The following is a 115,343-nucleotide window of genomic DNA, read 5'->3' on the forward strand; positions in this document are numbered from 1 at the left end:
CGCTCCAACGTATCGGCCACCGAATTATCCGGGAGAGCGCCGATCTCGTCATCGATGATGCCGTCTGCAACGACTGTCGCTCGTCGCTTCACGTCGATGGAGCTTCTCTGCTCCTGTCGGGCGCCGGTTACGACGATGTCGCCGGAGGAGTTAGCGCGATCGACCGGTATCGTCTGGTCGAGCGACTGCGCCATCGCAGCGTCGGTTGCCAGACTTGCGAAGAGCAAACAGCACAAGCTGCACGAATAAAGTGGCGCGGCTGCGACCACCGGAATCCTTCCCCCGTCACATTTTCCCCGGAATCACGTCTAGCGCGAATGGGGTATGCTGGCAGCACCCTTTCGGGGGGTAGGCGATAATAGTCTTTCGACGGCCTCTCCCGGCGTCCAATACTTTCGTTGGGGGCGCTTGCTACGAAGGGTTGCCCGAAGGCGACCACGTGTTGGAATGGTGAATTTGCGTGCTTTCCGGCATCTCATAGATCGACGGACCCGTGGGGGATGGCATGCAACTCTTTTCAACGACGCCGAGGGATCAAACCCAATCGAGGTTCTGCTTCCGACCGGGGGAACATCCTATGCCCACCACAAATGTGACGGCTCTGCACGACCAGATCGCGATCCTCGAGAGCGCCTTGCATCGTAAGGCAGTCGACATGGCGACGGCAGGGCATGACCTGCGGCAACCGCTGCAGATCATGCTCGGCGCGATCGAGAAGATGGCCCCTGAGTGCCGGGAGGAACAGACCCGCTTCTGGCTGACCGCGGCGCGCGACGCCGGCTTGCGCCTCACCAAAGGGCTGACAGACCTTGCGCTTGCGGCCAATGCGCGCACTGCGACGATCGAGATGCGCGACCTCGCGCTCGCGGCAATCTTCGATCGCCTCGAAGCCGATTGGGCCCCCGTTGCCTGGGAAAAGGGTCTGCGCCTCAGCTTCGTGCGACCCAACTGCCTCGTCCAGAGCAACGCGACGATGCTGCTGACCATCCTGTCCAACCTGATTGGGAATGCGATCAAACACACGGACGCCGGCGGCGTGGTGGTCGGCTGCCGCAAGGTCGGCGCGTCCTTCGCCATCGACGTGATCGATACCGGCCCTGGCATCGACAAGGAGACTCAGAGCAAAATGTTCGATGCCTTCGAGCAGGGCGACGCGTCACGCGACGGCCTAGGCCTTGGGCTATGGCTGGTGGCTCAGTCCTGCCGGACGCTCGGGCACCGTATCGAGGCTCGGTCTCGTTTGGGCTGGGGATCCCGTTTCCGACTGGTCCTGCCACGCCACGCCCTACATTGCGTCGAATGAATCTCGGCCTGGCCGCCTGACAACCGAGCCTCGGCGCTACCTGGCCCCTCTCCGTTGGCGGACCGATCCCCCGCCGCGCGATCTCCAGACATCACCTTTCGCGGATGATGTGCGGTGCGCCTCTCATCTCGGCGAGGTCAAGTTCAAGCTCGATACCATGGGCGGGTATCCAGACCCCAAGCGTGAACCCGCCCCAGACAGTGACGGTCATGCGAGCCACCTTCGATCTGAGCTTCTTCTTGACCATCTGAGGCCGGAAGCTGTCATGCCGGTGGAACTGCACCTCGTCCCCATCCCGGCCGGGTCCCTCGACAACAAAATGCACCTTCAACCAGTTTTTCGAGGTCGTCTCCTCAAACGTTGCCGTAACTGTGAAGCCTCGCTTGGCAGCCTTTCCGCCAAAGCGTCCCTTCTGGAGGTCCTTGGGGAACTGGATCCGACGCGAAAGCCCGGGCGCCTCGACAACAGGCGCTTTCGACACCTCACGGCCGCTGGCGTCTTCCTTCGTCGAAGCGAGAGCTATTCCTGCGGTATCGAGTGCTGCGCTTGTCCGCACTAGGCGCTTTTGAAGAAGGCGGGAGGGGAGTCCAAGCGCGACGGCCAGATCGGAAATCGCCTCTACCGAAACCTCCTTCGTCTCAGGCGCGACCAGCTGCATCGCACGCAACGCGGTCGCCTTGAGGTCTGGGCTCAGAGCATCAAGTCCGTTGGCGAGCGTACGCGACAGAGCATCCGGCTCGACGAGCGCCGCGACCTTGTCCGCAACCTGCAGGACGAGCGCCGCCAGATCATCCGCTCTGGCATTTGCCGGCACGAACCGGGCTTTCGCGGCAGCAATTTCCCAGCACAACCATGGCAGGTTCCCACCGGACGATCGTGCGGTCGCGGCCATCACCGCTGTACCGCGAACCGCGTCCGGCCGTGTGATGCTTTCCTCGATCGCCCAGCGCCAGCTGCATTCGAGCATCGGCGGCGCTTCGATCCGGGACGGAAGCTTGGACCAGGCTCTCACATCGAACGTGTCCGAGCCCACTCGCTGCGCGCGCCAGATAGCCGCAAGCGCGTCGGTAGGCAGGCCGGGCTGGGCTGGGTCAGCGATCCATTTTCGAAGCCGCGCCATCCAGGCTTCGTCGAGCCGGATCAGGGCTGTGTCGCGCCGATCATCGCTGACGGGCAGAGCCGATGCACGCTCGAAGGCAGACACCGCAACCAATGCGCCATAGAGACGAAGGAGCGGATCCGTCTTGGGGTCATCAAGCACCTCGACCACATCGTTCGTCAGCGAGTTCGTGGCGTTCGTAAGATCGAACAGCATGAGGCCGGCAAGCCGCACCCTCTCCCGGACACGATAGTCCTTCTCGTCCCCGCGCACCGTGACGATCGTCGTACGAGACGGGTCGATGCCGGCGCTTTCCTCTTCGTGGAACTCGTCTCCCTCTGCGGAGATCAGTTTCGTGCGCGATACCGTCAGGAAAACCAGGGTCTGGCGTCCCGCGAGAGCCGGAACGCTTTGTCCAAGCTGCTCGCCGCCTATCGACCTGTAGCCGATATGATAGCGGCCGGGTCGGACCCGGTAGCAAAGGGCCCGCTCACCCGTACCGAGCTCCAGATTGGGAGCATCGTCACGGTTTGCCCGCATGGCGACATCTTCGCGATCGTAGAGCCGTAGCTCCAAGTCCAGCACGTAGTCCTTGGCGTCAGCATCGGCAGAGACAATGAGGACGATCGAGGATTCGTAAGCGCGCTCGGAAGGCCTGATGGAGCCGTTCACGGCATCGAGCAGCGCCAACCTGTCGGCGGTGGCGGGAGTCGATGAAGCGGATGCGTTGTCGCCGCTCGGATCGAAATGGACTTGGACGCTCTGCTCTTTCCCATCGAGGCGGACCATCGACTGTGTCTGCTGACCCGCAGAACTCCATTCCACCAGGTACAGGCCGAGCGGGAGTGTGGCCGAAAGCTCCGCGGTTCCTCGGTCGATCTCGCTGAGCGCTCCGTCGAGCAACCTGATAGCAATCCCGGGTCTCGCGACCAAAGAGAGGTGAGCCTGCTGTGCGCTCGAGCTCTCAGGCGACACGGATGGCCTCCATGCTCGGATGCTTGAACATCACGTAGCGCGTGCTGTCGTCAGCGACCTCCAGCAGGTAGAGACCCGGAACGAGCGCAGGAAGCTTGAGGGTGGCCCCGGTGATAAGGAGCGGCGGTATCCCGGCAACCGGCTGGTTGTCCCCACCTTTGAGGATCAGTTGAGTCCCGGCGGCCAGCGCCGAAACGTCGACAGTGCGACCGGGTGGTGGCGGAACAGCCGGGCCCAATCCGCCGGCAACGATGAGAGGTCCATCGGGGTCAGGCTGGAACGACATGTTCGGCACCTGCCCGCTGGCGGTAAAGTCCTTGATATTGTCGATGACATATTGGCGCAGCGGGGCTGCGTGGAGTTCGCCCGTCGCAGCAACCCGGTGGGTTCGCAGGCCGCGCATCAACGCGCTCGAGAAGGCACCTCGCACTGGTTCCGTAGTCGTCTCATAGGCAAGCATATTGTCCTGAGCCGCAAACGCGAGGCTGAAGGGCTCGGTGGGAACGCCGCTATAGTCCGAGACCTGTTGGGCCTGCAGGGTCAGCCTGGCGGTCTGCGAGCGGCAGCAGTCGGTAAAGACGATCGCTTCGTCGTACCGGCCATTCAGTAGTGCCCTCCTGAAACTGTCGCACGGCACCAGCCCGCCGGCGAGGTTCGAGTTCACGGGGCGGAAGTCGCCTGCCAGGTAGCACGTCTCGTCCGTGCGATCGCCGGTCTTCGCCCTGATGCCGTGGCCAGCGAGGAAGACGTAGACGCGGCGGGTCTCGGTATCGCTGTCCTCTTTCGCTCGGCCGCGCTCGGAGCGTCCGACGGCCTCGATCGTCGTCGTAATCTCGAAGGCCTTTGGAGGTCGCGCATGGTTTGGCAGCGCCGAGCCCTCCTCTGCATGGTCCCAGAGCGGCGGCTGACCCTGAAGATACGCCTGCAGCCGTCCCGTCGGGTTGGCAGGCCAGGGATAGGTCCAGAAGTACAGGCGATCGGGCCGCACGTTCCCCCCATTTGGGTCAAGCGCCCAGTCGGCAAAGTCGCATGCGTCTGCGACCGCGCCATGCAGCGGGTTCTGCTTGGCCTGATCCGGGTAGACGTTGATCCCGACGACGATCGCCCATGTCTGCATGGCGCGCCGCCTAGAAAAGCGCCCGAGCCGTCGCCAAGGTCAGCGGCTCATTGTCGAAATCTCCATGGGCATCGGCGACCGAGACGCCCGCCGTCGGCGAAGAGATGATCCCGTGGTCCGGCGCCTGAAAGAAGGCTGCGATGGCCTTGGCCGTACTCTGTTCCTGAGGGTCGAAGCCGGAGACGGTCGCAAAGCGCTGCATACCGAGGATCGGCGCGTCGGGATAGGCTTTGGCATTCATCTCCTCGAACATGCCCGAGACGACGTACAGCAAGGAACTGGGGTAGATGTAGCCCTTGTCATGACCCAGCACCGCGTCGCGACGCTCAAGTTCGTCCGTCATCGTGATCATGCGGCATCGCTCGATCAGATCACCCGCCTTACTGATCATATCGGCGAAGAGGTCTTGGCGAACCGCAGGCGCGAGAAGGAAGAGCCGGACAGGCTTCGTGACACCGGCCGCTTTGGCCGCAAGAAGGAAACGTGAGGCCCAGATCGATCCTGCGCTATGGCCGGTGATCACGAAGTCCTGCGGGGGGTGAGCCTTCACGATATCGACGAGCGCACTTCCCAGCTTGCCGGATCCGAAATGGTCGGCCGCATCCTGCACCATCATGCCCCAGACCTTGGCACCCACAAGATCGCCGTACAGTTCGCGACAGACCTCTTCGACGATCGTGGCATGAAGGCCGTGATCGCGACCGCTCTTGAACCGCTTGAAGCAGCGGATCGCAATCTGGCCGGCATGCGAAAGCAGAAATACGCCCGCCGATACGATCCCACGTGGCGCGCCTGCAACGGCAACAGGCGGCGCAAGCTTTGCCTGGATGCCGGTATCGAGGCGGTCGAGCATCTTGGCGCCTTCGCCCATGTCAGCGCCCACCGAAGGTGCCCGGGCTCCGCTCGGCACATTGATGGCTTCGTCGATATCCGCTGCTGATTGTTGGAAATCTGGATCCTCGGCGAGCTCTCCTTCAAACTCCATCGCCAGATCGCCGTTGGTCTGTTCGCCCATTAAGGTCGCCCGCGCCCCTACTGGCTGAGTAGGCGCCATGAGCTCGTCGATCTCAACGAATGGCCGGGCGGTATCGCCGTGCCCCTTCACCCGGCGAAGGATTTCATCCTCGTCGATCGCGAGGGACCCTGGGCCGCGCGCCGCGATCGCCGGCACCCCGAGCTTGCGGGCTACAAACCCGATGAGCTTCTTGAGGACCGTCTGATACAGACGATCGTCGTGGACGAGATCCGTCCAATTCGTCTTGATCGTCTCGAAGGCACCCGTGCGCCAGATGACATAGAGCTCTGTCCACGCCGGGTTCTCGGCGGGGAGCTGCCAGCTATTGGGACCGCCTCCAGACAAGCGGGTCGCGCCCGACAGGCCTGAGGCCTCATCGACCAGCCCACCATGGAGGTGAAGGAGGAGCCTAGCACCGGGCTTCTGCAGTTCGCCGGCGATATCGAGCAGCATCTGCTCCTGTCCCGGATCAGCAACACCATCGCGCGTGAGTATCTTGTAGACCGCCATGCCCCGCCCCCAAGTCGGCGACCGCGCACAGCTTCCGATTCGCTGCGATTTCGCCGCACCGCAGGCTATCTCAAGTGAAAGCGAATGCGAAACGACTTCGTTACTTCAAACCACCAGATTGGATTGATCGGCGTGTCTTAGTCTGCCGGCCGTCAAACAGCGGTGTCGTTCCCATGATCGCACGAAAGGACGCCAATTTCGTGCGCGCTCTCTCCAGCAAATGTTAACAACCGTAGTATTTCCTTTCGTGACGACTTTGGTCTGGGTCCGCAGTGCATCCGTCGCGCTCAAAGGAACCAGCATTAGCGTCGAGCCAGACCCATGGGTTGCGTTGCGCTATGGGCGCCTACGCTGGCTCGTCGGCCTTCAACGCCTCGCCAAACGTCACCTCAGCGGCCTCAAACCGCTCGGCGCCGACATCAAACACCCATTCACGCACGGAGCTTTCGGCAGCCAGGCCCTCATCATGCAGCCAGCATTGCTTGGCGATCGCCTGCTTGAGGCCTTGCATCATCTTCTCAGCAGCACCCGAGGTCTGAGCTCCGGACAGGCCACCATCCAGCATGCTGGGCGCGAAGGCGACACTGGTCGCCCGCTTCACCACGGCTGTCGCAAAAGCCGTGGAGACGGCATCCGCCATGATGTCTGTCGACCAGTCGCCAGGATCACCCAACCCGATGACCAGCACTGCGGCAGCTTCCACGATGGGCGGAGGGCTGTCGATCAGCAAGACTTCGCCCCGCGTCGCCCGGAAAACGCGACTTTCCCTCGATCTTGTGAGCCCGCCGTCCAGAGCCGCATCGAGATGCGCAAGACCGCCGACGGGCTGCTCGCCCCGCGCCTCACGCGTGAACATACAGGCGCACGACAGATCGACAGTCGCCGCAACGCCGTCCCAGGCGGCGACCTGCACGCTCACACCAAGATATTGTCCAACAGATTTACGCATCGCTCTGAGGGAACTCCGACGGTTTGCCGCCCGCTCCTGATATCGGGAAAGCGGGCAGCGTCACGTCTTTTCAGGCGTTCACGACCGTCGCAGCAACCGCTTCGAGGATGACGTCGGCGACTTCTTCCGGCTTCGAGAGAAGGCTGAGGTGTCCGGCCTTCAGCTCGACCGTCTTTGCCTTCATGGCGGCAGCGAGCTCGCGCTCGAGCGCGACGCTGACGATGCGATCCTCGGTCGAGACGATGTAGAAGGTCGGGCGGGTTTCCCATGCCGCCTCGGTGATCTTGTCGCCGAAGGTGCTCGCGGCGAGCGGCGGCTGAACAACGGCGAGAGTTCGCGCCTCGATCTCCGGCAAATCCTGCGCGACGTCGGAAATCCAGCCTTCGACCTTCAGCTTGAGGAAACCGGCGCCATCATTGTCGATGTGGCTGAGTGCGGGCGGTGCCTCGTGGCGGCCGACCTGCTCGCCCACAGTTTCGCCGGCCTTGGGCGCGAAGGCGGCAACGAACACCATGGACTTCACCTTCGGATCGTTGCCGGCCTCGGTGATGACGGCACCGCCCCAGCTATGGCCGACCAGAACGATCGGGCCGTCGATCGCGTCGATTGCCCGTTTGGTTGCCGCCACATCGTCGGCGAGCGAGGTCGTCGGGTTCTGGACCGCGACAACGGGGATTTGTTCGGCAAGCAGAAACGGGATCACCCGGCTCCAGCTCGAGCCGTCTGCCCAGGCACCATGAACGAGAACGACGGTCGGTGCCGGCTGCGAAAGTCCATCCATAATTTGCTGCTCCACGTAACTGCTATCTGCCTTTCAGACTACCGACTCTCGCTGCCCCCCTCTTGTCGAAACGGATGAAGGCTTGCAGTTCCGTGCGGCAAGAGTTCGCGGTATAAAGGCGCAACGCCGCGTGCCGGACGTCAGACCCGCGACAGCGTCGCGCCAAGCCTGCGGCCATAGTCGACGATCGACTGCCCGACCCTCAGGCGGTCACGCTCGTAGCAGGAAAGCGCGCGATCGATTGGCGTGTGATCGAGCAATGCCTGCAAGGCCATCGCATCGCCTGCCGCCTTGGCGACACCCATCGCGGTATGGGGGCGCGCCACGAAAGCGGCATCTCCGAGCAACGCGATACGCCCCTCAACCATCTGCGGTGTCTCGAGGTCGAAGATCGCTTGAACGAAAGGTTCGCGCTCGGCAGCAACGACCGCCGCAAAGGCAGGCGGAAGAAGCGCTTTCGCATCAGCAACCAGGCGCTCGCGGCGCTCCTCCGAGACGGCACCGGGCGGAAGGGAATGCGGATGCGTCCTTCCCCGTTTGTCTGTCAGACATTCCTCGAGGTTCTCGACGCGGCGATACCAGACACAATTATAGCGCCGGCGCCCGGGAGCCGTTTCGCCAAATGGCCCCGGCACCAAGTACCCCAAGGTCTGGCTGCCCTCCATGTGGTAGAAGGCGAACTGATCCGCGAGCGTTGCCGACGCGATGTCGGGCAGTCGATCTTCAGGCAACAAGAAGCGCCAGGCCACGTAACCCGCATAGCGCGGCATGACCGCCGATGCGTAGATCAGCGACTGGCGCACGCGCGACCCGATACCGTCGGCGCCGATGATAAGGTCGGCTTCCACACACTCGCCATCCGCCAGTTCGATCCAGGCCATATCCCGCGTCGTGCCAGCGCCTGTGATTGCCTGATCAAGCAGGTAGCGGGTGTCGAGTACCTGCGAGCGGACCGCCTGATAGAGCGCGTCCCAAGAGATCTGTGTCTGAGGGTGCGGATCATGGTGTTGGATCGCACCAGTACGATCGAGGGTGATCCGCGCCTTCGCCGTGACGCCGGTGACGCCTATATCGGCGCGCCCCAGGAGGCCAAGGAGCTTGAAGACGTCGTCCTGGGCGACGAGGCCGGCACCACGACCTGCAAGCCCGGATGCCGACCTTTCGAAGACGGTCACGTCATGCCCGTCCTTGGTAAGGAGAGCGGCCGCGAACAGACCGCCGACTGATCCGCCCGCGATAGCGATCCGCACCCTCAGCGCCGATGGAGGAGGCTGCGCGCCTGAAGCGCTACGGCCACAAGGGAGAGACCGATACCCAGCAGAGACACGTACTGCCACCCGCCCAGGCCCCAGACGGCCGTCGCCGCAGCAGAGCCACCGGCGCCGCCAAGGAACATCGCGCCCATGAAGATTGTGTTCAACCGCGCACGGGCTTCGGGCCGGAGCGCAAAGACGACATGCTGATTGGACACGAGTGCGCTTTGGACCGCGAAATCGAGAACGATAACGCCTACGACAAGCCCAGCAAGGCTCAGCCACAGCCCGAAGATCACCCAAGAGACCAGGGTCAACAGCGCACCCAGCGCGATCACGCCCCGGGGCCCCCGCTTATCGGCGAAGCGACCGGCAATCGGCGCCGCGAGGATACCCACCGCGCCAACGACGCCGAACAAGCCGGCAACATCAGCGCCGAGCCCAAAGGGCGGCTCCTGAAGGTGAAACGCAAGGATGGTCCAGAAGGCGGTGAACGCACCGAACAACAACGCTTGCGTCACCGCAGCAATGCGAAGCTCGGAAAATTCGGTCCAGAGATGACGGAGCGAGGCAAGCAGGTTGAGGTAGCTCATCTCGCTATCAGGCTGGCTGCGTGGCAGCTTGACCAGCATCAGCGCCCCCGCACCGAGCGCCATAGGCACTCCAAGCCAGAACATTTCTCGCCAGCCCGCATGCGTCGCGACGAAGCCAGCAAGGGTCCGGCTCAACAGGATGCCGCACAAGACGCCAGACATCACCATGCCCACAGTGGCGCCCCGCTTCTCCGGTGAGGAGAGATGCGCCGCAAATGGCACAATCTGCTGCGCGACGGTCGCCGCGACACCCAGCAGGAGCGATGCCAGCAGAAGCAGCCACACATTGGGTGCCAGCGCCGCTGCGACGAGGGCGACGGCAAGAACGGCGAACTGCAGCACGATCAACCGCTTGCGCTCGACAAGATCACCGAGCGGAACGAGCAGGAACAACCCTGCCGCGTAGCCGAACTGCGTCGCGGTCGGGATCAGGCCGGTCGCGGTGCCCGCGAGCTCGCGTTCCATAACCGCGAGCATGGGCTGATTGTAGTAAATGTTGGCGACCGCAACACCTGCGGCCACCGCCATTGCGAATTTGAGGCCTCCGCCGATCCCGGTAGACTTTGCCGTGGTCACGCTGCGTTCTGCCTGCGTCACTGTTGTCATGCTGCACCTCCTGCGGCGAGCCGCTCGGGTTCATAGGTTGGATAGTCGATGTAACCGCGCTCACTTCCGCCGTAGAAGCTTGTGCGATCGTAGCGATTCATCGGCAGCCCTTCCGCCAAGCGACGGGGCAGGTCGGGGTTCGCAATGAAAAGGCGCCCGAAGGCGATTGCATCAGCGCGGCCCTCCCGCAGCGCGGTGCGTGCGGTTGTCGCTACATAGCCTCCAGCCGAGATGATCGTCCCGCCAAAGGCCCGCTTCAAAAGGACGCCGGCGTCGGGTGCGTTAGGGTCGATGGCGTTGGTGTCGCTGTTTTGATCGGCGCGCGGTTCAACGACATGGATGTAGGCGAGGCCGCGTTTGCCGAGCTCGGCGCCGACATGGGCGTAGAGAGCGGCCGGATCGCTATCGACCATTCCATTGAAATTGCCCCAGGGCGAAAGCCGCACGCCGATGTTTCCAGGTGCCCATGCCGCAACAGCGGCATCGACGACCTCAAGCAGAAACCGGGCACGATTTGCGATCGGCCCACCATAGTCATCCGTCCGCAGGTTGCTCGTATCCTGCAGGAACTGGTCGATCAGATATCCATTGGCCGAATGAATTTCCACACCGTCGAACCCGGCAGCGCGCGCGTTCATCACGGCTTGCCGAAAGGTCGCTACGATGCTTTCGATCTCATCGCGCTGCAGGGCCTTGGGAATGACGAGCTCTGCGGTCGCTCCGGCAGAATCGATATGGGTAAGGCCCTTAGGCAGGACAGCTGAGGGCGCGACGGGTAGCGCACCTTCCGGCTGCATCGAGGGATGGGAAATGCGACCCGTATGCCAGATCTGCAGGATGATCCTCCCGCCCTTCGCATGCACGGCCTCGGTCACGGCGCGCCAGCCCGCAATCTGCTCGTCGCTATAAATCCCAGGAACGCCTGGATAGCCGCGAGCCTGTTCGCAAATGTCGGTCGCCTCGGTGACGATGAGACCGCCCGCGCTAGCCCGCTGCTCATAATAGAGCGCGTTCATGGGCTGCGGCACGTCGCCGGGCTGCCGCGAGCGCATCCGCGTGAGCGGTGCCATCACGGCCCGGTGTCCAAGCTCGATATTGCCGATCGTCAGCGGCTCGAAGAGCGGATCGACTGAAAATCCCTGCGACATGAAAAAACTCCCTGTGATTGAAGCCGCCGAGGTAGATTATCTGCAAGACTGTTATTAGATGCTCGATTTGATCGTCTTGTATATTCGGAACAGATATAATGGATCTGATGGACGTCGCTGTGTTCGTCGAGGCAGTTCGGGCGCACAGCCTAGCCGGCGCCTCACGTCGTCTGGGAATTGCTCCCATGGCGGCGTCGCGGCGACTGGCGGCGCTCGAAGCCGAACTCGAAACCCGCCTGGTACATCGTACGACCCGCGCCCTGTCCTTGACGCCCGAAGGCGAATCCTTCCTACCGCACGCCCAGGCCATGCTCGAAGACGAGCTGGACGCACGCGCCTCGATCCGTCCATCGAAGGCCGGGGCATCTGGGCTCTTGCGCGTGACGACGTCGGTCCCCTTCGGTCTCAAGGTCGTAGCGCCGTTCGTATCGACTTTTCTGGAGGCGAACCCGGAGGCTCAGGTCGATCTGCTTCTGGCCGATGGCATCGTCGATATTGTCGACCAGGGCATCGACCTTGCCATCCGCATCGCGCATCTGCGTGACAGCAACCTGATCGCGCGAAAGCTCGCGCCCAATCCCCGTGGCCTTTACGTCTCGCCCAGATATCTGATGGGGCGGGCCGCTCCAAAAGCGATCGCGGAATTGGCCGACCATGAGTGCCTGACAACGACTGGCAGCCAGTTTTGGACATTCGTGACGTCTGAGGGCAAGCAACAGCGGCGACGGGTTAAGGGCCGCTTCTCGTCGAGTTCTCCCGAGGCTTTGCGGGAAGCATGCCTCGGGGGATCCGGCATCGCGATGCTGTCGGGCTGGAGCACCAAAGACGATATCGCCGCTGGCCGATTGGTCGAGGTGATGCTTGAAGACGGCGCCGCCGATCCCCTCGACATCTGGGCCGTCCATCCGACGTCGCGCCTCGTGCCGGCCAAGACACGCCTCTTCATCGCGGCTCTGGAAGCACATCTCGCCCATAGGTAACGGACCAGGCGAGACTTTCATCCGGTAACACCGATCGCAGCCTTCAGCTTTTCAGGAGTAAGTGGCATGTCGCGCAGGCGAACACCGGTCGCGTCGGCGATAGCGTTGGCAAGCGCGGCCGAGGTCGGGCCCTGTGAAGTTTCGCCGGCGCCCAGGAAAGGCGTTCCTGGCCGTGACATGATATGAACCTCCACCTCGTCGGGAACATCCGCGAACCGGCCGATCGGATAAGTCCCCCAATCGAAGCTCGTGCGTTTGCTTTCATCGTAGGTGAGCTCCTCGAACATCGCCCAGCTCAGTGATTGGATGATCCCACCCTCGACCTGGTTCTTCAAACCATCGGGATTGGCTGGCTGGCCGGCATCGACCGCTGCGACGACACGACGCACTTTGACGGCGCCGGTCTCGCGCTCAACTTCGATTTCCATCGCAAGCGCACAGTAGGCGCCGATATTCTTGTATCGGCCAAAGGCCATTCCGCAGCCCCGTCGGCCGTCGCTCCTAGTCCTCCTGCTCCATCCGAATTTTTCGGCTGCATGGATCATGACGTCGCGGGCGCGCTCATCTTCCATGTGCGCCAGCCGAAATGCCAATGGATCTTCCCGGATCGACCGCGCGAGATCGTCGAGTGTGCTCTCAATCGTGAAGATATTGAGGTGCGCTCCCAGAGACCGCAACGCCGAGACACGAACCGGCATTTCGGACACGAAATGGTAGCGAACGTCCATGTTCCTGAAGCTGTAGAGCGGATTGGCATTCCGGTCGCCGTCGCCTTCTGGCATCGGTATCGGCTTGGGGACTTGAGGCGCGAAGCCGGGGACAATTTGCTGTGCTACCGCGTAGCCGCCTGCCTTTACCGGGCGCATGTTGTGCGAATTGCTCCAGACCTCGTAATTCCAATAGGCAATCCTGCCATCCGCCCCCACGCCAGCATCGACCTTCGTGACCATGCCGCATCCACAGGGTTCCCAGCCGAACTCCTGCTCCCGCATCCATTGCAGCCGGATGGGACGCCCCGGCAACGAAACGGCGAGCAGGCCCGCCTCGCCGGTCACGTCATCCGCGCCATTCTGGCCATAACAGCCAGAGCCTGGTGAATGGATCACCCTGACCTTTTCAGGAGGAAGCCCGACCAGCTCCGCTGTCGCGCGGTGCATGTCGAACACACCCTGACTATGAGACCAGATTGTGAGCACGCCGTCCTTGAAGTGCGCTACCGCGCAAGACGGACCTATCGAGCCATGCACATACCAAGGGCGGCTGAAGACTCCCTGTGAGCGATGCACAACCGCAGGCGCCGGGTCGCGCGTGTTCAGAACTTGTATCTCGCGGTGAGGAAGGTTCTGAAGACGGCGGGGGCCGTCATCGACGGGCAGATGCGGAAGAGTTCGCACATAGTCGGCAGCTTGCGCCGCTCGCATCGCACGCACGGCCTGCCATTCACCTTCGGCTATAACGGCAGCAAAGTCCCCGTTCTGATAGACGCTCACGACGCCGGGCATCCGGCGCGCTTCGTCGAGCTTGGGCCTCACCAACCGCGTTCCGTAGCTCGGCCCGCGGATCACGCGTGCGTGGAGCATTCCCGGGAGACGCATATCTTGAACATAGGCCTCCCCACCCACGAGCTTGGCGGGAATATCCACTCGGGGAAGATTGCGCCCCATGGTTCGATATCTGGCAGGATCGCGGCGCGGGGCATTGGGGACAGCCTCGACATGCAATGAAATCCTGCTCGCAAGCGCCGCGTAACTCATCTTCCGTCCGCCAGCCGCTATCACATTCCCCAAGCCGTCGGTGCTGACTTGTTCGACCGGGATATCCCAAGCCTTTGCCGCCGTCCTTTCGAGCAGCATCCTGACGTTGGCGCCTGCGTTCGCCAGCGCGGTGCCACCATCCTGCATCGAGTGGCTCCCGGCGGTCAGCCCCTCATCAGGCGTACGGTCGGTGTCTGCGGTGATGAAGGTGACCCTGCCCGGGGGAAGGTCGAGCTCTTCGGAGGCGACCTGCAGCAGCGCCGTTCTGATCCCCTGGCCAAGTTCCACCTTGCCGGAAAAGACGGTTGCCTGACCGTTGGGACCGATGTGGATCCACGAGTCCAGTTCGGGCGTTGATTTGAGACTGCCCGGAAGATCAGGGCGCTTGACCGCTGAAGCCGCGCCCCCTTCCCCACCGCCCGCGAGTTGGCCGAGCGCTCTGGCACCGAATGAGAACGCCACGAGAAATCCGCTGCCGGCCAACATATCCCGGCGTGTGAGAGCTGGAAGGTTCATGCGAGGCTCCGCTGCGGCGTGTCGGAGGCGCGCTTGATCGCACGGATGATCCGCATATGCGTTCCGCACCGGCAGAGGTTTGGTTGCATGTGGCGCCGAATTTGTTCGTCATCCGGCCGCGGGACTTTGTCGAGCAAAGCCTGCGCGCGCATGATCATGCCTGCGATGCAATATCCACATTGGGCCGCCTGCTCGGCGACGAAAGCGCGTTGCAGCACATTCATCTCACCGTGGGGAGCAAGACCTTCGACGGTTCTAACCTCTCGCCCCTCGACCGCTGCCACCGGGGTGATGCAGGAAAAGGCCGCCTTCCCGTCAATGTGAACGGTGCAGGCCCCACACTGCCCGAGCCCACAACCATATTTGGCACCATTAAGGCCGAGGTCGCCTCGCAGGACATAAAGTAACGGCGTTTCGGGGGTGGCTTGGACGCGGTGCTGCGCACCATTGACCGAGATGATGATACTCATGGCTGGGCGCCTTCCTTTCGCAATTTTGCGACCTTTGGGGCAAGATCTGACCATGGCGCGCGGTCCGTAAACCGTGCGCGCGCGTAGCTGAGAACCTGCGCGATCTGGCCGTCGTTCAATCCGTTGCCAAAGGAGGGCATCATCGGTCCCCGCCGCGCCACAGGAGGCTGAATTCCGGCTAGGACAGCCTGCACAGCGCTTGTCGGATCATCGTCTCGCAGGCTCGAGGCTAAACCGAGCGCTGGCCTTCCCTGGGCCAACATGGGGGCGCCGCGCGCGTGACATCCGACACACGCGCCGGCAAAGAGCTGGTCCCCCTTGGGGAAAAGCCTCCCCGCGCGCTCCGGTTGATCAACTGCCTGAGTGGTGAGCGAACCTCCGCCGTTGCCCATCAACGACGCGATATAGACAGCAATCGCGTGAATATCGGCCGCAGGAGCTTGCGAGAGGCTCTCGACCACCGGGCCCATCGGCCCAGCAGCCGCACTATGCTCAGGCGATATGCCGGTCCGCAGATACTGTTCAAGAGCAGCAACGGTCCAACGCCGAGCCGCGGGGTTGCTTGCGTCGAGCGCTGGGGCACGCCACCCCTCTGCCAATCCACCGGCATAGGCGCGCGCGCGGTCCTCTCCTCCGGCAAGATTGCGCGGGCTGTGGCAGCCGCCACAATGTCCGAGACCCTCGGCAAGATAGGCACCGCGGTTCCACTCCGGCGACCTTGCCGGCTCGCTGGCTGTCGGCCCTTCGTGCAGGAAAAGCAGCTTCCAGCCAGCGAGTAGCGGACGAAACCCAAGGGGAAATATCAATTGGTTCGCCGGCGCCGTTTGGCGGACCGGACGGCGGGTCATGAAAAAAGCGTACAGAGCGGAGAGATCATCATCGCTGACATGCGTGAAATGCTCATACGGCAGTGCCGGATAAAGGTGAGATCCGCTTCGGCTCACCCCTTCCTTCATCGCCCGTCGAAAGGCCGCCTCCGACCAGTTCCCTATACCGGTATCCGGGTCGGGCGTGATGTTGTTCGAGAACAGTGTTCCAAATGGTGTCGCAAGAGGACGTGCACCGGCGAACACCCGGCCGCCATCGGCAGTGTGACAGACCGCGCAGTCACCCAGGCGAGCGAGCACTGCTCCTTTTGCGACAAGGCCTTGGGGGAAGCTCGCTGGCGCTGGTGGCGCCACTTTTGGAATTTCCGGTCGCCAGGCGAACGCGAGAGCGAGCAGGATCGCAGCAACTGAAGCGACGAGCCCAAGAACTACCATCCGCCTCCATTTTATCGACAGGCGCATCACCGTCCTCATATTTCACCAACACGGGTGGTCGGTCATCCTCGCATTCCGCTTCCCTGAAAGATCGCATCTGGTCCGCGTGCAGGCTTGGACAAAACGCGCATATTCGGCCGGCCAAGCGGCCCGATCCGCGTAGTTCCGACAATATGCCTCGCGAGCCATTTGAGATGGTCGGCCGATGCCCACCTGGCCCTCTTCGCGTCTTCTCAACTCCTGCTTGCTGGTGGCGACCGGCGGCGGCGCCGTGCTTGGCGCGCCAACGCCTGCGATCGCGCAGGATGTAGATGTGCGAGCCTTAGCTGAGCTGGTGCGCCAGCAATCCCAGGAAATTGCCGACCTCAGGAAGCGTTTGGCTGCAGTCGAGGAAACCAAGTCTCCCGCAGTTGCAGGAGCCACAGCACCCACCATCGTTGCGACCACGTCACCCGCCGAGGCGGCACCCGGCATGGGCGCAGCACCTGTCTTTAAGACGGAGGGTGGCAAGGTCACATTTCATACGCGCGGCCGCCTTCTCATCGATTTCTCAACAACCGGAGGATCGAATGTCGCGGCTCGAAACTATGCCGCCACTGGTGCGCGCGCGATCCGGATCGGCGCGGATGGTACAGTCGGCGACCACTTTGCCTATCTGATGGAAGCCGATCTTTCCCAGTCCACCGCGCAAGTCCTCAACGCCTATGTCGCTTTGCGGCTCGATCCGGTGGACCGTGTCCGTAAGGAAGTGCGGCTCGGAAACCTCTTTGCCGACCGTGGGGTCGAGGGCGCGACGGCGGTCGATGCCGTTCCATTCATGCAACGCAATCTGGTCGCTGACGCTATTCTCCCCCGTGCGGGCTTTTATGGTGTCGGCATTCAGAGCCGGATATCCGGCGAGGACTGGCACGCATCGCTGGCGGTGACGGGCGATCCGCTCGATGGCAATTCGTCGAGGCACGACAGTTGGACGATTTCGGGGCGAGCCCATTTTGACGGCATCGGCGATGCGAACCGGTTCTTCCATCTGGGAGCGTGGGGCTTTGCCGAACGGTTGGACCCGGGGATCGACAGCCTTTCGCGCAATCTCGACATCGGCGGGCGTCTGAACACAGCGCTTCGTGTTCCCTCGGGCGCGCTTCTGGAGGCACGATCTTCGACAGGTTTCGGCGGAGAATTGGGCGCTGTTGCTGGGCCGTTTTGGTTGATGGGGGAAGCCGGGAACCGGCAGTTCAAGATACGCGACGGCGCCAATTCCGGTGTCACGGCCTGGAGCGTCGCTGGTGGTTACACCGTCATCGGCGGGCGGGCGCCCTATGATCGACGATCGGGCAGCTTTATTCGTCCGCGGATCGACGGCTCCGTTCTGGAAGGCGGACCGGGCGCGATCGAGCTGGTCGGTCGCTACGAGCGGCTCGATTATGATCGCTTGATCGCCGCTGGCAGTGGCCGGGAAATCACGCTCGGTGCCAACTGGTATCTGACCCAGTATCTCAGACTGATGGGCAATTTCATTCTCTGGCGTATCGATGTGCCAGGCACCCCTCGGGATGCAGGCCATACCAGTACAATGCGGATGGAGCTCGTCTTCTGACCCATTTTTAAACCAAACTGACGGAGCTCAAACAATGAAACTTGCACGCATTGGACCCAAGGGACAGGAAGTGCCGGTGCTGATCGATCATGCCGGCGTTGCGCGCGACCTCACCAGCATCACGCCCGACCTTTCCGCAGAAGCGCTTGCTGGGGGCTTTCTTGACCGCCTGCGCGACGTCGATCCGACGACACTTCCTGCCATCGAGAGCGAGGGCGGCCGGTATGGAGCGTGTGTAGCCAATGTCGACAAGATTATCTGCGTCGGGCTTAATTACACCGACCATGCGGCGGAGGTCGGCCTGCCACTTCCGACCGAGCCGACGATCTTCATGAAGGGCTGTCGCCCGACCGGCCCCAACGACCCGGTGCGACTCCCTCGGGACGCGGCAAAGGGCGATTGGGAGGTCGAGCTTGGCATCGTGATCGGCAAGGCCGGAATGTATGTGAGAGAGGATGAGGCCGACGACCATATCGCGGGCTATTGCCTCTTCAACGACCTCACCGAGCGCTCCTTCCAGATGGAGCGCGGTGGCCAGTGGACGAAAGGGAAGAGCTTTCCCGGCTTCGCTCCCATGGGCCCATGGCTCGTGACCCGCGACGAGCTCGACGATCCGCAGGCACTTGGCATCTGGCTCGAAGTCAACGGCCACCGGTACCAGGACGGAAGCACCAGCAATCTCGTCTTCGGCGTCCGCCAGATCGTGAGCTATCTCTCGCAATTCTATGCGCTGGAGCCCGGTGACCTGATCGTGACAGGGACACCCGCCGGTGTTGGGCTCGGACATACACCTCCCGTCTTTCTTAAGCCCGGCGACACCATTCGATTGGGCATCGATGGCCTTGGCGAACAGCGGCAGCAGATCTTCGCATGGGACGAATAATGAAAAGGCCGGGGCGACAGCCCCGGCCTTTTGACTGAATGACGGCGGAAGGACGCGGCTGGCGCCCTGCTGCCGATATCAGGCGGTGCGCCAGTTGCGTCGCCACGCGAGCGGCGTTTCGTTCAGTATCCGGCGGAACAGCCTCGTGAGATGTGCCTGGTCGGTCAGGCCACAGGCACAGGCGATCTGGCTCAACGTATCGTTTGTATCGAGCATGAGCCGTTGCGCCCGACGAATGCGCTGCCGGACGATGAAGCCGTGCGGCGTCTCACCCGTGCTCGCCTTGAAGGCGCGGCAGAAGTGGCCGGGGCTGAGTTCGGCGACAACGGCGAGATCCTCGATCAGGATGGTCTCGTCGAGCTGCGCCTCGACATAGGAACGGATGCGCTTGAGCTGCCAAGGTGCAAGGCCGCCCTTTGTGACCTTAGCTGGCGCCGGGGCCGGTTCCGGCTCGACAGGTGCCCGTTCTATGACGATCGCGTCAGCACTGCCCAGCAGCGTCGAAACTTCGTCGAGGCAGCGGCGTGTGAAGCCTGGATCGACCTCAATCGATCGACGGGCCTGCCCTAGCAGTTCCAGGAGATAGGGCGGCAGCGAATGCCCGGAAGCAGCAGGCTTTTCGATCGTATTCAGCAACATAGCGTGGTCCCCCAGCCGTGGATGGTGAGGACACTATCGAGCGGATTAGCCATGAAATGAATCGAACAGGGGTTGCGGCCACCTCCCATCAAGGGCCTGTCCACCCCAACCAAAAGTTAGGGGTTGACCCTGAGACGCGACGTCAGAGTTCGATGATACCCCGCCGAGCCGCGATGGTAACGGCGTGCGTACGGTCTGCTGCACCAAGCTTGGAGTAGATGACCTTCATGTACCCCTTGACCGTGTCCTCCGAGAGACCAAGTCTAACGCCGATTTGCTTGTTCGAATTTCCAGCGGCCGCGAGCGTCAAAACTTCCGACTCACGTCCCGACAGGACATCTTCCGCCAAGTGTAGGGCGATCCCGGTTGCGATCTCGGCCGAGAGATGCTTGCCACCGCCATTCACGGAACGGATCGTCTCCAGCAACTCTTTGCGCATGCTGCTCTTGAGTAAGTATCCGACAGCGCCAGCCCGCAATGCGCGCATCGCCTGCGCATCCCCCGCATAAGTCGTCAGCACAATGATGCGTGACGTAGGGTGGACTTTACGCAAGGCTTCGATTGCAGCAACGCCTCCCATGCCGGGCATCTGGAGATCCATCAGGACGATATCTGGGCGATGCTTCTCGTAGAGGTCGATTGCCTGTTCGCCGGTCTCGGCTTCCGCCACGATCTCCAGATCCGCCTGAGTTTCGATAACCGCACAGACCCCCTCCCGAAGTAGTGGGTGATCGTCGACTACCATGACGCGGATCTGATCGGACTTCGCCATTCCAACAAGCTTTCCATAGCCCGAATCATATGGGCCGATATCTATTGTTCCCAAACCGAAGCGAACGCCATGCGAAATTGGTCAGCCAGCGCCTCCGCTTCCGCGGGCGGTGCGACGAACGACCACCGCTCGAGTTTTCCCGGCTGCGCGGCAAGTACGTCAATGACACCGCGAAGGATCGCTCGCGTGCTTGCAGCAGCGTTGAACCGCGCGCTTCCCGTCTCGAGCCGCGCGGGCGCAAATGCCGCGTGAGCCCCGCTCAAACGAGCTGCCTGATTGGCAGCCGAACGGATCGCTCTGCGCGTATGTGAGGCAACGCTTCTGCCCGTCGGGCCAAGCCCAAGAAGAAGCACGCCCTTGGCGGCAATCGGTGCCGGCGGTGACGACAGGAATAGGGTTTCGCCCCATTTACCGGTGAAGATGCCATCGGTGCGCAGACGAACGATCGCCCCATTCATTGCCCGATTAAGGCCTTCGACTGCGTCTGCAAGTTCCGCGCCGATCGGCTTGCGCGAACAAATGCCCACGATCGCGAGATCCGCCTCGATAGTGGAAAGGTCCCCGGCCACGATATCCAGTTCGACATCGCAGCATCGACCGATCGCGAGGACCGCCCCGACGGGCACATGCCCATCATCGGACATCTGCATCCCTCTTTGCGCCGCCGGTCCCGTCCAAGTCTCTTCTCCTTCAAACGCTGGCTCTCACACCGCACCGATTAGGTCATGGATGCCTGTTGCGCGTCTTGGACAGACATGACCTCTTTGAAGCGCTGTCCTAGATTAAGACTTACGTCATCGCCTGCATTCGCTAGACCCAAGCTTGTAACTCCCGAACCGCAGTTTGGGATAGTGCCCCCAGCACCAAAGGATCCGCCGATGTCAGGATGCCGACATGCGAATGCCGAGACCGTCCGTACTGTAACGCCAAGCGCCTTGGGGTGCGAGGAATGCCTTAAAACCGGAAGCTGGTGGGTGCATCTGCGGCTATGCCGGGAATGTGGCCATGTGGGCTGCTGCGATGACTCCCCGCATCGCCATGCACGCGCTCACTACGAAAGGAGCGGGCATCCCATAATCGAAGGATACGATCCTCCCGAAGGTTGGGGGTGGTGCTTTGTAGATGATGTGGAGGTCGATCTTCCCGACCAGACCCCGCAGTCAGGACCCATACCACGCTTCATGTGAGCGCTAGGGCGTAAATTTGGACTGCGCCTTTCCCGCTGTAAGAGCGCCAGGGCCGCGATCCTTGAGGATCACGACCCTGGGCTCTTGCGGAGCAGGGCAGCGTTGGGGGCGGGCTGCCCTACGGGCGGGGGGTAGCGTCTCAGCTCCGCAGGAAGGCGAGAAGATCGGCGTTATACTGGTCCTTGTGCGTGAAGGTCAGCGCATGCGGTGCGCCCTCGTAAACGAGGAATTGAGAGTGCGGGATCAACTTGTGGGCGGCGGCACCCGTGGGGGCGATCGGCACCACCTGGTCTGCATCGCCGTGGACGATCAGCGTCGGCATTGTGAAGGCGGCCATGTCCGGCCGGAAATCGCTTTCCGAGAATGCGCCGACGCAGTCGTATGTGCCTTTGATACCGCCCGTCAGGGCGATCTGAAGCGTCTGTTTGAAGACGCCTTCGGACACCGCGCCAGGGTTCTTGTTGGTGCCGTAGAACAGCGCATTGAAGTCGTCGAGGAACTGCGGACGGTCGGCCAGCAGCCCCTTGCGGATGCCATCGAAGATCTCGGCAGGGGCACCTTCCGGATTGTCATCGGCCTGGATGAAGTAGGGCGTCACGGCGGAGGTCAGGCACGCTTTTGTTACGCGCGCGCCGTTATACTTCGAGATGTAGCGCGCGACGTCGCCGCCGCCCATCGAGAAGCCGACGAGCGTGACCTCGTCAACCCCTGCGTCCTCGAGGACCAGAGCGATGTCGTCGGCGAAGGTGTCATAGTCATAGCCGTCCCACGGCTGGCTGGAACGACCGAAGCCGCGACGATCGTGGCCAAGCACGCGGAAACCGTTCATGCCGAAGAACATCATCTGCTGTTCCCACATGTCGGCGCTGAGCGGCCAGCCGTGGCTGAAAAAGATTGCGGGACCGGTGCCCCAGTCCTTGTAATAGATTTGCGCGCCGTCCTTGGCAGTTACGTAGGGCATTGTTAAGGTCTCCCGCGGTCGCGAACAGCGCGACCTTCCAATCGACCTATAAAGACCAGCCTCCCCTGGGAGATTGTATGGACGGCACTGAATTTGCGCGAACCGAACCCCAAGAGATGAGTAGTGCATCAGCCCCGGAGCCAAGCGCGATGGTCATCATTATCGACGACGACCCCTTGGTGCGAACGGCGTTGAACAGCCTCTTTCGTTCCGTAGGGTTCGAAACGCGGCTCTACGCCAGCGGTAGGGAAGCGCTCGCCGACGATTTTCCCGACATCGTCACCTGCGTCGTGACGGACGTCCGCATGCCGGAGATTGGCGGATTCGAGTTCCAGACCGCTCTTAGCGCCCGAAGCGCAGAGATCCCGGTAATCTTCATGACCGGACATGGCGATATTCCGATGAGCGTCCGCGCCATGAAAGCCGGTGCCGTAGACTTTCTGAGCAAACCCTTTCGCGACCAGGATATGCTTGATGCCGTCGGTGCCGCAATGGAGCGCGCCCGCCAGCACCGTGAAGCGATTCGCGGAAATATCGAGGCCAAGACTTTGTACGAGACGCTCACGCCTCGCGAACGCGAGGTGATGGACGGTGTCGTGCGAGGGCTTCTCAACAAGCAGATTGCTGGCGAACTCGGCATCGCGGAAATGACTGTGAAGCTGCATCGACTAAGCTTGATGCGAAAGATGGGCGTCAAGCGAGTTCCTGACCTTTTGCGCCTCTCGGATCTCATTAAGGCACCCTAACTTAGCAGCGATCCTAAACCATCGTTGGGGGTCGCCAAATCGGACATGATGACGTACCGAAGTCATATGTCTATCATCTTTCTGGAGGGACGGCTCTTTGGGCAATAGGCTCATCGCCGTTGTCGACGACGATCCGCTAGTCCGCTCTGCCACAACGAGCTTGCTCCGGTCCTTTGGTTACGATTGCTGCGATTTCAGCTCGGCCGAAGAGTTCCTGCGTGACAACGAGTGCGACTATGATTGCGTCGTAAGCGACATCCAGATGACCGGCATGTCTGGAGTGGAACTGGCACATCTGCTGCACAAGCAGGCCACTCCGCCACCCGTCATCCTCATCACGGCCTATCCTGAGGTACCTGCAACAAAGGCCAAGAGCACCGGCATTGTCTTGGATTTGCTTGAAAAGCCGTTAGACGGCGATGCTTTACTGAACGCCGTCCGAACCGCCATCGGCGATCCCAATCACGCGCTCGACGATTAGCGGAAGCGTCAGATCGACGACTGCTCCCCCGCTTTCGGCATTCCGGCGGGTGATCGATCCCTCATGCCGCTCGACCACCATCTTCGCGATCGACAGGCCGAGGCCCATCCCGTTCCGTTTAGTTGTAAAAAAGCTCCCAAAGACGTTGCCCGGCTCGGCGCTATCCCAGCCCGCCCCGGAATCTGCGACCTCTATAGTCGCCTGATTCCCCTTTCGATCTAGGGTCAGCGTCACAATCCTGCGATCGGGCGGAGTATTGATCATCGCCTGGATCGCGTTGGTTATCAGATTGATAAGCACCTGCTTCAGAAGTATCCGGTCTCCTCTGATCGTCAAGGTCTCTTCGGTCGCGGGGATAATGATCAATCTAGCCCCATGCTCGGATGCCTCGCGCCGCATCAGCGCAACCGTCGTCGCGATCAGTCCTTCGAGTTCGACGTCGCACAATTCGATGCGCGATTGTCCGACAAGGGCCCGCACGCGCTGCATGACAGTGCGCGCGTGCTCGACGCCTAAAGTCAGACCTGCCAAGGCTTCTTTTGCCTCATTGAGATTGGGAGGGCTTCTGCTCAACCAGCGGGTAGCTGCGTCGGCAAAACTTTGTATTGCTGACATAGGCTGGTTGAGCTCATGCGCGATGGATGCGGACATGGCAGCCACAACACTACTGCGTTGCGATTCCGCGAGCTCCTCGCGGGTTCGAAGTATCTGCGTTTCCAGCGCGCGTCTGTGAGATACGTCCAGAATCGAACCGGGAACGCGGTCGAGCGTAGCGTCGGGCCCGAGACCGAAGGCGACGATGACCTGACGTGGCTCGCCATTCAACGGCATGACGACTGCCTCCGTCTGGAACAGTGGGCGTCTTTCATCGATGGCCACGATGCATTCCGAGAAGCTGTCATCGGTCTCGGGCAGGAATCCGCTTAAATGACTGAAAAACGCTTGTTTGCTGGTGACACCCATCATAGTGAGCGCCGTCGCGTTGACATCGGTGATCCGAACGGATCGCCGCATATCGATCACGAAATCGGGATGCTCGGCGACATATCGACGAATGTCAGTTACACCGTTCTCTCGCAGTCGCTTGAGCTCTTCGACCACGACAGTGAAGTCATGCTCCCATATCGCGATCGCCAATGTGTCGAACACTATGCGATACCGTCGATCGCTGCGCTCGATCGTAGAGTTCATCGACTGGTTGCGAAGGAGCAGCACAGTAGCGACAAGAAGGACCGTGAGACTGATTCCCAGATGGGCTATCGCCAATGGCGGCGCCCCGTAGCTCCTGAATATCCAGTAGCCCAACACCGCAAGCCCCCCGCAGATCAAAGACCACAGGATGATAGCTGCACGGCGGATCGGCCCATCGACGCTCGAGCCGATCAGCAGGACGAGGATATACAGGCCCGCGACAGCCAGATCATCTCTTGTAAAAGCGTCCAGACAAAAAATGGCGGCCGCAAGCGTTGCGGCGAATGCGCAGACCCTCCACTGGCGACGCCAGCCATTTGGATACGAGTGCTCGCTGGGCTTTGCCCCGAAAAACTCTCGAATGGCGGGCGACGATGACATACAGCCATTCTAACGCGCTCGGGAGATGTATCAGCCCCCCATAGCGTTGCTGCCAACCACCCGATCGGGGGTATTGCAATTAGGGTATCGCTGTTTTGTCTGCGGTTTTTCGGTACGCCAGAACCGACGATATCGCAGAGCCTCAGCCGTTGCCCTCGGCTGGAACGGGAATCGCGAATCCATTCAACGTCATCGACACAAAGCAATAATGACCCACCAGATAGATCAGTTCATTTGCTCCGGCTTGGCCGAAGCGGGAGACCGCCAAGGCATATAGCGGATCTGGGAGAACACCGCCACGCAGCAGCGCCTTCGCGACATCGTGCGCCGCGGCTTCATCGTCGGCGAGATCGTCTGGACGCTCGCCCGCGGCAAGCGACGCGAGGCGCCGTTCTGACATGGCGTGCTTGCTTGCGGCGACCGCCCCGTGCGCGTAAGTTTCGTATGCAGCGCCGAAATGCGCGCCCGTGACCAGGATCGCGACCTGCCTCGGCCCGTCAGGGATCCGCCGCGCCTTCGTCATCGCTTGCGTCACCGTCCAGAATGCCTGGCCCAGTTCTGGATCATGGAGCCACGCGTTCCACGGACCAAGCATGGCGCCGTCCTGGCGCGAGGTGATGAAGGCATCGTATTTGGCGGCGACACCTGAGGTCATCGCGTCGAACAACGATTGCTGGTCCGCGCGCAGATCGGCCGGAGCGATGGGAGGAAGGCGCATCGAAATTTCCTTTCCTTCCAACGATAGGGGGCATTTCCTCTCACCGATACTCGCGCCAGGCGATTGGGTTCACCCGATCCAACTTCCGATCGGAAGTTACAAATTCGCCTCATCATGTCTGCGCCAAGGCCAAAAGAACATGGACCGATATGCGATGCGCGCAGGCACTCGAACCTGGACCAAAGTTCCGGACGCCCGGTTGCTTTGGATGACCAATTTACCGCCTAGCTTGTCCGCGCGCTCACGCATACCCTGGAGGCCGAAATGGCCAGAGCGACCGCCGTTGGCGAGGATAGCCCGGTCTATGCCATCGCCGTCGTCCTTCACCTGAATATCGAGCGCGAAATAGCCGTAACGGATCTCGACGCTCACATGCTTTGCCCTCGAATGGCGCTCCGCGTTAGACAGCGCTTCGCTGACGATGGCGCCAATCTCGTCGATCACTGGGCCGCAAACCGGACGCCGCACGCCCGCCACGCGTATCTCCACGGCTTCGTAGCCTAGATCTTCGATGCGCCTTTCGATATCCCCAGGCGCTGATGACCGGAGGCTACGAACCCGCTCGCGACTTTGAACAACCACGTCGTCGCCGCGCTCCAAGGTCTTCTCAATCATGCCGCGCGCGCGCGAATCAGCCGGTATTACTTCAGCCACGGCCTGGAAGCGCATCAGCAGACCTTGAACGCCTTGGAGCAATGTGTCGTGAAGTTCGCGTGCGATCCTTTCACGCTCCTCAACGCGTGCTTCGACACGATTTCGAATTCTCTGGGCCACGCTACGCGCACGCCATCTGAAGAGCCCAATTGCACAGGCGAACAGTAAAATCGCCATCACAGACCTGAACCACCAGGTTTGGTAGAATCGGGGCGCTATTGAAAATTCTATCGAGGACCCCTTATTGTTCCAGACACCATCACCGTTCGAAGCAATGACCTGAAAGCGATAAGTTCCTGGTGCCAGGTTGCTATAATATGCCTGCCGCCTAGTTCCCGCGTCGACCCAGTCCTTGTCGAACCCGACAAGGCGAAAGCGAAATTTGTTTGCTGCAGGATCCGTGAAGCTTAGCGCAGTGAAATCAAGGGCAACTCGCAAGGTACCTGCTGGCAGCCTCGGAGCTGATGCGCTGAGAGATATAGGGTGATCATCGGCAAGCAATGAGCGGATCACGACCGGCGGTGGGAGTGAGTTAGGCGAAAGCTTTTTAGGATCGATCCAAGCCAAGCCTTCGTTAGTCGCAAGCCACAGCCGCCCGTCCTTCGACACTGTGATGTCGGCCATGTCATAGCCATTGGATCGGGCGCTAATGCCTTTATCCCGGCCGAACACAAAGGCGCGCAACTGCCGCTCAGGGTTTCGAAACGTCAGCTCCAGATCGCTGGAACGAATTTTGGCAACGCCATATGCGGTGATGATCCATGTGTTGCCGTCCTGTAACGGCATTACGCCTGTCACATTGGCAAAAAACGGGTGCCGACGATCGTCGATCGTCCAAAAGGTTTTGCCGTCATAGCGCGCCAGACCATGCTCGCCGCCAATCAGGAACCCATCTTCGAATGGTACAACGGTTTTGATAAACCCGACCGGGATGTTTCTCCCCTGCCAGATCGTTTCCACCTTTCCGTCACGAGCGACACGGAGCCCGTCGAGCGCACGATAAGCAAGCACACCCCCGTCCTTCAGGGACCGAAGCAGCATAGCGCGGTTCATTGCTGAAATCGGGCCGCCTATCAGTGTGAGCTTAGACCCACGCAGGCTGTAGAGTTCTGTCGTGGCAACGATCCATCCCCCCGTTCCGTCTGCTGCACATGCGGTTACGGCACCTGCGGATGGGACATTCACATGCTGGCGGGTAAGTCGTCCACCCGACCATAGGAATGCGTCGCGCGTGGTAAGAAGGAGAACCTCGCCAGAGGCGGCTCCGCAGATATTGACCACATTCCCTGCGACGGAGGCTTCAACTGCAATACGAGCCGGAGCCCCCGTTAATCGGTACAGCTTTCCTGGACCGCCAAAAAATATTGAGTCAGAGCCTGGGGGACGGATCAAGCCGGTAACAACGGTGGGAACCGATCTGACCAAGTGAATGTCGATCGGCGAGAAGCGGTCGAGCCCCCCTTCGCTGCCGACCCAGACATTGCCTTCTCGGTCCTCGTACACCGAAAGGGTAATGGAGCCGACGGTGTCGGAAAAGGTTTCGACCGTCCCCTTGCCGTCCTGCCGCCCCTTCGCAAGCGCCTCGAGCGCTCGGGCTGAGACCCTGACAAGTCCATCGCCTTGCCCTGTGACCCAAAGCGAACCGTTTCGATCAATGATCGTCCTGCGTAGGATGTAGGCAAACCCGGGAGTGTTCAACTTGATGCCGGTGCCTTTGCCGTCAAGTCGCCGAACTTCGCCGTCGATGAGCCAAGTGTGTCCCGAATGATTGTGGGCAACCGCTGCCGGAAAGTTCGTGGTGATCGGTAGCCGGTCGAAATGATTGTCCGAGGAGTTCAAATAACCGACCGCATGGTGCGTCACGAGCAGAACTCGCCCATCCGGCGCAGGCAGCAAATCCTGGAGGTGCTCATCGGGAATTTCATCCCCGAGTTTGAGCCAATGCCAGCGTCCATCCTTGTAAAAGCGAAGCCGCTTCGGGGTGGTGCTCGTTGAGATCGCCCATATCGCTCCATCGGAGCCTTCAGCGAACCGACTGATAGAGCCACGGGGAATCCCATCATTGGCCGACAGGAGTTTTCCGTGCCGATACACCGCGACACCGCCATAGTCGTAACCGACCCACAGGTCACCGTTACGCGCCGCGAGTAGCGCCGTCACCTGGAGTGAACGCGCTGGATCCTGATCGCCCGCTTCAATGTGTTCGAAGGCAATTCCGTCGAACCGATACAGCCCCGTTGATGTCCCAAGCCAAAGAAACCCATCGTGGGTCTGCGTGATAGCCGCAATGTTGGCGGGCGCGCCGTCTGATATTGACCAGCGCGCGTGCCTGAGTTCTCCAAGCGGCTCATCCGGATCAATTGCATACGCAGCTGGTGCAACCAGCAGCAGAAAGGCGATGGCCGGTAGAGTTGCGAGTATTCGCAGCGCTATTTCGGGTAATCGCAATGCTCCAACACCTCGCTCAGTTGGTAGAGGGAAAGAGCACGAATTGACGCAGTAGGGCAACGACCAAGACGAGCTGGACATCAAATTAGGGCAGCCCTTCCAGAAATCCGTGGATGGCCTGGATGACCACCGACCCTTCACCAACGCCGGATGCAACGCGCTTCACGGACCCGGCCCGAACATCGCCTACAGCGTAGATGCCAGCTGTGGCCGTCTCATAAGGCGATGCCAGCGGCTGTCCCTCTGCACTGCGCCCGGTCAAGACGAAGCCATTGTCATCAAGGTCAAGGCAATCGCGCAGCCAGTCAGTATTGGGCTCGGCACCGATCATCACGAACAAGGCACCGCAGGGAATGCGCGTCGCTTCGCCGGTTTTTATATTCTTCCACTCGACCTCCTGCAGGCCGGTATCGCCTGATACTGCTGTCACCTCGCTATAGGGGTGCAGCGTAATACGTGGAGACAGGTCGATCCGCTGGACAAGATAGTCCGACATGGTGGCGGCAAGACCTTCTTTGCGGACGAGAATGTGGACGTGTCCGACGTGCCTGGACAGAAAGACCGCTGCCTGACCGGCGGAGTTGCCGCCGCCCACGACCACGACATTTTTCCCTTCGCAGAGCTTCGCCTCCATAGCCGTTGCCGCATATTGTACGCCCGCACCCTCATATGTCTCGTAGCCCGGCACGTTGAGACGTCGATATCGCGCCCCGGTTGCGACCACCACGGAAGAAGCTCGCACCGTCTGCCCATCTTCTAACTTCAGGGCGAATGGGTGCTGAGAGCAGTCGAGCGCGGACACCATCCGCGAGACAGCGATCCTCGCGCCGAACTTCTGGGCCTGGACCTGAGCGCGCCCGGCGAGCGCCTGACCCGAAATGCCCGTCGGAAACCCAAGATAGTTCTCAATGCGGCTGCTCGTACCAGCTTGGCCACCTGGCGCGAGCGCTTCGATGACGACGGTTTTCAGTCCCTCTGACGCCGCGTAAGTCGCGGCGGCAAGACCCGCCGGGCCGGCACCGACCACAGCCACGTCCCAGACCTCATCATTGGCGAAGCGATCGGTGATCCCGAGCCTGTCCGCAAACTCAGTGGTCGACGGATTCCGCAAGATGGATCGATCGGGCGTGATGACGGCCGGCAAGTCCTCGAGTTCAAGACCTAGCTCTTGCAGGAGGTCGATAGCCAAGGGGTCTGCGACCGTGTCTATTAGCTTGAGCGGATAGCCATTGCGCGTGGCGAAGCGCTCAAGGCGAAGCGTGTCGGCATGGGCTGCTGGCCCGATCAACGTGATCCCGGCCTCCCCGTGATGCAGAAATCCCATGCGCCGCAGGATGAAGGCCCGCATGATGATCTCGGCGATGTCGGGTTCGCCGGCCAGCAGTCGCCTGAAGCTTTTCGCCGGCACCCGGATTACCTTCGCAGACGTCAGCGCGCGGGCCGAGACCAGCAGGGCACGCGCGCTGACGTGATCGAGTTCACCGCTGAACTGGCCGTGGCGATGGACGGTGAGCAACCGTTCCTCGTTCTCGGCATCACCGGCAAAGAAGATGCCAACCTCGCCGGTGACGATAAGGAAAAAATCCGCCTCCCGGTCGCCGCGCGCGAACAGCGTCGTGCCGGCCGCGAGCTTCTCTTCCGTGCCATAGTGCGAAGTCCGCTCGATCATCTCGGTCGAGAAGACCGGATAGATCTGCGCGCCCCTGGCATAAGGATCATCAGCCTCGACCGCCACGATCAGCCTGCCTTTCCAGTCCATCCCTGAAGGAATTCGAGAAGCAGCGCATTGACCGCTTCGGGCCGCTCTTCGTGGGGAAGGTGTCCGCATCGGTCAATCGGAACAGCGCGCAGGTTCTCGGCCATTTCGCCCCAGACCTTGGGCATGTCGAACATCTCGCCGACCGCGCCGAAGTTTGCACCCCAAAGAGCAAGCGTAGGGCACGTGATCTTGACGTCGGCATCTGCCAAATCCTGGGCGACATCCTCGGCATTGGCCCGGTAGTCGGCCATTGCGCCGCGGACCGCGCCGGGCGCGCGATAGGCGCGGACATAGGTGTCGAACGCATCGCCGCTGATCGCCGCCGGATCATAGGCCCAGTCGGAGAAGAACCAGCGTAACCACTGCTCTTCCTTCCCCTCGATAAGCGTTTCCGGCAGGTCCGGGATAAGGTGAAAGAGAAAGAACCAGTAGGCTTTCGCGATGCGCGCATCGAGATCACGCGCCACGATCCGCGTCGGCACATTGTCCATGACCACAAGTCGATCGACCCGATCGGGAAAGTCCTTGGCGAAGCGCGTGGCGACTCGCGCACCGCGGTCGTGACCAACCAGCGCGATCTTGTCGATACCGAGGCTGTCCAGCAGCGCTGCGAGATCGCGCGCCATGGTCCGTTTGTCATAGCCGGCAGCCGGTTTCTCGGTTTCGCCATACCCCCGCAGGTCAGGGACGACCAGACGGTAGAGCTCGCCCAACACCGGGATCTGGTGGCGCCAGGCGAAGTTGGTCTCGGGAAAGCCGTGCAGAAGGACGACCGGAGGCCCCTCCCCGGCATCGATGTAATTCTGACGAATGCCGTTGGCGCGGATCGTATGGTTCTCAACACGGATCATGGCTGAATCCTGTTCAGGCTGTAGTTGACGGGAACCCATTCGAAACTGTCGGCGCCTGTTCGGCGGATGTGGCCGATGCCCGGGAATGAGATATGCGCGCCGGCGATCCACCATCCCTTGGCTGCGGCGTCAGCGAGCGCGGTTTCACGCGAGCCGACTGCCGAATTGGCATCGGTGTCGTACTTCATTGCGATATGCGGATCGGGGATCTGGGCCGGCATGACGTGGACCGTGTCACCCCAGACGAGGAGCGTCTGGCCTCGGCTTTGGACCAGAAACTGGCGGTGTCCTGGCGTGTGCCCTGGTGCCACAACCGGCGTGATCCCTGGTATCAGCGGTGCCTCGCTATCGAATGGCTTGAACCGTCCGGAGGCGATGTAGGGTTTGAGCACCTGTTCGGCGCCATCGAACATCGGGCCAAGGATCGTCGGGACCTTGGATCGGTTGGCGTCGTTCAACCAGAAGTCAGCCTCGACTTTCGAGACGCGAACGATGGCGCGAGGGAACACGACTAGCCCCCCGCGCATCAGGCCGCCGACATGGTCGCGGTGAAGGTGCGTGAGGTAGATCTCGTCGATCTGGTCGGGGGAGTAGCCCGCCGCCTTGAGGTTTGAGACAAGCAGTCCGCCATCCCGACCGTAAAGATCGCCCGCGCCAGTATCGATCAGCACCAGCTTTCCGGGCGTCTTGACGAGGAATGCCGTGAACATGCCTTCGACAGGGGATTTGAGGTAAGCCTTGTCGAGAAGCTCTTCCATCTCGCCGGGCTTTGCACCGACGGCGAGACCCGTCGCATCGAATGGATGCGTCCCGTCGAGCAAGGCGATCACTTCGAAATCGCCAAGCTCGAGCCGGTAGTAGCCCGGCGCCTGCTTTGGCGCGAAAGCCGGCTGCGAAGTCTGCTGTGCGGACGCCGCCGCACAGCTCATGAATGCGCCGGCCAGCACGAGCGCAGCGAGGCGACGAGCGCGCATCACTTGACAGCCGTGACGGCCTTTACCGCCTCTTCGATGACCGCAGCCACCTCCTTGGGGTGCGAAAGCAGCGAGACATGGCTCGACTGGAGCACGGTAGTCTTCGCCTTCATCTGGGCGGCCAGATCACGCTCCATCTGTGGAGAGATCACGCGGTCGTTGGCCGAGACGATGTACCACGAGGGCACCGTGCGCCAGGCGGGTACCGTCACCTTGTCGCCGAAGGTACTGGCGGCGAGCGGACCCTGCGTGACGAAGAGCGTACGTGCCTCCTCGCGCGTCAGGTCCGGCGCGAAATTCTCGATCATTCCCTGCTCAGTCTGGCGCAGAAAGCCTTTGCCGTCGTCCCAGACGGTTCCGAGCGCGGGAGGCTTGGGATAGGCGCCGACAAGATCACCGCCGGTCTGCCCTTCCTTGTTGGCAAAGGCCGCGACATAAACGAGCGCCTTCACCTTGGGGTCGGTACCTGCTTCGGTGATGACGGTACCGGCCCAGCTATGTCCAACCAGGACGACAGGACCGGTCGCATCGGCAAGAACCCGCTTGGTCGCTTCCACATCGTCGGCCAGCGATGTCAGCGGGTTTTGCACGCCGAGCACCCGGATGCCCTTGGCCTGAAGCAGCGGGATAACCTTCGCCCAGCTCGAGCCATCCGCCCAGGCACCATGTACCAGAACGACTGTGGGGGCTCCGGTTTCAGCCGGTGCGCTGCTCGGCGCGGTCTGGGCGAACGCCGGGACCGCGAACGAGAGCGGAGTGGTTGCCAGCGCAAGCGCCATGAAGGAGCGGATGAGATTCATGAGAGGTGTCCTGTGATGGGGTTCTGATCGTGGATGGCACTCGCCGAGCCGGCGCGATTGTCGAATTGACCGACGATTTGGACGGTGCGGTCGCGGAAAAATGGCCCAGCAGATCGCGGCCGCCGGGCCAGTCAGGCTCAACCCTTGATGAAGGAGAGGATGTCGGGGTTGAGAACGTCGGCGTTGATCGTGAGCATCCCGTGCGAGAAGCCTGGGTAGATCTTCAGCTTGTTGTTCGGGAGCAGCTTGGCCTGGAGCAAGGCCGCGTCCTTGAAGGGAACGATCTGATCGTCATCGCCCTGCAGGATGAGCGTCGGAACCTTGATGGCCTTCAGATCCTCGGTCTGATCGGTTTCCGAGAATGCCTTGATGCATTCGTAATGCGCCTGCGCGCCGCCCATCATGCCCTGCCGCCACCAATTCTGACGCACGCCCTCGATGATCGACTTACCCGGCCGATTGAAGCCATAGAACGGGATCGGAACCTGCCAGTAGAAGTCGGCGCGGTTGGCCGCGAGTTGCGACCGGAAGCCATCGAAGACCGAGCGCGGCAGGCCGCCCGGGTTGGACGCCGTCTGCACCATGATCGGGGGGACTGACGCCACGAGAACGGCCTTCGCCACGTTGCCGGCGCCATAGCGCGCGACATAACGCGCGACTTCGCCGCCGCCGGTCGAGTGGCCGATGTGGATCGCGTCTTGCAGACCAAGCTTCTTGACCACCACCTCGACGTCGGCCGCGTAGGTGTCCATGTCGTTGCCGGTCGCAGTCTGCGTCGAACGACCATGGCCGCGCCGATCCATCGCGATTACGCGGTAACCCTGCGACAGGAAATACAGCATCTGCGCATCCCAGTCGTCGGCGCTGAGCGGCCAGCCATGGTGGAAAAAGATGGGCTGCCCACGGCCCCAGTCCTTATAGAAGAGGCGCGTGCCGTCGGCTGCTGTCGCATAGCCATCCCCAATGGGGCCGGAAGCCTGCGCGGCGGCAGGTGCTGCCTGGGCCGCCTCCGGCATCGTCGCGCTGAGCGCGGCGGCGCCGACGGTCAGGCCGGCTCCGGCAAGGATTCCGCGACGGGTAAAGTCCCCGCCCTGACCGTCCAAACCGTCTTGTTCACGCATAGTCGTCTCCATTTTTTCGGGTTCGGAGACGGTCTGGCGTTTTCGGGCCTTGCGCGATTGTCGAAGCGGGTCGAGATTGGCACGAAACGAACGCGAAGCAGTCCGCATCTTTCGGCCGCACTCGCCATTCAATACGGTGGGGCTATCGCCTCATGCTGTCGACGCGCAGCATCGGCCCACCAAGTCAGTTCATCGGCGAAGCGGTCAAAGCTTCGCTCAAGCGCCGTGCCGCCTGCCCCGATAGGCTCAGCCTGCTCGTCCAGTGTCGAGCCGATGGGGCCGACGGCCAGCGTGCTGGGGATAACCACCATTCCCATCTCGGCAAGGGTCGGATGCCAGGCATATCCGGCCCGGGCGCCGGAGAAGCGACCGGCCGAATAGGTAGCCAGTGCTGCCGGTCGCCAGAACCATTCCTCCAAAAAGTGATCGGTGAGATTCTTGAGTCCGGGCTGGACACCCCAATTATACTCGCCGGCCACGAACAGAAATGCATCCGCCGCGACGATCTTCTCGGCGAGCACACGCATGACCTCGGGTGCCGTGTCGCCGGGATATTCCTTGTACATCCGGTCGAGCATCGGCAGCCCAATTTCTTTGGCGTCGATCAGTTCGGCCTCGACACCGCGGGCGGCGAACTTTCGCACGCAATAGTCGGCGAGCCGGATGCCTGCGCGATCCGACCGATAGGAGCCGTAAAGCACGAGAAGCTTTCGCATCCGATGGCGCTCCTCAGGAGAAGTGGTTGGATGCCGGCGGATCGCTCGCTGGAAAGCTCTCCTCTTCTGCCTCATCGACGCGCGCTGCTTCTTCGCGTGCAGTTTCTTCGTCTTTAGGCGGCAGCATCATTTTCGACTCCTTTTTGGGCAGGCCAGGATGACCGTATCGCAAAGGTCAGTCTTGCACAGGACGAACGCTACCGGCACGAAAAGACCGGACAGTTGCCTGCCCGGTCTGATCGATTGGATAGTGCGGACGTTCAGCGACGTGCGTCGAGGCTCCATGCGCCGCCGCCCAGCGCGATCACGTTAAGCAGACCGCCGGCAATCGCGACGTTCTTGAAGAAATGGATGAACTGGTTCTGGTCGCCCAGGGCCGAATGGAACGCCAGTGCGGTCGCAATCGAGAAGACGGCGAGGATGCTCGCCACCAGCCGGGTACGGTAGCCGAGCACCAGCGCGGCACCACCGACCAGCTCGACAAGCAAGGCGACCGCAAGACCGACCTGCGGGAGTGGCAGGCCCACGGACTGTATATAGCCGATCGTCGCGGCCGGCGCTACGAGCTTGGAAAGGCCGCTCAGGATGAAGATCGCTGCGATGCCGATGCGGCCGATTAGCGGAAGGGCAGCGGAGGAACCCGTCGCCTGGGCGGAAGCATTGAAAGGTACAGTTGCCATTGAGAGTCTCCAATCGAAGGCGAACCATTGCCCGCCAGTGACGACACAGATGGAGACATGGCGGCCGCTGCAACAGTGGAACAAAGTCCTCCTTTTCGTTCGATGATTCCGAAATGCTGCGATGAGGCTTGCGCGGCAATCAGGCCAAAACGCAGCAGAGCCGTCCAATCTTTGCCGGAATTTCTTCGATAGGAGGGTCGTCAGCCTCGACCGTTCGAAAAGTTCGAACAAATGCGGGGACATAATCCACCTGTTTCGAGACGCCTCGATCGCGATGGTGGAGCCGACCAGCAGGAGGATTTTATGACCAAGAACGCCACGCCTCATCTGAGTCAACTCGAATGGGCGGCGGTTGCTGTCGCCCTCAAGGATGCGAACGATTGCGGTTGTGCGACCGAACCGTCGCCTGAGGAGGCTGGCATCGTTCACCGTGCCGTCGAGTTTCTGTTCGGGAAGCGCGGTCGTACTCCGCTCGCCAACCCACGGCTCGAAGCGATCCGCACCTTCGTTTGCGCCAGCTACCGCAGGCGGCAGCCAGCACTCGAGCTCGCCAAGCCGCTCGAAGATCATGGTTTCAACCGTGCTCAGATCGAAGCGATGGGGCGTCTCTCAAGATAAGCGCTCAGCCGGTTTCACGCGAGGTTCGAACAAAAGCCGATACGCCCGGCCAATCGCCATGAGACCGAACTCGGCATCGTGCAGATGAGACAGTGAGGCAGACGCCTCCCCAGCATGATGGAACCGCTGATGAACGCACCCGTGATCGCTCCCTCGACAGGCGCCCCTGCCGCCTTGTTGCGCCGCCTTGGAGGTATCGTCGGGCAGCGCTTTCTTCTGACGGGCGAACGCGAAACCCGTCGATTCAGGACCGGCTTCCGCTTCGGACAGGGAGATGCTCTGGCAGTCGTGCAGCCTGGCAGCCTCGTTGAACTTTGGAGGATTGCAAACGCCTGTGCAGAGGCCGGCGTTATCGTGATCATGCAGGCCGCCAACACCGGGATCACGGGCGGTTCGACGCCAGACGGCAATGACTATGATCGTGACATCGTGATCGTCAGCACCACCCGGCTTCACGGGATACAGCTCATTCGCGGTGGCGAGCAGGTGATCTGCATGCCTGGATCGCGCCTTTTCGAGCTGGAGGAGATGGTAGCAGCCATCGGCCGAGAGCCTCATTCCCGAATCGGATCATCCTGCATCGGTGCATCAATCGTCGGCGGTATCTGCAACAACTCAGGTGGGGCGCTCATCCACCGCGGACCAGCGTACACGGAGATGGCGCTCTATGCGCGCATCAACCAGGATGGCAGCGTCGAGTTGATCAATCATCTCGGCATCGACCTTGGCACGGATCCGGAAGCGATGCTGGCCCTGCTCGATGCCGGCTCGCTCGACGATGCGCGCGTGGTCGATGACCCGACGCGCGTTTGCTCCGACCACGGCTATCAGGATCACGTTCGGCAGGTCGACGCGGATACCCCTGCCCGCTTCAACAACGATCCTCGGCACCTCCACGAGGCGGCCGGGAGCGGCGGCCATGTGATCGTTTTTGCAGTTCGGCTCGACACGTTCCCGCTCGAATCCAACATGACCGACTTCTACATCGGCTCGAACGACCCAGCGGAATTGACGGCAATACGGCGAACGATCCTTCGCGACTTCGCCTCGCTGCCCGTCCAGGGTGAATATATCCACCGATCGGCATTCCGTCTGACTGAGCGTTACGGCAAGGACACCTTCCTTGCGATCCGCTATTTGGGCGCCAAGACGCTCCCGAAGCTCTTCTCGGTGAAGGGCCGGGTCGACGCGTTCTTTGGGCGGATCTCCTGGGCCCCTCGGGACATCTCTGAAAAGGTCATGCAGGCGGCGGTCGCCTGGCTTCCCAACCACCTGCCTGAGCGAATGCGCGAGTTCGCCCGACGCTTCGAACACCATCTTATCCTTCGCATGGCAGGCGATGGGGTCGCCGAGGCGCGCAACCTGCTCAAGAGCGTGTTCCCGACCACCAACGGCGATTTCTTCGAATGCACCAAGGATGAAGGCGAGAAGGCCTTTTTGCATCGCTTTGCGGTGGCGGGCGCTTCGATCCGATACCGTGCCCTGCACCGCGAGGTTGTGGATGATTTCGTCGCACTCGACGTCGCCCTGCGACGTAACGACGACGATTGGGATGAGAAGCTACCGCCCGAATTGGATGCCCGGATCACGGGAGTCAGTTATTGCGGTCATTTCTTCTGCCACGTCTTCCACCGGGACTATTTCCTTCGGAAGGGAGAGGATCCGATAGCGTTCGAACGCGATATGCTTGCCTATCTTGATACTCGCGGCGCTGAGTATCCGGCCGAGCACAATGTGGGCCACCTCTATCCCGCGAAGCCACCGCTTCAAAAGCATTATCTCGATCTCGACCCCACCAACAGTCTGAACCCCGGGATCGGACGCACCTCAAAGCGCGCCAACTGGAAGTGATTAGGGCGGCTCGAGCGGTAGGTCCCGACCAGTTAAAGTCATTCCGTGTTCCACGCTTGAACGTCCGGTCATACGGCGGAACCGGTCATTAAAATGCAACCGAGCAGCCAGACGGCTGTACGATAGAGGTAGCCGAGCCGATTGGACGCGGAGCGGTTTTAGTCGCATAAGTCAAACAGAGCTGGGGAACCATCCCACGCCGAATACAAGTTCTGACCGTCCCAATAGCTCACATCGCCGTCGCGGACCGACCGCTTCGCGCGGAAGACGGTGTCAGCCGTCAGGCGGTCAAGGCATGCCGGACCGATCTCAGGCACTTCGCGACCCCTCTGCCCGTAGCCATCGTCTGATATGGTCCGGGAGGGGATCGCCATCAGCAGCGCCGCGTGCCTTGTCTCCTTCAGGACGATCGCAAACTGATTCATGATGACGGTGTAGCCTGTTCGTGCGTGAACAATGCGCGGATCCCTCAGCGCGAGGCTGTGGACGAGCCGGGAAACCGCCTGAGGCGTAACCAGCTTCGACTTGTCGCGGATGATCCCGTCCCTCGCGTCCCTGCACCAGTCGCGCACGTCGGCAGAGGTGGCGAGCGCCATGGGGATGCTAGTCCGGCCGGCGAACTTCCGCGCCGAGGGGAGGTAGTCGGAGGTCGTCACGAAGATGCCTCTCTGAGCCGCTTCGACGTCGGCGACGCCATGCAGCGCAGCGACTGCGGACATGTCGATCTTGTTTCTGGGGGCGTATCGCTTGGCCTGCACCAGCGTGAGAATGTCGCCCAGCGGATCCCTCTGGAGCACTCGGACGTCGATGCCGCCGTCGTTTGAGCCCGGGCCCAGCTCGCAGGTGAAGCCTTGGGCTTGGAAGATGCGGAACAGCAGCGTCTCGAACTCACGCCAGGTGAGGCGATGCAGATCTTCTGGCCGCTTCGCGAAATGCGAATACAGCTCGTCGTGAACGTCCGCGACGTCCTGTTGCACTAGGCCGCACACCCACCGCCAATTCTCGCGATCGAGGAAGGGTTGGAGCAGCGGGCTGTCGTCCTCGAGGTATACGTGCGCGCTGACGCTGTCGCTCCGCTCATACCAGAAGCCCTGACGCTGGAGCAGCTCGACGAACTCCATGTCGAGACCGTCGAAGTCGCCGTCGAGCGCACGTCCAAGGTCGCCGTCGAAGTGAAGGATCGTGACCACGGGGGTCTCCCCAGGCTCACCGTCGATCCGATCGGCATAAGTCTGGAAACCGCAATCAACCCATAGTTCATGACGGGTCGCCCACTCCTGTATGGAGCGCTGGAGGTCGGCGACCACGACGTCGAGTTCGGCATCGGTCGGCGCCGATGCGGAAGGGTTTGGATCATGGCCGACAGGCATGTCGTGCTTCCGAGCCTGCTCGATATCGCATGCTTGCGTCGCTCCTGCCTGTAAATCGGGCCTCATCCTACATTCCGGCGCGTCCTCATGAGGCGGCAGGCGAGCATCTGATCGTCCCATCGTGTGGCGAACGTCTCGGATATCTCGAACCAGCTTCCGTCGTTGCCGGCTCCGTGGTTGCGTCCCATGCAGGAGCACTGGCACTCGTGGCCGACCGCGTTCAGGCAGGCTGGCGAGCACTTTTCCTGCTCGCGGTAGGGTTGGATCACGTAGACCGCGCCGAAGACCGCGAGCGCGCGTTCCACGAAGTCATTAAACCAGGCCTTGGGTATCTCCCAGCAGCGCTTGCTGGCGATCCATGCTGGCGACGTGCGTCTGCCGTTCTGCAGCCAGGACTGATTCGTTTCCGCGTATGGAAGTCGCAGCCGCAAGAGCTCTTTCTTGCCGGTCCTGCGAAGGATCACCGGGATCTCGCGCTGGTTCCAGATGCTTGTGAGTTGCTCCGCGTCCATCCCGATTGCCCCCAGGTCGATCGTACAACCGTCGGCGGTCGGGTCGGGATCGAGGGCAACTTCGGTCTCGTCCCTTTCGGATCGGTTCCACATCACTCTCGCCGATGAACTGCCGCTCGTCTATGCAGCATCTGTAGAAAAGGGGGCTCGATGTTTCTCAAGCGCGTGAAGTTGGCTAACTTTCGTTCCTTTGACGATGCGCATCTCGAACTGCAGAAGGACCTGACGGTTTTTGTCGGCGAGAACAACGGCGGGAAGAGCAATGCGATCGACGCGATTCGCCTGGTGACGCTCCCGCTGGGTGGCCGTCGGGAGATTTACTGCGAGCCCACCGATGTCCGCTTCCAGTGCGGAGCCACACAATTCGAGCTGGAGGCGCATTTCGCGGAACTCTCGGTAGGCCAGCAGGGGCGCCTAATCTCTGCCGCTACCGATGCCGGTCTGACGAATGCCTGCTTCGGACTGCGCTACGATGGCAGTCGGCAGGGGGCGAGACCGCAGCTGTGGGCCGGCAAGGACGGAAACGCACCCGAACCGAACTGCCATGACATGGTCCGGCACGTCTATCTGCCGACGCTGCGCGATGCGAAGCGGGCGCTCGCATCCGGCAACCCGACTCGCATCATGGCTCTCCTGAACCACTTCCTCGAGGGAACGACCGCCTCCGATCTCGCGAAGGAGCTTGCACGGACGCGCAGGCACGACGTGCTGGTGAAGGTCGACGATGCCGTCGAAAAAGGCCTTTCGGCCTTGACGGGCGGCGTGCGCCGGCAGGCCGCGACGCTCGGCTTCGCGTCGGACGAGGGGTTGATCGACATCGCCCGCGATCTGCGCTTCAAGCTCGCCGATCACGGCGTCGATCCTGAGGATCTGCGGTACTCTGGGCACGGCTACGCGAACCTGCTCTTCATGGCGATCATCGCGGTTGAGTTGGAGAAGGTCCGGAGCACGGACCTGACTCTGTTCCTCGTGGAGGAGCCGGAGGCGCATCTCCATCCGCAACTGCAGGCCGCGGTCCTGTCGTTCCTGCGTGAGCAGGCGGAGCAGTCGCGGAAGAGCCTCCCGACCGACCACGGTCCCGCGGGGGAACTACAGGTGGTGGTGGCCACGCATTCGCCGAACCTCTCAGCTTGGGTCAGCAGCGATAGGCTGGTGGTGTTCAAGTCGGTGATAGCGTCGGCAGGGACGGCGGAAGCGGATGAGCTGCTCGAACCCGGATCGATCGACGCCAGCATCATCGAGGACGTCCTCGGCCATGATGCGGATGGCGATGGCGAGGCTGCCGCGGAGTCCGTCGCGGAGGCGATCTCGGCCGTCGTGCCACGTCGTGCGACACGGTGCCTGCCTCTCGCCAACATGCCGCTTGAGGATCTCGATCGCCGCAAGGTCGACCGCTACCTTGATGTCACGAAGGCGGCCCTCCTGTTCGGCGGACGGGCGCTGCTCGTTGAAGGTATAGCCGAGGCGCTGCTCCTCCCGGCCATCGCGAAGCACCATGTCCTGAAGGACCACCCGGAGAAGCTCCGGCTCTTCAGGTCCGCCGTGTTCATCCCGATCGATGGCGTCGATTTCGTGCCATACGTGACGCTTCTTCTGACCGAACTGGAGGGCGCAAGGATTGCCGACCGCGTTGTGGTGATGACCGATGGCGATAGGGGGCTGAAAAAGGAGAAGGAGGACGAGGAGGGAGCCGACGACGTTCCGGATGAAGGCACCGAGGCACCGGCGGAGGAAACCGAGAAGCTCCACGAAGCCACGGAAGCCCACGAAGCCGAGGAGGTCTTCGAGGTCGAGGACGAAGCCGCCAACGGGCTGATCCCAGGTGAACGGAGGAAGCTGGCCTTGGAGAAGCTAGTCGGCAGACTAGGCGCGATCGACTACTTCGCGGCGGTCACGAGCACCTATTCGCTGGAATCGGAGCTGATCGAGGCGGGTAACGCGGACCTTCTGGAGAAGGCCTACCTCGAGTTACATCGACGCTCGAAGAAGAAGTGGCGCAACGCCATGAAGCTCGATGGCGACGAGCGCGCTGCGGCGATCCACCGCATTTTCAAGAATGCTCGGAAGGGCGACTTCGCCCAGGTGTTGGCGCGACTAATTGAGGACGGCGAGAAGCTAGCAGTGCCACCCTACATCAAGCACGCCATCGAGCAGTTGGTGGCCACGTGAGCGAAGATTACGCGCCGACCAAGGAGCAGAAGGCTGTGATCGGGCATGACGGCCCGGCTTTCGTGAGCGCCTGTCCAGGTGCGGGAAAGACGCGGACGATGGTCGAACGGGCTCGACTTCTGCTGTCGGACAGGCGGGATCGCCGCGGGGTCGCCTTCCTGTCGTTCACGAACGCGGCGGTCGACGAACTGGAGGTGCGCCTCCGGAGCTTCGGGATCCTGCCAACGCCGCTGTTCCCCAGCTTCATCGGCACCTTCGACAGGTTTCTCTGGCAGTTCTTCGTGGCGCCGCTCGGAATGGAGGGCTGCGACGTCGCGCCCCGGCTGATCCCAGACAAGGGCGACTGGGTCGTGCAGCCCTATGAGAAGATGCAGGGGCTTCCTCTGAAGGCGTTCGACCGCAAGACAGGAAGATTGAACCGCGCAATCGCCACCGAGGAGGGCTTTGACGCGGATCGCGACGCCACAAAGCACGAGGCTCTCGCACTCCGGATGCTGGCCTCCGCCCGCTCAAAGGGGCATGTCGATTTCGAGGACGTGCGCACCTGCGTGAAGGGACGGCTTGCCGACAAGGCCTTCGCCGAGCGGCTGGGGAAGGCCCTCGCAGCCCGTTTCAAAGAGATCTTCGTGGACGAGGCGCAGGACTGCAATCCCGACGACCTCGAGGTCGTGCAGTGGCTTCGGACTTCGGGGCTTATCGTCAAGGTGATCTGCGATCCGAATCAGTCAATCTACCAGTTTCGCGGAGGGATCACCGACGAGCTCGACAGGTTCGCCGATCGCTTCGAGGATGGCGACAGGCTGCCGATGAGCGGAAACTTCCGATCGACGCCGGCGATATGCGCCGCGATCGTCGGATTGAGGCCGCCCTCGGCACGCGGCGTGCCGGACCGTGCGCTCGGGAGCCACAAGGCCGATTCCACCGCCCTGCACATCCTCTCATACGGTGGAACATCGGTGCCGGCGGCGATCGGCGTAAAATTCGGCGAACTCGTAAAATCGCATGGCATTGCGGTGGCGGATGCGCCCATATTGGCCTCGAGGCTGCAGAGCGCAGCCCGGGCGATCGGGCATCCTGTCTCGAAGGACACGGTGCACAAGACCCTGCTCCTGGCCAGGGCCGCCACTGATTTCCACTTCTCCTTCAACCTGGGTAACCGGCGCGAGGCGCTGTCCAATCTCCACCGCGCGATCCTGCTGGTTCAGGGGCGGATCGAGACCGCTGGCGACTATCACCGACATATGTTGTCGGAAGGCCTGGAGGACGGTCGTTGGCGTCCCGAGATCATCGATGCTGCGGCGACCCTCAAGTTTTCGCCGGGCATGTCCGCCGATGCGTGGCTCGACAAGGCCCGCCGCGCATTGGCACCCGGACTCGCGACACCCGGCGGCATCAGGCTGCGGCTGAAGTCTAGCAACGAGCTGCTGGCCGCCCTGGCCACTCCGCCCGCAGATGCGCATCCGGCGCGGACGATTCACTCAACGAAGGGCCTGGAGTTCCCCGCCGTGTGCGTCGTCCTGACGAGCAATAAGGCGGGAGGCATTCTCGAGCATCTGGAAGGGGCGGCTCGTCCCGAGTTCGCAGAGGATGCCCGCAAGATCTACGTTGCGGCGTCAAGGGCGGAAAGGCTCCTCGTGATGGCGATCCCGAAGAGCCGAGCGAAGCGATTGGAGACCCTTCTTCAAGGGAATGGCTGCTCGACGGCCCGTCACGACATCTGACGAGGCGGTCCATTCGCGCCCGCACGGCTATTCAGAGCTGGACCGGACAGCTGGTCGCACTTGAGTGGCTCGCTTAGTTCGAATCCCACTCTGGAAATATTGACGACTTGCTGTCCTTCTCCATTATGATGTTGGAAACGAAGAGAGCTGCGGCCGCGCTCTTCGAAACAATCGAGAAGGTCGGTTCTAAGAATTTTGAGCGGCTGAAAAGCCTGTGTCGCTAGAAACAAAACGAGGTGAAGCCGGACAGGGATATTGTTGTCGGCGCCTGGGGGTAAGTGATGACCGACTTTCGTTTTCTACACGCCGCTGACATCCATCTCGACAGCCCGCTCCGTGGACTGTCGCGGTATGAAGGGCTACCGGAGGACGACATCCGCGGCGCGACCCGGGCCGCTTTCGACAATCTCGTGCAGCGGGCTATCGACGAGGCTGTCGATTTCGTCGTGATCGCCGGCGACCTGTTCGACGGAGATTGGAAAGACATGGGCACGGGGCTCTACTTCGCCCGCGCCATGGGGCGGCTGAACCAGGCCGGCATCCCCGTCTTCCTCCTTTCGGGCAATCACGATGCGGAGTCGGTGCTGACCCGGAGCGTCCCCTGGCCGCCCAATGTGAGGTTGTTTGGGGCAAGGCGGCCGGAGACGCACACGCTTTCCCACCTCGCCGTCGCGGTGCACGGCCAGAGCTTCGCGACGCCAACCGTGATGGACAACCTCGTGCTCGCTTACCCCGACGCAACCGACCACCACTTCAACATTGGGATGCTCCACACTGCCTTGGCAGGTCGACAGGGGCACGCCGCATACGCCCCGTGCAGCCTCGATGACCTCAAGTCGAAGCACTACGACTACTGGGCGCTCGGCCATGTCCACGAGCACGAAATCGTCAGCGAGGCCCCCTACGTCGTGTTCCCCGGCAACACGCAGGGTCGTACGATCCGCGAGACAGGATCGAAGGGCGCCGTCATTGTGACGGTTGAGGATGCTCAGGTGACCACTGTCGAGCGCGTCGAGCTCGACGTCCTGCGCTGGATTCGTGTTGAGGTGGATTGCACCGACGCGACGGCGGATGCTGTCCCATCACTCATCCGCGCGTCACTCGTGTCTGCCTGGCAGGACAACCCGTCCGGCCTGCCGCTCGTCGCGCGGGTCTCCCTGACGGGACAGACCATGGACGCCGGCGCGCTCCACGACGGCGTGTCTTCTCTCCGCGACGATGCCCGCGCGGTGTCAGCGTCGATATCACCGGACCTGTTCATCGAGAGGGTGAAGGTGCTGGTCTCGCCACCTGCGCAGGCACAGCAGATGGTGATCGGCGACGACCTCGAGGCTCTCATTAGACAGGCGCCGACAGACCCCAACCTAGCCGCCCTGCTGGCCGAGGACCTCGCCCCGTTCCTTATTGCCGCCCAGACTTCGCTCGGCCATTCGCCGGAGGAGGCCGATGACGAGGGCGTGCGGCGGTCCGCGAGCGGTGGCAACTGGACGGCGGTATTGGAGACGGCGACGCTCGCACTCCGATCGCGTTTGACCGGGGAGGCGTAGAGATGCGCTTCGTCAACCTCGCGCTTGAGCGTTATGGCCACTTCGACAACTGCACGCTCTCCTTCCGCGGTGGCGAACCCGACTTTCACGTAATCTACGGCGCAAACGAGGCCGGCAAGACCACGTCTATGGCGGCCGTATCGGACCTGCTGTTTGGCTTCCCAAGCCGGTCGCCCTACAATTACATGTACGACTACTCGTTGCTAAGGATCGGCGCCGTCCTCGAAGACGAGGGTCAGACAATGGCCTGCCGACGCAAGAAGGCCACCAGCGGAACGCTCCTCGGTTCTGACGATAAACCCATCGACGAGGGCCCACTGCTGGCGATGCTCCGAGGTCAGACGCGAGAAACATTCGGCCTATCGTTCAGCCTCAACCAAGAGGGCCTGCGCGCCGGTGGGAAGGCGATGATGGAGGCGCGCAACGATCTCGGTAGAGCGCTGTTCGCCGCCGGATCGGGCCTGACCGGGGTATCTGACGAGCTAGCACGCCTTGAGGAAGAAGCGGACGCCATCTGGGGTCCACGCGCGTCCAATAAGAGGTCGTTCACCGTCGCGCAGCGAGAGCTCGAGACGAACGCAAGGGCCATACGCGAGCGGTCGTTGAGGCCAAAGACCTGGCTCGACAGCAAGGCGGCGGTGGCGACGGCGCAGGCCGCGCTGGAGGACGCCAGGGGACGGCGGGACGAGTTGCTTGCCGAGATCAGCCGAGCGGAGCGGATACGGCGAATTGCTCCCTCAGCACGCCTTCGAAAGGACCATCTGGCAGCACTGGCCGAATATAGCGCGACCGTTGACATCCCGGCACAGCGCGAAAACATGGCTGAGGCCGCGATGGCCGACGCGGCTCTCGCAACGAGGGCGAAAGCCGCTGCCGCTAAGCTGGCCGACGAGGCGACAAAACGCATGGAGGCGCTGGTTGCCGACGCGGAAATCCTCGCCCAGGCCGACCTGATCGACGAATTGCTGACGGCTTCGGGCGCGGTCGCAAAGGCTGGCAGCGACATGGCGCGGCTGACTACCGAGCAAGCCACGCGCGCTGGCCGGATCGAGCGCCTCCGGGAGGAGGCCGGAGCACTGGCGGCGGATCCACCGTCCCGGATCGCCAGCGCCAAGCTGCGCGAACTGGCGCTCGCGCATGTCGAGGACAAGTCAGCGCTCAGTCAGATATCCGAGAGCGAGCAGGAGCTTGAGGAACGGCGGCGGACTGCACCAGGCATTGCGCCAACGGTCCAAGACGGCTCGCCGGACGAGCTGAAGACAGTGGTCGCCGCCGTCGACGCAGGACGCGCGCTTGGCGTCGACATCGACGCCCGATGCCTGACACTGCGGAGGACCGCCGACTCGGCCGCCGCCACGTTCGCCCAGGCGCTCGTCCGGCTCGTACCATGGAATGGCGACGCTGCGTCACTTCTCCAACTCCCAAGGATCGGCCAGATCGAAGTCGACGAAGCGCGGAAGGCGCTCTCCGACCTGACCACCGAGGTCGACCGCGAACTGGCGACCGCGGCGCGCTCAAGAGAAGAGGCGGCAGCGCTCTCCCTTCAGATGGAACAACTGGCATTGGGCAAGGCCGTATCGGCCGATGAAATCGCGAGCGCGCGGACCGAGCGCGATGAGCGCTGGCGTCCGCTACGCGGTCACGTCCTCTCAGAAATCTGCATTGATGCTCCCAATGAGGCCGTCTCCGCATTCGAGGCTTCGCTCGCTCAAGCCGACGAGCGCAGCGATCGCAGGTTCGCGGCAGCTGACGAGTCCAGTCGACTGACCGACATGGGCAATCGCGTCGCAAAGCTGCTGCTAGATGCCGATCAGGCGGATATTCGTGCGGGGACTTTCGCCGAGCGACGGGAATCAGCGCGAACGGCGTGGGGTGAGAGGCTCACCGCCGCAGGCTATCCTGACATGGAGCCAATCCGGTTCCTTGCCTGGAACACTGAGAGGGCCGCTGCGGAATCGGCGCACGCCGCTTCCGTCGCTGCCGCCGAGGAGGCCGATGCGACCATTGCCCGAAGGGCGACGGTCCTTGAGGCGCTCTCCTCATGCCTACCTGAAGGCAATGCCGCACGTCTGGGGAGCGAAGTCGCACCCGCCTTGGCCTCCGCCGAACGCTTAAGGACCGACTTTGAGAAGGCGCAGCAGCAGCGACGGCTTGACGAGGCCGAGGCAGCGCGGATCGAGCAGGATGCCGAAGTGCTTGGGCGGCGCAGGAAGCGGCTCGAGGATGCCGCATCCACGCGTACCAACCGGTGGCGACAGGAGCTTGAGCAGACCGGGCTCAGCCTCGAAATCGAGAGCGCGATTGCCACGCTCGACGTGCTCGACGAACTACGTGTCCAGATCGCTGCCCAGGCAGACTTGAAGGGACGGTTAGACGGCATGGTCAGGGACGCCAGCGAGCATGACAGCAGGGTCGGTGCGGCGGCGGATGCGGTGGGCATCCCGGCTGCGAAAGAACCTGGCGAACGACTGTCCCTGATGCGCGCTAGGCTCACAGCCGCGCGGTCCACCGCCACCGTCCTCGACACCCTGCAGGCGACGGTCAGCAGCCGCTACGACGAGATGGCGGCCGAGGAGGCAAAGTTAACGGCCGCGCTGGATTCGCTGGCCGACTTGATGGAGGAGACGGGAGCAGCGGACATCGACGAGCTGACTGGCGCGATTGAGCGCTCGCGGGCGGCTCGGGGTCTCCGCGCGTCGGTTGCCGACACCGAGACGGCGATTAAGTCCGCCGGAGACGGAAAGGGTCTGGATGAACTTCTCGATTCACTCGAGGGTGTCGACCCGGATGGTCTGGCGGCCAGAACACAAACTCTCTCGTCGGAACTCGCCGACCTCAACGCGGAAGTAGACGCGGCGGCGGCGGCACATGGGGACGCGCAGAGGGCGTTCGGGAGCCTCGAGCAGGAGGGCGACAGCGCAGTGGACGCCGCGTCCGACGCTGACCGTGCCCGCGCAGAACTGACCGTCCTCTCCGAGCAGTACATCCTGAAACGAGCCGAGGCGGTCACGCTGCGCTGGGCGATCGAGCAGTACCGCGAGCGTCACCAAGATCCAATGCTGCTGCGCGCGTCCGAGCTCTTTTCCGCCCTTACAATCGGACGCTACACGGCGCTGAAAATCGACAACGATGCAGGCGCACCACGGCTGCTCGGGATGCGAGACGACGGCAAGACCGTGGTCGAAGTTGGCGCCATGAGCGAGGGTACGACAGATCAGCTCTTTCTGGCATTGCGTCTCGCCGCAGTCGAGCAGTCCGTTGCTTCTGGTATCCGCCTGCCATTTCTCGCCGACGACCTCTTTGTCAACTTTGACGATGAGCGATCGGAGGCCGGGGTCCGCGTTCTCGCTGAACTGGCCAAGTCCACGCAGGTCTTGTTCTTCACTCACCATCCCCACCTCGCGTCGATCGCGCGTTCGGTAGTTGGTGCTGACCTTTACTCAGAGTGCTCGCTGGCTTGAGATCGGCGAGAAAGCGATGAATGTTGGTTCTCCACAAGAGCTGCCCTTCAGCGAATGGATTAGGAACGGCAGAAATGTCCCACTTACAGGCATTCTTCTTGTGGCCGCCAGAGCGACAAATTCATTTCCTGACGGATCTTGCCAATTACAATTGAGCCATCAGCGAAAGCAAATCTCCGTGCGGTGATTGACCCAGCAACCATCACGCAAGAGCACTGTCCCTAACGAATCGACCGCCCTGTCATCATCTGGGTCAGCGTTCCAGCTCGCTTCAGCTTTCTTACCATCGTCCGAAATCACAACTGCAAAATGAGATTTTTCGGGCTTGCCCCGCTTCCACGTGTTCAGAGTATATCCACCACTTCCCATCGGGTAGACATCGCACTTTCCATCGACCAGAACTCTCCCATCTACCTCAAAGCGACATAGGCGCTTCTGTGATTGATCATCAATTTTGGCCTGAGCTTTAGAAGAAGCCGGACTATCAATTTGCCTTTCATGGATGTTGGTGCGGGGCTCATCGGCGCCTGGTGACTGTGCGTTGCTCTGCGCCGTACGCTTGGCGTCAGGAGATTGTTCGCTGCACGCCGACTGCGATCCGACAAGCAAGGCAAAGAATGCGACAATGCATAAATGAGGAAATCTGTTTTGCATCAAGCTCATTCCATTCTGGCGATCCCTAATACCTGAGAATGACGCTCGCGGATCCAAACTTCGCGACTCGCCTGATGGTGACGCAGTGCCTCAGCTTTCCAGTCGGCATAAACCTTCTCGCGGTCGGGGCGATCGGATTGTCCTAGGCGCTGGTTGAATTCACCTGATCGATCTCACCTACCCCGTTAATTAGGCGGGACGGATCATGTCGCGAGCATAGTCGAGACCGATCCCGTATCCGCCGCCGTGATCGACCACGATGCTCCGTGCGGCTTCGTAGGTGTCGTGCCGCGTCCAGTCGCGCTGCAGCTCGAGCAGGAATTGGAGCCACGACGTGAGCACGGCGCCGGCCTGCTCCATGCGCCGCAGGGCCGCAGCATGACTTTCTGGGGTGAGTCCGCCGCAGGCATCCGCGACGACGCGCACAGCGTAGCCTTCGGCAAGGGCGGATAGGACGGGGAAACTGACACAGGCTTCGGTCAGCAACCCAGCGACGACAATCGTCTTGCGGCCGGTCGCAGTCACTGCAGTACGGGCAGCCTCGTCCTCCCAGACGTTCATATTGCGTCGCTCGATCGGCGTCACATCCGGCAAAACATTGCGGAGAGGCGGCATGAGCGGCCCGCTATAGACCTTCGAAGCCGACGTGCTGACGATCACGGGAACATCGAATGCGCGAGCCGTGCGAGCGAGAGCGACAGCATTGCTTCGCAATTGCTGGCGATCGCCCGACCCAGCAGCAAAAGCCAGCCCAGCCTGCTCATCGACAAGCAGGACGACACAGTCTTCGGGGGTCAGCAAATCGGTTGCGGTCATGGGCGGCTCTCTGTCAGATTGAGCCGGCACGCTAGCGACGTTGCGCGCACCCATCTTGTCGAATTGCCCGGTTTCTTGGACGGGCAAGCTTTTCCGACAAAGAACGGCATCTAAACGCGACCGAGTGCGGCTTTTGACGCCGATCATGACGAGATGATCCGATTGGCGTCGGTCCTGTCCAAGCCGGGCAGGTGCAAGCGCGGCTATTCCTCAGCCTGCTTCGGGCACGAATGGTCGAGATCTGGTGGGGCCGACATCGCAGGCGTCGCATCCCCGGGGCAAAGCGCTTCAGTCCCGACCTTTTGCGGAGAAAACCGGCATGTCCAAGCAGACCATCGCAGATCTACTCGCCGCCACCCTTGCCGACGCTGGCGTGGAGAGGATCTGGGGCGTTACCGGGGACAGCCTGAACGGGCTAAACGAAAGCCTTCGGCGGATGGGAACCATTCAATGGATGATGACCCGCCATGAAGAGGTTGCCGCCTTCGCGGCCGGGGCCGAAGCCGGTCTTACCGGCAAGCTCGGCGTCTGCGCTGGCTCGTGCGGGCCGGGCAATCTTCATCTCATCAATGGACTGTTCGACTGCCATCGCAACCATGTGCCCGTGCTGGCCATTGCGGCACATATCCCGTCATCTGAGATAGGCCTCGGCTATTTCCAGGAGACGCATCCGCAGGAGCTGTTCCGCGAATGCAGCCACTTCGTCGAGCTCGTCAGCAACCCCAAGCAGATGCCGGAGGTGCTCCACCGTGCGATGCGTACCGCGATCGGCAAACAGGGCGTCGCGGTTGTCGTCATCCCAGGCGACATTGCCCTCGCGGAGGCCCCCGCCGGGGCAACCGCCACCTTCCCGGCGCTACAGCCTCCCCGGCTGCTACCGAACCTTTCGGACATCGACCAACTCGTCGCTCTGCTCGAAGGCTCGCGGGCAACCGCGCTCCTGTGCGGCAGCGGCTGTGCCGGCGCCCATGACGAAGTGGTCGCGCTCGCGGACAGGCTCGGTGCCCCGGTCGTTCACGCACTGCGCGGGAAGGAACATGTCGAATGGGATAATCCTTTCGACGTCGGCATGACCGGCCTGATCGGGTTCTCATCAGGCTATCAGGTCATGGAAAACTGTGACACGCTCCTGATGCTCGGTACCGATTTTCCCTACCGGAATTTCTACCCCAAGGACGCCAAGATCATCCAGATCGACCGCGATCCCTCGCAGTTGGGTAAGAGAGCACCGCTTGCCCTAGGGATAATCGGCGACGTCCGTGAGACGATCAGCGAGCTCTTGCCGAGATTGGAGCGGCGGGAGGATCGAACCTTTTTGACTCGATCGCTCGATCACTATGCCGACGCTCGCAAGGGACTTGATGACCTCGCGACCCCCGACAAGCCAGGGCGGCCGGTCCACCCGCAATATATCGCCAAGCTGGTCAGCGATCTCGCTGCCGAAGATGCTATCATAAGCGCAGATGTCGGGACGCCAACCGTTTGGGCCGCACGCTATCTCAAGATGACGGGAAAGCGGCGCCTGCTCTTCTCGGCCAATCACGGCTCGATGGCCAACGCACTGCCACAGGCTCTGGGTGCCCAGGCCGCTTTCCCAGACCGGCAGGTCATCTCGCTTTCAGGCGACGGCGGGTTCGCGATGTCGATGGGCGACTTCCTGAGCCTCGCCCAGCTTCGTCTCCCCGTGAAGATCGTCCTTTTCGACAATGGCCTGCTTGGCTTTGTGGCGATGGAGCAGAAGGCAGGCGGCTATCTTGACGTGAATGTCCAGCTCCAGAACCCGGATTTCGCAGCCATGGCGAACGCCTGCGGCGTGCTGGGCATCCGCGTCGACGAATCCGACCAAGTCGAGGCCGCCCTCATTCAGGCCTTTGCACATGATGGGCCTGCGCTGGTCGATATCCGCACCGCCTCGCAGGAACTGGCAATGCCGCCGGCGATCAAGCTGGAGCAGGCGAAGGGGTTCAGCCTCTATATGCTCAAGGCTATCATGAGTGGGCGCGGCGACGAGATCGTCGAACTCGCACGAACCAATCTGCGTATCTGACCCTCCAACGGCGAACAATCAGGACTGACAAAAAATCACCGTCGATCGCATCACGTTCGTCCAAGACCCTTTCGGTCCTGTCGATCAAAAAGACGTTCGAACCCAAGCAATGACCAACGCGGTGTCGGCAACAGCCGGTCCTGCGGAGGTCGCCCCCTTGCCTTCACCGAACGGGAGATCCGCATGTCCATCACCGCCACCCCCACCCCCGGCAAGACGCTGATCTCGCCGACGAATCACACGCTGATTCTCATCGATTTCCAGTCGCAGATGTCGTTCGCGACCAAGTCGATCGACGCAACCCTGCTGCGCAACAACGCAGCCTTGATCTCGCATGCCGCCAAGATCTTCGACGTGCCGACAATCCTGACGACCGTCGCCGAAAAGTCGTTCTCCGGCCCGATGTTCTCAGAGATCACTGACGTGTTCCCCGGCCAGAAGCTGTTCGACCGCACGTCGATGAACACCTGGGAAGATGCGCCAGTGATCGAGGAGGTCAACCGCATCGGCAAGACCCGTGTCGTACTCGCTGGGCTCTGGACCGGCGTTTGCATCGTCGGGCCCACCGCCTCGGCGATCGATCAGGGCTTCGAAGTCTACTTCATCGCTGACGCCTGCGGCGACGTGTCGGACGAAGCGCATGAGCGCGCCTGCCAGCGCATGATACAGCTCGGCGCGGTCCCAATGACCTCGCTCCAATACATGCTCGAGCTGCAGCGCGATTGGGCTCGTACCGAAACCTACGACGTCGTCACCGGCACCGCGAAGAAGCTGGGTGGCGCCTACGGTCTGGGTATCACCTACGCCAAGACGATGTTCGGCGCGTCGGAAGGCGGGCACTGAGGCCATGCGACCGTACCTTATCTCGCTCGCCGCGGGCGTGCTTGTCGGCGTGATCTACGCTCTGATCAAGGTACGGTCGCCGGCACCGCCGACGATTGCGCTGGTCGGGCTTGCCGGCATCCTGATCGGTGAACAGGCTGTCCCGCTCATCAAGAGTTTCTGGGCAAGCAAGGACAAGGCTGCCGAGATCCATGCGGCCTGCACCAATCACGTCTTCGGCAAGCTCCCCGCCAACACCGACACGGACGCGACGGCGTGACCCTTAGCAGGCGCGACACCCTCCTCGGCGGCGCGGCGATCACGCTCGCGCCGCTCTTCTCTGGAAATGTGAAAGCGGCCATGACCAGCACAGACCTGATCCTCGTCAACGCCAAGGTGACGACCCTCGACCGGGAAAATCCCGAAGCCGAAGCTGTCGCGATCCGTGACGGCAAGTTCCTGGCCGTTGGCAGCGAGAAGGATGTTCGCGCCGCCGCCGCCCCCAATGCCATCGTGATCGATGCAGCGCGTCGGCGCCTGATCCCTGGGCTGATCGACAGCCACATGCACATCATTCGTGGGGGCCTGAATTACAATATGGAGCTGCGCTGGGACGGCGTACCGAGCCTCGCCGAGGCGATGGCAATGCTCAAGCGCCAGGTCGACAATACCCCTGCCCCGCAATGGGTACGCGTGGTCGGTGGCTTCACCGAGCATCAGTTCGCCGAGAAACGGCTGCCCACGATCGCGGAGCTCAATGCGGTCGCTCCCGACACGCCGGTTTTCATCCTTCACCTCTATGATCGCGCGCTGCTCAATGCCGCCGCGCTCCGCGTCGTCGGCTACACCAAGGATACGCCCAATCCGCCCGGCGGCGAGATCGTGCGCGATGCCGCCGGCAATCCGACCGGACTGTTGCTGGCCCAGCCCAACGCGACGATCCTTTACTCGACGCTCGCAAAGGGGCCGAAGCTTCCTCCCGAGTATCAGGTCAATTCGACTCGGCACTTCATGCGCGAGATGAACGGCCTTGGCGTGACCGGCGTGATCGATGCCGGTGGCGGTTTCCAGAACTATCCTGACGATTATCAGATCATCGAGAAGCTCCACCAGGACGGCCAGCTCACGCTGCGGATCAGCTACAACCTGTTCACACAGAAGCCCAAGGAGGAGCTTGCAGACTTCTCGGGATGGGTGAAGCAGGTTTCGCCCGGCCAGGGTGATGACACCTACAGGCACAACGGCGCCGGCGAGATGCTCGTCTATTCAGCGGCAGACTTCGAGGATTTTCGCGTCGCCCGTCCCGACATGCCGCCGAGCATGGAGGGCGATCTTGAACCCGTCATTCGCTTGCTCGCCGAGCATCGCTGGCCCTGGCGTCTCCACGCCACCTATGACGAGACGATCGGCCGTGCGCTCGACGTCTACGAGAAGGTCAATCGCGATATTCCGATGACCGGCATCAACTGGTTCTTCGACCATGCCGAGACGATCAGCGATCGGAATATCGACCGGATCGCGGCCCTCGGCGGGGGCATCGCGGTCCAGCACCGCATGGCCTATCAGGGCGAGTATTTCGTGGAGCGCTATGGTGCCAAGGCCGCCGAGCGCACGCCGCCGATCGCAAAGATGCTGGCGGCAGGTCTGCCCGTGGGAGCCGGCACCGACGCTACCCGTGTGGCATCCTACAATCCTTGGGTTTCGCTGAACTGGCTGGTCACCGGCAAGACCGTTGGGGGCCTAGGCCTCTATCCGGGCGCGAACAGGGTGAGCCGCGAGAAGGCGCTACGCATGTGGACCCATGAGAACACCTGGTTCTCGAACGAGATCGGCAAGAAAGGGCAGATCAAGGTCGGCCAGCTCGCAGACCTCGCTCTGCTTTCCGGCGACTATTTTAGCGTGCCCGAGAGCGACATCCCCCATCTGCGATCGGTGCTGACCGTTTTGGGTGGCAAGGTCGTCTTTGGCGAGGGCGATTTCGCTCCGCTCGCACCCGCGCTCCCCAAGCCGATGCCGGACTGGTCCCCAGTCGCCACCTTCGGCGGCTATCACCGTACCCCCGAGGCCAATGCCAAGCTCGCAAGCGCGTGCGGCTGCGCGAGCGCCTGCCAGGTCCACGGTCATGATCATGCCGCGGCTCTCGGCCGCGCGGCGCCTACCAGCGATGTCCAAACCTTCTGGGGTGCCTTGGGCTGCGGATGCTGGGCGGTTTGAGACGATTGGAGTCTGTCATGATGAAGCGCTCAACTCTTCTGTTCGCAGCCCTCCTCCTGGGGGCAGCACCCACGATACCGGCGGTGGCCCGCGAGCCGGTCGCCTCGGTCGATTATGCGGTCGGTGCGCAATACGACACGACGCATGTCTATGTGGCTCCCGAGGACTTCGATCGCTTTGTCGTGAGCCTCGTTGCGACCTTTGGAGGCACCACTTCGAAGCAGGGCGTCTTCCAGGTCACGCCGACCGCGAGCCAGACAATGTCTCAGCTCGTGCTGACACCGGTAGGCTCGCTTTCCGTGTTCGGCTTCAAAACGCCGATTCCCTACCCCTTTGGGGCGGAGCGTACCGGCTACCTCGTCAGCGACATGGACGCTGCGGTGAATGCCGCGGTCAAAAGCGGCGCAACCCGCCTGCTGATGACCTTTCCCGATCCAATCGGCCGCGATGTCGTCGTCCAATGGCCCGGCGGCGTGAACATGCAGCTCTACTGGCATACGACAAAGCCGAACTATCCTGCGCTGGTTCACGTGCCCGAGAACCGGGTGTATCTCACGCCTGACATCGCGGACGCGTTCGTGAAGCACTGGACCGCCTTTGCCCACGCCAAGGTGACGCGAGATGTGCCGAGCGCTGCCGGGGCCGATATCGGCCAGCCGGGCAAGACCTATCGTCGGATCGAGCTTACATCTGGCTATGGCAAGATGCTGGTGATCGTTTCGGACGGTCAGCTCCCCTGGCCCTACGGCCGCGACATGACCGGCTATGAGGTCGATGATCTTGCAGCGACGCTGGCCAAGGCACAGGCGGCCGGCGTTGAGACATTGGTCCCGGCACATAACGAAGGCGGCCGCTCGTCCGCACTGGTGCGTTTCCCCGGCGGCTACGTCGCCGAGATCCATAGCAGCAGTAACTGAGATGCTGCGTCCCCTTGATCCAGGAGCGGAGCCAAGGTTCGTCGATGCCATTCTCGAATGGCGACCAATCTGGTTCCTTGCCCGCCTCGCGCTCGTGGGCGCCTATCTTCTCGGCGGTATCGTGAAGGCGAGCGACTGGCAGGCGGCAGTGGCGGAACAGGCACATTTTGGCATGAATCCGCCAGCACTCTGGGCAGGCCTTACGATCGCGATCGAGCTTATAGGTCCGATCCTGATCCTCTGGGGCAGGCTTGTTTGGCTTGGCGCGGGGATGCTGGGTGTGTTCACGTTGCTCGCAGCATTCACCGCCAACGCGTTCTGGGCGATGCCCCCCGGCCAGGATCGCTTCATGGCGACCAACGCCTTCTTCGAGCATATCGGTCTGATAGGCGGGTTCGTGCTTGCGGCATTGGTCGCCGAGCTCGAGCGGCGGCGTGCGTAGGCTCGCTCTTGCCTCCCTTGCCCTCTCCTCCCCCGCATTCGCGCAGGACCGGGAGCCGTGGGAGCCGCCGACCCTGACGACAACCCGGTACGATGAGGATTGGTCGAACATGGCTGATCCGGCCGATAGGCCTGGTCGCTGGAGCGACGATCTCAAATATATCCCGATCGCCGACGACGCCTATGCGACGGTCGCGGCCGAGGTTCGGGTTCGGAACGAAAGCTATCGGAATAACCTCTGGGGAGGCGCTGAAGCGCCCAACGACAGCTATCAGTGGGTCCGGTTCGTGCCGAGTATCGACCTCCATGTCGGCCGCGTTCGTGCCTTCGTCCAGCCGATCGCAGGCTATGCGATCAGCGTGGCACCATCCCCAAGCCCGATCGACCAGACGCGGGTCGATATGCTTCAGGCGTTCGCCGACGTTCGTCTTGGCGACGCAGCTACGGGATCGGCCGATGGATATGGCGTGACCCTGCGCGCTGGCCGCCAGATGATCAGTCTCGGGACCGAGCGCCTGGTCGGAACGCGGTATGGCCCCAACACGCCCCTTGCCTTCGACGGCTTCCGTGCTCTCACCTCGCTGAATGGGGCGAGGCTGAGCTTCTTCGTAGTTCGCCCCGTTCAGCCAGGCCCGTCGAGCTTCGATGATCGGCGATCTCACACCAAGACACTGTGGGGTGCCTACCTGAACCGACATGGCCTCGATCTCTATTATCTGGGCTATCGCAACGAGCAGGCACGCTTTGGCGGCATACTCGGCAACGAGTTGCGACACAGCGTAGGCGCACGCCTCTTCGGCAGCCGGAACAACTGGCATTGGAATGGCGAGGGCATCTATCAATTCGGCCATTTCAACGATCAGACCATCTCCGCTTGGAGCATCGGCACCGAGTTCGGGCACAAGTTTCCAAATGCTCCAGGAGCCCCGGACGCGACATTACGCTTTAACATCGTCAGCGGAGACAGGCATGCCGACGACAAGCGGCTGAACACATTCAACGCGATGTTCCCGAAGGGCAAATATTTCGGTGAGCTTTCGCCGGTCGGACCCTACAACATCGTCTCGCTGAACCCGAGGGTCGCGTTCTCGGTCGCCAAGGACGTGTCCGCGAGCCTGGCTGGAATGGCGTACTGGCGCTTCTCGAAATCCGACGGCATCTACGACATTCCAGGAAATCTCATTCGCGCGCCCGGCAGTGCCACCTCGCGCTTCATCGGCAACGAAGTCGAGGGAACGCTGGCCTGGCAGGCGACGCCGGACCTCGAATTGTCGACCTCTCTCTCGCTGTTCAGTCCAGGCAGCTTCATCCGCCAGACGGGTCCCTCACGCACCATCGGGATGCTGGGCCTGGAGGCAAACTTTCGATTCTGAAGGAGCGATCATGCCACCCCAGCCTTCCTCGCCTGCGACCTCGCCGTCACCGCTCCCGGCGCTGCTCCTCCTGCTCTCCGCAATCACCGGCCTCGTCGATGCAGCGAGCGTATTGGGCCTTGGCAAGGTGTTCACCGCGAACATGACGGGGAACGTCGTTTTCCTCGGCTTTGCAGCAGCAGGGACGCCAGGCTTCAAATGGTCGGCCTATGTTGTCGCCATTCTGGCGTTTATGTGCGGTGCGCTCATCGCCGGCCGCCTTGCGCGCGGGCACATCGGGCGGCCGTTGAAGTCTTGGCTCGTGCGCGCCTCGCTTCTCGAGACCGCTTTACTATGGATCGCCGCCCTTATCGCCCTTGGGGTCGAGACTGCCGAGCTTGGTAGCGAGAGGACTTACGCCATCATTGTCCTGACCGGCATCGCAATGGGCTTTCGAAACGCGACCATCAGGCAGCTCAAGGTGCCGGATCTCACGACGACCGTGCTGACGCTCACGATCACGGGCCTCGCAGCAGATTCCTCGGCCGCCGGCGGAAGCAATCCGAACTGGCCGCGCCGCATCGCGGCAGCCATCTCAATCTTCGTGGGTGCCCTGATCGGTGCTTGGCTCATGCATGTATCAGGGCTCGCCGCCGCCTTGGGCGCAGCCGGCCTGATCGGATTCGTTGGGACAGTCGCCTGGGCTCGCCATCCTACTGCCGCAACGCCCGTTGCTGGCTAGTCCCCCTTTCGGGTGGAAATGCACGACCCGATGGGGGCGCGCCCTTCCGACGCTAAGCAGCTAAAGTGAAGTGACTCGCGGGTGGAGATTTGCGTATGCCGATGTTGCAGGTGAGAGACGGTACCCGTCTTTACTACAAAGACTGGGGAAGCGGGATGCCGGTGGTGTTCGCGCATGGCTGGCCACTCAACAGCGACATGTGGGAAAATCAGATGATGTTCCTCGCCTCGGAGGGCTATCGCGTTATCGCGCATGACCGGCGCGGTTTCGGTCGCTCGGATCAGCCCTGGGACGGGTACGACCACAATACATTTGCCGACGATCTCTCCGAACTAATCGCGCACCTCGATCTGCGCGACGTGACGCTAGTCGGATATGCGATGGGCGGCGGCGAAGTGACCCGATATGTTGGTCGGCACGGTTCGGAGCGTATATCGCGCGTCGTTCTGATTGGCTCGACGACACCAAAGCTCGGCCAGAGCGAGGACTATCCTCACGGCGTTCCTGAAGTCGTGTTCGACAATGTCCGCAGCGGTCTGCTGGCAGATCGTTCCGAGTTCCTCCGCGGCTTTGCCCGGCTCTTCTTCGCCACCGGCCGAGAAGACAGCGAGGTGTCTGAAGGTAGCCTCGCTCACATCCACCAGATGGCGCTGCAGGGCTCCCTGAAGGCAGGGCATGATGCGGTGACGGCCTGCGCGACCACGGATTATCGTGACGATATCGAGCGGTTTGATGTGCCCGTTCTCGTCATCCACGGCGAGCATGACGCCTTCGTTCCGTTTAGCGCAACAGCGCGGCAAGCCGCCGAGCTGTTTCCCGACGCGACCCTCAAGGTCTATGAAGGTGCGCCGCACGGCATTTTGTTCACTCACAAGGATCGACTGAACCAGGACATCCTGGAGTTCATCGCTGCCTGAGCTTGCCGTGACTGACACAACACCTGTTTCCCCGCAGATGATCGACGCCATGGGCCTCGCTCACGGGCGCCTTGACGTACGCGACGGCGACAGCCTTCTGACTAAGCTTGAAGAGCCCGGCCTGACAGGCGCCCGACGCGAGAATCTAGAGCGCCAACTGCTCGGTGCGATCAAATTGTCTGCCGGCAACCCGCGCGCATTGGCTATGCTGGGCGTGCAGCCGGAGACCCTCCCGGTCCCGTTGAGCGGGATCTGGCCATTTGCCCAGGCCGATCAACTGCGTCAGGCACTCGTTCAAACCCTCGCCTTCGACGGAAGCTTTCGTGCGCCCGTTCGATTTCAGGCTGCCGATGGCCGGGCAATCCATGTGACCTTCGTGTCTTGGCGAGACCCTGGGGCGGCGGACGAGATGATGTTCGGGCTTCAGGACATCACTGACCAGATTGGTGCGCAAGAAGCTCTCCTGCGCCTCCAGTCCCAAATCGCGCATGCCGATCGATTGTCCACGCTCGGGGTGATGACGGCGACCATTGCGCACGAAGTGCGGCAGCCATTGGCCGCCATGATGACGTCAGCCGAGGCAGGCCTGCGATGGCTGCACTGTCAGCCCGCCGACCTTGAGCAGGTCGAAGATTGTCTCAAGACGATCGTACTCGGAGCGACCAAGGCGAACGACACGGTCGCACGCCTGAGGGCAATGGCGTCAAATCGTGGGCAGTCCCGCGAACTTTGCGATGTGGCGTCCCTGATCGAGGAAACCGCCGCTTTCCTTCGCCAGGAACTGTCCAGCAGGCACGCATCTCTCGCATTGGACATTGCGCCGGATCTGCCCATGGTCAGCGCCGACCGCGTCCAAGTCCGTCAGGTTCTCACCAATCTGATGGTCAATGCCGCCCAGGCAATGGCTGACGCCCAATGCTGGAGTCGTACCCTCAAGGTCCGGGCGAGGCATGACGACGAGTTCGTTATCATCGAGGTCGAAGACAGCGGGCCAGGGATCGCCTCGGCTGACCGCGAGAAGCTTTTCGACGGCTTCTTCACCACGAAGGCAACCGGCCTCGGGTTAGGCTTGCGTATCTGCCGGGCGATCGTCGCCGACCATGGCGGCTCGCTCGACCACATTTCGAAAGCAAGTGCCGGTTCGATCTTTCGCTTCACGCTGCCATGGGCGCAAGCGGAAGAATAGGCTGGAGCTGACTTCAGTTTTCAGCGCGGCCAGGCATTTCGAAGAGATGGCGGTACTGGCGAGGCTGCGATCGCAGATATTGGTCAGGTGCGTGAACGTGCGCGCCCAGATGAGCGGCCGCATGCCAAGGCCAGCGCGGATCGTACAGGATAGATCGGGCGATCGCGATCAGATCGGCATCCCCTGTTCCCACGATCGCCTCCGCCTGATCAAAGTCCGTGATCAGCCCGACTGCGACGACCGGAATCTTCACAGCTTGCTTGACCGCCCGTGCGAGCGGCACCTGATAGCTTGGTCCGACGGGGATATGCTGGCGATGATCGAGTCCGCCACTAGACACATGGACTGCCGAGCACCCCCTCGCCTCCAGCGACGTAGCGAAGGCAATCGTTTGTTCGATATCCCAGCCACCCTCAACCCAGTCTGTCCCGGATACGCGCATCGAGACGGGCCTCTCGGCTGGAAATGCTGCGCGCACCGTATCGAAAAGCTCGAGCGGGAAGCGCATTCGGTTTTCAGGCGATCCGCCATACTGATCGTCACGTTGATTGGAGAGCGGCGAGAGGAATTGATGGATCAGATAGCCGTGTCCGCCATGCAACTGGATGAGGTCGACCCCAAGAGCAGCAGCCCGCTTCGCCGCGGCGGCGAAGCCGTCGCGAATGCGCGCCAGGCCATCGGAATCCAGGGCAACGGGGGCGTTGCTGTGTGCTCCATATGGCAGGTTGGAAGGCGCAACAGTTTGCCAACCGTTCGGCGCATTCGGCAGGATCTGATGTCCGCCATCCCAAGGGCGAGCGACCGAGGCTTTGCGACCGGCATGGGCAAGCTGGATTCCAACGGGAATGTCGGACCAGCGACGGATGCTCTCCAGAACTTTTCCCATCGCCGCTTGGGTATCGTCATCCCACAGACCGACATCGGCATCGCTGATGCGTCCTTCAGGAACGATGGCCGTCGCTTCGATAGTCAGCAGGCCTGCACCCGACAGCGCAAGATGTCCCAGATGGATCAGATGCCAATCGTTCATCTGCCCATCGACTGCGGAATATTGGCACATCGGAGCAATCACGATGCGATTGGTCAATGTCAGGTCGCCGATCGTCAGCGGCTCGAACAGTTTCGGGTGGCTCATGATCGAGGTTCCTGCGGTGTAGCGCACAGGAATAGATCGAGCGCCGTCGGCGGACCACCCAACCGATGGTTGGGGGCTTGTCTCGCTTCCCCGCTAGCGGCGATTGAGAGCCTTGACGATCCGCCGGTCAGGCACGAGCCACAGCAAGATCACGACGATGTATAGGACCAGCGCAAGCCATCTGCTCACATAGGCGAGCGGAACAGCGATGATGTAGATGGCGATACTCCCGAAACCCTTCCAGTCACTGCCGATCGCCCGGGCGACCGGCGATTCCGGGCCATTACAGGCAATGATGGAGCGCTCCGTCATGGCGTATCCAAGAGATGCTAGCCCCAGGACGATGCCGTAGGCGGCGGTCGCTCCAGGCGCAAAGCCGCTGTCATCGAGCCAGCGGATCACGAACGGCACGAGACTCAACCAGAAAAGGAGAAACAGGTTAGCCCACAATACCCGCCCGTCGATCCGGTCGGTGGCGTGCAGCATGTGATGATGGTTGTTCCAGTAGAGCCCGACATTCACGAAGCTGACCAGATAGGCAAGCAGCAGCGGCGCGCTCGAAGCGAGGTCGCGAAGGTCTCCACCCTGCGGCACCTTGAGCTCGAGGACCATGATCGTGATGATGATCGCGACCACCCCATCCGTGAACGCCTCCAGCCGACCCGTGCTCATGCCACGGCTTCTCATAGGTCCGCTGCTCCAGCCAGATCGACATCTTCTTGCGCGCGCTCGACCAGTTGGTTGAGCAACCAGCTGGCCGCAGGTCCCGGCGGTCGATCCCGTCGCCAAATACCAGAGAAGCGATACATGCCGCCCGGATCGTCCGGCATCATGAGCCGCTTCAAGGTCCCAGCGATAAGGTCCGGCTCGATAAGGGGTAAGGGCATGTTTCCCCATCCGATGCCTTCGCGTAGCAGCTGATGCTTCGCGCCCAGATCAGCGAGACGCCAGGTTCGCGGGCTCAGGACAGCGAAGTCCCGCCCCTCGGTCAGCGGAGAGCGGTCGGTCAAAACGAGCTGAACGTGCTCGCGGCCGGTGCCTGTGGGTATCGATTTGTAGCACGCGAGGGGATGGTCAGGCGCCGCGACCGGCACCATCGGCACGCTACCGGCGGCAACGGAGCCGATGCCATCAATTCCAGCGGCAAGGGGGCCGGATAGTCCGATGACGGCGCGCCCATCGAGCACATGGGCCGCGACACCTCCAAGGGCTTCGACGTGCAGCCGCAGAGTGACCGTGGGATAGGTTGCAGCAAACGCCCGCAGAACCTCGCCCAGGCGTCGCGCCGGCAGCATGACATCGACAGCGAAGTTCACCTCGGCTTCCAAGCCATCGAGTAGACCTTTGACCTTAGCCTTGAGCCCGTCGATTCCGCTCGAAACGCTGCGCGCCTCTGCCAGCACCGCCCGCCCCGCCTCGGTCAGCTTTGGGCGTCGGGTCCCCTCCCGCTCGAACAGGATGACGCCCAGTTGCGCCTCGAGATTTGCGATGCCGTAGCTGATCACGGATACCGCACGGTTGAGGCGCCGCCCGGCTGAGGCAAAGCTCCCCTCGTCCACCACTGTCAGGAAAATGCGTAGTTGATCGAAAGTCGGCGTCCCTGGATCGCTCATTTCAATTCTCTCGAATGTTTTCTGCCATATTATCTGGCTGATGCGATAAGCGGCGCGGGCCTACATCGAGGTCATCGGTCGACACAGCAGTCGGCCCGGGAGATGACCCATGATCGAACTTCGGCCTTTCAACAGTCTCGGCGGCGCGAACCATGGCTGGCTCGATGCCAAGCACCACTTCTCGTTCGCCAATTACTACGATCCCCGGCGCACCAACTGGGGCAGCCTTCGTGTCTGGAACGACGATACGATCGCGCCGCAGAGCGGTTTCCCGCCTCACCCTCACCGGGACATGGAAATCATCACGTACGTTCGTGAAGGTGCGATCACGCACCAGGACAACCTCGGCAATTCCGGTCGTACGGAAGCAGGCGACGTGCAGGTCATGTCCGCCGGTACCGGCATCGCTCATGCCGAATGGAACAAGGAGGATAAGACCACCAAGATCTTCCAGATCTGGATTCAGCCGACCCAGACGGGTGAGAAGCCTAGTTGGGGTGCTCGTCCCTTCCCCAAAGGCGATCGCTCGGGCCAGTTCGTGGTACTCGCCTCGGGCCTCGCGAACGACAACGAAGCCCTGCCGATCCGCACCGATGCTCGCGTCGTCGGCGCAACGCTGAAGGCTGGTGAGACCGCCGAATACCATTTCGGCAAGGAGCGCTTCGGTTACCTCGTGCCGGCTACCGGTGCTGTCGAAATCGATGGCTTGCGGGTGAACGCGCGCGACGGCGCAGCTATCCGCGATCAGGATGTAATCCGCGTCACGGCGGTCGAGGACAGCGAACTCGTGCTGGTCGACGCAGCCGCCTGAACGATAGGACGGTGAACTTAGGGGGATCGGGCTACTCGGCCCGGTCCCCTTTTGCGTCGCCTGCTCTGTTTGCCCCTCGTGCAACCCGTGTTCCTAACTGTCCGGGCGTTCGCACCTGTGGTGTGGCCAGGGCCTCCTTGCCGGTTGCCCGCAATAGTGACGCAGCGCCTTGCGCCCCGAAATCCCAACGAAGGTTTGGGCTGTTCGAGTAAGGATTTGCGCCGGTTCTAAAGGATTGTCCCAAACGTCGGTTCTGCGCCCCCCGAACTTTCGTTGGGCTGCAACGCTCTATTCCTCGCCGCTACCATCTCCTCCATCCCGGCCACCGTGCCGTCGCAACCCGGCCGTGCCGGAAGAAGGGAATGAGAGATGGACCATGTGATCGACCGCCCAAGCGGACTGACGGATCTCCCCGAGGCAGCGACGCGCGACATCGGCGCAGCGCTGCGAGCGCTTCTGGCGGATGTGTTCGCACTCTACGTGAAAACCAAGAACTTCCATTGGCACATGAGCGGCGCCCACTTCCGCGACTATCATCTCTTGCTCGACGAACAGAGCAGCCAGATTTTCGCCATGACTGACCCGATTGCCGAGCGATCGCGCAAGATAGGCGGGTCCGCGATTACCTCGATTGGCGACATCGCCCGGTTGCAGCGGCTCACCGACAACGACGCCAAATATGTAGATCCGCAAGACATGCTTGCCGAGCTGCGGGACGACAATGTTCAGGTGATCTCGGCAATGCGCAGCGTTCACGCGGTCTGTGATGAGTATCATGACGTTGCAACAGCGAGCCTACTCGAAAACTGGATCGACGAGAGCGAACAGCGCGCGTGGTTCCTGCATCAGTCGTTTCATCGTCCTGGCCGCTGACGCGCAGCGAAGGCACGACCAACAGGGCAACCGGGGGGAGCCTGACAGAAACCTGAGGGGCAAAGCATGGAGACATATTCGTCATGAATAGACAGCACAGACCCCTTCCGGATGTACAAGCTCCCCCCTGCCTCGATCAGCCAGCAACGCTGGCCTTGATCGAGCGCTACTGCTCGGATCGTGGCTACGACGTTCCGTATCTCGCCGTCACGGAATTCGGCGGAAACATCTCATTCAGCGCGATCGCCCCCAACGGCTGCCATTTCTCATTTTCGCTCGATTGATTCCTGTTCGACCGCGGCCGTAGGATGCCTCGATTGAAGCAAGCGACCAGCCGTTCCAAACTTCCTTGCCAGGTCTGCATCGGCGGTGAGCGGCCTTCTCAGCGCTGCCAGGTCGGTCGCGCTATCGGTCATCACTGCTTCTGGGCCCAGACGGTCAAGGGGACCAACCTCCTCATAGCGTCCTGCCCGGCGCAACTGGCGGACGATCCCGTTGAACGCCGCAGTCACACCTTGGGCACGGCCGATGTCATTGTCCTGCTGCGCGGCATCCCAATAGAGTTCGAGGGGCCAGCGCTCGGGGCAATGGGGTAGCAGGCACCGCAGCGCCAGCCGTACCTCAACACCATCGACCCGGGTGTCCGAACAACGAGTCACGCCGCTGCGTAGGATATGAACAGAGAGCGCGATCACGACCCGTTGGTGCCGGGGGAGTGGCGGTACCATCAATGAAAGTCATGCGACTTGAACCGCACGACCTCCTCAGGATCCATGCCCTCGGCATGGGGCGGCCAGTAGCAATCCCGCGGACCTGGGCTCCACCCTTTGTCCCCCCGATCGGGCGCGCCGGCATGGCGTGCCCCGTCGCCGCGTCCTGTCTTGTGGGGAAATGACATATCGCCGACGCGGCGCAGCAGATCGCCATGATCGATGATCCGGTCGCAGATGACATGGATGACATCTCCTTCCTTCTGCACCCGCCCTTTCATACCGATCATCGACGCGGACATGACGGTGCGACGCTGCGCCTCGAAACGGTCAGGCCACAAGATCCCGTTGGCGATGCCGCTTTCGTCCTCGATGGTGATGAAGAGCAGGCCCTTGGCGCTGCCGGGCTTCTGACGAACAAGGATGATCCCGGCGACCTCGACATGGCGGCCGTCACGGATCGTTGCGAGGTCCGCGCAGCGCGTGACGCCGCGTCGGGTCAAATCGTCGCGCACGAACGTCAGGGGATGGGCGCGCAGCGAGAGCTGGAGCGTACGGTAATCCTCAATGACCTCTCGGCCATCCGCCAGCGGTCGCAGCGACACGTCGGGCTCGATCCCCTCAGCGCTAATGGTCTGGGCCGCGCGATCGGCCGCAGCGAACAGCGGCAGCGGCGCCTCACCCAATCCCCGCACCTTCCAGAGGCCCTGCCGCCGGTCAGTGCCGAAGCCATGAAAGGCATCGGCATCCGCAAGTTTCTCGATTGAGGCGCGCTGCACGCCCGATCGCCGCCAGACATCCTCGACACTGCCGAAGGCGCCGGTTCCTCGCGCGCCGACGATAGCGGCACCATCGGCATTGGACAGGCCGCGGACCTGTCGCAGGCCGAGCCGAACGGCGAGATACCGACCGCTTGCCGGCTCGAGCGTGCAATCCCAGCGACTCGCGTTGATACAGGGCGGCCGCACCTCGACACCATGCTCGCGTGCGTTCCCGACGATCTGCGCCGGCGCATAGAAACCCATCGGATAGGCGTTGAGCAGGCTTGCGCAAAACACGTCGGGATGATGATGCTTCATCCACGCCGACGCGTAGGCGATCTTGGCGAAGCTGGCGGCATGGCTCTCGGGAAAACCGTAGCTGCCGAACCCTTCGAGCTGACGGAAAGTACGCTCAGCGAAGTCGCGGGGATAACCGCGCGCGACCATGCCCTCGATCAGCTTTTCCGAGAAATGCGAAACGCCTCCAGTGATCTTGAACGTCGCCATCGCGCGCCGCAGCTGGTCGGCCTCGGCGGCCGTGAAACCGGCGCCAACGATCGCGACCTTCATCGCCTGTTCCTGAAACAGCGGAACCCCAAGCGTCTTTTCGAGCACGGCGCGCAGCTCCGGTCGGGGATATTCGGGCTTCTCCAGCCCTTCGCGGCGGCGCAGATAGGGATGGACCATGTCGCCTTGGATGGGGCCCGGCCGCACGATCGCTACCTGGATGACCAAATCATAGAAACGGCGTGGCTTCATGCGCGGGAGCATCGACATCTGCGCCCGGCTTTCGATCTGGAACGTGCCGAGTGTATCCGCCTTCTGGATCATCCCGTAGACCGCCGGATCATCGTCCTGAAGATCCGCAAGCCCAATACGGATGCCCTTTCGCTCCTCCAGCATGTTGAAGGCCCGGTTCATGCAGCCGAGCATCCCCAATCCCAAGACGTCCACCTTCATGAATTTCAGCGCATCAATATCGTCTTTGTCCCATTCGATGATTTGGCGATCCTCCATCGCAGCCGGCTCGATCGGGACGAGATCGTCGAGCCGGTCCTGCGTCAGCACGAAACCGCCGGGGTGCTGGCTCATATGGCGCGGCACGCCGATCAGCTTGCGCGCGAGATCGAGGGTCAACCGCAGCCGGCGATCCGAAATGTCGAGGTTCAGCTCCTCGACCTGCTTTTCGCCCACGCCTTCGGCGGACCAGCCCCAGATCAGGCCAGCAAGCGAGGCGGTAAGATCCTCAGGCAGGCCCAGCGCCTTGCCGACATCGCGGACGGCACCCCGCGCGCGATACCGCGTGACGACGGCGGTCAGCGCCGAGCGGTCGCGCCCATAAGTTTCATAGATCCACTGGATGATCTCCTCACGCCGCTCATGTTCAAAGTCGACATCAATATCGGGTGGCTCGCGCCGCTCGCCGCTCACGAACCGCTCGAACAACAGCTCGTGCTTGATCGGATCGATTGAGGTGATCGCGAGGACAAAACAGACGCAAGAATTGGCGGCAGATCCTCGCCCTTGGCAGAGGATGCCGCGACGGCGCGCCTCGCGGACGATGGCGTAGACGGTGAGGAAATAGGGCGCATAACCAAGCTCTGCGATCAGCCGCAGCTCGTGTGCGATCTGGTCGGTATAGGCTTGCGGAACCTCGCCGTCGAACATCCGATCGACGGCCTCGGCCGCCAGCTTTTCGAGAGCTTCCTGCGCGGACAGTCCCTCGATCATCCGCTCGTGGGGATATTGGTAGGCCAGTTCGCCGAGATCGAAGCCGCAGGCCTGCGCGATGTCGACGCTGGCGCGTAAGGCGTCAGGATAGTCCTTGAAGCGGCGCACCATTTCAGCCGGCGACTTGAGTGCGCGATCGGCATTGACCTCACGCTTGTAACCGAGCTCATCGACGGCACATTTCTCGCGAACGGCGGTCACCACGTCCTGAAGGAGCCTCGCCTCGGGCGCGTGATAGAGTACGTCTCCAGTCACGACCGCCCGAACGCCGGCCCCACCGGCCTGCCGCGCCAGCGAGTCGATACGGACCGCATCGCCGGGGCGCCGACGCTGGAAGAGCGCCATATAGCCCCGGCGCCCATAGACCGCCTTCAAATCCGCCAGCGCAGCCAGATTTTCTTCGTCGGGCTCACCCGGTAGCAAGATCGCGATAATGCCCTCGGACCAGGGTTCGAGATCATGCCAATGCAGTAGGCACCCGCCCTTCCCGGCCCTGCGCTTGCCGACCGTCAGCAGGCGGGTGATCCGCGACCAGGCCAGGCGATCTGTCGGGTATAGGAGTAGGCGCCGACCGCAGGACAAATCGACCCGCGTGCCAGCGATCGAGCGAACGCCCGTCGCCTTTTGCGCTTCCCAGGCTCGCACGACGCCAGCAACGGTCCCGATGTCCGACACGCCGACTGCCGGATAGCCAAGCACTGCCGCAGCCGAGAACAGCTCCTCCGGGCTGGACGCGCCACGCAACAGAGAGAAGTGGGTAAGCACCTGGAGTTCGACATAAGCCGTCATGCGAACACGCCGTGCATCCACCAGCTGAGGTCGCCGGTCTCGCCCTCGAAAGCATCACCGCGCCGGAACACCCAGTAACGGCCGCCCTCCTCGTCCTCGACGCGGTAATAGTCACGCACTGCCCAGATTTCCGCGTCACGGCGCCACCACTCACCGTGGATGCGCTCGGGCCCGTCGCCGGACACCACCTTGTGCGTGCGCCCCCTCCACTCGAACCGGCGGGGCGGTTGATCGGGAAGCAGTGCCACGACACGGGCAAGCGGTTCGGGCCGGATGAACAGCCGAGCCGGCCGCTGCCAAGCCGGCCACCCTCCAGGCATAGAGACCGGATCGCAGCGGCGGGTCGCGCGCTCGGGCACATGGCTTTCGACAGGAGCGACCCGGAAGACAGCGCCGGGGCCGATGCGACCGGCGACGACATCGACCAGACGGGCGGCATCTCGGACCATCGCCTCGCCGGCGAGCACGGCCCCCAGATCGACGGCATCGAGCGGCTCGGTATGCGGTACGACCATAAGGAACTGCTCGAGGCCCATGCCCGGATCGATCCGCTCGATCCGAAGCTTCAGCAGGCGCAGAAGGTGCGGCACCTCCCTGGTAGGCCGGGACGTCCCGATCGCGACCACCTGCTCCGTGCCATCGACGCGCATCCCGCGCAGGCGAAGCGAGCGGACCCCAAGCCCGCGTTCCTGCAGAACCCGCAAGAGATCGCCGAGCAGATCCTCCATGACCCGCGCGATCGCCTCGGCCGTGCCGATCGGCTCGAGCAGCCGCCGCTCGACCATGGGTACAGCTGCATCATCGCGGGGTGTGATCGGCTCGGCGACGCTGCCCAGTGCCTGATCGAGCCGGGTGATCGCCGGCAGTCCCAACCGCCGCGCGAGCGGTCCGCGCGCGACCGGGAGCAGATCAGCCACCCGCTCGAACCCGAAGCGACGTGAAGCGCCGAGTGCCGCTCCACTGAGCCGCAACGCGGCCAGCGGCAGAGGCGAGATCGCCCGGATCGTATCGCCGGGCGCGACAATGGTGACGGCGCTCGGACCGAAATGCGCCACGGCGTGGGCCGCACCGGCGGTGTCTGCAACCGCGACGCGTGCGGTGAACCCTGCCCGCGCGCAGAAGGCATGCAGCCAGCCACAGAAACGGTCTTCACCACCATGGAGATGCGCGCAACCGGTAAGGTCGAGCCATAGCCCGTCGGGCGGCGCCGCCGCCGCGATCGGCGACCAGCGCCGCACTGCCAGAAGGGCGAGCCTGTCGAGCAGCCGCGCGTCGGATTCGGGGTCATGAGGTCGGAAATCGAGGTTCGAGACAAGCGCACGCGCATGCGTTGCCGCCATGCCGACATGGATCCCGAGGGCTGCCGCGGCCGCGCAGGTGGCAACCACTTCCTCCCGCCGCCCGACTTTCCCGATCAACGCCAATGGCGCGTGGACGTGGACGAGCGGGTCAGAGGCGCGGCCGACGGGCTGCGCCGCATCGCGTGTGAAGGGATGATCTGCGGCTTCCGAGCGTCGGCCCAGCTCGCGCATTGGCGGTCGCGCATGCTTGGGGAGCGCGGCGATCTGCTCTTCGACCGTCTCGTGGGCCAGCACCTCCGCCGGTGCCCAGCGCGCACCTGGCCGCCACCCGCCACCGCGCGGCACGGAGCAGGCTCCCGGATTGTCGTCAACCGGAAGGTGCAGCGCAGCCGGTTTAGGCGGCGGCGCTGCGAGCCGTTCCAACCGCCTCAGCCGTTCGATGGCCAAGTGCGGCAGGAACAGCGAGACGACCCGTCTCATCGCTGCCCTCCACAATGAGGGAAAAGGATTCGCCGCCGCGCTGCCGGGCCATCTCAACGGCCCATCGCGCGCGACCGACACCCGACACGTCGAGGCGTGCCGATGGCGCGCTAGCAATGCGCCATCGGGTCCAGGCGGCCGAGGGTTCCGCGAGAGGATCCTGTTCGCGGCGCCGGTGGCGGCGCAGCAGCAAAACCGGCAGGTCAGCGTCGGCGGCGACCAGCTGGAGGCGACGCGATGCAACCATCGAAACCTTGCCCGCCTCGGCGACGACCGCAGAAGGCGTGCCGTCGCGCACCGCGTCTTCGACGACAGCAAGAAGAGCATCTTCGTCGCGCGGCTGTGCGTGGATCACATCCGCTGCCAACAGCCCAGCCTGTGCCAGCCCGGGGGCATAAAGATCGTTACGGCAGCTTACCCAGAGCACCGGGGCGCCGAGATGCCGGGCTTCCCGCGCGGCAATGCCGGCTAAGAAGAGTGTCGCCGCTGCATCATCAACCAGCGAACAGCTGCGCGCTGCGACTTCGTGCAGCGCACCTGCCCGCAAGCCGCCGCCCGCGAGGCGGCCATCTACCGCAGAAAGCCCGAACGGGATGGCCCGATAACCGAGCAACGGGGCTGCGATCGCGCGAAGATGCGCAATGCTCTCGGGCAGAGACTGGGATACGGACATAATGGGATAGACTCTATTTGTTCCCTTTATGTTCCGCTACCAGTGACGATCGGTCAAGCGATTCGATCAGCGAACGGCCGCTTGTGCCCAATCGATGATCGCGCGTTCAGGCATCGCGCCCGACTGCCGAGCGATCTCCCTGCCCTTTCGGAACACGATCATAGTAGGGATCGAGCGGATACCGTATCGGCCAGCAATTACCTGCTCGGCTTCGGTATCTAGTTTACCGAGCCGCATCCAAGGCTCAAGTTTGCTGGAGGACGCCTCAAAGGCGGGCGCCATCTGCTTGCAAGGCCCGCACCAGGAAGCCCAGAAGTCCACCAATAGTGGAAGGTCGGCCTTCGTGGCATGGGCATCAAAATTCGAAGCGGTCAGGATGACCGGTCTGCTCGTGAACAACGGATGCTTGCAGCGTCCGCACGTGCCGCTGGCCGTCATCTTCTCGCGAGGAAGCCGGTTGAGCGCCGCACAATTCGGACATGCAACGATCAATGTATCGACGGAAGCTTCGGTCATTCCATTACTCGCCGTTTCCAGATTGCCTGCGGCGAGTCTTTAATCCGAGATTTCGCAGCCGCATTGTTGAGGTAAGATTCCCCTGCTCTCATGCAAGGAGGGGCTTAGCGAACTCAGCAGCTACCGAAAGCGTTTCCGTTCAAACGGCAGTTACCGCTCCCAACTATGGCAGTTTGCTTGACGGCGGTTTAGTCAGCATCACGAATCTACGGCGCGGTACCTACCGTACCCAACCTTCACGATGAGCCCCTCGTCGCACATCTTGGCGAGGTAGCAACGGGGGATGCCTATCGCAAAGAGCTCTTTGGTCGTCACCTCTCCCTGACGAGTTGCGAGCGCTACCGCTCGTCGGCGCAAGCTCGGCTTAGCGCCTCCCTCAGACGCAACGCGCTTCGCCCGATCGCGATCACGTTTCCGGACGCCGTGAGTGGGCTCACTCTCTGGCCGGAGAGGCCAGTCACGCACAAATCCGCTTGATTCTTGCGACCGTCCCGGCAAAGAGGCCGTACTAGTTAGCGCCTGGTACCGGGATATCGTTTTTCGTGCTTCGTCGGTGACAAACCGGAAAAGTGTTTTAGACGTATCCTGAAATGGGAGCCACTTTCCACACATTGCCGGCCTGCTGGGCCGGACCTGCTGGCCGGCGTTACCGCAAAAAGGGTTAGCCGCGTTGACAGGCTCGCCTCTCCGCTCCCATGAGCGGTCGGCCATGAAACTTGCTTATCTTCTCAACATGTATCCGCTGATCAGCACGACGTTCATCCGCCGCGAGATCGGCGCGATCGAGGCGCTCGGCCAGCCGGTCGAGCGCTATGCCCTACGGCACTGGGATGGTGAGCTGGTCGACCCGGAAGATATCGCCGAGCAGGCGCGCACCCACTATATCATCACCGGCAGCAAGGCGGCGCTGCTGTGGGACGTGCTGCTCACCTGCCTGCTACATCCGGTCAGAACGCTGCGGGTACTGCCGCTCTGGTGGCGGGTGTGGCGCAACGCGGGGCGAAACCTTGTCGCCCATGTCGCCTATCTGCTGGAGGCCATGGCTTTCGCTCGCCGCGCCAATGCGCAAGGGATCGATCACGTCCACACCCACTTCTCGACCAACGCGACCACCGTGGCGATGCTGGCGCGGCGGCTAGGCGGGCCATCCTACAGCTTCACGGTCCATGGTCCCGATGAGTTGGTGCCCGGCGAGCCGGCCCGCCTCTCCATCCGCGAGAAGGCACGCGATGCGGCTTTCATCGTCGCCATCACCCGTTACTGCCACGATCGCATCGTAGCGGAGGCCCCAGAGGCGGCCCAGAAGGTCCGCATCGTCCATTGCGGCATCAACCTCGCCGACTTCCCCTATCAGCCTGCCCCGCCCGAGAGCAGCCGAGTGATCTGCATCGGCCGCCTGTGCACCAACAAGGGCCAGATCCATATTCCGCCTGCCGTCGCTGCTGTGATTGGGGAATTTCCCGATCTTGTGGTCGAGCTGATCGGCGGCGGGGACGACGAGGACGCGCTACGGGAGGCGATCCGGGCACATGGCGTCGAGGATCATGTCATCCTGCACGGCTGGGGCACCGGTGCCTATGTACGGGAGCAATTGCTGGCCGGTCGCGCCATGCTGCTGCCGAGCTATGCCGAGGGCCTGCCCATCGGAATCATGGAAGCCTTCGCCATCGGTCGACCGGTGCTGAGCACGACCATTGCGGGCATCCCCGAGTTGCTTGACGAGCGCTGTGGCTGGATTTTCGCGCCTGGCGATGAGGACGCCATCGCCGAGGCCCTACGCGGCATCATGCGCGCCACGCCCGAGCAGCGGGCTGCGCTGGGCGCCGAGGCGCGACGCCGGGTGGAAGAGCAGCACGATCTGTTCAAATCCGCCCAGACCTTGCTCGATTATTTCAAGGTGGAAGCAGCCTCCGGCCGGCAGCACTAAACCAAATAAAAAAGGCGCCGGACCCGATGGTCTGGCGCCCTTTTTTAGAAGGCCGACGGTTAGACGGCCATCCGATTAGCCGACGATTTCTTCCGGCTTGAAGAAGTAGGCGATCTCGATCGCGGCATTCTCTTCGCTGTCCGACCCGTGAACGCTGTTGGCTTCGATCGACTCGGCCAGTTCCTTGCGGATGGTGCCGGGCTCGGCATTGGCGGGGTTGGTGGCGCCCATGATGTCGCGATTGCGCTTCACGGCGTCCTCGCCTTCCAGAACCTGCACGACGACCGGGCCGGAAATCATGAACTCGACCAGCTCACCGAAGAAGGGACGCTCCTTGTGCACCGCGTAGAAGCCCTCGGCCTGCTCGCGGCTCATGTGGATGCGCTTGGATGCCACGACGCGCAGGCCGGCTTCCTCCAGCATCTTGGTGACAGCACCGGTCAGGTTGCGACGGGTCGCGTCGGGCTTGATGATCGAGAAGGTGCGGGTCGCCGCCATGAGAAATGCTCCGGTAAAGAAAACGAAAAAGTTGAGGTCGCGCGCGCTCTACCCGCGAAGCGACGGCCGATCAAGAGCAGCAGGCGTCCACGGGTTACGATCAATTAAGCGCTTTGAGTTCACATTGTTACAGTTTGCCATGGTTGGGTGCGCAAAGGGGGAATGGGAACATGCAGGGCGCGGAGCCGAAGGAATCCATTTATCGGATCGACAGGCATGATGACGGGTCGCTGCGCTTTCACAGCATTGCACCGGAACAGCAGCGCCGCTTTCCGGAGGTGGCGACGGTGACGACGCCCTGCCTGACCTTACCAGCAGAGGCGACGGAGCCGGCACTGGCTCGAGGCGCCGCGCGCAAAAGCTCAACCTGCAACCGGGCCTCTCAATATCCTGCCATTTGCTGGCCGGACCTCGGACCGGGCGAGAGCCTGAATGCCTTTGGCATGTTCTGGAAACGCGAACTGGTGCCCTGGTCCGGACCACCCCTCCTCCTCGGCCGGCGCACGAAGGGGGCGCCATTGTTCAACTTTGCCCGTCAGGTGGGCCTCTACCTCCTGCAGGATGGCGCGCGGACCGTCTATGTCGGGCGTGCCAGCAATGATCTCTATGCGCGACTCAAGACGCATACGACCGACCGACTTGCCGGCCGGTGGAATCGCTTCTCCTGGTTCGGCTTGCGGGACGCCAGTCAGCATCTGCCTTTCGCGCAAAGCGCGTGCTGGAGCGAAGCCAATATGCTCAGAACTATGGAAGCGCTGTTGATCGAAACGCTCGAACCGCCGCTCAACCGACGCGGCGGAGACGGGCTGAGCGGCCGTGAATTTCTTCAGGCCAGCGCACCGACGTCCCTCAAGAGCCGTCACGCAGAAGCGCGCGCCGATACCAACAAGAAGCCGCGTCACATGCGGTGAGCGAATCCGGCGTGCCGGCGGTGCCTCAAGGCCCCTGGCGCCACCGCCCGCCATCCTGCTTCCAGAAGCGCGGCGTGACGTCCTCCGATCGACTCAGAGCCTTCCAGGCCAGCCGCGCCCCGCCCACCGTGGCATCGTCGAAAAAGTAGAAGACCCGATCGAAGCCCAGCGCTTCATCCCGCCACAAGCCATCGGCCAGCGCGACATGGCGCGCGCCATTGGCTGCATCGCAACTCGGCGCAAGGAGGATCGGCTGGACCTGCGGCATGGGTGCATCCGCATGATCGTTGGCCAGATAGCTCTCCGGCCCTGCACTCCACAGACCCTCGGAGATACGGTCGAGCTGGTCTCGCTCGGCGGAAACGACCAGCAGCCGCCCGCCGCCATCAAGCACCCTGCGCGCGATGGCGGGTACCGTCGCCTCGACGGGATCCCGGCTGAGCTGATAGAAATCCACCTGCATGTTGCGGCTCTAGCGCGATCGGGCCCGGCTGCGAAGGCCGGGCCGAAATATGCGCAAGACCTCAACCGGCCTGATAATGATCGCGGATCAACTGGTCGAGCAGGCGCACGCCATAGCCGGTGGCGCCCTTCTCCCATGTCGCGCCGGGCTTGTCGGCCCAGACCATGCCGGCAATGTCCAGGTGCGCCCATTTGACGCCATCCTGCACATAGCGCTTGATGAACTGCGCCGCCGTGATCGAGCCGGCATAACGCGGGCCGATGTTCTTCATGTCGGCAATGGGGCTGTCGATCAACTTGTCATAAGCGGGCGACAGCGGGAAGCGCCACAATTTGTCACCGCTCTCGCGACCGGCCGCGAGGAGCTGTTCGGCAAGGTCATCGTCATTGCTGAACAGGCCGCCATGCTCGCTGCCGAGCGAGATCAGCATCGCCCCGGTGAGGGTCGCGAGGTCGATCACAGTCTCGGGCTTGTAGGTCTGCTGGGTCCACCAGATCGCATCGCACAGCACCAGACGCCCCTCGGCGTCCGTGTTCAGCACTTCCACGGTCTGACCGGACATGGTTTTGACGATATCGCCGGGACGCTGCGCGCCGCCGTCCGGCATATTCTCGACCAGCCCGCAAATGCCGACGACATGCGTCGGCGCTTTGCGGAGGGCCAGCGCCTTCATCGCGCCGGCAACGGCACCGGCGCCGCCCATATCCCACTTCATGTCTTCCATGCCCGCACCGGGCTTGAGCGAAATGCCGCCGGTATCGAAGGTGACGCCCTTGCCGACCAGCGCCAGCGGCTTGGCCTGCGCGCCATTGGTGCCGTCCCAGCGCATCGAAAGAATGCGCGGCTTGCGCACCGAGCCCTGTGCCACACCCAGCAAGGCACCCATGCCGAGATTGGCCATATCCGTCTCATCAAGCACGCTGATTTCAATGCCGAGATCGACCAGATGCCGACAGCGCTCTACGAAGCTCTCGGGATAGATGATATTGCCTGGCTCGGCGACTAGTTCGCGCGTGAATGCAACACCTTGTGCGACGGCTTTGGCATCATCTACGAGCGCCGCCAGATCGCCGGACTCATGAACCAGCGTTACGGTTTCGAGCGTCGGCTTGGCCTTCTCCGCCAGCTTCGTGCGATAGGTGTCGATGCGCCATGCCCGCAATTCCACGCCCAGCGCGATCCGGGCGAGCGCGTCGGCGGTAAGCCCCGCGCCGTCGATCGCGACATGCTTGACGCCGGAGGTCTGCAGCCGTGCCGTCACCGCGCCGCCTGCCTTCTCCAGATCGGCCGGCTTGCCCTCGCCCGTCCCGACGAGCAGGACGCGGAGGGTCTTGCCCGCCTCGGCTACGAACAACTCGACCACGGCCCCTGCCTCGCCGCCAAAGCGCGATGCCTCCGCCGCCTGCGCCGCCAGAGCCTGCGCCTCGATGCCCGGCGACACGGCGGCACCCTTTGCGACCGGGAAAACAAGGCAGTCCATGTCGGCAGGGCGACTGGCGGAAATGGCGATGTGCATGGATACAAGCTCCTGGAAAGGAATTATGTGGCCAGATGACCTAGTGTGAATATGGAAGCGGAATAGCGCCTTGCCAGGGGGTATGCCACGGCAAAGGGACCGTTAAGCGCGATTTCACGCTTGGGAAGGCAATTGCGGAGCGGGCGCTGCAGTGCAATAGGGCAGCGTTGCACACGGCGCGCGCAGACCGCGAGCCGCGCTGGGAGAATGACGATTGGTTGCCACGATGAGCCGTGACACGCGCGAGCGGACCATGATGCGCGTGCACCTGTGCATCAGCGCGCCAGCTCTGATTCTGGCGATGGTCATGGCCGCGCCGGCCTACGCCCAGACGCAGGCCGAGCCGCCGACGCGGGGCGATCCGCCGCTCACCATCGACAATGTGGCGCCGCAGGATATCCCCGCCGGCGCCGAACCGGATTTTCAGGACCGCCCGGCCAAGGAAGAGGCCGAGGCCGTCCCCATGCCGGCAGCGCCGGTCTCCAAGAACGAGATCAATTTCCAGGCCGACCGGATCGACTACGACAGCAATGCCGATATCGTGCGCGCCTCCGGCAATGTCCGTGTTGCGCGGCAGGATGCCAATCTGTCCGCCGATCAGGTGGAGTGGGATCGCAAGGCCGGCACCGTCATCGCGCGCGGCGACGTGCTGCTCGTCAATGAGCGGGGCGACCGCGCTTATGCCGACGAGATGGACGTCACCGAAAGCCTGCGGGACGGCGTCATCGAAAATCTGCTGATCGTCACCAACAGCGAGAATCGTCTGGCAGCGGTGAAGGCCCAGCGCACTGACAATATCTACGTGTTAGACAAGGCGGCATTCACGCCCTGCAAGGTCGAGACGGTGAAGGGCTGCCCGAAGGAGCCGACCTGGCAGATTCAGGCCGATCGCGTCATTCTGGACGAGGCTCGCCAGCGGGTGCGTTATGAGAATGCGCGCGTCAGCATGTTCGGCCTGCCCCTGCTTCCCCTGCCGGGCCTGCGCCACAGCATTGGCGATGAAGGCAGCAGCGGCTTGCTGGTGCCGGATATCGGCTATGATCGGCGCAACGGGGTGCAATATGTGCAGCCTTATTACTGGCGGCTTGCGCCCAATCGCGATCTGACGCTCACGCCCTATGTCTACAGCGCGGTGCTGCCGATGCTCGGCGCCAGCTATCGCGCCCTGCTGTCTAAGGGCGCCTACCAGATCACCGGTTACGGCACGGTCAGCGCCGTCACGCCGGTTACGGGCGAAACCGATGTCACCAGCGATGAGCGTCTGCGCGGCTACATCGCTGCCAGCGGCAAATTCCAGTTCGACCCGCTCTGGTCATTGACCGGATCGCTGCGTTACGCGTCCGACCGTACCTTCCTCAATCGCTATGACCTGAGCCACGAGGACCGTCTGCGCTCCACGCTCAATCTGGAGCGGATCGGCACGCGCAGTTATCTCTCCATTGCCGGCTGGGCCTTTCAGTCATTGCGCTCGGGGGACCGGGCCGGCCAGGTTCCTATCGCCATTCCCGCCATCGACTACCGCCTGCGCACCACCGATCCGCTATTCGGCGGACGGGTGGAACTGCAGGCCAACAGCCTGTCCATCCTCCGCACGGATGGGCAGGATACCCAGCGCGCGTTCGTCGGCTTCACCTGGAAGCAGAGCCGGCTGACCGGCATGGGACAGGAAGTCTCGTTGACCGCCTATGCCCGTGGCGACGTCTACAACAGCGCGCAGAACGATCTTTCGCCAACGGTGGTCTATCGCGGTGAGGAAGGCTGGCAGACGCGAGGAATCGCCGCGTTGGCGCTGGATGTGCGCTGGCCGTTCATCGGGCAGGCTTTTGGCGGCACCCAGCGCCTAACGCCGCGCATCCAGCTGGTTGCCGCGCCTCGCCTCGCCAACCTGAATGTACCCAACGAGGATGCCCGCGCGATTGACCTGGAGGATTCCAACCTCTTCGCGCTCAATCGCTTCCCCGGCTATGACCGCTTCGAGGATTCGACCCGCATCACCTATGGGTTCGACTACCGCTTCGACGTGCCGAATTTCTCGTTCGATACCACCGTCGGCCAGAGCTACCGCATCGATGACCGCCCGTCCCTGCTGCCCAATGGCACCGGCCTGTCCGATCGGCTGTCGGACATCGTTGGTCGGTCGGAAATCCGCTACAAGGATTTCCTGTCCTTCACCCACCGCTTCCGGCTCGACAAGGATGGCTTCGCCGTCCGACGCAACGAGATCGAGGCGACGGTCGGAACGCGCCGCACTTATGCCGAGGTCGGCTATCTGCGGCTGGACCGGAACATTACGTCCGGCGTCGAGGATCTGCGCGATGTCGAGGAAATCCGCCTCGCAGCGCGCGTCGCCTTTGCGCGCTTCTGGTCGGTCTTCGGCTCGACGAACATCGATCTGACCGGCCAGCGGGACGATCCGACGAGTACCCTGTCCGGCTTCGAGCCGGTGCGCCACCGCCTCGGCATCGCCTATGAGGATGACTGCCTGGAACTCGGCTTCACCTGGCGGCGCGATTACCAGACGGTCGGCGATGCCCGTCGCGGCAATTCGTTTCAACTGCGGCTGGTATTTAAGAATCTCGGCCTGTAAAGACTCCAGCTTCGCAAAGGGTGTGAAGGCCGGGCGTCATCCGTCGCTCAGGCCCGGTTCAGCCGCCGCGCATTAATCCGCCGGGCAGGTCCGCGGCCTCTTGAGGCCGCCTGCTTCTGAATGGAGAGCAAGTTTGACTGACGTGAACAGCGTGAAAAGGATTTCCTCCCGTTTCACCGCCCGGATTCTTGCAGGCGCCGCGACGGGCCTTTTGGCGTGCTCAGCAATTGCTCAAGCGCCGGAAGGCCAGGCTGAAGATGCCGCCGGGGCGACCGCGTCCGCGCTCGATATTCCCGCCTCGGTGGTGCTCTTCGGCAAGCGCGACCCCAATGTCCGCACTGCGACGGCGCTGGTGAACGGCGAGGTCATTACCCAGACCGATGTGGAGCAGCGGCTCGCACTGGTGGTTCTCGCCAATGGCGGCAATGTCAGCGCCGAGGAAAAGGACCGCCTGCGTCTGCAGGTGCTGCGAAACCTCATCGACGAGACGCTGCAGATTCAGGAGGCAGCGGCCAAGGACATTCGCGTCCCCGCCGCCGAGCTTGACGAGAACTTCGCCCGCGTCGCCGCGAACTTCCGCTACACGCCGGACAATTTCGCAAAATATCTTGCCGCGCAGGGCTCATCCGCGCGCAGCATCCGGCGCCAGATCGAAGGCGAAGTTGCTTGGAGCCGCCTGCTGCGGCGTCAGGTCCAGCCTTTCGTGAACGTCTCCGAGGACGAGGTCCGCTCGACCTATGAGCGTCTCCAGGCCGCCAAGGGCAAGGAAGAGTTCCACATCGGCGAGATCTATCTCTCCGCCAACCCGTCGAACAGCCAGCAGGTGGCCGAGAACGCCCAGAAGATCATGGCGCAGATTCGCCAGGGCGGCTCGTTCCAGGCCTATGCGCGGCAATATTCGGAAGCATCGACCGCTGCAGTCGGCGGTGATCTGGGCTGGGTGCGCGCCGCGCAGCTGCCCGAGCCGCTGGCGGAAGCCGCCCAGCAGCTCCAGGTCGGCCAGATCGCCGGCCCGATTGCCATTCCGGGCGGATTTTCGCTCGTCTATCTAATCGACAAGCGCCAGGTGCTGATGGCTGACGCGCGCGACGCCGTTCTGAGCCTCAAGCAGGTCGCCATCGACTTCCCCGCCGGCACATCGGCGGCCGAGGCCCAGCGCCGCGCCAACGCATTTGGTGATGCGCTCAAGAAGGTTCAGGGCTGTGGATCGGTCGAGGCGATTGCCAAGAGCGTCGGCGCGACCGTCATCGAAAACGACATTCAGGCGCGCAACCTGCCCCCGCAGCTCCAGTCCATCCTGCTCTCGATGCAGGTCGGCGAATCCACGCCGCCCTTCGGCTCGGCGACAGAAGGCGTGCGCGCGCTGGTCCTGTGCGGCCGCGACGATCCGCCAGATGCGAGCGCACCATCGGTCGAATCGATCATGGCGCAGATGGAGGAAGACCGCGTGAACAAGCGTGCACGCACATATCTGCGCGATCTTCGTCGCGATGCGGTGATCGACTATAACTGACGTCTTTCGCACGATGTATTCCGCGTCCGCGCTGCCGCGGCCGATCGCGATATCGCTGGGCGATCCGGCGGGGATCGGCCCGGAGGTCACTGCGAAAGCCTGGGAAGCGCGGGACGCGCACAGTCTTCCGCCTTTCTTTGCGGTCGGTGACAGCGCCGCCATCGCGGCGGTCTGGCAAGGCCCGGTAGCGATGATCGGCGACCCGATCGAAGCCGATGCGGTGTTCGGCAAGGCGCTGCCGTGCCTGCAGGTCGCCGATGCCGGTGAGATCATCCCCGGCCAGCCCTCGATCGATGGCGCGCGCTGCGCCTTCCAAGCGTTGGAAGCGGCGACCGGCTTGGTCAGGGCGGAAAGCGCCAGCGCCCTTGTGACCGCACCCGTCTCCAAATCCCAGCTGTCGCAAGTCGGCTTCACGCACCCCGGCCAGACCGAGTTCGTGGCCGAGCGCTGCGGTGTTTCGCGCGGCAATGTGGTGATGATGCTGGCGGGCCCATCGCTGCGGGTTGTGCCGCTCACCATCCATATTCCCTATACAGAGGTGCCGGAGGCACTCACTGCCGCGCTCATCCGCTCCCGCGCGTTGGCCACCGCGCGCGGTCTCAAGCGCCTGTTCGGCATCGAGAACCCGCGCCTCGCCATGGCCGGCCTCAATCCCCATGCGGGTGAGAACGGGATGCTCGGCGCGGAAGAAACAACGCTGATTGCGCCGATTCTCGAACAATTGCGCGAAGACGGCCTCGACATTTCCGGGCCGCATTCGCCGGATGCCTTGTTCACGCCCCGCGCCCGTGCGCTCTACGATGCGGCCTTGTGCTGCTATCACGATCAGGCGCTGATCCCCATCAAGGCGCTGGACTTTGACGAGGGCGTCAACATCACGCTGGGCCTGCCGATCGTGCGGACCTCGCCCGACCATGGCACGGCGTTCGATCTGGCGGGCAAGGATCAGGCGCATCCCGGCGCGATGATCGCCGCCATTCGCATGGCGCAGCAGGCCGAGCTCAATCGCCGCGCCTGGGTCGATCCCTGCCAGCCCTCATGACCCCACTTCCACCGCTGCGCGAGGTCATTGCCACGCATGGCCTGCGGGCCAGCAAGGCGCTGGGCCAGAACTTCCTGCTGGACGAGCAGTTGCTGGATCGCATCGCCGCGATTCCGGGGGATCTGACCGGCGCGCGCGTGTTCGAGGTCGGCCCCGGTCCGGGCGGGCTGACCCGTGCGCTGCTCCGCGCCGGCGCGCAGGTCACGGCCGTCGAACGTGATGCCCGCTGCATTCCGGCGTTGGCCGAAGTCGCGGCGGCCTTTCCGGGTCAGTTGCGCGTCATCGAGGATGATGCGTTGCGGGTCGACCCCATGGAGGCCTGCGGCGGACCGGCGCATATCGTCGCGAACCTGCCTTATAATATCGGCACAGCCCTGCTCGTCGGCTGGCTGGAGAGCGGCGTTTGGCCGCCCTGGTGGCTCTCCGCCTCGCTCATGTTCCAGGCAGAGGTTGCCGAGCGGATCGTGGCGCAGCCCGGGAGCGATGCCTATGGGCGGCTGGCGGTGCTGGCCCAGTGGCGCAGCCGTGCGCGCATCGCGATGAAAGTCCATCGCTCCGCCTTCACGCCCCCGCCCAAGGTCATGTCCGCCGTGGTCCATATCGTCCCGGCCGACGCGCCCGCCGGCGTCGAGGTCGCAACGCTCAGCCGGTTGACGGCCGCCGCCTTCGGTCAGCGCCGCAAGATGCTGCGGCAGAGCCTCAAAGGGCTGCCCGGCGCGCTCGATTCTTTGGCGGAAGCCGGGATCGACCCCAGCCGCCGCGCCGAGACACTCAGCGTGGACGATTTCGTGATGCTCGCGCGCCTGATGGGGCGCTGAGCAAGTTCACAGCGCGAAATTTACTGCTGCTCGACCTTCGGTGCGTTGGTCACCGCCTCAGCCGTGGTCACCGGCGGCTTGGTCGTGGCGATCGCGGAGGCCAGCTGATCCGCACTGGCACATTGCGTCTTGCAGAGCAGGCGCAGCTTGGCGAGCGTCTCGCGAGCGCTTTCCACCGCGCCCTTGTCCAGCATCGCGAGCCCTTCGCCTTGCAGGGCCGCCTGATTGCCGGGCTCCAGATCTAGCGCGCGACCATAATAGCGGATGGCCTTGCCGGGGAGCTTCTGGGCGCGGGCGATCTTGGCCAGCGACATGAAGATGCCGGGCTGATCGGGCGCCAGAAGAAGCGCGGTTTCGTAGGCATCGCGGGCCTTGGTGAGATCGCCAGCATCTGCGGCGGCCTTGCCTTTTGCCATCCATTCGGCTGCGCGCGGGCTGGGCGCGGGCGTCGCGGTCTGCTGGGAAAATCCACTGCTCGCCGACAGGGCAAGCGCACTCGCAAGTAATATGGAGGCGGGGGTAAACCGCATGATTGTCTCCCAGATCGAGCCCTGCGCAACAGACGCCATGGTCGACGACGCTAGCATGGTTTTTCAAGCACCGCGAAGAAAAAGCCGTCGGTTCCGTCATGTGCAGGCGTGAGTAAGGTGCCCTCGCCCCATGAACGACCCGGCGCCTGTTCCGACCCGGTAAAGTGTACGGGCTGCCATAGGGGATCGGTCCTGACGATTTGCTGAATTTGATCGCGCCCTTCCCGGTCGATCAGCGAGCAGACCGCATAGACCAGGCGCCCGCCCGGCTTCACCAGCGGCAGCGCCAGCCGCAGCAGCCGCGCCTGCAGCGCAACGACCCGATCCAGCCGTGCGGGCGTCAGGCGCCAGCGCGCCTCGGGATTGCGTCGCCACGTGCCCGATCCGCTGCAGGGCGCATCGATCAAGACGACGTCGCACTGCCCGGCGAGCGGCTTGAGCGCCGCTTCCTCCCGACCGGAATCGAGCAGCAGCGTTTCGATCTGTCCGCCATAGCCGGCGCGCTCGGCACGCGGCGTCAACCGCGCGAGACGGTCTCGCACAGCATCGGCCGCGATCAGGCGGCCAACAAGAGCGCCGTTCTTGATCATGTCCGCAGCCAGAGCGAGCGTCTTGCCCCCTGCCCCGGCGCATAGATCGAGCGCAGTCAGGCCGGGCGTGGCGTGACAAGCCTGCGCGATCAGCTGGCTCCCGGCATCCTGCACCTCGGCCAAGCCATCATCGGGCACGTCCGTGCCGGCCGGCAGCGCATAGCCATATGTCGTCGCGTCGATCGGCCGGGCCTCAGGCCAACGCGCCAAAATATCCGCATCGCTCGCCCTCAGCGGGTTGCGCCGAACGTGGAGAGGCGCACGGTCGAGCAGCGCCGTCTGCTCGGCCTCATCGACCAGCCCGGCAAAGGCTTCGGCGACCCAGCCCGGCAGGCGGGAGCCATCCGGCCCGCGTTCCGCCCCGCCCAAGGGCGTCGGCGCATGGGCCGACCCATCAAACAGCGCCGCCAGCGCCGCATCCGCGCGCGCCAGACCGACCATGGCCGCACGGCCGGACAGCGGCGGATCGCCATAGGCCCGCACAGCGCGATAGACGAGATCGCGCACCGCGCGGCGATCCTTCGACCCGGCATAGCGACGCTCACGAAAATAGCGGGCGATCAGCGTATCGGCGGCGGCACCATCATCGCGCGCACTGGCGATGATGAGATCGAGCAGATCGATGGCGGCCTGCACCCGCGCGGCGGGCGTCATACCGCTGCCCCCAATGCAGGGCTGATATCGTTATCGTGTAGGATAATTCGGCGCTTCACGCGTGATCGTCACGTCATGCACATGGCTCTCGGAGAGACCGGCATTGGTGATCTGCACGAAGCGGGCGCGCTCCTGCAGTTCGCGGATCGTCTTGCTGCCGGTATAGCCCATGGCAGCCTTCACACCGCCGACAAGCTGATGGATGACATCGCGCGCGGGCCCCTTATAGGGCACCTGGCCTTCGATCCCCTCCGGCACCAGCTTCATTTGATCCTTGATGTCCTGCTGGAAATAGCGGTCCGCGCTGCCGCGCGCCATCGCGCCGACGGAGCCCATGCCGCGATAGCTCTTATAGGCCCGGCCCTGATAAAGGAACGTCTCGCCCGGTGCTTCCTGCGTGCCGGCCAGCATCGATCCGATCATCACCGCAGCGCCGCCAGCCGCCAGCGCCTTGGCAACGTCCCCCGAGGTGCGCAGGCCGCCATCGGCGATCACCGGAATACCGCTCTTGAGCGCTTCCTGCGCCGCATCCATGATCGCGGTGAGCTGCGGAACGCCGACACCAGCGACCACGCGCGTGGTGCAGATCGAACCGGGACCAATGCCGACCTTCACGCCGTCCGCCCCGGCGTCGATCAGCGCGCGCGTGGCCTCGGCGGTCGCGACATTACCCGCCACCAGCTGGATTTCATTGGAAAGCTTGCGAATACGCGCGACGCTCTCGGCCACCATCTTGGAGTGGCCATGGGCGGTATCGACCACGATCAGGTCGCACTCGGCGTCGATCAGCGCTTCGGTGCGTTCGATACCCTTGTCGCCGACCGTCGTTGCCGCGGCGACGCGCAGGCGCCCGGAAGCGTCCTTGGTGGCCTGCGGATAGGTGACGGCCTTCTCGATGTCCTTGACGGTGATGAGGCCCACGCAGCGGAAGGCATCATCGACCACCAGCAGCTTCTCGATCCGGCGCTGATGCAGCAGGCGGCGGGCCTCGTCCTGCGAAACGCCGGTGCGCACGGTCGCGAGATTCTCATGCGTCATCAGTTCGCGCACCGGCTGGGCCGGGTTTTCGGCAAAGCGCACGTCGCGGTTCGTCAGGATGCCGACCAGCTTGCCGGTCGACTCCACAACCGGAATGCCGCTGATCTTGTGACGCGCCATCAGCGCCTGCGCCTCGGACAAAGGCTGATCCGGGCCGATGGTGATCGGGTTGACGACCATACCGCTCTCAAACCGCTTGACCGCGCGCACCGCCGCGCACTGCTCCTCGATGGAGAGATTGCGGTGCAACACGCCGATACCGCCGAGCTGCGCCATCACAATGGCCATGTCTTCCTCAGTCACGGTATCCATGGCCGAGGAAAGAATGGGGATATTCAGTGAAATATTGCGGCTGACCCGCGTGGACACATCGGCCTGACTCGGCAGCACATCGGACTCGCCCGGCTGAAGAAGCACGTCGTCGAAAGTGAGGCCGAGCCGAATGTCCATATATGTCGCCACCTGATCTGGAGAGACCCCTTGGGGGAATCAGTGGCGGCCCATGTAACCATTTCCCCCGTGCAGGGCTAGGGGGTCGTCAAAGAGAAGGGCGCGAAGGCTGGTTTGCGCCTATCCGAGGGCGGGACGGACCACCCCGCGCTCCGCACGATCGCTGGCGATCATCTGCGTCAACGCGAGCAGAAGGGCTGGCACGGCCAGCGTCCAGACCAGATCGGACAGTGTATCGTCGAGGCGCAGCGACCGGTAATAGGCCGCTTGAAGGCTCTCGTTGATGAGCTCGGCCAGCGCCACCACAGCAAATGGCAACGCCGGATGGCGGCGCCTGAGCGGCCAGGCAGCGACCATAGCATAGAGCAGCAAGCCGCCGGTCAGGTGCCCGCGCTCGTGCGAAATGGCGAGAAAGCGCAGGCTTCCCTCCACCAGGGCGACATAAGCGGCGGGAATATCCATGTAGCGATTCGTAAAGAAAGCAGGTTAGCGATCCGTTACGAAGCGATCCAAAGCCTAGCTGCGCAGATGCTCGGCCCGGTCGATGATCGCCTTGGCTTCCTCGACGTGCATCGCCTCGATCATGCGCCCATCATAGCGCTGGGCGCCGCCGGTAAAGGCGTCGACCAATGCGCGGGCCTGTTCCACCGCTGGGCCGCTGGGCGAGAAGGCATCATTGGCGATGTCGATATGGCTGGGGTGGATGATGGTCTTGCCATCGAACCCCATCTGCCGCCCTTCGTCGCACTCGGCGGCCAGACCGGCCGGGTCTTCCAGATTATTGTAGACCCCGTCGAACGCGGCCACTCCTGCGGCGCGCGCTGCCAGCACGATCGACTGGAGCGAGTAGGAAATCGCGCTGCGCGGTGCATCAGGCGGCACGGCCAAGCCCCGGCGCAGATCGTTGGTGCCGGCGACCAGCGCCGAGACGCCTGGCTCGCGCGCGATGGACAAGGCATTGATGATCCCCGCCGGACTCTCGATCATCGCGATGACCGGCCGTTGCGTGACGCGATTGACGTCGTGGACCTGCCGCGCCTCGATCACCTTGGGCACGATGACATAGGGCACGCCGGCACTGCGCGCCGCAACCATGTCCAGCCCGTGCTCGGGCCGCCCCTCGGCATTGATGCGGATGGCGCAGGGGCGCCCGTCGAACCCGGCCTGCACAGCCTCCACGGCGCGCTGCCGGGCCGCGTCGCGGTCTTCGGCGATCACCGAATCCTCGAGGTCGAGAATGATGAAGTCGCAGTCGAGCTGGCGCGCTTTCTCGATCGCGCGCGGGCGCGAAGCCGGTACGAACAGCAGCGTCCGAACGAGGCGCAACGGCAAATCAATTCTTTCGACCGGACGACGCTTCTGCATGCCTTTTCAATCCTCTTATCCTGCCGATTCCGCTTTCCGGCACTGTTCTGAAGGGCCATAGTAGCGACCGCAAGCGCAGGAGGCTATCGACCATGGATCTGGTCACGTTCGCAATGTTCATCGCCATTCTGGTGATCTTCTATCTGTTTGCCAGCGTGAAGATCGTTCGGCAGGGCCATCGCTACACCATTGAGCGGTTCGGACGGTTCACGGAAGTCGCGTCTCCCGGTTTCAACATCTATCCCGCCTTCTTCTACCGGGTCGGCCGCAAGATCAACATGATGGAGCAGGTGATTGATGTTCCGTCTCAGGAAATCATTACCCGCGATAATGCCATGGTGGCCGTGGATGCGGTGGTGTTCTTCCAGGTGCTGGATGCCGCCAAGGCCGCTTATGAGGTGAGCCACCTCAATACGGCCCTGCTCCAGCTCTCGACCACCAATCTGCGCACGGTGATGGGATCGATGGACCTGGACGAGACCCTCTCCAAGCGGGATGAGATCAACGCCCGGCTGCTGAGCGTGGTCGATCACGCCACCAATGCCTGGGGCGTCAAGATCACCCGCGTCGAGATCAAGGACATCCGCCCGCCGCAGGACATCGTCAACGCGATGGCCCGCCAGATGAAGGCCGAGCGTGAGAAGCGTGCCAATATCCTTGATGCCGAAGGGTTCAAGAGCGCCGAGATCCTCCGCGCCGAAGGCGCCAAGCAGGCGCAGATCCTCGAAGCCGAGGGCCGGCGTGAGGCTGCGTTCCGCGACGCCGAGGCCCGCGAGCGCGAGGCAGAGGCCGAGGCGCGCGCGACACAGGTGGTGAGCGAGGCCATCGCGGGCGGCAATGCCCAGGCGATCAACTATTTCGTCGCGCAGAAATATGTCGAGGCGGTGGAGAAGTTCGCGACCTCCAGCAACGCCAAGACCATCCTCTTCCCGGTGGAAGCTACCCAGCTCATCGGCACGCTCGGCGGCATCGGCCAGCTCGCCAAGGAAGCGCTGGGAGATCATGGAGCAACGCCGCCTGCACGGCCCGTGTCCGGCACCGGCGTGCCTCACACGCGGACGCCGTGACGCCGATGCTCGACGGCATGCATCCTTCCATCCTCTGGGGTGTGTTTGCGGTGATCCTCGCCGGGGCGGAGATCATCGTGCCCGGCGTGTTTCTCATCTGGCTTGGGGTGGCGGCAGCCCTCACGGCCGGGCTCAGTCTGGTCCTGCCGATCAATCCGGCCTTCCAGCTGCTCGCCTTTGCCATCTTCACGGCCATTTCGGTGAGCGGCGGACGGCTCTGGTATCTCGCCCGCCCGGTCGCCTCGCAAGACCCGATGCTCAATGACCGGGCCGCGCGCCTTGTTGGCCGCGAGTTGCTGGTGGTCGAACCGATCAATCATGGGGTCGGCCGGGTGAAGGTCGATGACGGAAGCTGGACGGCGACCGGGCCGGATGCAGATGCCGGCAGCTATGTGCGGGTGACGGGGACCAAGGGCGCGGCGCTGATCGTCGAACCCCTGCCCACTCCCCTCGCCCCGCCCGACTTGGCCCGTGACGGCAAGGACATGCCGGAGCCGGAATGACCGCTTTCGCCTTTATCGGCGCGGCGCTGGCTGAGATCGCCGGTTGCTTTGCATTCTGGGCATGGCTGCGGCTCGACAAATCACCGCTCTGGCTGCTCCCCGGCCTCGCCTCGCTGGCGGTTTTTGCCTGGCTTCTCACGCTGGTGGAAGCCGATTATGCGGGCCGGACTTACGCCGCTTATGGGGGTGTTTACATCGCCAGCGCCCTCCTCTGGCTCTGGCTTGCGGAGGGCGCCAGGCCAGATGGCTGGGATCTGCTGGGCGGCGTTGTCTGTTTATGCGGCGCCGCGATCATTCTCTTTGGGCCACGCACGGCCTAGCGATCACCCGGCATTCGCGCGTTCAGTGACATCCCGCGCCAGCAGGCCGCGGTGACGGGGCAGCGCTTGAGGCATCTCATCGCGGATGAAGGCCAGCACCTTCTCACGAATCTCACAGCGCAGGTCGAACGCCTCGCCCGCATTGCGGGCACTGGCGAGACCGCGCACCTCGATAGCGTCCGGGCGCACCTCCGTCACCTGAAGCACCTTCACCCGCCCATCCCAGAGCGGCGAGGCAGCCACGATCGCTTCATAGCGGGCACGCAACTGATCGATATCGGCCGTTGGGTCGAGATGGAAGAAAACTGAGCCAAGTAATTGACTTGTCGAGCGAGTCCAGTTCTGGAAACTGTCCTCCAGAAAACGCGAGATGGGCACGACCAGCCGGCGCTCGTCCCACACCGCCACGACCACATAGGTCATGTAGATCGCCTCGATCTTGCCCCATTCGCCTTCGATGATGACAACGTCATCGATGCGGATCGGCTCGGTGAAGGCTAGCTGAATGCCGGCGATCACATTTTTGAGCAAGGGCTGCGCCGCCGCGCCGACCGCCAGTGCCGCAAGGCCGGCCGAGGCCATCAGTGTCACACCCACCGCCCGCACCGAGGGGATGCTGAACAGCATGAGGCACAGGGTGATGAAGATCACCAGCACCACGGCGATCCTGCCGAGAATGCCCGTCCGCGTTCGCTTTCGCCGGGCGCGGAGATTGTCGGCCACGCTGATATCCGTCCGCTGCTCGACCACATCCTGCGTGCCCCGAATGAGGGCAACGGCCAGCCAGCCGATCAATCCCGGCACGATCATGGCCGCCGCCTGGCTCCAGATCAGGTGACCGCGCTCTCCCAACGTTAGCGACGGACGGAGGAACGCCAGCGCGAAGGCGACCAGCAGCCAGCGCGACGGCCATTGCGCCCGGCGCAGCAAGGCGAGGCCACCTTCAGAATGCGCATGGGTCAGTAGACGGCGCAGCACCCGCACGCTGATCCAGTGCAGAGCCAGGGCCGCCAGGACGGCGAGAACGCCCAGCATCAGCGATTCCAGTAATGGCGGCAGGGTCCAATGCTCGGGAAACATGTCCCTTTTACTGCTCAGGCGCGATCCGGTTCCCGCGGCAGGTAGGGAAGCAAGTCTGCCAATGCTGGCGTATTCAGGTCTGGCGGCGTGTAGGACAGCCGCGCTTCGACCGAGAAGAGACGCTCGCGCGACCAGAAATTGAGCGGCCAGTCCCGTGCGCTCTGTGCTGAGGTCAGCAGGCCATTGACCTGATCCAGCAGGGCACCGCCTATATGCTCGGCCCGATAAAGCCGCACTCCCCCGAGAAACGCGCGCGTGATCGTTTCATGATAACCGTGGCGATCATCGTTCGGCACGCCCACGCTGGCATTGTAACGGCGGATGATCGGCGCGATCTCCCGATCCAGATCAATGTCCGGTCGCTCGACCATCAGCCAGAAGCAGGCAGCAAGGTGGGCCTCATGCGACCAGCGCTCGCGCGGCAAGGTGCAATCCAGCAGCCCCGCTCCAATTGCGTGGATGGCGGCGGCATCGCTGAACAAGCGATGATTGTTATTTGTCGTCACGACGGCACCCTAAGCTTGCGCGGCATCATCTGCGACGGGACAGGCCATTCCATATGCTCACGCGTACCCCCCGCAGATATGAGAACGGCGGCCACCCTAGCATGGGCAGCCGCCGCTCTTAAGCCTTCAAAGGCGTCAGCCGGCGCGCGTCAGGCCGCGACGGGAGCCTTCAGCACGTCGCGGACGGACGCGTCCACGTCGGCCTCGAACTGCGCGAAGTTGGCGACGAACTTGCCGACCAGCTCGGCGGCCGTCTCGTCATAGCGCGCCTTGTCGCTCCACGCGGCGCGCGGGTCGAGCATATTGGGGTCGATATCACCGACAGCCACCGGCACCTCGAACCCGAAATTGGGATCGATGCGGAATTCGGCGTTGTTCAGGCTGCCATCGAGCGCTGCGTTGAGCAGCGCGCGCGTCACCTTGATCGGCATGCGGCTGATGCCCGGATCGGTTGCCTTGCCGCCGGTCCAGCCGGTGTTGACCAGCCAGCACTTCACGCCGCCCTTGGCGATCCGCTCCTTGAGCAGATTGCCGTAGACGCTCGGGCGACGCGGCATGAACGGCGCGCCGAAGCAGGTCGAGAAGGTCGCCTGCGGCTCGGTCACGCCGATTTCCGTACCCGCGACGCGCGCGGTATAGCCCGAGAGGAAGTGATACATCGCCTGATCGGGCGTGAGACGCGCGATCGGCGGCAGCACACCATAGGCATCGGCGGTGAGGAAGATGATGTTCTTCGGCACCGGGCCGAGATTGTCGGCCGAGGCATTGGGGATGAAGTCGATCGGGTAGGAGCCGCGGCTGTTCTCCGCCAGCGTCGCATCGTCCAGATCGATCTCGCGCGTGACGGGATCGATCACGACATTTTCCAGCACCGTGCCAAAGCGCTTCGTAACCGCGTAGATTTCCGGCTCGGCCTCGGCCGAGAGGCGGATCATCTTGGCGTAGCAGCCACCCTCGAAGTTGAAGACGGCAGTATCCGACCAGCCATGCTCGTCGTCACCGATCAACGTGCGGCTGGCGTCGGCGCTGAGCGTCGTCTTGCCGGTGCCGGACAGGCCGAAGAAGACCGCCGTGTCGCCATTCGGGCCGATATTGGCCGAGCAGTGCATCGGCATGATGCCCTTGGCCGGCAGCAGATAATTGAGGATGGAGAAGACCGACTTCTTCATCTCGCCGGCATAGGCCGTGCCGCCGATCAAGATCAGCTTTTCAGTGAAGTTGACCGCGATGATCGTCTCGCTGCGGCAGCCATATTTGGCGGGGTCCGCGCGGAAGGTCGGCAGATCGATGATCGTATATTCGGGCTTGAAGCCGGCCAGCTCATCGCGCTCGGGGCGCACGAGCAGCGTGCGGATGAACAGATTATGCCAGGCAAACTCGTTGATCACGCGCACGTTGACGCGATGCTCCGGTTGGGAACCACCGAACAGGTCGGCGACGTAAAGCTGCTTCTTCTCGCCCAGTGCCGCGAAGAAATCCGCCTTGAGCGTGGCGAACTGCGCCGGCGTCATCGGCACGTTCACGTCGCCCCAGGCGACCGTGTCCTCGGTCGTACCATCGCGCACAATGAACTTGTCTTTCGCGCTGCGGCCGGTGTGCTTGCCGGTCTCGACAACCAGCGGCCCATCCTTGGCCAGCACGCCCTCGCCGTTGCGAACCGCTTCTTCCACCAACGGCGCGGTCAGAAGATTCCATTTGACGTCAGCCGACGTCGATATGCCTTGGTCGCCAAGACCAAAGGAAGAGATAACCTGCACACCTGTCTCCTAAGCAAAAACGCAGGGCGGGCTCCTACGGCCGTCCTCCGCGAGAAAACTTCAAATTCAGCCCCGTCCCCGGCGCATAAGGGTTTGATGGCCCAGCGTCAAACGCCACCCGTTGTGCAGTGCCGCGCATCTGTCGCTTTCGTCCGGTGGCGGGACAAATCAGCGGATTCCCTATCGTCCGCCCGGCCCAGGTTGCACCCGGTCCCGCGTTCGTCTAGGCCGAATGACCAGCAATAGTCAGAGGATCGGCGCAAAGCTCGATGAGCGCTACCATCGCCCTGGTCGACGACGATCGGAACATCCTGTCTTCGCTCAGCATCGCCCTGATCGCGGAAGGGTTCATGACGCGACTCTATCCCGATGGGCAGGCTGCGCTCAAGGCGCTGATCGAGAACCCGCCGGATATCGTGGTGTGCGACATCAAGATGCCCAATCTGGATGGCATCGAGTTGCTCCGCCGGCTGCGGGAGAAGAGCGATCTGCCCTTCATCTTCCTGACTTCCAAGACCGACGAGCTGGACGAAGCGCTCGGCTTTGCGATGGGCGCGGACGATTATATTGCCAAGCCCTTCTCGCAGCGGCTGCTGATTGCGCGGGTACGGGCGCTGCTGCGCCGCACGGCACTCAGCCAGCCCCGCGATGGCAATGGCGGCGAAGGCGAGACCGAAACCATCGCACGCGGCCGGCTGAGCATGGACCCCGCCCGCCACCGGGTGCAATGGGATGGCCGGGACGTCGCGCTGACCGTCACCGAGTTCCTGATTCTCGAGGCGCTGGCCCAGCGGCCCGGCATCGTGAAGACCCGCAATCAACTGATGGATGCCGCCTATCAGGACGACATCTATGTCGACGACCGCACCATCGACAGCCACATCAAGCGCCTGCGCCGGAAATTCCGCGAAGTTGCTCCCGAGTTCAACGCAATCGATACGCTCTATGGCGCCGGATATCGCTTCAACGAGGAATGAGGAACGCCTGGCGAGCGGCGAATGGACCACGCGCATCTCGCTCACCCGGCGGATCCTCGCGGTCAACATCTTCGCGCTTGCCATTCTGGCTGGCGGCTTCTTCTATCTCGATAGCTATCGGGCGCGGCTGATCGATGGCCGGCTGGTGTCGATCAGCCGGGAAACCGCCCTGATCGCCGCTGCGATGGAGACAGCCCCGGCCAGCGATCGCGCCCGGTTGCTGCTGCGCACGGCGCAGACCACGGGTTTGCGGCTGCGCATCTATGATGCGGACGGGACCAAATTGGCCGATAGCTTTCGCCTCGTCCCACCCAGCTACACGCTGCGTGATCCAATGCGCGATCCGCTCCACATCAAGCTGGCGCGCGTGCTGGACCGCATTGTCGAGACCATCGCCCTGGCGGACCGCCCTGCCTATGTGAAGGAGCCGGCACAGGATCGCCGGGACGCCTGGCCGGAAGCCCGCGAGGCCGCCCACACCCGCGCGCCCGCTTCGGCCTATCGGTTCGCGCCGGACCGCACCCCTTTCCTCAGCGTGGCCCGCCCGCTCGACGAAGCCGGGCGCGGCGACGTACTGCTCGCCACCGCAAACACGCGGGACATCACGGATATCGTCCGCGCCGAGCGCCTGCGCATCGCCCTCGTTTTTGCGGCGGCGATTCTGGTGTCCGTGCTGCTCTCACTCTTTCTTGCGCGGACCATCGTGCTGCCGCTCCGTCGCCTCGCCCGCGCTGCGGTGCGCGTGCGCCTGGGGCGCGCGCGGGAAGTCATCGTGCCGCGTCTACCGGATCGGCGCGACGAAATCGGGATGCTGGCCCGCGCCGTCTCCGACATGAGCCAGGCTTTGCGCCAGCGCATCGATGCGACCGATGCCTTCGCGGCAGATGTCAGTCATGAGCTTAAGAACCCCATCGCGTCGCTGCGCTCGGCGCTCGAGGGGCTGGCCCAGATCAAGGACCCGGCCTTGCAGGCCAAGTTGCTCGCCATCGCGCAGGACGACGTGCGCCGGCTCGACCGGCTGGTCAGCGACATTGCCGAGGCAACCCGCATCGACGCACAGCTCTCGCGCACGCCGTTCGAGACTATCGATCTCGGGCGCATGATCGGTCGCATGGTGCGCAATCATGCGCCGCGCGAGGATGGCCCCGCCGTTCGGCTGAGCTATGCAGGGCCGGGCCGTGGCGCCGTGTTCGTCTCCGGTGACCCGCAGAAGCTGGTCCGCGTGGTGGATAATCTCATCGACAATGCCCGCTCTTTCTCGCCCGATGGCGGGCGGATTCGCCTGACGCTGTCAGCCGAAGACGGCAAGGCCATCGCGGCGGTGGAAGACGAGGGACCCGGCGTGCCGGAGCGCGAGCGGGAAGCGATCTTCCGGCGGTTCCACAGCGTGCGTCCGGAGCGGGACGGCTTTGGCAATCACAGCGGCCTGGGCCTTGCCATCGCCCGCACCATTCTGGAGGGCCATCACGGCTCCATCCATGTCGAGGCGCGCCTCGATGGCAAGGCCGGTGCGCGATTTGTCGTGACCCTGCCCCTAGCCGAGCAGGATGTGCCGCCACCGAACAGCGCGAAGGCGCGCAGCGGCGCATGAGCAACGGTCCCGCCCATTGCCAAACCATCCACGCTACCAGCGTCGCCATCGGAGGCAAGGGCGTGCTGCTGATCGGCGGAAGCGGGTCCGGCAAGTCAGACCTTGCCCTGCGCCTCATCGATCGCGGCGCGATGCTGATCAGCGACGATTACACCCGCGCCTCAAAGCGGGACGGCAAGCTGATCCTTGACGCGCCGGAAACCATTGCGGGCAAGCTGGAAATTCGCCACCTTGGCATTGTCGAAACGCCCCATGTCGGTGGCGTGATTGCGTGTCTTGCGATCAGACTGGATGAAGCGCCCGTGCGCATGCCTGACATCGGCTCCACATTCTCCCTTCTGGGTGTCGAACTGCCGCTGGTCGTGCTGGCCGGTCTGGAGCCTTCCGCCCCGATCAAGGCCGAATGGGCATTGCTTCGTCTCGATGGGCAGGCGAAGGGGTAGGCATGGACCAGCCCCCTGCCCTGTCACCTGTCCCCCATGCTCCCGGCGCCAAGCGCATCCTGGTGGTCACCGGCCTTTCGGGCGCCGGCAAATCGACCAGCCTGCGCACGCTGGAGGATGCCGGCTGGGAAACGGTCGACAATCTGCCGCTGGTGCTGCTCGACCGGCTGCTCGCCGCGCCGCTGCCGGCCGGTCATGAGCAACAGGCGGGCCGCCCGGTCGCCATCGGCATCGACAGCCGCACGCGCGGTTTCGCGGCGGATACGATCCTCTCGGCCATCGCCGCCCTGCGCCAAGGGGATGGGCGCGAGCGCACCGGCTATGAGGTCGAGATGCTGTTCCTCGATTGCTCGGGCACGGTGCTTGAGCATCGTTATGCCGAGACGCGGCGGCGCCACCCTCTCGCCCTTGATCGACCGGCGGCGGACGGGATTGCCCGCGAGCGCGAGCTGCTGGAACCGCTCCGCCGCGCGGCGGAGCATGTCGTCGATAGCTCGGACCTCACCAGCAACGGCCTGCAGCAGGCGATCCGCCAGCGCTTTGCGGGGAGCTTCGAATCGACCCTGACGCTGCTCTCCTTCGGCTTTGCGCGCGGCGTTCCCCGCAATGCCGACCTGATGTTCGACATGCGGTTCCTGCGCAATCCCTATTGGGACGAGACGCTGCGCCCGCTCACCGGCCTCGATCCCGATGTCCGCGATTATGTGATGGCCGACACGCTGTTCGAGGCGGCCGTGGGCCAGATCGAGAAGCTGCTGGTCACCATCCTTCCTCGCTACAGCGAGGAGGGGAAAGCCTATGTCACCATCGCCTTCGGCTGCACCGGCGGTCGCCACCGCTCGGTGTGCGTGACGGAAGAGATCGCAGAACGCTTGCGCCGGGCGGGCTTTTCGCCCACCATTGCGCACCGCAATCTGGATTCAGTCCAGTTGGACGCCTATGAGAACCGGCGCCAGGGCAAAAAAGAAATCGTACCAACGGAAATCGAAGGGCGGGGCGCACACTCACCATGATTGGACTCGTGCTCGTAACCCATGGCGGGCTAGCGACGGAATTTCGCGTCGCCATGGAACATGTCGTAGGGCCGCAACAGGCCATAGAAACCGTCTGCATCGGCCCCGATGACGATATGGAGGTACGGCGCGCCGACATCGCCGCCGCCGTGCAGCGCGTCGATGATGGCTCAGGCGTGATCCTGCTGACCGATCTGTTTGGTGGTACGCCCTCCAACCTTGCCATTTCCCTGCTCGACGCAGGGCGGGTGGAAGTCATCGCCGGCGTCAATCTCCCCATGCTGATCCGTCTCGAAAGCGCCCGCCGCAATATGAGCGTCACGCAGGCGGTCGCCGCCGCACGGGAAGCGGGCCGCAAATATATCAGCGTGGCCTCGGAACTGCTCGGAGACGCCACTTGAGCGGCGAGACAGCCAGCGCGACTGTGCGCATCGCCAACCGGCGTGGCCTGCACGCGCGGGCCAGCGCCAAGTTCGTCACGCTGGCGAGCAGCCTGCCGGCGACCATCATGGTACGCAAGGATGGGCAGGAAGTGGTCGGCACCTCGATCATGGGCCTGATGATGCTGGGCGCCGCTATGGGCGATGATATCACCGTCTCGGTGAGCGGTGACGATGCCCCAGCGGCGCTGGCTGCCGTCATCGAGCTGGTCGAAAATCGCTTCGGCGAAGACTGATCCTGTGCGACCCTGCTGACCATGCCCCGCGAAATCACCGGCTTTTCCAACCCGCTCGTCAAGCGCGTCCGCGGCTTGCGGGAAAAGAAGCTGCGCAAGCGTGAAGGCCTGTTTCTGGCCGAGGGCCTGCGCATCCTCACCGAAGCGCGCGAGCGCGGCATCCTGCCCGAGATGCTGTTCATGGCGAGCGATGCCCGCCCGCATCCGCTGGCCGACGAGCTGATCGCGGCGGTCGAGGCGCAAGGCGGCGATGTCATCCTCACCAGCGCGGATATTCTCGGCAAGATCTCCGGCAAGGACAATGCGCAGACGCTCGTCGGCGTCTATCCCGACCGGCTGACCCCCCTCCCCGCGCTCGATCGCAGCGCGGCGCCGATCTGGTTCGTCGCACAGGCCATGCGCGATCCCGGCAATCTGGGGACGCTGCTGCGCATCGGCGACGCGGTCGGTGCCGGCGGCGTGATTCTTGTGGATGACTGTGTCGATCCGTTCTCCGTCGAGACGGTGCGGGCCTCGATGGGCGCCCTCTTCACCCAATCCATCGCGCAGGCGAGTTGGGCTGACTTCCTCACTTGGCTCCGCACGGGGCCGGGCCAGCTTGTCGGCACCAGTCTCAACACCGAGCACGATTATCAGGCGCCGCGCTACGAGGCCCCGACCTTTCTCGTAATCGGCAATGAGGCGCGCGGCCTCCCCGCCGATTATGAGGCCGCCTGCGACCTGCTGGTCAAAATCCCGATGATGGGCCGTGCGGACAGCCTCAATGCTTCCGTCGCCGGGGCCGTGATGGCCTATGAAGTGCTGAACCAGCAGCGCCGGCGCTGATCCCTCTCCTGTCACCCCCCATTCGCGCCATCTAGCGCTGCGGCCCGGAATTGAGCTAGGGCATCGCCGTCATATGTGAGGGGGGCCGACTTTGAACGACGCAGCAACCGCCGGAACGCCGGCGCCCAGCGGCCTGTCCGCCATGGTGAAGCACCGCCGCGTGCTCGTCGCGAGTCTGGCTGGCACCACGGTCGAGTTCTACGATTTCTATATCTATGCGACGGCGGCGAGCCTCGTCTTCGGCCCGCTCTTCTTCCCCGCCACGTCACCGACAGCACAGCTGATGGCAGCTTATGCCAGCTTCGCCCTCGCCTTTCTGGCGCGCCCGCTCGGCGCCGCCGTGTTCGGCCATTATGGCGACCGGATCGGCCGCAAATCGACGCTCGTCGCCTCGCTCATGCTCATGGGCGGCTCGACCTTCCTCATCGCCTTCCTGCCTACTTATGCGATGATCGGCTGGGTCGCGCCGCTGCTGCTCTGCATTCTGCGCTTTGGCCAAGGCTTCGGCCTGGGCGGCGAATGGGGCGGTGCTGCGCTGCTGGCGGTGGAGAATGCCCCGCCGGGCTGGCGCGCGCGCTTCGGCATGATGCCGCAGCTTGGCGCACCGCTGGGATTTGTCGCCGCGAACGGCCTGTTCCTGCTGCTCGGCCTGTGGCTGAGCGATGCGCAATTCATGGCGTGGGGCTGGCGCCTTCCCTTCCTCGCTAGCGCGCTGCTGGTCATCATCGGCCTATGGGTGCGCTTGAAGATGGGCGAGACGCCGGAATTCAAGGCGGCGCTTGAGGCCGAGCCACCGGCAGCCATTCCCTTAGCGGAACTGCTCACCCGCCATGTGCGCGCAACTATGGCCGGCACGCTCGCCGTCGTCTGCTGCTTCGCGCTGTTCTACATCTCTACGGCCTTCGCGCTGGGCTATGCCACGGTGAACATCGGCATGGCGCGCAGTGAGGTGCTGACCATTCAGCTTGCCGCGATCCTGATGCTCGCGCTCGGCATCGTCGTGGCCGGCTGGTGGTCCGACATGCGCTCGGCGAGCCGTGTGCTGATCGCCGGATGCGCCGCGACGGTACCGCTCGGCATCGTCTTCGGCGCCGGGTTCGACGCCGCCAATCCGCTAGCGCTGTTCCTCATCCTCGCCATGTCGCTGCTGCTGATGGGATTCACCTATGGCCCGCTCGGCGAATGGCTGACCGCCCTCTTCCCGCCGCGCGTGCGCTATTCCGGCTCGTCCTTCGCCTTCAACGTGGGCGGGATCATCGGCGGGGCCATGGCACCCATTGCCGCGCAATATCTGGTGAGCACGCATGGCGTGGGCGCCGTTGGCCTCTACCTCTCTGGCGCGGCGGTGATCAGCCTCATCGGACTGGTGTGGCTGGCACCGAGGGACTCGCAGCCCGGCTGAAGGCCGCCGGGCGGACGTGACCGAGCTTACGCCCGGCCATCAGATCCTTGTCAGGGTCGTTGTCAGGCCAAGGCGCCGTGACAATGCTTGTACTTCTCGCCGGAACCACAGGGGCACGGCGCGTTGCGGCTGATTTCCTCACCCGCATAGGGATTGCCCTCACCCACCGCCGCAGCCGTCGCGGCGCGCGGAATGGTCGTGGTGATGAACCCGCGCGTGCCGGCATCGATGTCCGCGCTGTTATCCTCGCCCGTGAACGGGTCGATATGGCTGGTGAGGAAGTCCGGCAGCTCAGGCAGCGGCGGCGGTGCCGGGTCCTGCATCTGGAACTGCACATGGCTCACCGTGCGGCTGACATCCTCGCGGATGTTCTCGAGCATCCGCTCGAAGAGCGCGAACGCCTCCTGCTTATACTCATTGATCGGCGTCTTCTGCGCATAAGCGCGCAGGTGGACGACCTGACGGAGGGCATCGAGCGTCGCCAGATGCTCTTTCCAGTGGTGGTCGAGATTCTGCAGCAGGATGCTCTTCTCGATCTGCGCCCAGGTCTCGGGCTTGAGATCATTGACCTTCTCCGCCAGCGCGGCATCGGACAGCGCGGTGAGGCGCTCGACGAACAGCTCCGGATCGACCACGTCCTCGGTCAGCCAGCCATCGATGTCCGGTGTCAGACTCATCACCGCCTCAAGGCGCTCCTTGAGCTGCGGAATATTCCACTGCTCGGGGTAGGTGCCCGGAGGACAGGCGGCGCCGACGATGTCGTTGATCGTCTCATGGCGCATCTCGGTGACGACATCGCCGACCGTTTCGGCATCCATGATCTCGCTGCGCTGTTCATAGATGACCTTGCGCTGGTCGTTCATCACGTCGTCATACTCGACGACCTGCTTGCGGATTTCGTAGTTGCGCTGCTCGACCTTTTTCTGCGCGGTCTCGATGGCCTTGCTCATCCACTTGGAGGGCGGAAGCGCCTCGCCATCCTCCAGGCTGGAGCGCATCATGCGCGCGAACAGCGTGTCCGGGCCGAAGATGCGCAGCAGATCGTCATCGAGGCTGAGGTAGAAGCGGGACAGGCCCGGATCGCCCTGACGGCCCGAGCGGCCACGCAGCTGGTTGTCGATACGGCGGCTCTCATGCCGCTCCGTGCCGAGCACGAACAGACCGCCGGCGGCGAGCACTTGCTGACGCTCTGCCTCGATTTCCGCTTCGATCCGCGCAATTGCGGCATCGCGCTCCGGCCCTTCCGGCATGTCCTTGAGCTCATCCTCAACCCGGAATTCCAGGTTGCCGCCGAGCTTGATGTCGGTGCCGCGGCCGGCCATGTTCGTCGCGATGGTCACCGCGCCGAGCCGCCCGGCCTGTGCCACGATCCCAGCTTCCTGCTCGTGGAAGCGCGCGTTCAACACCGAGTGCTTGACGCCCTCCTCCTTGAGGAAGCTGGAGAGCAGTTCGGACTTCTCGATGGAAACGGTGCCGACCAGCACCGGCTGCCCCTTGGCGGCATGTTCGCCAATCGTCCGGGCGATGCCTTTGAACTTGTCCTCAAGGCTCTTGTAGAACAGGTCCTGATCGTCCTGACGCTGCACCGGCAGGTTGGTCGGGATGGTCACCACGTTCATCTTGTAGATGTCGTAGAATTCCGCCGCCTCGGTCGCCGCCGTGCCGGTCATGCCCGAGAGCTTGGGATACATGCGGAAATAATTCTGGAAGGTGATCGAGGCGAGCGTCTGGTTCTCCGGCTCGATGTTCACGCCTTCCTTGGCTTCCACCGCCTGGTGAAGACCGTCGGACCAGCGGCGCCCATCCATCATGCGGCCGGTAAACTCGTCGATGATGACGACTTTGCCGTCCTTCACGATATAATCAATGTCGCGCCGGAACATGAAGTTGGCGCGCAGGGCCTGGTTCACATGGTGGACGACCTGCGTATTCTCGAAATCGTAGAGATTGGCGCCCTGGAGCAGGCCGGCATCCTCCAGCATCCGCTCCACCTTCTCGGTGCCGTCCTCGGTCAGCACGATCGAGCGTTGCTTCTCGTCCTTCTCGTAATCCTCGTCCGCGAGGTGCTTCACCAGCGCGTTGACGGACATGTACATCTCGGACTTGTCGTCCGTCGGACCGGAAATGATCAGCGGCGTGCGCGCTTCGTCAATCAGGATCGAGTCCACCTCGTCGACGATCGCGTAATTGAACGGGCGTTGGACCATCTGGTCACGCTCATACTTCATGTTGTCGCGCAGATAATCGAAGCCGAGCTCGTTGTTCGTGGCGTAGGTGATGTCCGCGTCATAAGCCGCGCGACGCTCCGGCTCGGAGAGGTTGGGCACGATCACGCCCGTGGTCAGCCCAAGGAAGTTATAGAGCTGGCTCATCCACTCGCAGTCGCGCCGGGCGAGATAGTCGTTGACGGTGACGACGTGGACGCCCTTGCCGGGCAGCGCGTTGAGATAGGTCGCGAGCGTAGCGACCAGCGTCTTGCCTTCACCGGTGCGCATCTCGGCGATCTCGCCGCGGTGGAGCACGATGCCGCCGACCATCTGAACGTCATAATGGCGCTGGCCCAGCGCGCGCTTCGCGCCCTCACGCACCGTCGCGAACGCCTGGGGTAGGATCTGGTCGAGCGTCGCGCCGTCAGCGAGCTGGCTGCGGAACTTGGCCGTCTGCGCCTTCAGCTCATCATCGCTCATGGCGACCATCGTCGGCTCGAATGCGGCAATCTGATTGACCGTCTTGCTGAGAGACTTGACGTAACGCTCATTTGAAGAGCCGAAGAAGAATTTGGCAACGCCGCCGAGCATATCGGAAATTCCTGTCTGAAAACGGAAAGGTCGGGCGCCGGTTCACACACCGGCAAGCGAACGCGCCGGGAGCCAGCGCGCGAACAGCAGAATGGCAGACCGGCAACATGGCGGCCTGCGGCGGGCTTAGATCAGCCAGCTCTGCTTCAGAGAAAGATGGGTGCGGCCATTACGGGCCGGCAGCGCGAGTGCCGTAGCCTGATCTGCCCGTACAAGGACGGCCTCGGCCCGCGTGTCAGCACGAGACAAGACTCGCGCGACCGCAATCGCCTGCTCACTGGAGGGGGCCAGCTGCGATTCTGCACTCAGTTCCACCTGCGCAGGCGCCACGCGGCTCTCGCCGACCATCAGGCCGGAGAGCGACGCAAGAAGCGCAGACAGGAGGATCATCAATTGCAAGTCGCAGGCATCCCGGCCGGTAAGACGCACCCCACATAGGATGCGGCAAGCGGTTCGTCTACGCCCTTCACCATGAACGATCCGGAAACGGGCCGTCCATGGCTCGTGCAGGATCAGACGAGCCGGCTCTGCTTGAGCGCCGCCGCAATGAAGCTGGCAAACAGCGGGTGCGGATCGAACGGCTTGGACTTGAGCTCCGGATGGAACTGCACGCCGATGAACCATGGGTGATCCGGCCGCTCGACGATCTCCGGCAGCGTGCCGTCCGGCGACATGCCCGAGAAGATGAGGCCGCCCTGCTCAAGCGGTTTGCGATAGGCTGCGTTCACCTCGTAGCGATGCCGATGGCGCTCGCTGATATCGTCGGCACCGTAGATGCTGGAAACGACGCTGTTGCCGCTGAGCTTGGCCGGATAGGCACCCAGGCGCATGGTGCCGCCAAGGTCGGTATCGACATTGCGGGTCTGCAGCCCCTCGGCGCTCATCCACTCGGTGATGAGGCCCACAACCGGCTCGCTGGTCTCGCCGAACTCGGTGGTCGAGGCGCGCTCGATCCCGGCGGTGTTCCGCGCACCCTCGATGCAGGCCATCTGCATGCCGAGGCAGATGCCGAAGAAGGGCACGCCCCGCTCGCGCGCGAACCGCACGGAGGCAATCTTTCCTTCCGAACCGCGCACGCCAAAGCCGCCCGGCACAAGAATGCCGTGCATCGGCTCAAGCTGGGCCGCGATGTCGCTGTCTTCGGCCTCGAACAGCTCGGCATCGAGCCACTGGACCTTCACCTTCACGCGATTGGCCAGCCCGCCATGCACGAGCGCCTCGTGCAGCGACTTGTAGGCATCCGGCAAGCCGACATATTTGCCGACGACACCGATGGTCACTTCCCCTTCGGGGTGAACCTGCCGGTCCATGATGTCGAACCAGCGGGTCAGGTCCGGCTCGCGCGAGCCTTCGATGCCGAAGGCGCTCAGCACGGCGCGGTCCAGCCCTTCGCGGTGATACTGCACCGGCACGGCATAGATGCTGCTGGCGTCGAGCGCGGGAATCACGGCTTCCGTGCGCACATTGCAGAACAAGGCGATTTTCGCCCGCTCGCTGTCCGGCAGCGGATGCTCAGTGCGGCAGAGCAGAATGTCGGGCTGAATGCCGAGCGAAGTCAACTCGCGCACGCTATGCTGGGTCGGCTTGGTCTTCAACTCGCCGGCCGCCGCAATATAGGGCACCAGCGTCACATGCACGAGCACGGTCTGGCCGTGGCCCAGCTCATTGCGGAGCTGGCGGATGGCCTCCATGAACGGCAGGCTCTCGATGTCGCCCACCGTGCCTCCGATCTCGCACAGCACGAAATCGACATCGTCCGTCTCGGCCAGAGCGAAGCGCTTGATCTCGTCCGTCACGTGCGGGATCACCTGCACGGTGGCGCCCAGATAATCGCCGCGCCGCTCGCGCTGGATGATCGTCTGGTAGATGCGCCCTTGCGTCACATTGTCGGCCTGCCGGCTCGCAACGCCCGTGAAGCGCTCATAATGGCCAAGATCGAGATCGGTCTCCGCCCCGTCGTCCGTCACATAGACTTCGCCATGTTGATAAGGCGACATCGTGCCGGGATCGACATTGAGGTAAGGATCGAACTTACGGGTGCGGACCTTGTAGCCACGCGCTTGGAGGAGCGCCGCAAGCGACGCAGCCATAAGGCCTTTTCCAAGCGAGGAGACCACGCCGCCGGTGATGAATATGAACCGCGCCATGGGAGAGGAGGCTTACGCTGAACTCGAACGGAAGGGCAAGCGAACGAATCCGCTACCGGTGAAAAAAAACTGGTGGATCGTTACTGCGCGAGCGGGGCGCCAGCAGCGCCATTGGCAGGCGCCGAGGCCGGACCGGCCGGTGCTGCCGCGCTGTTGGCCGCGCCGGAAATGCCATCACCATCGGCAATCGGCGCCGACATGTCGCTGGTGCCGGACTGGCCGACCAGCGAGGTATCGATCGTCGCTGCCCGGTGCTGCGTGGCGGCAATCACAGCCAGCACAATGCTCATGCCCACGAACAAAGTCGCGAGAATCTTGGTCGCCCGGCTGAGGAAATCCGCCGCGCCGCGCGCCGACATCAGACCGGACGGGCTGCCACCGCCACCCATGCCGAGCCCGCCACCCTCGGACCGCTGCATCAGAATGACAGTGACGAGCGCGAAGGCGATGATCGCCTGGACGACAAGGAGAAAGGTGAACAGCATGAGCGGTTAGGACATCCCGACGGGTGTTGAAGCAGCGCCCTTAGCGCGCATTGCGCCGGGCATCAACCTTTGCGGCAGGTCGCAATGAATCCGCTCAGCCATGGAAATAATCATAGACCGTCTGTGCGACCGCCGATGAAACGCCGGGTGCACGCTGGAGGTCGTCGAGGCTGGCGTTGCGCACGGCGCGGGCGGTACCGAAATGCATGAGCAGCGCTTTTTTACGCGCGGGCCCGATGCCGGGCACTTCGTCCAGCGAGCTGACAGTGATCGCCTTGGCCCGTTTCTGCCGGTGCGCGCCGATCGCAAAACGGTGCGCCTCGTCGCGCAACCGCTGCAGGTAGAATAGCACCGGGTGATTGACTGGCAGTTGGAAGTCCCGCCCGTCCAGCAGGTGAAACACTTCCCTGCCCTCGCGACCATGATGCGGCCCCTTGGCGACGCCGACCATCGGCACATCCTCGATGCCCATTTCTTCCAGCGCCTTGCGCGCTGCGTTGAGCTGGCCCCGGCCGCCATCGATCAGCACCAGGTCCGGCCATTCCCCGGATTCGCGATCGGGATCTTCCTCGGCCGCGCGGCCGAAGCGGCGGCCGAGCACTTCGCGCATCATGCCATAATCATCGCCCGCGACCGTCTCCGGGCGCTTGATGTTGAACTTGCGATAGCCGCTCTTGCGGAAACCCTCCGGCCCCGCCACCACCATGGCCCCCAGCGCGCTCGTGCCCTGGATATGGCTGTTATCGTAAATCTCGATGCGATTGGGCGGCCCTTCCAGACCCAGCAGTTCGGCCATGTCGGCTAGAATTTTGCCTTGCGCGCTGCTCTCGGCCTGCCGACGCTCCAGCGCTTCCTCGGCGTTGCGCTGGGCCTGCTTGATGAGTTTCACGCGGCTGCCCCGTTGCGGCACCTCGATGCGCACCTTGCGCTCCAGCTTCTGGCTCAGCGCCTCGGCGAGCAGCAGGGTTTCGGAAGGCTCGCGGTCGCACAGCACCAGCGGCGCCGGCGGCACATCCTCATAGAATTGCGCCATGAACTGCATCAGCACCTCATCCTCCCCCACCTCGGCGGTGTGAACCGGGAAGAAGCTGCGATGCCCCCAATTTTGCCCGCCGCGAATGAAGAAGGCCTGGATGCACATGCCGCCATTGCGGCTGGCGAGCGCGAAAATATCAGCGTCGCCCAACCCCTCAGCGTGGATCGCCTGACTGCCCTGGATGAAGGTCAGCGCCTTGAGCCGGTCCCGGTAGACGGCAGCCATCTCGTAATCGAGCGACTCCGCTGCCGCATTCATCGCCTCGCCGAGCCGCGCCTGTACCGCCGTGGACTTGCCGCCGAGAAAGTCCTGCGCGTCCTGGGTCAGGGCCGCATAATCGGCCTCGTTGATCCGCCCGACGCAGGGCGCGGAGCAGCGGCGAATTTGATACAGCAGGCAGGGCCGCGAGCGATTGGCGAAGAAGCTGTCCGTGCAACTGCGCAGCAGGAACAGCTTCTGCAGCGCGTTGAGCGTCTTGCGCACCTGCCCCGCCCCCGCGAAAGGCCCGTAATATTGCCCCTTGTAGCGCCGCGCACCGCGGTGGAGCTGCACGCGCGGAAAGGCGTGATCCTCGCGCAGCAGGATGAACGGGAAGCTTTTGTCATCGCGCAGCAGCACGTTGTAGGGTGGCCGAAAGCGCTTGATGAGCTGCGCTTCCAGCAGCAGCGCCTCGGCCTCGCTCTGGGTTGTGACGATCGTCATCGAGCGGGTCTGCGAGACCATGCGCTGCAGCCGGCGCGGCAGGCGATCGACCTGCGTATAGTTGGACACCCGATTCTTGAGCGCCCGCGCCTTGCCGACATACAGCACGTCGCCGCGCGCATCCTGCATCCGATACACGCCGGGTCGCGTGCCCAAGGTCTTGAGCGTTTCGCGAATCGCCGCGACGCCAGCATCCACGTCCGGCAATTCACTGCCACGGATTGTCGAGGTCGCCTTTTCTTCGTTGAAGCGATTGGGGGACGATGGCCGCTCGGTCATCCGCGCCATTTAGGGGCGAGAAGCGGACAGGACAACGGCCTCCTGCCTCAACCGGCCGAACCACGACCCTTCAAAAGCAGAAAGGCCGGACCGATCGCTCGGCCCGGCCTTTCTAAAGCCATCAATCTGCAGGTCGTTCAGTGCGCGAGCTTGCCGATCACGTCGTCTACGAGGCCCTTGTCGGCCGCGGCACTGTGGGTCTCGCGGATCAGCACGCCGGCTGCTGCCGTCGCCGCTGCAGCCGCCTTGGCGCGCACATCGGCAATGGCCGCGCGCTCAGCTGCGGCGATCTTGTCTTCCGCCATCTTCTGGCGGCGGACGACTAGCGCTTCAGCTTCCGCCTGGGCTGCGGTGATGAGATCGGCCGCTTCCTGCTCGGCGGCAGCGCGCATCGCGTCGGCTTCCTTGGCGACGGAGGCGATCCGGCCTTCATACTCGGCCTTGAGCGCTTCGGCTTCCTTGCGGAGCCGCGCGGCTTCGTCGAGCTGATTGCGGATCGTCGCGATCTTGGCGTCCAGCGACCGGGCGATGAGCGCTGGCACCTTCTTCCAGATCAACACCGCGATGAAGACCAACATCGAAAGGCTGACCCAGCCCGTAGCGTCCATCCACAGCGCGGTGGGGTCCTGGATGTGCTCCTCAGGCCCGCCGACCGCTTCTGTCGCGGCATGAACGTCGCCGCTCAGGGCCTGGACCTTGTCGGCATTCTCGAGATTGAACTGGACGGCCTGCGATCCATTGTCGCTCGCCGATGCCGCATTGGCGGCCTGTGCCATGTGGGAATTGGCCATATCAGAGTACCGCCTTCACTGCCTTGAGCGCCGCATCCGGCGACACCTGCGTGCCGGCGACCTTCTGCACGATGTCCGCTGCGGCGTCCGCTGCAACGGTTTCGATCTGCGCCAGCGCCTTCACACGACCGGCCTCGATCTCGCCTTCGGCTGCGGCCAGCTTTTCGCTGAGCGCTGCGTCGGTCTTGGCCAGCGCGGCCTCGCGATTGCGAGCAGCTTCGGCCTTTGCCTGGGCCAGACGGCCCTGCGCAGCGGCACGCGCTTCATTTTCCTTCGCCCGCCAGTCGGCTTCGAGCGCATCGGCCTTGGCCGAATTCGCACGGGCCGCTTCGAGATCGTCGGCGATCTTCTTGTCGCGCGCATCCACCGTGGACTGGATCTTCGGCACCATGCCGCGACCGATCACGAAAAACACGAACCCGAATGTCAGCAGAACCCAGAAGATCTGCGACGAGTAGGTTGCGGCGAGCTGGGCTATCTGAGGCATATCACCTGTCCGTTTGCGCGGTCCGGCGGCAGCCCGTCATTGGGCAGCCGCCGGCTCCACATCATCGTCTGTCGTCTTGCGGGCGATCAGGCGACGAAGATCAGGATCATCGCGACGACGAACGCCAGCAGGCCGAGAAGCTCTGCGGCGGCGAAGCCGATGAACAGACGGCCCTGCTGGCCGTCGGCAGCGCCCGGATTGCGCAGCGCGCTCTCAAGGAACGAGCCGAAGACGTTACCCACGCCGAGCGCGGCCACGCCGGCACCGATAGCAGCCAGACCGGCACCGATCAGCTTTGCGGCTTCTGCGTCCATGTTACTTAACTCCTTTTCTGAAACTCGATTTGGTCGTTGGTTGAAACTCAGTGCAGATGCTCGGCGTCGTGAATGTACAGCGACGTCAGCAGTGCGAAAACATAGGCCTGGATGCCAGCGACCAGGATCTCCAGCGCAGAGATGCCGACCATCAGGGCAAAGCTGGGGATGCCGACGCCAAGGCCGGGCGCCACGCCAGCAGCCGAAGCGTTGATCACGAAGCCGGCAAGCACCTTGAGCAGAATGTGACCGGCGATCATCGCGACGAACAGTCGCAGGCCCAGCGAGAAGGGGCGCACCATGAACGAGACGAACTCGATGATGGGGATCAGCCAGATCAGCCACAGCGGCGTGCCGTGCGGCACGAACAGCGAGAAGAACTTGAGGCCATGCTTCCAGAAGCCGACGATCAGCACGATCGAAAAGCTCAGGATCGCGAGAACGCCGGTTACCGTGAAGTGGCTGGTAAAGGTGAAGGGATGCAGGCCGAAAATGCCGATGGGCAGCAGGCCGAGCAGGTTGGCGAAGAGGATGAACATGAACAGCGAGAAGATGTAGGGCACATATTTGCGCCCGCCCTTGCCGATATTGTCATCGGTCAGCTTCGCGATGAAGCCGGTCATCGACTCTACAGCCGCCTGCCAGCGCCCCGGCACCAGATCGCGCTTCATGCCGAGCAGCATGAAGCCCCACAGAACGACGACCGTGATCACCATCCACAGCGCGCTGTTGGTGAACGCAATGTTGTAACCACCGAGGCTCCACTGTTCGGTACCGAACAGCGGCTCGATGGCGAACTGGTGCATAGGATCGATCTTGCCGGGTTCTGCCACGTCTGATTCCCAAAAAGCCGTCTGCGATTATGACGAAAGCGCCCTTACTTCTCAGGACGCTTCATCGAAATCTTCCAAATATTCCTGAAGGCTACGATGATCCCCAGAAAGAGGAAAACCAGCAGGAGCCAGGGCGATGTGCCGATGAACCGGTCCAGGACCCATCCAATCAGCGCGCCGCCGACAAGACCGCCGATCAGCTCCGCAAGAACCCGGTTGCCGAGGCGATAATTCTTATCGCCGCCAACTTCCCGGTCCGCTCCGGTCCTGACCTTTTCGACTGCCTCGGCACGTTCCAACCGCTCGCTGAGCGACTTGATGCGTTCATCTTCGGCAATCGGGTCTCGCCCAGGTTCGGTCTCTGTCATCGTGCCAACTCCCGTTCACGCCAAGAGACGTAAAAACCAGCGCTGCATGACGTGCCTGAGCCGCCCCCGTCAAGGCGCGGCCCGTGTAGAAAGCGTTGGCGTGCAAGTCAACACTGGTGACCGCGCCGGAGGGATCAGGCGGATTTTCGAGGAAAATTAGGCCCTCAGTGGCGCGAATCGCTCAGCGTGTGGCGGTGGCGCAATAATCCGGCAGCGCAATCGGTCCGGCCCCTTTGGTCTGCCACGGACCATTGCCGATCCGGTAGATCTGCCCTTCCGAAACGCGCCCGGCCAGCGTCTGACAACCGGTCACGGCCGCCATGTCCTGCACGGTCACGCCACGCTTGGCCGCCAGATCGGTGTAAGCCGCGCGCCGCTTGATGTTGAGCGCATCCACGGCGGCGCGCACATCGCTGCTCACCGAGCCGTTGACGCCCAGATAGCCATCCGACTGCTCGCCGACTGTACCGGCCGACTTGGCGGCGCTCACCACCGCGTCCTGCGCAATGGCCGGAGCCGCTCCGACGACGCCGAGACCGAAAACTGCCGCAAGCGCTGCGGCGCGAATGCTGTGCATATATGTCATTTCGGGAATAGCTCCGGATTGTTCTCGATGAGGTCCTTGGCGTCTTGCTGAAGGCGCACGACCACTTCCTGCTGAATCTTCACGTTGAGATTGATCTCGATCGGCTTTTCGGGCGCGCGCACCTGAATGCAGCCGCCTGCCGCTCCGGCAAGCGCAAGCCCCAAGCCCAGTCGCGTTGCGCGCGATATCCATCGTCGGTGCCTCATTTCCTGTCCCCTTCTATCCTCTTGTCGCTGTCCGCCGGCTGAACGACCACCCCGGAACCCCGCGTGAATGCTCCGCTGCCGACGGGCACAAACTGGTCGCCCAGACTGCCATTGATGAGCTTGGTCGGATCGGCAAGTCCGGTCGCGGTGTTCAGCAGCCCCCGGAAGGGCGCCTCGATCCGCACATTGAACAGGAAGGGCAGGCCAAGGAACGGTCGCGCCAGGAAGCTGCGGCGCGTTTCTTCCGTGCCCTGATTGACCCCGTTGATGCTCACCTGCGTGACGAACTCGCCATCGATGGCGCCATCCAGCCGGATTGCGAGGCAGCGATAGCCCAAATTCTTGAGCGCATCGAAGGCCAGCCGCGCCATTGCATTGAGCTGCGCATTGGACACCTCACCCACGTAAGAAAGGCGTCCGGCCCGGCGCTCTGGATCGCATGGGATCGTCAGGCCTTGCGTGCTGGTGAGGTAGCGTGGCTCGTCGCCCTCTTGCCGCGCAACCAGCAGGCCGCCAACGATCCGCCCGCCATCCTTGTCGAACACCATCGGCAGCAGACCATCGAAGGTGCCCGTCGCGGAGATGTTCTCCAGCTCCAGCGTGTTGATAAAGGCGCCCGCATCCAGCCCGACGACGCGGAAGGTGAGATTGCGCGGCTGGCGCGAATCCAGCGCGAGCGGCGCGGGCATCAGCTCCAGCATACCGCCGGAGAACGGCCAGCGCCCGCCCTCGATCTCTGCCACCTCGCTGGAGAGCAATTGATAGCGAATGGTGCCGTCGCGCACCTCGATGCCCGGGTTGACGCTCTCCACCGTCACCACCTGGCCGGGTTCGGTGCGCAGGCCAAGCAGGTCCGTGAAGCGGATCGTCGTCGACAGGCCGGCGACCGGGCCGAAGGCGGCCGCGAAAGCCATGTTCTCGGTCGAGAATGTCCCGTCGCTGGTCACCTTGTCGCCGGTCCAGCGGATCTGGCCGGCGCCGTTCACAACTCCAGCGACATTGGCGACCACGCCCAGCGAGAGCGGCGTGAGATCGTCCGGCTGAAGCGCATTGCCGAAGCGCAAGTCTTTCACCGTCAGATCGGCGCGGCCTGCGCCACGGCTGAGGTCGTGCCGGATCACCACATCGGCGACCTTGGCCTTTCGTTCCGGATGCACCAGCACACCAGTCGCCTCGATGCGATTATCGGCCAGGGTCAGACGTACCTGCTCGCCGGCCAGCGGATTGAAGCGCCGATCGGCTTGCGTGTCCGCAACGCGCAGATTGCCATCGACGGCCAGACGTCCGTCGGCGAACTGCCACTGCCCTTCCATAGCGGTGAGATCGAGCGGCACGGAGCCGATCCGCCCACGCCCCGCCGAAATCGTCCCGGCGAGACCACCCGCCGACCCACGTCCGCCCGTCAGGCGATCGGCAGCGAGCCGGACCGGGGCTTCGGCCGAACCAATGCGCACGTTCGGCTGCTGGATTTCGAAACGGCCGGTGGTGAGGCCGTGACGCGCCGCGCTGGCATCAAATGCGAAGGGATTGTCGCCCAGCCGGCCGCGCAATGCCACGTCGCGGATCGCGGCCGCGCCCTCCCCCAGCCCGCAAACCTGTAACGCCGCAGGATCGAGCACGAGGCCGGACATGCTGAGCGAAGCCCAGCGCAAGGGCACGCAAGTCCCTGATAGACTAATCGCCCCGCCTGCCCCTACGCGGGCGTCGAGCGGCATCTGCAGGCCCTTGACCGCGCCGCCCGGCAAGGGGCCGTCCAGCGTCACCTGGGTCTGAAGGCTGCCGCGCCCCGCGCCATCCACGGCAAAGCGCAGCGGGGTGAGCGCGAGCCGCGCCCCGCCGGCATTATAAGGTCTCAACGTCGCGGTGCCACGCACGCCGCCCTGCTCCAGCGTGGCGAACTCGATTCGGCCCTCCGGCAGATCGCCACCGGCGATGTCCAGCCGTCCCGACGCGCGCAGGCCACCGGGCCAGTCGATGCGCACCGCGCTGCCTTCCCAATTCTCGATCCGCGCGCCGCTCGCCGAGCGCAGCGCGAAGCGGTCAAGCCGGGCATTACCTTGCGCGCCAAGCATATTGACCTGGCCTGCCAGTTCGATGTGATTGCGCCGGCCGATCGCCTCGACTGCGCGCGCCAGCTTGTGCGCGATCGGTTCCAGTGGACTGCCATCGGCCGCCGAAGCGAGGCGCGCAAGATTGATCCCGCGAGCCGGCCGGGCATTTTCGATGGTCCCGGTGCCTTGCCACGCCAAAGCGCGATTGCGGGAATCGAGCTGCACGGCGAAATTGCCACCCAGCTTCGCGGCGTCACTTTCAAGACCGTCGACAAGCGCGCTGACGGCGGCAAGCGAAGCGCTCCCCCGTAGGGTATCGCCTTCGCCTTTAAAGGTGATGAGCCCGGACAGTTCCTTGAACTCGCGCTTGCCCCGCCCGTCCCCCTGCTCGGCCAAAGGCGCAGCGAGGCTCACCGCACCGCCCAAGGGTTCAAGCGCCAGGTTTGTGCGGATGTTGAGATCGAGCGTGAGGGCCGTCAGCCGGAGCTTCGCCGCCTCGCATCCAACGCCGCTGACGTGGGCGGGGCCCTTGAGGTGAATTTCGCCATTCTCGGTCGCCACGTCCACTGGCGCCCGCAGCGCCCGCAGCCTGCAATCGCCAAAGGCAAGCGCCGGGCTCGCGAGATTAAGCTGACCATTGAACCCTGACGACAACGGCCCGCTGCCATCCAGCCCCAGCTCGACCGTGCCGTTGTCGGTGACGATCCGCGCCTGTGCGTCCTCGATCACTGCCGACCAGTCGGGCAGCTTGGGATCGCCCGTGCCGCCTTCCAGCAAGCGACTGACCTGACCCAAGTCCAGCGCCCCATCGGCAATCCGCCCGCGCAGCCGAACGCCGCTGGCCTCGAGCCGATCGATATAAGGCCCGGTCAGGCCCCAGGCGAGTTCGAGCTCGATGAAGCGGACCGTGAGATCGGGCGATTTCGGGTCGCCAATGACGAGATTGTCCAGCCGCTGGTGCTGCGGACCGATCCGCGTGATCTCATATCGGCCCTGTACGCCCCGCTTGGCCAGTTCCCGCGCGATGAAGCTGTCGGCAATCGGCTCGCGCGCCAGCCAGAGGCCGCCCGCGACCAGCAGCAGCGCCGTCGCGCTCCCGCCGGCAATCCAGCGCACACGTTGACGGCGCCGGTGCAGCCGCTCTGCTGCACCCGCCTCTAGTCCGTCATCCTCTTCGACCCACTCGGTCAGACGTTTATCCCCGTCATTCCCGCTTGCCGCTCTGCCGGCTCGCGCTTAGCTACAATGTTCATGGGCGAAGGGCGATCCCGGGGCAAGAGCGAGACGAGTCATGATGGCGTTGGCCACCGCGCCCGCCTGCGGCAGCGACTCGCGACCGGACCGGATGGGCTGCTCGACCATGAACTGATCGAATATCTGCTCGCGCTCGCCCTGCCGCGCCGGGATACCAAGCCGCTGGCAAAGGCCCTGATCGCCCGCTTCGGCTCGTTGGGCGCCGTGCTCAGCGCCGATTGGGCCACGCTGATGCAGGTCGACGGCATGGGCGAGACCACGACCGCCGCGCTCAAGGCGACACAGGCCGCCGCCCTGCGGATGCTCC

105 protein-coding genes (2 of these 105 running past the window's edge) are annotated in these 115,343 nt (G+C 63.2%); 43 read left to right on the top strand and 62 right to left on the bottom strand.

The window, feature by feature from the left end; genetic code table 11:
* On the bottom strand, positions 1-194 hold the start of the coding sequence (locus M2337_RS12425; RefSeq protein WP_264570495.1) for a TonB-dependent receptor. 2,635 nt of this gene lie to the left of the window's left edge; the window shows 194 of its 2,829 coding nt (coding positions 1-194); its start codon is at positions 192-194; the stop codon falls past the left edge of the window.
* A gap of 461 nt (positions 195-655) precedes the next feature.
* On the opposite strand from M2337_RS12425, the gene M2337_RS12430 reads away from it, so the two are divergent.
* Positions 656-1,303, top strand: a complete 648-nt coding sequence (locus M2337_RS12430) for a sensor histidine kinase (RefSeq protein WP_264570496.1) — start codon at positions 656-658, stop codon at positions 1,301-1,303.
* A gap of 91 nt (positions 1,304-1,394) precedes the next feature.
* Here M2337_RS12430 and M2337_RS12435 read toward each other — a convergent pair whose 3' ends face one another.
* From M2337_RS12435 to M2337_RS12470, 8 genes are all read right to left on the bottom strand, one after another.
* Positions 1,395-3,377 (bottom strand): pYEATS domain-containing protein, encoded by a 1,983-nt coding sequence (locus M2337_RS12435; RefSeq protein WP_264570497.1) that lies wholly within the window; start codon positions 3,375-3,377, stop codon positions 1,395-1,397.
* Positions 3,367-4,494, bottom strand: a complete 1,128-nt coding sequence (locus M2337_RS12440) for a caspase family protein (protein WP_264570498.1) — start codon at positions 4,492-4,494, stop codon at positions 3,367-3,369. The genes M2337_RS12435 and M2337_RS12440 overlap by 11 nt, the downstream gene beginning before the upstream one ends.
* A gap of 10 nt (positions 4,495-4,504) precedes the next feature.
* Positions 4,505-6,019 (bottom strand): hypothetical protein, encoded by a 1,515-nt coding sequence (locus M2337_RS12445; protein ID WP_264570499.1) that lies wholly within the window; start codon positions 6,017-6,019, stop codon positions 4,505-4,507.
* A gap of 346 nt (positions 6,020-6,365) precedes the next feature.
* Positions 6,366-6,968, bottom strand: coding sequence for a M17 family peptidase N-terminal domain-containing protein (locus M2337_RS12450; RefSeq protein ID WP_264570500.1), 603 nt, complete (start codon positions 6,966-6,968; stop codon positions 6,366-6,368).
* A 70-nt stretch (positions 6,969-7,038) separates the two neighbouring features.
* Positions 7,039-7,749: an alpha/beta fold hydrolase gene (locus M2337_RS12455; protein WP_264570501.1), complete on the bottom strand. Its 711-nt coding sequence runs from the start codon at positions 7,747-7,749 to the stop codon at positions 7,039-7,041.
* 140 nt (positions 7,750-7,889) lie between these two features.
* Positions 7,890-8,999, bottom strand: coding sequence for an FAD-dependent monooxygenase (locus tag M2337_RS12460; RefSeq protein WP_264570502.1), 1,110 nt, complete (start codon positions 8,997-8,999; stop codon positions 7,890-7,892).
* A 2-nt stretch (positions 9,000-9,001) separates the two neighbouring features.
* On the bottom strand, positions 9,002-10,123 hold the full coding sequence (locus M2337_RS12465) for an MFS transporter (protein WP_264570503.1): 1,122 nt from the start codon (positions 10,121-10,123) through the stop codon (positions 9,002-9,004).
* 74 nt (positions 10,124-10,197) lie between these two features.
* Positions 10,198-11,349: an alkene reductase gene (locus M2337_RS12470; RefSeq protein ID WP_264570504.1), complete on the bottom strand. Its 1,152-nt coding sequence runs from the start codon at positions 11,347-11,349 to the stop codon at positions 10,198-10,200.
* 98 nt (positions 11,350-11,447) lie between these two features.
* Between M2337_RS12470 and M2337_RS12475 the strand changes: the two genes are divergently transcribed.
* The gene (locus tag M2337_RS12475; RefSeq protein WP_264570505.1) at positions 11,448-12,329 is read left to right on the top strand and encodes a LysR family transcriptional regulator; all 882 of its coding nucleotides are present in this window, start codon (positions 11,448-11,450) and stop codon (positions 12,327-12,329) included.
* 17 nt (positions 12,330-12,346) lie between these two features.
* Here M2337_RS12475 and M2337_RS12480 read toward each other — a convergent pair whose 3' ends face one another.
* From M2337_RS12480 to M2337_RS12490, 3 genes are read right to left on the bottom strand one after another with little or no spacing between them, the layout of a single operon-like run.
* Positions 12,347-14,599, bottom strand: coding sequence for a xanthine dehydrogenase family protein molybdopterin-binding subunit (locus M2337_RS12480; RefSeq protein ID WP_264570506.1), 2,253 nt, complete (start codon positions 14,597-14,599; stop codon positions 12,347-12,349).
* Entirely contained in the window at positions 14,596-15,069 is a 474-nt protein-coding gene (locus M2337_RS12485) for a (2Fe-2S)-binding protein (protein ID WP_264570507.1), read from the bottom strand. Before M2337_RS12485 ends, M2337_RS12480 begins: the two co-directional genes overlap by 4 nt.
* Positions 15,066-16,331 carry a c-type cytochrome gene (locus M2337_RS12490; protein ID WP_264570508.1) on the bottom strand — a complete coding sequence of 422 codons (1,266 nt, stop codon included), beginning with the start codon at positions 16,329-16,331 and terminating at the stop codon, positions 15,066-15,068. The genes M2337_RS12485 and M2337_RS12490 overlap by 4 nt, the downstream gene beginning before the upstream one ends.
* Positions 16,332-16,536: 205 nt before the next feature.
* On the opposite strand from M2337_RS12490, the gene M2337_RS12495 reads away from it, so the two are divergent.
* A complete protein-coding gene (locus M2337_RS12495; RefSeq protein WP_264570509.1) occupies positions 16,537-17,925 on the top strand; it encodes an OprO/OprP family phosphate-selective porin in 1,389 nt (462 codons plus the stop codon).
* Between the two features lie 34 nt (positions 17,926-17,959).
* A complete protein-coding gene (locus tag M2337_RS12500; protein WP_264570510.1) occupies positions 17,960-18,808 on the top strand; it encodes a fumarylacetoacetate hydrolase family protein in 849 nt (282 codons plus the stop codon).
* A 78-nt stretch (positions 18,809-18,886) separates the two neighbouring features.
* On the opposite strand, the gene M2337_RS12505 is transcribed toward M2337_RS12500, so the two are convergent.
* The 3 genes from M2337_RS12505 to M2337_RS12515 all read right to left on the bottom strand — a co-directional run bounded on the left by M2337_RS12505 (position 18,887) and on the right by M2337_RS12515 (position 20,863).
* Positions 18,887-19,447, bottom strand: coding sequence for a helix-turn-helix domain-containing protein (locus M2337_RS12505; RefSeq protein WP_264570511.1), 561 nt, complete (start codon positions 19,445-19,447; stop codon positions 18,887-18,889).
* A 142-nt stretch (positions 19,448-19,589) separates the two neighbouring features.
* A complete protein-coding gene (locus M2337_RS12510; protein WP_264570512.1) occupies positions 19,590-20,219 on the bottom strand; it encodes a response regulator transcription factor in 630 nt (209 codons plus the stop codon).
* A 41-nt stretch (positions 20,220-20,260) separates the two neighbouring features.
* The gene (locus M2337_RS12515) at positions 20,261-20,863 is read right to left on the bottom strand and encodes a M17 family peptidase N-terminal domain-containing protein (RefSeq protein WP_264570513.1); all 603 of its coding nucleotides are present in this window, start codon (positions 20,861-20,863) and stop codon (positions 20,261-20,263) included.
* A gap of 234 nt (positions 20,864-21,097) precedes the next feature.
* On the opposite strand from M2337_RS12515, the gene M2337_RS12520 reads away from it, so the two are divergent.
* Positions 21,098-21,406, top strand: a complete 309-nt coding sequence (locus M2337_RS12520) for a UBP-type zinc finger domain-containing protein (protein WP_264570514.1) — start codon at positions 21,098-21,100, stop codon at positions 21,404-21,406.
* 139 nt (positions 21,407-21,545) lie between these two features.
* Here M2337_RS12520 and M2337_RS12525 read toward each other — a convergent pair whose 3' ends face one another.
* The gene (locus M2337_RS12525; protein ID WP_264570515.1) at positions 21,546-22,367 is read right to left on the bottom strand and encodes an alpha/beta fold hydrolase; all 822 of its coding nucleotides are present in this window, start codon (positions 22,365-22,367) and stop codon (positions 21,546-21,548) included.
* A 149-nt stretch (positions 22,368-22,516) separates the two neighbouring features.
* On the opposite strand from M2337_RS12525, the gene M2337_RS12530 reads away from it, so the two are divergent.
* Together M2337_RS12530 and M2337_RS12535 are read left to right on the top strand one after the other, a co-directional pair.
* Positions 22,517-23,113, top strand: a complete 597-nt coding sequence (locus M2337_RS12530; protein WP_264588602.1) for a response regulator transcription factor — start codon at positions 22,517-22,519, stop codon at positions 23,111-23,113.
* 97 nt (positions 23,114-23,210) lie between these two features.
* A complete protein-coding gene (locus M2337_RS12535; RefSeq protein WP_264570517.1) occupies positions 23,211-23,594 on the top strand; it encodes a response regulator transcription factor in 384 nt (127 codons plus the stop codon).
* On the opposite strand, the gene M2337_RS12540 is transcribed toward M2337_RS12535, so the two are convergent.
* The 10 genes from M2337_RS12540 to M2337_RS12585 all read right to left on the bottom strand — a co-directional run bounded on the left by M2337_RS12540 (position 23,538) and on the right by M2337_RS12585 (position 35,887).
* Positions 23,538-25,166, bottom strand: coding sequence for a sensor histidine kinase (locus M2337_RS12540; RefSeq protein WP_264570518.1), 1,629 nt, complete (start codon positions 25,164-25,166; stop codon positions 23,538-23,540). The genes M2337_RS12535 and M2337_RS12540 overlap by 57 nt on opposite strands.
* A gap of 142 nt (positions 25,167-25,308) precedes the next feature.
* Positions 25,309-25,884, bottom strand: coding sequence for a carboxymuconolactone decarboxylase family protein (locus M2337_RS12545; RefSeq protein WP_264570519.1), 576 nt, complete (start codon positions 25,882-25,884; stop codon positions 25,309-25,311).
* Positions 25,885-25,980: 96 nt separating this feature from the next.
* Positions 25,981-28,986, bottom strand: a complete 3,006-nt coding sequence (locus tag M2337_RS12550; RefSeq protein ID WP_264570520.1) for a sensor histidine kinase — start codon at positions 28,984-28,986, stop codon at positions 25,981-25,983.
* An 85-nt stretch (positions 28,987-29,071) separates the two neighbouring features.
* The gene (locus M2337_RS12555) at positions 29,072-30,721 is read right to left on the bottom strand and encodes an FAD-dependent oxidoreductase (protein ID WP_264570521.1); all 1,650 of its coding nucleotides are present in this window, start codon (positions 30,719-30,721) and stop codon (positions 29,072-29,074) included.
* 2 nt (positions 30,722-30,723) lie between these two features.
* Positions 30,724-31,596 (bottom strand): alpha/beta fold hydrolase, encoded by an 873-nt coding sequence (locus tag M2337_RS12560; RefSeq protein ID WP_264570522.1) that lies wholly within the window; start codon positions 31,594-31,596, stop codon positions 30,724-30,726.
* On the bottom strand, positions 31,593-32,543 hold the full coding sequence (locus M2337_RS12565; protein WP_264570523.1) for an MBL fold metallo-hydrolase: 951 nt from the start codon (positions 32,541-32,543) through the stop codon (positions 31,593-31,595). The genes M2337_RS12560 and M2337_RS12565 overlap by 4 nt, the downstream gene beginning before the upstream one ends.
* A gap of 26 nt (positions 32,544-32,569) precedes the next feature.
* Positions 32,570-33,370, bottom strand: a complete 801-nt coding sequence (locus M2337_RS12570) for an alpha/beta fold hydrolase (protein WP_264570524.1) — start codon at positions 33,368-33,370, stop codon at positions 32,570-32,572.
* A 137-nt stretch (positions 33,371-33,507) separates the two neighbouring features.
* A complete protein-coding gene (locus tag M2337_RS12575; RefSeq protein WP_413716237.1) occupies positions 33,508-34,335 on the bottom strand; it encodes an alpha/beta fold hydrolase in 828 nt (275 codons plus the stop codon).
* 284 nt (positions 34,336-34,619) lie between these two features.
* Positions 34,620-35,207: an NADPH-dependent FMN reductase gene (locus M2337_RS12580; RefSeq protein WP_264570526.1), complete on the bottom strand. Its 588-nt coding sequence runs from the start codon at positions 35,205-35,207 to the stop codon at positions 34,620-34,622.
* A gap of 260 nt (positions 35,208-35,467) precedes the next feature.
* Entirely contained in the window at positions 35,468-35,887 is a 420-nt protein-coding gene (locus M2337_RS12585) for a DoxX family protein (protein ID WP_264570527.1), read from the bottom strand.
* A gap of 303 nt (positions 35,888-36,190) precedes the next feature.
* Between M2337_RS12585 and M2337_RS12590 the strand changes: the two genes are divergently transcribed.
* On the top strand, positions 36,191-36,505 hold the full coding sequence (locus M2337_RS12590) for a hypothetical protein (protein WP_264570528.1): 315 nt from the start codon (positions 36,191-36,193) through the stop codon (positions 36,503-36,505).
* 129 nt (positions 36,506-36,634) lie between these two features.
* The gene (dld, locus tag M2337_RS12595) at positions 36,635-38,356 is read left to right on the top strand and encodes a D-lactate dehydrogenase (RefSeq protein WP_264570529.1); all 1,722 of its coding nucleotides are present in this window, start codon (positions 36,635-36,637) and stop codon (positions 38,354-38,356) included.
* A 158-nt stretch (positions 38,357-38,514) separates the two neighbouring features.
* Here dld and M2337_RS12600 read toward each other — a convergent pair whose 3' ends face one another.
* A complete protein-coding gene (locus M2337_RS12600) occupies positions 38,515-39,726 on the bottom strand; it encodes a restriction endonuclease (RefSeq protein ID WP_264570530.1) in 1,212 nt (403 codons plus the stop codon).
* A gap of 62 nt (positions 39,727-39,788) precedes the next feature.
* Positions 39,789-40,331, bottom strand: a complete 543-nt coding sequence (locus tag M2337_RS12605; protein WP_264570531.1) for a hypothetical protein — start codon at positions 40,329-40,331, stop codon at positions 39,789-39,791.
* Positions 40,332-40,388: 57 nt separating this feature from the next.
* On the opposite strand from M2337_RS12605, the gene M2337_RS12610 reads away from it, so the two are divergent.
* The 4 genes from M2337_RS12610 to M2337_RS12625 all read left to right on the top strand — a co-directional run bounded on the left by M2337_RS12610 (position 40,389) and on the right by M2337_RS12625 (position 49,136).
* Entirely contained in the window at positions 40,389-42,407 is a 2,019-nt protein-coding gene (locus M2337_RS12610) for an ATP-dependent nuclease (RefSeq protein WP_264570532.1), read from the top strand.
* Positions 42,404-44,128 (top strand): UvrD-helicase domain-containing protein, encoded by a 1,725-nt coding sequence (locus M2337_RS12615; protein WP_264570533.1) that lies wholly within the window; start codon positions 42,404-42,406, stop codon positions 44,126-44,128. Before M2337_RS12610 ends, M2337_RS12615 begins: the two co-directional genes overlap by 4 nt.
* 281 nt (positions 44,129-44,409) lie before the next feature.
* Positions 44,410-45,675: a metallophosphoesterase family protein gene (locus M2337_RS12620; RefSeq protein WP_264570534.1), complete on the top strand. Its 1,266-nt coding sequence runs from the start codon at positions 44,410-44,412 to the stop codon at positions 45,673-45,675.
* A 2-nt stretch (positions 45,676-45,677) separates the two neighbouring features.
* Positions 45,678-49,136 (top strand): ATP-binding protein, encoded by a 3,459-nt coding sequence (locus M2337_RS12625; RefSeq protein WP_264570535.1) that lies wholly within the window; start codon positions 45,678-45,680, stop codon positions 49,134-49,136.
* A gap of 159 nt (positions 49,137-49,295) precedes the next feature.
* On the opposite strand, the gene M2337_RS12630 is transcribed toward M2337_RS12625, so the two are convergent.
* Together M2337_RS12630 and M2337_RS12635 are read right to left on the bottom strand one after the other, a co-directional pair.
* Complete coding sequence (locus M2337_RS12630; RefSeq protein WP_264570536.1) at positions 49,296-49,790, bottom strand: hypothetical protein; 495 nt, start codon at positions 49,788-49,790, stop codon at positions 49,296-49,298.
* Positions 49,791-49,979: 189 nt separating this feature from the next.
* Complete coding sequence (locus M2337_RS12635; protein ID WP_264570537.1) at positions 49,980-50,753, bottom strand: hydrolase; 774 nt, start codon at positions 50,751-50,753, stop codon at positions 49,980-49,982.
* A 172-nt stretch (positions 50,754-50,925) separates the two neighbouring features.
* On the opposite strand from M2337_RS12635, the gene poxB reads away from it, so the two are divergent.
* The 10 genes from poxB (at position 50,926) to M2337_RS12685 (ending at position 61,244) form a co-directional block, all read left to right on the top strand.
* Positions 50,926-52,653 (top strand): ubiquinone-dependent pyruvate dehydrogenase, encoded by a 1,728-nt coding sequence (gene poxB / locus M2337_RS12640; protein WP_264570538.1) that lies wholly within the window; start codon positions 50,926-50,928, stop codon positions 52,651-52,653.
* Positions 52,654-52,836: 183 nt separating this feature from the next.
* On the top strand, positions 52,837-53,496 hold the full coding sequence (locus M2337_RS12645; protein ID WP_264570539.1) for a hydrolase: 660 nt from the start codon (positions 52,837-52,839) through the stop codon (positions 53,494-53,496).
* A gap of 4 nt (positions 53,497-53,500) precedes the next feature.
* Positions 53,501-53,755, top strand: a complete 255-nt coding sequence (locus M2337_RS12650; RefSeq protein WP_264570540.1) for a XapX domain-containing protein — start codon at positions 53,501-53,503, stop codon at positions 53,753-53,755.
* An 80-nt stretch (positions 53,756-53,835) separates the two neighbouring features.
* Positions 53,836-55,689: an amidohydrolase gene (locus M2337_RS12655; RefSeq protein WP_264572259.1), complete on the top strand. Its 1,854-nt coding sequence runs from the start codon at positions 53,836-53,838 to the stop codon at positions 55,687-55,689.
* A 20-nt stretch (positions 55,690-55,709) separates the two neighbouring features.
* Positions 55,710-56,606, top strand: a complete 897-nt coding sequence (locus M2337_RS12660; protein WP_264572260.1) for a glyoxalase — start codon at positions 55,710-55,712, stop codon at positions 56,604-56,606.
* Between the two features lies 1 nt (position 56,607).
* Positions 56,608-57,048 (top strand): DoxX family protein, encoded by a 441-nt coding sequence (locus M2337_RS12665; protein ID WP_264570541.1) that lies wholly within the window; start codon positions 56,608-56,610, stop codon positions 57,046-57,048.
* A 109-nt stretch (positions 57,049-57,157) separates the two neighbouring features.
* Positions 57,158-58,420, top strand: coding sequence for an alginate export family protein (locus M2337_RS12670; protein WP_264570542.1), 1,263 nt, complete (start codon positions 57,158-57,160; stop codon positions 58,418-58,420).
* A gap of 10 nt (positions 58,421-58,430) precedes the next feature.
* A complete protein-coding gene (locus M2337_RS12675) occupies positions 58,431-59,141 on the top strand; it encodes a YoaK family protein (protein ID WP_264570543.1) in 711 nt (236 codons plus the stop codon).
* A gap of 95 nt (positions 59,142-59,236) precedes the next feature.
* A complete protein-coding gene (locus M2337_RS12680) occupies positions 59,237-60,058 on the top strand; it encodes an alpha/beta fold hydrolase (protein WP_264570544.1) in 822 nt (273 codons plus the stop codon).
* Positions 60,059-60,065: 7 nt separating this feature from the next.
* On the top strand, positions 60,066-61,244 hold the full coding sequence (locus M2337_RS12685; protein ID WP_264570545.1) for a sensor histidine kinase: 1,179 nt from the start codon (positions 60,066-60,068) through the stop codon (positions 61,242-61,244).
* Between the two features lie 13 nt (positions 61,245-61,257).
* Here the strand turns inward: M2337_RS12685 and M2337_RS12690 are convergent, their stop codons facing one another.
* The 3 genes from M2337_RS12690 to M2337_RS12700 form a co-directional block, all read right to left on the bottom strand.
* Positions 61,258-62,379 (bottom strand): NADH:flavin oxidoreductase/NADH oxidase, encoded by a 1,122-nt coding sequence (locus M2337_RS12690; RefSeq protein WP_264570546.1) that lies wholly within the window; start codon positions 62,377-62,379, stop codon positions 61,258-61,260.
* Between the two features lie 93 nt (positions 62,380-62,472).
* A complete protein-coding gene (locus M2337_RS12695) occupies positions 62,473-63,051 on the bottom strand; it encodes a TMEM175 family protein (protein ID WP_264570547.1) in 579 nt (192 codons plus the stop codon).
* A gap of 11 nt (positions 63,052-63,062) precedes the next feature.
* Positions 63,063-63,992, bottom strand: coding sequence for a LysR family transcriptional regulator (locus M2337_RS12700; protein WP_264570548.1), 930 nt, complete (start codon positions 63,990-63,992; stop codon positions 63,063-63,065).
* 109 nt (positions 63,993-64,101) lie between these two features.
* Between M2337_RS12700 and M2337_RS12705 the strand changes: the two genes are divergently transcribed.
* Both M2337_RS12705 and M2337_RS12710 read left to right on the top strand, forming a co-directional pair.
* A complete protein-coding gene (locus M2337_RS12705) occupies positions 64,102-64,803 on the top strand; it encodes a pirin family protein (protein WP_264570549.1) in 702 nt (233 codons plus the stop codon).
* Between the two features lie 369 nt (positions 64,804-65,172).
* Positions 65,173-65,676, top strand: a complete 504-nt coding sequence (locus tag M2337_RS12710; RefSeq protein ID WP_264570550.1) for a Dps family protein — start codon at positions 65,173-65,175, stop codon at positions 65,674-65,676.
* A 266-nt stretch (positions 65,677-65,942) separates the two neighbouring features.
* Here the strand turns inward: M2337_RS12710 and M2337_RS12715 are convergent, their stop codons facing one another.
* The 5 genes from M2337_RS12715 to trxC form a co-directional block, all read right to left on the bottom strand.
* Entirely contained in the window at positions 65,943-66,371 is a 429-nt protein-coding gene (locus M2337_RS12715; RefSeq protein ID WP_264570551.1) for a hypothetical protein, read from the bottom strand.
* Between the two features lie 32 nt (positions 66,372-66,403).
* Positions 66,404-69,667: an error-prone DNA polymerase gene (locus M2337_RS12720; RefSeq protein WP_264570552.1), complete on the bottom strand. Its 3,264-nt coding sequence runs from the start codon at positions 69,665-69,667 to the stop codon at positions 66,404-66,406.
* Positions 69,664-71,448: a Y-family DNA polymerase gene (locus M2337_RS12725; RefSeq protein ID WP_264570553.1), complete on the bottom strand. Its 1,785-nt coding sequence runs from the start codon at positions 71,446-71,448 to the stop codon at positions 69,664-69,666. The genes M2337_RS12720 and M2337_RS12725 overlap by 4 nt, the downstream gene beginning before the upstream one ends.
* Positions 71,363-72,121, bottom strand: coding sequence for an ImuA family protein (locus M2337_RS12730; protein ID WP_264570554.1), 759 nt, complete (start codon positions 72,119-72,121; stop codon positions 71,363-71,365). The genes M2337_RS12725 and M2337_RS12730 overlap by 86 nt, the downstream gene beginning before the upstream one ends.
* Positions 72,122-72,187: 66 nt before the next feature.
* Positions 72,188-72,637, bottom strand: coding sequence for a thioredoxin TrxC (gene trxC / locus M2337_RS12735; protein WP_264570555.1), 450 nt, complete (start codon positions 72,635-72,637; stop codon positions 72,188-72,190).
* Positions 72,638-73,346: 709 nt separating this feature from the next.
* On the opposite strand from trxC, the gene M2337_RS12740 reads away from it, so the two are divergent.
* The gene (locus M2337_RS12740; RefSeq protein ID WP_264570556.1) at positions 73,347-74,564 is read left to right on the top strand and encodes a glycosyltransferase family 4 protein; all 1,218 of its coding nucleotides are present in this window, start codon (positions 73,347-73,349) and stop codon (positions 74,562-74,564) included.
* Positions 74,565-74,639: 75 nt separating this feature from the next.
* Here the strand turns inward: M2337_RS12740 and ndk are convergent, their stop codons facing one another.
* Positions 74,640-75,062: a nucleoside-diphosphate kinase gene (gene ndk / locus M2337_RS12745; RefSeq protein WP_181559849.1), complete on the bottom strand. Its 423-nt coding sequence runs from the start codon at positions 75,060-75,062 to the stop codon at positions 74,640-74,642.
* Positions 75,063-75,232: 170 nt separating this feature from the next.
* On the opposite strand from ndk, the gene M2337_RS12750 reads away from it, so the two are divergent.
* Complete coding sequence (locus M2337_RS12750) at positions 75,233-75,973, top strand: hypothetical protein (protein WP_264570557.1); 741 nt, start codon at positions 75,233-75,235, stop codon at positions 75,971-75,973.
* Positions 75,974-75,998: 25 nt separating this feature from the next.
* Here M2337_RS12750 and M2337_RS12755 read toward each other — a convergent pair whose 3' ends face one another.
* On the bottom strand, positions 75,999-76,436 hold the full coding sequence (locus tag M2337_RS12755; protein WP_264570558.1) for a DNA polymerase III subunit chi: 438 nt from the start codon (positions 76,434-76,436) through the stop codon (positions 75,999-76,001).
* A gap of 61 nt (positions 76,437-76,497) precedes the next feature.
* Complete coding sequence (locus tag M2337_RS12760) at positions 76,498-77,952, bottom strand: leucyl aminopeptidase (protein WP_264570559.1); 1,455 nt, start codon at positions 77,950-77,952, stop codon at positions 76,498-76,500.
* Positions 77,953-78,178: 226 nt separating this feature from the next.
* On the opposite strand from M2337_RS12760, the gene M2337_RS12765 reads away from it, so the two are divergent.
* The 4 genes from M2337_RS12765 (at position 78,179) to rsmA (ending at position 83,912) form a co-directional block, all read left to right on the top strand.
* Complete coding sequence (locus M2337_RS12765; protein WP_264570560.1) at positions 78,179-80,539, top strand: LPS-assembly protein LptD; 2,361 nt, start codon at positions 78,179-78,181, stop codon at positions 80,537-80,539.
* Between the two features lie 142 nt (positions 80,540-80,681).
* Positions 80,682-82,052 carry a peptidylprolyl isomerase gene (locus M2337_RS12770; protein ID WP_413716238.1) on the top strand — a complete coding sequence of 457 codons (1,371 nt, stop codon included), beginning with the start codon at positions 80,682-80,684 and terminating at the stop codon, positions 82,050-82,052.
* Positions 82,053-82,065: 13 nt separating this feature from the next.
* The gene (gene pdxA, locus M2337_RS12775) at positions 82,066-83,094 is read left to right on the top strand and encodes a 4-hydroxythreonine-4-phosphate dehydrogenase PdxA (protein ID WP_264570562.1); all 1,029 of its coding nucleotides are present in this window, start codon (positions 82,066-82,068) and stop codon (positions 83,092-83,094) included.
* Complete coding sequence (gene rsmA, locus M2337_RS12780) at positions 83,091-83,912, top strand: 16S rRNA (adenine(1518)-N(6)/adenine(1519)-N(6))-dimethyltransferase RsmA (RefSeq protein ID WP_264570563.1); 822 nt, start codon at positions 83,091-83,093, stop codon at positions 83,910-83,912. The genes pdxA and rsmA overlap by 4 nt, the downstream gene beginning before the upstream one ends.
* A gap of 20 nt (positions 83,913-83,932) precedes the next feature.
* On the opposite strand, the gene M2337_RS12785 is transcribed toward rsmA, so the two are convergent.
* The 5 genes from M2337_RS12785 to M2337_RS12805 form a co-directional block, all read right to left on the bottom strand.
* A complete protein-coding gene (locus tag M2337_RS12785; RefSeq protein WP_264570564.1) occupies positions 83,933-84,442 on the bottom strand; it encodes a tetratricopeptide repeat protein in 510 nt (169 codons plus the stop codon).
* A gap of 50 nt (positions 84,443-84,492) precedes the next feature.
* A complete protein-coding gene (locus M2337_RS12790; protein WP_264570565.1) occupies positions 84,493-85,686 on the bottom strand; it encodes an RsmB/NOP family class I SAM-dependent RNA methyltransferase in 1,194 nt (397 codons plus the stop codon).
* Between the two features lie 30 nt (positions 85,687-85,716).
* Positions 85,717-87,174, bottom strand: a complete 1,458-nt coding sequence (gene guaB, locus M2337_RS12795) for an IMP dehydrogenase (protein ID WP_181559858.1) — start codon at positions 87,172-87,174, stop codon at positions 85,717-85,719.
* Between the two features lie 120 nt (positions 87,175-87,294).
* The gene (locus tag M2337_RS12800) at positions 87,295-87,636 is read right to left on the bottom strand and encodes a hypothetical protein (RefSeq protein WP_264570566.1); all 342 of its coding nucleotides are present in this window, start codon (positions 87,634-87,636) and stop codon (positions 87,295-87,297) included.
* Positions 87,637-87,690: 54 nt separating this feature from the next.
* Positions 87,691-88,539 carry an HpcH/HpaI aldolase/citrate lyase family protein gene (locus M2337_RS12805; RefSeq protein ID WP_413714717.1) on the bottom strand — a complete coding sequence of 283 codons (849 nt, stop codon included), beginning with the start codon at positions 88,537-88,539 and terminating at the stop codon, positions 87,691-87,693.
* Positions 88,540-88,631: 92 nt separating this feature from the next.
* On the opposite strand from M2337_RS12805, the gene M2337_RS12810 reads away from it, so the two are divergent.
* The 3 genes from M2337_RS12810 to M2337_RS12820 are packed head-to-tail and all read left to right on the top strand — an operon-like array spanning position 88,632 to position 90,429.
* On the top strand, positions 88,632-89,606 hold the full coding sequence (locus M2337_RS12810; RefSeq protein ID WP_181559860.1) for an SPFH domain-containing protein: 975 nt from the start codon (positions 88,632-88,634) through the stop codon (positions 89,604-89,606).
* A gap of 17 nt (positions 89,607-89,623) precedes the next feature.
* On the top strand, positions 89,624-90,109 hold the full coding sequence (locus tag M2337_RS12815) for an NfeD family protein (protein WP_264570567.1): 486 nt from the start codon (positions 89,624-89,626) through the stop codon (positions 90,107-90,109).
* Complete coding sequence (locus M2337_RS12820; protein ID WP_264570568.1) at positions 90,106-90,429, top strand: YnfA family protein; 324 nt, start codon at positions 90,106-90,108, stop codon at positions 90,427-90,429. The genes M2337_RS12815 and M2337_RS12820 overlap by 4 nt, the downstream gene beginning before the upstream one ends.
* 3 nt (positions 90,430-90,432) lie before the next feature.
* Here M2337_RS12820 and M2337_RS12825 read toward each other — a convergent pair whose 3' ends face one another.
* The 3 genes from M2337_RS12825 to M2337_RS12835 all read right to left on the bottom strand — a co-directional run bounded on the left by M2337_RS12825 (position 90,433) and on the right by M2337_RS12835 (position 93,772).
* Positions 90,433-91,509 (bottom strand): mechanosensitive ion channel family protein, encoded by a 1,077-nt coding sequence (locus M2337_RS12825; RefSeq protein ID WP_264570569.1) that lies wholly within the window; start codon positions 91,507-91,509, stop codon positions 90,433-90,435.
* 14 nt (positions 91,510-91,523) lie between these two features.
* The gene (locus M2337_RS12830; protein WP_264570570.1) at positions 91,524-92,015 is read right to left on the bottom strand and encodes a hypothetical protein; all 492 of its coding nucleotides are present in this window, start codon (positions 92,013-92,015) and stop codon (positions 91,524-91,526) included.
* Between the two features lie 149 nt (positions 92,016-92,164).
* Positions 92,165-93,772, bottom strand: a complete 1,608-nt coding sequence (locus M2337_RS12835) for a phosphoenolpyruvate carboxykinase (protein WP_264570571.1) — start codon at positions 93,770-93,772, stop codon at positions 92,165-92,167.
* A 269-nt stretch (positions 93,773-94,041) separates the two neighbouring features.
* Between M2337_RS12835 and M2337_RS12840 the strand changes: the two genes are divergently transcribed.
* The 8 genes from M2337_RS12840 (at position 94,042) to M2337_RS12875 (ending at position 100,699) form a co-directional block, all read left to right on the top strand.
* Positions 94,042-94,749, top strand: a complete 708-nt coding sequence (locus M2337_RS12840) for a response regulator transcription factor (protein WP_264570572.1) — start codon at positions 94,042-94,044, stop codon at positions 94,747-94,749.
* Positions 94,718-96,340 carry a sensor histidine kinase gene (locus tag M2337_RS12845; protein WP_264570573.1) on the top strand — a complete coding sequence of 541 codons (1,623 nt, stop codon included), beginning with the start codon at positions 94,718-94,720 and terminating at the stop codon, positions 96,338-96,340. The genes M2337_RS12840 and M2337_RS12845 overlap by 32 nt, the downstream gene beginning before the upstream one ends.
* Entirely contained in the window at positions 96,337-96,783 is a 447-nt protein-coding gene (locus tag M2337_RS12850) for an HPr kinase/phosphorylase (RefSeq protein ID WP_264570574.1), read from the top strand. Before M2337_RS12845 ends, M2337_RS12850 begins: the two co-directional genes overlap by 4 nt.
* 2 nt (positions 96,784-96,785) lie before the next feature.
* Positions 96,786-97,796: an RNase adapter RapZ gene (rapZ, locus tag M2337_RS12855; RefSeq protein WP_264570575.1), complete on the top strand. Its 1,011-nt coding sequence runs from the start codon at positions 96,786-96,788 to the stop codon at positions 97,794-97,796.
* Positions 97,793-98,197 (top strand): PTS sugar transporter subunit IIA, encoded by a 405-nt coding sequence (locus M2337_RS12860; protein WP_181559869.1) that lies wholly within the window; start codon positions 97,793-97,795, stop codon positions 98,195-98,197. The genes rapZ and M2337_RS12860 overlap by 4 nt, the downstream gene beginning before the upstream one ends.
* On the top strand, positions 98,194-98,472 hold the full coding sequence (locus tag M2337_RS12865) for an HPr family phosphocarrier protein (RefSeq protein WP_181559870.1): 279 nt from the start codon (positions 98,194-98,196) through the stop codon (positions 98,470-98,472). Before M2337_RS12860 ends, M2337_RS12865 begins: the two co-directional genes overlap by 4 nt.
* Positions 98,473-98,493: 21 nt before the next feature.
* Positions 98,494-99,297 (top strand): TrmH family RNA methyltransferase, encoded by an 804-nt coding sequence (locus tag M2337_RS12870; RefSeq protein ID WP_264570576.1) that lies wholly within the window; start codon positions 98,494-98,496, stop codon positions 99,295-99,297.
* Positions 99,298-99,439: 142 nt separating this feature from the next.
* Positions 99,440-100,699, top strand: a complete 1,260-nt coding sequence (locus tag M2337_RS12875; RefSeq protein ID WP_264572262.1) for an MFS transporter — start codon at positions 99,440-99,442, stop codon at positions 100,697-100,699.
* Between the two features lie 62 nt (positions 100,700-100,761).
* On the opposite strand, the gene secA is transcribed toward M2337_RS12875, so the two are convergent.
* From secA to M2337_RS12940, 13 genes are all read right to left on the bottom strand, one after another.
* A complete protein-coding gene (gene secA / locus M2337_RS12880) occupies positions 100,762-103,497 on the bottom strand; it encodes a preprotein translocase subunit SecA (protein ID WP_264570577.1) in 2,736 nt (911 codons plus the stop codon).
* Between the two features lie 126 nt (positions 103,498-103,623).
* Positions 103,624-103,896 (bottom strand): hypothetical protein, encoded by a 273-nt coding sequence (locus M2337_RS12885; RefSeq protein ID WP_181559873.1) that lies wholly within the window; start codon positions 103,894-103,896, stop codon positions 103,624-103,626.
* Between the two features lie 113 nt (positions 103,897-104,009).
* The gene (locus tag M2337_RS12890; RefSeq protein ID WP_181559874.1) at positions 104,010-105,644 is read right to left on the bottom strand and encodes a CTP synthase; all 1,635 of its coding nucleotides are present in this window, start codon (positions 105,642-105,644) and stop codon (positions 104,010-104,012) included.
* Between the two features lie 80 nt (positions 105,645-105,724).
* Complete coding sequence (gene secG, locus M2337_RS12895; protein WP_181561429.1) at positions 105,725-106,126, bottom strand: preprotein translocase subunit SecG; 402 nt, start codon at positions 106,124-106,126, stop codon at positions 105,725-105,727.
* Between the two features lie 97 nt (positions 106,127-106,223).
* Complete coding sequence (gene uvrC / locus M2337_RS12900) at positions 106,224-108,146, bottom strand: excinuclease ABC subunit UvrC (RefSeq protein WP_181559875.1); 1,923 nt, start codon at positions 108,144-108,146, stop codon at positions 106,224-106,226.
* 137 nt (positions 108,147-108,283) lie between these two features.
* Positions 108,284-108,937 (bottom strand): F0F1 ATP synthase subunit B, encoded by a 654-nt coding sequence (locus tag M2337_RS12905; RefSeq protein ID WP_413715416.1) that lies wholly within the window; start codon positions 108,935-108,937, stop codon positions 108,284-108,286.
* A gap of 1 nt (position 108,938) precedes the next feature.
* Positions 108,939-109,424, bottom strand: coding sequence for an ATPase (locus M2337_RS12910; protein WP_181559876.1), 486 nt, complete (start codon positions 109,422-109,424; stop codon positions 108,939-108,941).
* 86 nt (positions 109,425-109,510) lie between these two features.
* Positions 109,511-109,738, bottom strand: a complete 228-nt coding sequence (locus tag M2337_RS12915) for a F0F1 ATP synthase subunit C (RefSeq protein WP_014076610.1) — start codon at positions 109,736-109,738, stop codon at positions 109,511-109,513.
* A gap of 47 nt (positions 109,739-109,785) precedes the next feature.
* Complete coding sequence (locus M2337_RS12920; protein WP_181559877.1) at positions 109,786-110,571, bottom strand: F0F1 ATP synthase subunit A; 786 nt, start codon at positions 110,569-110,571, stop codon at positions 109,786-109,788.
* Positions 110,572-110,615: 44 nt separating this feature from the next.
* A complete protein-coding gene (locus M2337_RS12925) occupies positions 110,616-110,939 on the bottom strand; it encodes an AtpZ/AtpI family protein (protein WP_181559878.1) in 324 nt (107 codons plus the stop codon).
* 181 nt (positions 110,940-111,120) lie between these two features.
* Positions 111,121-111,516: a YdbL family protein gene (locus M2337_RS12930; protein ID WP_413715168.1), complete on the bottom strand. Its 396-nt coding sequence runs from the start codon at positions 111,514-111,516 to the stop codon at positions 111,121-111,123.
* A gap of 5 nt (positions 111,517-111,521) precedes the next feature.
* Entirely contained in the window at positions 111,522-111,731 is a 210-nt protein-coding gene (locus tag M2337_RS12935; RefSeq protein ID WP_264570578.1) for a YnbE family lipoprotein, read from the bottom strand.
* Positions 111,728-114,898, bottom strand: a complete 3,171-nt coding sequence (locus M2337_RS12940) for a YdbH domain-containing protein (RefSeq protein ID WP_264570579.1) — start codon at positions 114,896-114,898, stop codon at positions 111,728-111,730. Before M2337_RS12940 ends, M2337_RS12935 begins: the two co-directional genes overlap by 4 nt.
* 135 nt (positions 114,899-115,033) lie before the next feature.
* Here M2337_RS12940 and radC point away from each other — a divergent pair, with 135 nt between their 5' ends.
* Positions 115,034-115,343, top strand: the 5' portion of a protein-coding gene (radC, locus tag M2337_RS12945) for a RadC family protein (protein WP_264570580.1). The gene runs 395 nt beyond the window's last position; 310 of the gene's 705 nt are visible here — the first part of the coding sequence; the start codon lies at positions 115,034-115,036; its stop codon lies beyond the right edge, outside the window.

It is taken from the genome of Sphingobium sp. B2D3A, assembly GCF_025961795.1.
Classification (GTDB): domain Bacteria; phylum Pseudomonadota; class Alphaproteobacteria; order Sphingomonadales; family Sphingomonadaceae; genus Sphingobium.

Bases quoted from the DNA above. Each gene is read 5' to 3' on its own strand.
- M2337_RS12765 (WP_264570560.1), top strand. From the start codon at position 78,179: ATGAGCCGTGACACGCGCGAGCGGACCATGATGCGCGTGCACCTGTGC.
- M2337_RS12610 (WP_264570532.1), top strand. From the start codon at position 40,389: ATGTTTCTCAAGCGCGTGAAGTTGGCTAACTTTCGTTCCTTTGACGAT.
- M2337_RS12725 (WP_264570553.1), bottom strand. From the start codon at position 71,448: ATGAGACGGGTCGTCTCGCTGTTCCTGCCGCACTTGGCCATCGAACGG.
- M2337_RS12730 (WP_264570554.1), bottom strand. From the start codon at position 72,121: ATGTCCGTATCCCAGTCTCTGCCCGAGAGCATTGCGCATCTTCGCGCG.
- M2337_RS12670 (WP_264570542.1), top strand. From the start codon at position 57,158: ATGGCTGATCCGGCCGATAGGCCTGGTCGCTGGAGCGACGATCTCAAA.
- M2337_RS12445 (WP_264570499.1), bottom strand. From the start codon at position 6,019: ATGGCGGTCTACAAGATACTCACGCGCGATGGTGTTGCTGATCCGGGA.
- M2337_RS12720 (WP_264570552.1), bottom strand. From the start codon at position 69,667: ATGACGGCTTATGTCGAACTCCAGGTGCTTACCCACTTCTCTCTGTTG.
- M2337_RS12935 (WP_264570578.1), bottom strand. From the start codon at position 111,731: ATGAGGCACCGACGATGGATATCGCGCGCAACGCGACTGGGCTTGGGG.
- M2337_RS12500 (WP_264570510.1), top strand. From the start codon at position 17,960: ATGAAACTTGCACGCATTGGACCCAAGGGACAGGAAGTGCCGGTGCTG.
- M2337_RS12540 (WP_264570518.1), bottom strand. From the start codon at position 25,166: ATGTCATCGTCGCCCGCCATTCGAGAGTTTTTCGGGGCAAAGCCCAGC.
- rapZ (WP_264570575.1), top strand. From the start codon at position 96,786: ATGGACCAGCCCCCTGCCCTGTCACCTGTCCCCCATGCTCCCGGCGCC.
- M2337_RS12465 (WP_264570503.1), bottom strand. From the start codon at position 10,123: ATGGCGGTGGCCGCAGGTGTTGCGGTCGCCAACATTTACTACAATCAG.
- M2337_RS12790 (WP_264570565.1), bottom strand. From the start codon at position 85,686: ATGACGCCCGCCGCGCGGGTGCAGGCCGCCATCGATCTGCTCGATCTC.
- dld (WP_264570529.1), top strand. From the start codon at position 36,635: ATGAACGCACCCGTGATCGCTCCCTCGACAGGCGCCCCTGCCGCCTTG.
- M2337_RS12570 (WP_264570524.1), bottom strand. From the start codon at position 33,370: ATGAATCTCATCCGCTCCTTCATGGCGCTTGCGCTGGCAACCACTCCG.
- M2337_RS12530 (WP_264588602.1), top strand. From the start codon at position 22,517: ATGGTCATCATTATCGACGACGACCCCTTGGTGCGAACGGCGTTGAAC.
- M2337_RS12600 (WP_264570530.1), bottom strand. From the start codon at position 39,726: ATGCCTGTCGGCCATGATCCAAACCCTTCCGCATCGGCGCCGACCGAT.
- M2337_RS12925 (WP_181559878.1), bottom strand. From the start codon at position 110,939: ATGACAGAGACCGAACCTGGGCGAGACCCGATTGCCGAAGATGAACGC.
- rsmA (WP_264570563.1), top strand. From the start codon at position 83,091: ATGACCCCACTTCCACCGCTGCGCGAGGTCATTGCCACGCATGGCCTG.
- M2337_RS12620 (WP_264570534.1), top strand. From the start codon at position 44,410: ATGACCGACTTTCGTTTTCTACACGCCGCTGACATCCATCTCGACAGC.
- M2337_RS12680 (WP_264570544.1), top strand. From the start codon at position 59,237: ATGCCGATGTTGCAGGTGAGAGACGGTACCCGTCTTTACTACAAAGAC.
- M2337_RS12660 (WP_264572260.1), top strand. From the start codon at position 55,710: ATGAAGCGCTCAACTCTTCTGTTCGCAGCCCTCCTCCTGGGGGCAGCA.
- M2337_RS12440 (WP_264570498.1), bottom strand. From the start codon at position 4,494: ATGCAGACATGGGCGATCGTCGTCGGGATCAACGTCTACCCGGATCAG.
- M2337_RS12430 (WP_264570496.1), top strand. From the start codon at position 656: ATGGCGACGGCAGGGCATGACCTGCGGCAACCGCTGCAGATCATGCTC.
- M2337_RS12820 (WP_264570568.1), top strand. From the start codon at position 90,106: ATGACCGCTTTCGCCTTTATCGGCGCGGCGCTGGCTGAGATCGCCGGT.
- M2337_RS12755 (WP_264570558.1), bottom strand. From the start codon at position 76,436: ATGCAGGTGGATTTCTATCAGCTCAGCCGGGATCCCGTCGAGGCGACG.
- M2337_RS12635 (WP_264570537.1), bottom strand. From the start codon at position 50,753: ATGATCGGCGTCAAAAGCCGCACTCGGTCGCGTTTAGATGCCGTTCTT.
- M2337_RS12645 (WP_264570539.1), top strand. From the start codon at position 52,837: ATGTCCATCACCGCCACCCCCACCCCCGGCAAGACGCTGATCTCGCCG.
- uvrC (WP_181559875.1), bottom strand. From the start codon at position 108,146: ATGACCGAGCGGCCATCGTCCCCCAATCGCTTCAACGAAGAAAAGGCG.
- M2337_RS12700 (WP_264570548.1), bottom strand. From the start codon at position 63,992: ATGAGCGATCCAGGGACGCCGACTTTCGATCAACTACGCATTTTCCTG.
- M2337_RS12480 (WP_264570506.1), bottom strand. From the start codon at position 14,599: ATGAACCTTCCAGCTCTCACACGCCGGGATATGTTGGCCGGCAGCGGA.
- M2337_RS12705 (WP_264570549.1), top strand. From the start codon at position 64,102: ATGATCGAACTTCGGCCTTTCAACAGTCTCGGCGGCGCGAACCATGGC.
- M2337_RS12800 (WP_264570566.1), bottom strand. From the start codon at position 87,636: ATGGATATTCCCGCCGCTTATGTCGCCCTGGTGGAGGGAAGCCTGCGC.
- M2337_RS12710 (WP_264570550.1), top strand. From the start codon at position 65,173: ATGGACCATGTGATCGACCGCCCAAGCGGACTGACGGATCTCCCCGAG.
- M2337_RS12905 (WP_413715416.1), bottom strand. From the start codon at position 108,937: ATGGCCAATTCCCACATGGCACAGGCCGCCAATGCGGCATCGGCGAGC.
- M2337_RS12740 (WP_264570556.1), top strand. From the start codon at position 73,347: ATGAAACTTGCTTATCTTCTCAACATGTATCCGCTGATCAGCACGACG.
- M2337_RS12485 (WP_264570507.1), bottom strand. From the start codon at position 15,069: ATGAGTATCATCATCTCGGTCAATGGTGCGCAGCACCGCGTCCAAGCC.
- M2337_RS12875 (WP_264572262.1), top strand. From the start codon at position 99,440: ATGGTGAAGCACCGCCGCGTGCTCGTCGCGAGTCTGGCTGGCACCACG.
- M2337_RS12785 (WP_264570564.1), bottom strand. From the start codon at position 84,442: ATGCGGTTTACCCCCGCCTCCATATTACTTGCGAGTGCGCTTGCCCTG.
- M2337_RS12805 (WP_413714717.1), bottom strand. From the start codon at position 88,539: ATGCAGAAGCGTCGTCCGGTCGAAAGAATTGATTTGCCGTTGCGCCTC.
- M2337_RS12750 (WP_264570557.1), top strand. From the start codon at position 75,233: ATGCAGGGCGCGGAGCCGAAGGAATCCATTTATCGGATCGACAGGCAT.
- M2337_RS12585 (WP_264570527.1), bottom strand. From the start codon at position 35,887: ATGGCAACTGTACCTTTCAATGCTTCCGCCCAGGCGACGGGTTCCTCC.
- M2337_RS12525 (WP_264570515.1), bottom strand. From the start codon at position 22,367: ATGCCCTACGTAACTGCCAAGGACGGCGCGCAAATCTATTACAAGGAC.
- M2337_RS12860 (WP_181559869.1), top strand. From the start codon at position 97,793: ATGATTGGACTCGTGCTCGTAACCCATGGCGGGCTAGCGACGGAATTT.
- M2337_RS12475 (WP_264570505.1), top strand. From the start codon at position 11,448: ATGGATCTGATGGACGTCGCTGTGTTCGTCGAGGCAGTTCGGGCGCAC.
- M2337_RS12450 (WP_264570500.1), bottom strand. From the start codon at position 6,968: ATGCGTAAATCTGTTGGACAATATCTTGGTGTGAGCGTGCAGGTCGCC.
- M2337_RS12510 (WP_264570512.1), bottom strand. From the start codon at position 20,219: ATGGCGAAGTCCGATCAGATCCGCGTCATGGTAGTCGACGATCACCCA.
- secA (WP_264570577.1), bottom strand. From the start codon at position 103,497: ATGCTCGGCGGCGTTGCCAAATTCTTCTTCGGCTCTTCAAATGAGCGT.
- M2337_RS12520 (WP_264570514.1), top strand. From the start codon at position 21,098: ATGTCAGGATGCCGACATGCGAATGCCGAGACCGTCCGTACTGTAACG.
- M2337_RS12655 (WP_264572259.1), top strand. From the start codon at position 53,836: ATGACCAGCACAGACCTGATCCTCGTCAACGCCAAGGTGACGACCCTC.
- trxC (WP_264570555.1), bottom strand. From the start codon at position 72,637: ATGACCGAAGCTTCCGTCGATACATTGATCGTTGCATGTCCGAATTGT.
- M2337_RS12650 (WP_264570540.1), top strand. From the start codon at position 53,501: ATGCGACCGTACCTTATCTCGCTCGCCGCGGGCGTGCTTGTCGGCGTG.
- ndk (WP_181559849.1), bottom strand. From the start codon at position 75,062: ATGGCGGCGACCCGCACCTTCTCGATCATCAAGCCCGACGCGACCCGT.
- M2337_RS12870 (WP_264570576.1), top strand. From the start codon at position 98,494: ATGCCCCGCGAAATCACCGGCTTTTCCAACCCGCTCGTCAAGCGCGTC.
- M2337_RS12490 (WP_264570508.1), bottom strand. From the start codon at position 16,331: ATGGTAGTTCTTGGGCTCGTCGCTTCAGTTGCTGCGATCCTGCTCGCT.
- M2337_RS12930 (WP_413715168.1), bottom strand. From the start codon at position 111,516: ATGCACAGCATTCGCGCCGCAGCGCTTGCGGCAGTTTTCGGTCTCGGC.
- M2337_RS12890 (WP_181559874.1), bottom strand. From the start codon at position 105,644: ATGGCGCGGTTCATATTCATCACCGGCGGCGTGGTCTCCTCGCTTGGA.
- M2337_RS12850 (WP_264570574.1), top strand. From the start codon at position 96,337: ATGAGCAACGGTCCCGCCCATTGCCAAACCATCCACGCTACCAGCGTC.
- M2337_RS12840 (WP_264570572.1), top strand. From the start codon at position 94,042: ATGAGCGCTACCATCGCCCTGGTCGACGACGATCGGAACATCCTGTCT.
- M2337_RS12695 (WP_264570547.1), bottom strand. From the start codon at position 63,051: ATGAGCACGGGTCGGCTGGAGGCGTTCACGGATGGGGTGGTCGCGATC.
- M2337_RS12910 (WP_181559876.1), bottom strand. From the start codon at position 109,424: ATGCCTCAGATAGCCCAGCTCGCCGCAACCTACTCGTCGCAGATCTTC.
- M2337_RS12825 (WP_264570569.1), bottom strand. From the start codon at position 91,509: ATGTTTCCCGAGCATTGGACCCTGCCGCCATTACTGGAATCGCTGATG.
- poxB (WP_264570538.1), top strand. From the start codon at position 50,926: ATGTCCAAGCAGACCATCGCAGATCTACTCGCCGCCACCCTTGCCGAC.
- M2337_RS12545 (WP_264570519.1), bottom strand. From the start codon at position 25,884: ATGCGCCTTCCTCCCATCGCTCCGGCCGATCTGCGCGCGGACCAGCAA.
- M2337_RS12690 (WP_264570546.1), bottom strand. From the start codon at position 62,379: ATGAGCCACCCGAAACTGTTCGAGCCGCTGACGATCGGCGACCTGACA.
- M2337_RS12505 (WP_264570511.1), bottom strand. From the start codon at position 19,447: ATGTTGCTGAATACGATCGAAAAGCCTGCTGCTTCCGGGCATTCGCTG.
- M2337_RS12515 (WP_264570513.1), bottom strand. From the start codon at position 20,863: ATGTCCGATGATGGGCATGTGCCCGTCGGGGCGGTCCTCGCGATCGGT.
- pdxA (WP_264570562.1), top strand. From the start codon at position 82,066: ATGTATTCCGCGTCCGCGCTGCCGCGGCCGATCGCGATATCGCTGGGC.
- M2337_RS12675 (WP_264570543.1), top strand. From the start codon at position 58,431: ATGCCACCCCAGCCTTCCTCGCCTGCGACCTCGCCGTCACCGCTCCCG.
- guaB (WP_181559858.1), bottom strand. From the start codon at position 87,174: ATGGACATTCGGCTCGGCCTCACTTTCGACGACGTGCTTCTTCAGCCG.
- M2337_RS12470 (WP_264570504.1), bottom strand. From the start codon at position 11,349: ATGTCGCAGGGATTTTCAGTCGATCCGCTCTTCGAGCCGCTGACGATC.
- M2337_RS12630 (WP_264570536.1), bottom strand. From the start codon at position 49,790: ATGCAAAACAGATTTCCTCATTTATGCATTGTCGCATTCTTTGCCTTG.
- M2337_RS12665 (WP_264570541.1), top strand. From the start codon at position 56,608: ATGCTGCGTCCCCTTGATCCAGGAGCGGAGCCAAGGTTCGTCGATGCC.
- M2337_RS12810 (WP_181559860.1), top strand. From the start codon at position 88,632: ATGGATCTGGTCACGTTCGCAATGTTCATCGCCATTCTGGTGATCTTC.
- M2337_RS12845 (WP_264570573.1), top strand. From the start codon at position 94,718: ATGGCGCCGGATATCGCTTCAACGAGGAATGAGGAACGCCTGGCGAGC.
- M2337_RS12590 (WP_264570528.1), top strand. From the start codon at position 36,191: ATGACCAAGAACGCCACGCCTCATCTGAGTCAACTCGAATGGGCGGCG.
- M2337_RS12455 (WP_264570501.1), bottom strand. From the start codon at position 7,749: ATGGATGGACTTTCGCAGCCGGCACCGACCGTCGTTCTCGTTCATGGT.
- M2337_RS12815 (WP_264570567.1), top strand. From the start codon at position 89,624: ATGCATCCTTCCATCCTCTGGGGTGTGTTTGCGGTGATCCTCGCCGGG.
- M2337_RS12760 (WP_264570559.1), bottom strand. From the start codon at position 77,952: ATGCACATCGCCATTTCCGCCAGTCGCCCTGCCGACATGGACTGCCTT.
- M2337_RS12580 (WP_264570526.1), bottom strand. From the start codon at position 35,207: ATGCGAAAGCTTCTCGTGCTTTACGGCTCCTATCGGTCGGATCGCGCA.
- M2337_RS12495 (WP_264570509.1), top strand. From the start codon at position 16,537: ATGCCCACCTGGCCCTCTTCGCGTCTTCTCAACTCCTGCTTGCTGGTG.
- M2337_RS12625 (WP_264570535.1), top strand. From the start codon at position 45,678: ATGCGCTTCGTCAACCTCGCGCTTGAGCGTTATGGCCACTTCGACAAC.
- M2337_RS12605 (WP_264570531.1), bottom strand. From the start codon at position 40,331: ATGTGGAACCGATCCGAAAGGGACGAGACCGAAGTTGCCCTCGATCCC.
- M2337_RS12915 (WP_014076610.1), bottom strand. From the start codon at position 109,738: ATGGACGCAGAAGCCGCAAAGCTGATCGGTGCCGGTCTGGCTGCTATC.
- M2337_RS12560 (WP_264570522.1), bottom strand. From the start codon at position 31,596: ATGATCCGTGTTGAGAACCATACGATCCGCGCCAACGGCATTCGTCAG.